The 81964-nt window shown below is 60.6% G+C and carries 78 protein-coding genes, 1 other RNA gene and 1 pseudogene (1 of these 80 cut by a window edge); 48 read left to right on the top strand and 32 right to left on the bottom strand.

The window, feature by feature from the left end; genetic code table 11:
- Positions 1-60: 60 nt before the first annotated feature.
- Complete coding sequence (locus tag E1K68_RS26925; RefSeq protein WP_003195447.1) at positions 61-633, bottom strand: xanthine phosphoribosyltransferase; 573 nt, start codon at positions 631-633, stop codon at positions 61-63.
- Between the two features lie 58 nt (positions 634-691).
- Positions 692-2701, bottom strand: a complete 2010-nt coding sequence (rep, locus tag E1K68_RS26920) for a DNA helicase Rep (protein WP_003195444.1) — start codon at positions 2699-2701, stop codon at positions 692-694.
- A gap of 266 nt (positions 2702-2967) precedes the next feature.
- Between rep and E1K68_RS26915 the strand changes: the two genes are divergently transcribed.
- Positions 2968-4632: a bifunctional diguanylate cyclase/phosphodiesterase gene (locus tag E1K68_RS26915; protein ID WP_003195443.1), complete on the top strand. Its 1665-nt coding sequence runs from the start codon at positions 2968-2970 to the stop codon at positions 4630-4632.
- Between the two features lie 125 nt (positions 4633-4757).
- Here the strand turns inward: E1K68_RS26915 and E1K68_RS26910 are convergent, their stop codons facing one another.
- Positions 4758-6161 (bottom strand): NorM family multidrug efflux MATE transporter, encoded by a 1404-nt coding sequence (locus E1K68_RS26910; protein ID WP_003195441.1) that lies wholly within the window; start codon positions 6159-6161, stop codon positions 4758-4760.
- A 152-nt stretch (positions 6162-6313) separates the two neighbouring features.
- Between E1K68_RS26910 and E1K68_RS26905 the strand changes: the two genes are divergently transcribed.
- Entirely contained in the window at positions 6314-7234 is a 921-nt protein-coding gene (locus E1K68_RS26905; RefSeq protein WP_212614856.1) for a LysR substrate-binding domain-containing protein, read from the top strand.
- Between the two features lie 176 nt (positions 7235-7410).
- Entirely contained in the window at positions 7411-9387 is a 1977-nt protein-coding gene (locus E1K68_RS26900; RefSeq protein WP_212614855.1) for a methyl-accepting chemotaxis protein, read from the top strand.
- Positions 9388-9509: 122 nt separating this feature from the next.
- Here E1K68_RS26900 and E1K68_RS26895 read toward each other — a convergent pair whose 3' ends face one another.
- The gene (locus E1K68_RS26895; RefSeq protein WP_094774731.1) at positions 9510-11006 is read right to left on the bottom strand and encodes a YifB family Mg chelatase-like AAA ATPase; all 1497 of its coding nucleotides are present in this window, start codon (positions 11004-11006) and stop codon (positions 9510-9512) included.
- Between the two features lie 155 nt (positions 11007-11161).
- On the bottom strand, positions 11162-11425 hold the full coding sequence (locus E1K68_RS26890; RefSeq protein ID WP_003195432.1) for an accessory factor UbiK family protein: 264 nt from the start codon (positions 11423-11425) through the stop codon (positions 11162-11164).
- A 422-nt stretch (positions 11426-11847) separates the two neighbouring features.
- Here E1K68_RS26890 and glnK point away from each other — a divergent pair, with 422 nt between their 5' ends.
- The 4 genes from glnK to sutA all read left to right on the top strand — a co-directional run bounded on the left by glnK (position 11848) and on the right by sutA (position 14631).
- Positions 11848-12186 (top strand): P-II family nitrogen regulator, encoded by a 339-nt coding sequence (gene glnK, locus E1K68_RS26885; protein ID WP_002555808.1) that lies wholly within the window; start codon positions 11848-11850, stop codon positions 12184-12186.
- Positions 12187-12220: 34 nt separating this feature from the next.
- The gene (locus E1K68_RS26880) at positions 12221-13558 is read left to right on the top strand and encodes an ammonium transporter (protein ID WP_020302863.1); all 1338 of its coding nucleotides are present in this window, start codon (positions 12221-12223) and stop codon (positions 13556-13558) included.
- 209 nt (positions 13559-13767) lie between these two features.
- Entirely contained in the window at positions 13768-14193 is a 426-nt protein-coding gene (locus E1K68_RS26875; protein WP_003195429.1) for a secondary thiamine-phosphate synthase enzyme YjbQ, read from the top strand.
- A 102-nt stretch (positions 14194-14295) separates the two neighbouring features.
- On the top strand, positions 14296-14631 hold the full coding sequence (gene sutA / locus E1K68_RS26870; RefSeq protein WP_003195427.1) for a transcriptional regulator SutA: 336 nt from the start codon (positions 14296-14298) through the stop codon (positions 14629-14631).
- A gap of 189 nt (positions 14632-14820) precedes the next feature.
- Here the strand turns inward: sutA and E1K68_RS26865 are convergent, their stop codons facing one another.
- The 6 genes from E1K68_RS26865 to E1K68_RS26840 are packed head-to-tail and all read right to left on the bottom strand — an operon-like array spanning position 14821 to position 19408.
- Positions 14821-15516 (bottom strand): HAD-IA family hydrolase, encoded by a 696-nt coding sequence (locus tag E1K68_RS26865; protein WP_169855644.1) that lies wholly within the window; start codon positions 15514-15516, stop codon positions 14821-14823.
- On the bottom strand, positions 15513-16412 hold the full coding sequence (xerC, locus tag E1K68_RS26860) for a tyrosine recombinase XerC (protein ID WP_003195423.1): 900 nt from the start codon (positions 16410-16412) through the stop codon (positions 15513-15515). The genes E1K68_RS26865 and xerC overlap by 4 nt, the downstream gene beginning before the upstream one ends.
- Before the next feature lie 2 nt (positions 16413-16414).
- The gene (locus E1K68_RS26855) at positions 16415-17131 is read right to left on the bottom strand and encodes a DUF484 family protein (RefSeq protein WP_212614854.1); all 717 of its coding nucleotides are present in this window, start codon (positions 17129-17131) and stop codon (positions 16415-16417) included.
- Between the two features lie 13 nt (positions 17132-17144).
- Complete coding sequence (gene dapF / locus E1K68_RS26850) at positions 17145-17975, bottom strand: diaminopimelate epimerase (RefSeq protein WP_003195419.1); 831 nt, start codon at positions 17973-17975, stop codon at positions 17145-17147.
- A gap of 3 nt (positions 17976-17978) precedes the next feature.
- Entirely contained in the window at positions 17979-19226 is a 1248-nt protein-coding gene (gene lysA / locus E1K68_RS26845) for a diaminopimelate decarboxylase (protein WP_212614853.1), read from the bottom strand.
- Between the two features lie 14 nt (positions 19227-19240).
- On the bottom strand, positions 19241-19408 hold the full coding sequence (locus E1K68_RS26840; RefSeq protein ID WP_212614852.1) for a lipoprotein: 168 nt from the start codon (positions 19406-19408) through the stop codon (positions 19241-19243).
- Between the two features lie 238 nt (positions 19409-19646).
- Between E1K68_RS26840 and cyaY the strand changes: the two genes are divergently transcribed.
- From cyaY to rnk, 3 genes are all read left to right on the top strand, one after another.
- Positions 19647-19979, top strand: coding sequence for an iron donor protein CyaY (cyaY, locus tag E1K68_RS26835; RefSeq protein WP_003195412.1), 333 nt, complete (start codon positions 19647-19649; stop codon positions 19977-19979).
- A gap of 2 nt (positions 19980-19981) precedes the next feature.
- Entirely contained in the window at positions 19982-20200 is a 219-nt protein-coding gene (locus E1K68_RS26830) for a DUF1289 domain-containing protein (RefSeq protein WP_032897694.1), read from the top strand.
- A gap of 131 nt (positions 20201-20331) precedes the next feature.
- Positions 20332-20745 (top strand): nucleoside diphosphate kinase regulator, encoded by a 414-nt coding sequence (rnk, locus tag E1K68_RS26825; RefSeq protein WP_212614851.1) that lies wholly within the window; start codon positions 20332-20334, stop codon positions 20743-20745.
- On the opposite strand, the gene E1K68_RS26820 is transcribed toward rnk, so the two are convergent.
- From E1K68_RS26820 to E1K68_RS26810, 3 genes are all read right to left on the bottom strand, one after another.
- Positions 20742-23582, bottom strand: coding sequence for a class I adenylate cyclase (locus E1K68_RS26820; RefSeq protein ID WP_212614850.1), 2841 nt, complete (start codon positions 23580-23582; stop codon positions 20742-20744). The genes rnk and E1K68_RS26820 overlap by 4 nt on opposite strands.
- A gap of 169 nt (positions 23583-23751) precedes the next feature.
- Positions 23752-24006 carry a TIGR02647 family protein gene (locus E1K68_RS26815; protein ID WP_014720451.1) on the bottom strand — a complete coding sequence of 85 codons (255 nt, stop codon included), beginning with the start codon at positions 24004-24006 and terminating at the stop codon, positions 23752-23754.
- A gap of 95 nt (positions 24007-24101) precedes the next feature.
- Positions 24102-24386 (bottom strand): hypothetical protein, encoded by a 285-nt coding sequence (locus E1K68_RS26810; protein WP_212614849.1) that lies wholly within the window; start codon positions 24384-24386, stop codon positions 24102-24104.
- 125 nt (positions 24387-24511) lie between these two features.
- Between E1K68_RS26810 and E1K68_RS26805 the strand changes: the two genes are divergently transcribed.
- The gene (locus E1K68_RS26805; protein WP_057710199.1) at positions 24512-25171 is read left to right on the top strand and encodes a glutathione S-transferase; all 660 of its coding nucleotides are present in this window, start codon (positions 24512-24514) and stop codon (positions 25169-25171) included.
- Positions 25172-25272: 101 nt separating this feature from the next.
- On the opposite strand, the gene argH is transcribed toward E1K68_RS26805, so the two are convergent.
- Positions 25273-26667 carry an argininosuccinate lyase gene (argH, locus tag E1K68_RS26800; protein ID WP_003195396.1) on the bottom strand — a complete coding sequence of 465 codons (1395 nt, stop codon included), beginning with the start codon at positions 26665-26667 and terminating at the stop codon, positions 25273-25275.
- A 501-nt stretch (positions 26668-27168) separates the two neighbouring features.
- On the opposite strand from argH, the gene E1K68_RS26795 reads away from it, so the two are divergent.
- The 7 genes from E1K68_RS26795 (at position 27169) to E1K68_RS26770 (ending at position 33556) form a co-directional block, all read left to right on the top strand.
- Positions 27169-27915, top strand: coding sequence for a LytTR family DNA-binding domain-containing protein (locus E1K68_RS26795; RefSeq protein ID WP_034134045.1), 747 nt, complete (start codon positions 27169-27171; stop codon positions 27913-27915).
- A gap of 138 nt (positions 27916-28053) precedes the next feature.
- The gene (gene hemC / locus E1K68_RS26790; protein ID WP_003195391.1) at positions 28054-28995 is read left to right on the top strand and encodes a hydroxymethylbilane synthase; all 942 of its coding nucleotides are present in this window, start codon (positions 28054-28056) and stop codon (positions 28993-28995) included.
- A complete protein-coding gene (locus E1K68_RS28010; protein WP_003195388.1) occupies positions 28992-29750 on the top strand; it encodes a uroporphyrinogen-III synthase in 759 nt (252 codons plus the stop codon). The genes hemC and E1K68_RS28010 overlap by 4 nt, the downstream gene beginning before the upstream one ends.
- 18 nt (positions 29751-29768) lie before the next feature.
- The gene (locus E1K68_RS28005; protein ID WP_034134043.1) at positions 29769-30884 is read left to right on the top strand and encodes a uroporphyrinogen-III C-methyltransferase; all 1116 of its coding nucleotides are present in this window, start codon (positions 29769-29771) and stop codon (positions 30882-30884) included.
- A gap of 5 nt (positions 30885-30889) precedes the next feature.
- Positions 30890-32131: a heme biosynthesis protein HemY gene (locus tag E1K68_RS26780; RefSeq protein WP_003195384.1), complete on the top strand. Its 1242-nt coding sequence runs from the start codon at positions 30890-30892 to the stop codon at positions 32129-32131.
- Between the two features lie 235 nt (positions 32132-32366).
- Positions 32367-32888, top strand: a complete 522-nt coding sequence (locus E1K68_RS26775) for a disulfide bond formation protein B (protein ID WP_003195382.1) — start codon at positions 32367-32369, stop codon at positions 32886-32888.
- A 209-nt stretch (positions 32889-33097) separates the two neighbouring features.
- Positions 33098-33556: an Rsd/AlgQ family anti-sigma factor gene (locus E1K68_RS26770; RefSeq protein ID WP_003195380.1), complete on the top strand. Its 459-nt coding sequence runs from the start codon at positions 33098-33100 to the stop codon at positions 33554-33556.
- Between the two features lie 52 nt (positions 33557-33608).
- On the opposite strand, the gene E1K68_RS26765 is transcribed toward E1K68_RS26770, so the two are convergent.
- Positions 33609-34286: an FKBP-type peptidyl-prolyl cis-trans isomerase gene (locus tag E1K68_RS26765; RefSeq protein WP_212614848.1), complete on the bottom strand. Its 678-nt coding sequence runs from the start codon at positions 34284-34286 to the stop codon at positions 33609-33611.
- A gap of 192 nt (positions 34287-34478) precedes the next feature.
- On the opposite strand from E1K68_RS26765, the gene E1K68_RS26760 reads away from it, so the two are divergent.
- A complete protein-coding gene (locus tag E1K68_RS26760) occupies positions 34479-35396 on the top strand; it encodes an AlgP family protein (RefSeq protein WP_212614847.1) in 918 nt (305 codons plus the stop codon).
- Here E1K68_RS26760 and E1K68_RS26755 read toward each other — a convergent pair.
- Positions 35393-35857, bottom strand: coding sequence for a TIGR02444 family protein (locus E1K68_RS26755; protein ID WP_212614846.1), 465 nt, complete (start codon positions 35855-35857; stop codon positions 35393-35395). The genes E1K68_RS26760 and E1K68_RS26755 overlap by 4 nt on opposite strands.
- Positions 35858-35907: 50 nt before the next feature.
- On the opposite strand from E1K68_RS26755, the gene abc-f reads away from it, so the two are divergent.
- The 6 genes and pseudogenes from abc-f to E1K68_RS28000 all read left to right on the top strand — a co-directional run.
- On the top strand, positions 35908-37818 hold the full coding sequence (abc-f, locus tag E1K68_RS26750) for a ribosomal protection-like ABC-F family protein (RefSeq protein ID WP_057710204.1): 1911 nt from the start codon (positions 35908-35910) through the stop codon (positions 37816-37818).
- A complete protein-coding gene (locus E1K68_RS26745; RefSeq protein WP_003195372.1) occupies positions 37818-38384 on the top strand; it encodes a mechanosensitive ion channel family protein in 567 nt (188 codons plus the stop codon). Before abc-f ends, E1K68_RS26745 begins: the two co-directional genes overlap by 1 nt.
- A gap of 168 nt (positions 38385-38552) precedes the next feature.
- Positions 38553-39185 carry a LysE family transporter gene (locus tag E1K68_RS26740; RefSeq protein ID WP_003195369.1) on the top strand — a complete coding sequence of 211 codons (633 nt, stop codon included), beginning with the start codon at positions 38553-38555 and terminating at the stop codon, positions 39183-39185.
- Between the two features lie 201 nt (positions 39186-39386).
- Positions 39387-41282, top strand: a complete 1896-nt coding sequence (locus E1K68_RS26735) for an FTR1 family protein (protein WP_212614845.1) — start codon at positions 39387-39389, stop codon at positions 41280-41282.
- Position 41283: 1 nt separating this feature from the next.
- A complete protein-coding gene (locus tag E1K68_RS26730; RefSeq protein ID WP_014720436.1) occupies positions 41284-41739 on the top strand; it encodes a YaiI/YqxD family protein in 456 nt (151 codons plus the stop codon).
- 8 nt (positions 41740-41747) lie between these two features.
- Positions 41748-41834, top strand: a pseudogene (locus E1K68_RS28000) (outer membrane lipoprotein carrier protein LolA); the annotation flags it as partial.
- A gap of 11 nt (positions 41835-41845) precedes the next feature.
- Here the strand turns inward: E1K68_RS28000 and elbB are convergent.
- Positions 41846-42511 carry an isoprenoid biosynthesis glyoxalase ElbB gene (gene elbB / locus E1K68_RS26725; RefSeq protein WP_003195362.1) on the bottom strand — a complete coding sequence of 222 codons (666 nt, stop codon included), beginning with the start codon at positions 42509-42511 and terminating at the stop codon, positions 41846-41848.
- Positions 42512-42626: 115 nt separating this feature from the next.
- On the opposite strand from elbB, the gene E1K68_RS26720 reads away from it, so the two are divergent.
- On the top strand, positions 42627-43862 hold the full coding sequence (locus E1K68_RS26720; protein WP_034134037.1) for a sterol desaturase family protein: 1236 nt from the start codon (positions 42627-42629) through the stop codon (positions 43860-43862).
- Here the strand turns inward: E1K68_RS26720 and E1K68_RS26715 are convergent.
- Complete coding sequence (locus E1K68_RS26715) at positions 43843-44478, bottom strand: DedA family protein (RefSeq protein WP_034134036.1); 636 nt, start codon at positions 44476-44478, stop codon at positions 43843-43845. The genes E1K68_RS26720 and E1K68_RS26715 overlap by 20 nt on opposite strands.
- A 208-nt stretch (positions 44479-44686) precedes the next feature.
- Here E1K68_RS26715 and hemB point away from each other — a divergent pair, with 208 nt between their 5' ends.
- Both hemB and ppk1 read left to right on the top strand, forming a co-directional pair.
- Complete coding sequence (gene hemB, locus E1K68_RS26710) at positions 44687-45700, top strand: porphobilinogen synthase (protein ID WP_003195355.1); 1014 nt, start codon at positions 44687-44689, stop codon at positions 45698-45700.
- 18 nt (positions 45701-45718) lie between these two features.
- Positions 45719-47941, top strand: a complete 2223-nt coding sequence (ppk1, locus tag E1K68_RS26705) for a polyphosphate kinase 1 (RefSeq protein ID WP_003195353.1) — start codon at positions 45719-45721, stop codon at positions 47939-47941.
- A gap of 137 nt (positions 47942-48078) precedes the next feature.
- Here the strand turns inward: ppk1 and ppx are convergent, their stop codons facing one another.
- On the bottom strand, positions 48079-49581 hold the full coding sequence (ppx, locus tag E1K68_RS26700; protein ID WP_003195352.1) for an exopolyphosphatase: 1503 nt from the start codon (positions 49579-49581) through the stop codon (positions 48079-48081).
- 478 nt (positions 49582-50059) lie between these two features.
- Here ppx and E1K68_RS26695 point away from each other — a divergent pair, with 478 nt between their 5' ends.
- The 4 genes from E1K68_RS26695 (at position 50060) to E1K68_RS26680 (ending at position 54564) form a co-directional block, all read left to right on the top strand.
- Positions 50060-50707 (top strand): DUF1120 domain-containing protein, encoded by a 648-nt coding sequence (locus E1K68_RS26695; RefSeq protein ID WP_169912789.1) that lies wholly within the window; start codon positions 50060-50062, stop codon positions 50705-50707.
- Between the two features lie 105 nt (positions 50708-50812).
- Positions 50813-51514: a fimbria/pilus chaperone family protein gene (locus E1K68_RS26690; protein ID WP_206666379.1), complete on the top strand. Its 702-nt coding sequence runs from the start codon at positions 50813-50815 to the stop codon at positions 51512-51514.
- A 7-nt stretch (positions 51515-51521) separates the two neighbouring features.
- Positions 51522-54023, top strand: a complete 2502-nt coding sequence (locus E1K68_RS26685) for a fimbria/pilus outer membrane usher protein (RefSeq protein WP_212614844.1) — start codon at positions 51522-51524, stop codon at positions 54021-54023.
- On the top strand, positions 53989-54564 hold the full coding sequence (locus E1K68_RS26680) for a hypothetical protein (protein ID WP_232964698.1): 576 nt from the start codon (positions 53989-53991) through the stop codon (positions 54562-54564). The genes E1K68_RS26685 and E1K68_RS26680 overlap by 35 nt, the downstream gene beginning before the upstream one ends.
- Here the strand turns inward: E1K68_RS26680 and E1K68_RS26675 are convergent.
- The 4 genes from E1K68_RS26675 to E1K68_RS26660 are packed head-to-tail and all read right to left on the bottom strand — an operon-like array spanning position 54536 to position 57375.
- Entirely contained in the window at positions 54536-55273 is a 738-nt protein-coding gene (locus E1K68_RS26675) for an amino acid ABC transporter ATP-binding protein (protein WP_003195343.1), read from the bottom strand. The two genes, E1K68_RS26680 and E1K68_RS26675, sit on opposite strands and share 29 nt — an antisense overlap.
- Positions 55260-55910, bottom strand: a complete 651-nt coding sequence (locus tag E1K68_RS26670; RefSeq protein WP_003195341.1) for an amino acid ABC transporter permease — start codon at positions 55908-55910, stop codon at positions 55260-55262. The genes E1K68_RS26675 and E1K68_RS26670 overlap by 14 nt, the downstream gene beginning before the upstream one ends.
- Complete coding sequence (locus E1K68_RS26665; protein ID WP_003195339.1) at positions 55907-56575, bottom strand: amino acid ABC transporter permease; 669 nt, start codon at positions 56573-56575, stop codon at positions 55907-55909. The genes E1K68_RS26670 and E1K68_RS26665 overlap by 4 nt, the downstream gene beginning before the upstream one ends.
- Before the next feature lie 14 nt (positions 56576-56589).
- Positions 56590-57375, bottom strand: coding sequence for a transporter substrate-binding domain-containing protein (locus E1K68_RS26660; protein WP_003195337.1), 786 nt, complete (start codon positions 57373-57375; stop codon positions 56590-56592).
- A gap of 255 nt (positions 57376-57630) precedes the next feature.
- Between E1K68_RS26660 and E1K68_RS26655 the strand changes: the two genes are divergently transcribed.
- The 6 genes from E1K68_RS26655 (at position 57631) to E1K68_RS26630 (ending at position 64903) form a co-directional block, all read left to right on the top strand.
- Positions 57631-58326 (top strand): FCD domain-containing protein, encoded by a 696-nt coding sequence (locus tag E1K68_RS26655; protein WP_034134033.1) that lies wholly within the window; start codon positions 57631-57633, stop codon positions 58324-58326.
- Positions 58327-58446: 120 nt separating this feature from the next.
- A complete protein-coding gene (gene trxA / locus E1K68_RS26650; protein WP_003195333.1) occupies positions 58447-58776 on the top strand; it encodes a thioredoxin TrxA in 330 nt (109 codons plus the stop codon).
- Between the two features lie 234 nt (positions 58777-59010).
- Entirely contained in the window at positions 59011-60270 is a 1260-nt protein-coding gene (gene rho / locus E1K68_RS26645; RefSeq protein ID WP_003176825.1) for a transcription termination factor Rho, read from the top strand.
- 156 nt (positions 60271-60426) lie between these two features.
- Positions 60427-62409 (top strand): acyltransferase family protein, encoded by a 1983-nt coding sequence (locus E1K68_RS26640; protein ID WP_094774720.1) that lies wholly within the window; start codon positions 60427-60429, stop codon positions 62407-62409.
- Positions 62410-62468: 59 nt separating this feature from the next.
- On the top strand, positions 62469-63935 hold the full coding sequence (gene ubiD / locus E1K68_RS26635; protein WP_003195329.1) for a 4-hydroxy-3-polyprenylbenzoate decarboxylase: 1467 nt from the start codon (positions 62469-62471) through the stop codon (positions 63933-63935).
- Entirely contained in the window at positions 63935-64903 is a 969-nt protein-coding gene (locus E1K68_RS26630) for a CDP-6-deoxy-delta-3,4-glucoseen reductase (protein ID WP_003195327.1), read from the top strand. Before ubiD ends, E1K68_RS26630 begins: the two co-directional genes overlap by 1 nt.
- A 143-nt stretch (positions 64904-65046) precedes the next feature.
- On the opposite strand, the gene E1K68_RS26625 is transcribed toward E1K68_RS26630, so the two are convergent.
- The gene (locus tag E1K68_RS26625; RefSeq protein WP_057710208.1) at positions 65047-65529 is read right to left on the bottom strand and encodes a hypothetical protein; all 483 of its coding nucleotides are present in this window, start codon (positions 65527-65529) and stop codon (positions 65047-65049) included.
- A 327-nt stretch (positions 65530-65856) separates the two neighbouring features.
- On the opposite strand from E1K68_RS26625, the gene E1K68_RS26620 reads away from it, so the two are divergent.
- The gene (locus E1K68_RS26620) at positions 65857-68244 is read left to right on the top strand and encodes a TonB-dependent receptor (RefSeq protein WP_003195324.1); all 2388 of its coding nucleotides are present in this window, start codon (positions 65857-65859) and stop codon (positions 68242-68244) included.
- A 27-nt stretch (positions 68245-68271) separates the two neighbouring features.
- Positions 68272-68925 carry a gamma-glutamylcyclotransferase gene (locus E1K68_RS26615; protein ID WP_057710209.1) on the top strand — a complete coding sequence of 218 codons (654 nt, stop codon included), beginning with the start codon at positions 68272-68274 and terminating at the stop codon, positions 68923-68925.
- On the opposite strand, the gene glpT is transcribed toward E1K68_RS26615, so the two are convergent.
- Both glpT and E1K68_RS26605 read right to left on the bottom strand, forming a co-directional pair.
- Positions 68922-70259, bottom strand: coding sequence for a glycerol-3-phosphate transporter (glpT, locus tag E1K68_RS26610; RefSeq protein WP_032894604.1), 1338 nt, complete (start codon positions 70257-70259; stop codon positions 68922-68924). The genes E1K68_RS26615 and glpT overlap by 4 nt on opposite strands.
- 282 nt (positions 70260-70541) lie before the next feature.
- Positions 70542-71519 carry an NADPH:quinone oxidoreductase family protein gene (locus tag E1K68_RS26605; RefSeq protein ID WP_192002075.1) on the bottom strand — a complete coding sequence of 326 codons (978 nt, stop codon included), beginning with the start codon at positions 71517-71519 and terminating at the stop codon, positions 70542-70544.
- A gap of 150 nt (positions 71520-71669) precedes the next feature.
- Between E1K68_RS26605 and E1K68_RS26600 the strand changes: the two genes are divergently transcribed.
- On the top strand, positions 71670-72077 hold the full coding sequence (locus E1K68_RS26600; RefSeq protein ID WP_003195317.1) for a flagellar basal body-associated protein FliL: 408 nt from the start codon (positions 71670-71672) through the stop codon (positions 72075-72077).
- Positions 72078-72746: 669 nt separating this feature from the next.
- Here the strand turns inward: E1K68_RS26600 and E1K68_RS26595 are convergent.
- Positions 72747-73196 carry an EVE domain-containing protein gene (locus E1K68_RS26595; protein ID WP_003195315.1) on the bottom strand — a complete coding sequence of 150 codons (450 nt, stop codon included), beginning with the start codon at positions 73194-73196 and terminating at the stop codon, positions 72747-72749.
- Between the two features lie 195 nt (positions 73197-73391).
- On the opposite strand from E1K68_RS26595, the gene E1K68_RS26590 reads away from it, so the two are divergent.
- Complete coding sequence (locus E1K68_RS26590) at positions 73392-73541, top strand: hypothetical protein (RefSeq protein WP_010207387.1); 150 nt, start codon at positions 73392-73394, stop codon at positions 73539-73541.
- Positions 73542-73553: 12 nt separating this feature from the next.
- On the opposite strand, the gene E1K68_RS26585 is transcribed toward E1K68_RS26590, so the two are convergent.
- The 4 genes from E1K68_RS26585 to E1K68_RS26570 all read right to left on the bottom strand — a co-directional run bounded on the left by E1K68_RS26585 (position 73554) and on the right by E1K68_RS26570 (position 74973).
- Entirely contained in the window at positions 73554-74183 is a 630-nt protein-coding gene (locus E1K68_RS26585) for a 5-formyltetrahydrofolate cyclo-ligase (RefSeq protein ID WP_003195311.1), read from the bottom strand.
- A 57-nt stretch (positions 74184-74240) separates the two neighbouring features.
- Positions 74241-74419: non-coding RNA, 6S RNA (ssrS, locus tag E1K68_RS26580), on the bottom strand.
- A gap of 30 nt (positions 74420-74449) precedes the next feature.
- Entirely contained in the window at positions 74450-74767 is a 318-nt protein-coding gene (locus E1K68_RS26575; protein ID WP_003195308.1) for a cell division protein ZapA, read from the bottom strand.
- Positions 74764-74973, bottom strand: coding sequence for a TIGR02449 family protein (locus E1K68_RS26570; RefSeq protein WP_003177365.1), 210 nt, complete (start codon positions 74971-74973; stop codon positions 74764-74766). Before E1K68_RS26570 ends, E1K68_RS26575 begins: the two co-directional genes overlap by 4 nt.
- A 138-nt stretch (positions 74974-75111) precedes the next feature.
- On the opposite strand from E1K68_RS26570, the gene E1K68_RS26565 reads away from it, so the two are divergent.
- From E1K68_RS26565 to E1K68_RS26540, 6 genes are all read left to right on the top strand, one after another.
- Positions 75112-75669, top strand: a complete 558-nt coding sequence (locus E1K68_RS26565; protein ID WP_003195306.1) for a YecA family protein — start codon at positions 75112-75114, stop codon at positions 75667-75669.
- A 20-nt stretch (positions 75670-75689) separates the two neighbouring features.
- Positions 75690-77012 carry a Xaa-Pro aminopeptidase gene (gene pepP, locus E1K68_RS26560; RefSeq protein ID WP_003195303.1) on the top strand — a complete coding sequence of 441 codons (1323 nt, stop codon included), beginning with the start codon at positions 75690-75692 and terminating at the stop codon, positions 77010-77012.
- Positions 77009-78196: a 2-octaprenyl-6-methoxyphenyl hydroxylase gene (gene ubiH / locus E1K68_RS26555; RefSeq protein ID WP_212614843.1), complete on the top strand. Its 1188-nt coding sequence runs from the start codon at positions 77009-77011 to the stop codon at positions 78194-78196. The genes pepP and ubiH overlap by 4 nt, the downstream gene beginning before the upstream one ends.
- Positions 78197-78256: 60 nt before the next feature.
- The gene (locus E1K68_RS26550; protein WP_164692219.1) at positions 78257-79474 is read left to right on the top strand and encodes a 2-octaprenyl-3-methyl-6-methoxy-1,4-benzoquinol hydroxylase; all 1218 of its coding nucleotides are present in this window, start codon (positions 78257-78259) and stop codon (positions 79472-79474) included.
- Between the two features lie 162 nt (positions 79475-79636).
- Positions 79637-80641, top strand: a complete 1005-nt coding sequence (locus E1K68_RS26545; protein ID WP_014720404.1) for an extracellular solute-binding protein — start codon at positions 79637-79639, stop codon at positions 80639-80641.
- Positions 80642-80791: 150 nt separating this feature from the next.
- Positions 80792-81964, top strand: partial view of an iron ABC transporter permease gene (locus E1K68_RS26540; RefSeq protein WP_003195296.1) — the 5' portion only. 444 nt of this gene lie beyond the right edge of the window; 1173 of the gene's 1617 nt are visible here — the first part of the coding sequence; it begins with the start codon at positions 80792-80794; its stop codon lies off the right edge, out of view.

Here is an 81964-nt window from a genome sequence, read left to right as displayed (position 1 = left end):
TGCTACGAATGCGTCGACTGACACTCCGCTATCGCAGGCAAGCCAGCTCCCACATAGTGATTACTCGATAAAGGTCACGACACCACCGGCCAGCGACTTCACCCGCGCCAGCGACTCAACCCGATAACCCTGCGCATCCAGTTCTGCACGCCCGCCCTGGAACGACTTCTCGATCACAATGCCCAAGCCGGCTACGGTCGCGCCGGCCTGCTTGATGATCGAGATCAGCGCCTGGGACGCCTTGCCGTTGGCCAAAAAGTCATCGATCACCAGCACGCGGTCGCTGCTGGTCAGGTGGCGCGGGGAGATCGCCACGGTGCTTTCGGTTTTCTTGGTGAAGGAATACACCGTGGCCGACAGCAGGTTTTCCGTGAGGGTCAAGGATTGCTGCTTGCGGGCGAAGATCACCGGCACGCCCAGGTTCAGCCCGGTCATGATGGCCGGTGCAATGCCCGAGGCTTCGATGGTGACGATCTTGGTGATGCCCGAATCCTTGAACAGTGCGGCGAATTCGTCGCCGATCAGTTTCATCAGCGCCGGGTCGATCTGGTGGTTCAAAAAGGCGTCAACCTTGAGGACCTGATCGGAAAGCACGATGCCTTCTTCGCGAATTTTCTTGTGCAGTGCTTCCACGGAAAGCTTCCTCTAATGGCGCGTTGTGCGCCGAAAGTAGATTAAAAAGTAGTCGATTCTAGCGCTTTAGCATCGCGCGTATATCCGCCAAGGCGGTGTTGCCGCGAACGGCCTTCACCTCGGTGGGCGTGTCGTCATTGCCTTCCCAGGCCAGGTCGTCCGGCGGCAGTTCATCCAGGAACCGGCTGGGGGCACAGTCGATGATTTCACCGTATTGCTTGCGCTTGGCGGCAAAGGTGAAGGCCAGGGTCTGACGTGCGCGGGTAATACCCACATAGGCCAGGCGGCGTTCTTCCTCGATGGTGTCGGCTTCGATGCTGGAGCGGTGCGGGAGGATTTCCTCTTCCATGCCCATGATGAACACGTAGGGAAATTCCAGGCCCTTGGACGCATGCAAGGTCATCATCTGCACGCCTTCGGCACCGTCTTCCTCTTCTTGCTGGCGCTCGAGCATGTCGCGCAACACCAGCTTGCCGATGGCGTCCTCGACGGTCATCTCGCCGTCTTCGTCTTTTTCCAGGGTGTTCTTCAACGCCTCGATCAGGAACCAGACGTTGCCCATGCGGTAATCCGCGGCCTTGTCGCTGGAACTGTTGGTGCGCAGCCAGTTTTCATAGTCGATGTCCATGACCATGCTGCGCAGGGCGCTGATCGGGTCTTCGCCGGCGCACTGCTCGCGCACCTTGTCCATGAAGCGCTTGAAGCGTGACAGGCGATCAGTGAAGCGCGTGTCCAGGTGTTCGCCCAGGCCGATTTCGTCGGTGGCGGCGTACATCGAGATCTTGCGTTCGGTGGCGTAGTTACCGAGCTTTTCCAGGGTGGTGGAGCCGATTTCCCGGCGTGGCACGTTGATCACGCGCAGGAAGGCGTTGTCGTCGTCCGGGTTCACGATCAGCCGAAAGTAGGCCATCAGGTCTTTGACTTCCTGGCGTCCGAAAAAGCTGTTGCCGCCCGACAGGCGATACGGCACCTGGTGATGCTGCAGCTTCAGCTCGATCAGTTTGGCCTGGTAGTTGCCGCGATACAGGATCGCAAAGTCGCTGTAGGGCCGGTCGGTGCGCAAGTGCAGGCTGAGGATTTCCACGGCCACGCGCTCGGCTTCGGCGTCTTCGTTGCGGCAGCGGATCACACGGATCTCGTCGCCATGGCCCATCTCGCTCCACAGTTGTTTTTCAAACTCGTGGGGGTTGTTGGAGATCAGCACGTTGGCGCAGCGCAGGATGCGGCTGGTGGAGCGGTAGTTCTGCTCCAGCATCACCACTTTCAAGGAGGGGTAGTCTTCCTTGAGCAGCATCAGGTTTTCCGGGCGGGCGCCGCGCCAGGCGTAGATCGACTGGTCGTCGTCGCCTACCACGGTGAACTGGTTGCGCGTGCCGATCAGCAACTTCACCAGCAGGTATTGGCTGGCGTTGGTGTCCTGGTATTCGTCCACCAGCAGGTAGCGCACCTTGTTTTGCCACTTCTCCAGGATGTCCTTGTGCTCCTGGAATAGCTTGACCGGTAGTAGGATCAGGTCGTCGAAGTCCACCGCGTTGAACGCCTTGAGCGTGCGCTGGTAGTGGGTGTAGACGATGGCGGCGGTCTGTTCCTTGGGGTTGCGCGCGGCTTCCAGGGCTTCGGCGGGCAGGATCAGGTCGTTTTTCCAGGCGCCGATCATGTTCTTGATCTCGTCGACGCCGTCGTCGCCCGCGTATTCCTTCTGCATGATGTCGGTCATCAAGGCCTTGACGTCGGTCTCGTCGAAGATCGAGAAGCCCGGCTTGTAGCCCAGCCGCACATGCTCCTTGCGGATGATGTTCAGGCCCAGGTTGTGGAAGGTACACACGGTAAGGCCACGGCCTTCGCCACCCTTGAGCAGGGTGCCGACCCGCTCTTTCATTTCCCGCGCCGCCTTGTTGGTGAAAGTCATGGCGACGATGTACTGGGCGCGGATGCCGCAGTTCTGGATCAAGTGCGCGATCTTGCGGGTGATCACGCTGGTCTTGCCGGAGCCTGCACCGGCGAGCACCAATAGAGGGCCGCCGACGTAGTTCACGGCTTCTTGCTGCCGGGGATTGAGTCGGGACATACGGAATTTTAGGAGTCGTTGTTCAAAAGGGCGGGCATTTTAACAGGCTGGAAAGATTCTGCTGCCATAGAACGACGGTGTGACGTACCACTCGATCTAAATTTGCCGGTTTTGCTACTTTGCCGCAGGATGTGGAGGAATAGCCGAGACGATTATTTACAGTCTGCGTATTTGATAACACCTATCATTTGTCATCCTTTGTCATTGTCAGGCCGCACGTCATAATGGCACCGCTAATGAAATTTTGCAGAGTCTAGGGAGTTAGCGTGTCTACGCCTGTCGAACCCTTGCGTTTGCTGCTGCTGGCCGATGAGCCCGAGTGGGCAGCGTTGTTGCGCGAGTGCCTGGCGCCGATGGGCGAAGGGGCTGTGCTGATCAGTGCGCCCAACTGGGACTCGGTGAGCCGCCTGTTCGATGACGACCAGGGTGCTGTGTTATTGACCACGCCCAGCCTGCAGCCCGGCCCGGGCCGGTGCAGTTTGCCGTGTGTATTGCTGCTGGAGCAGGAGCCCCTGGTGTCGCCGCTGGGTGTCAGCGATTGGTTGGTGCTGGATGCATTGGATGCCGACACATTGCGCCGCTGCCTGCGCCATGTGCGCGAGCGCGGCGTGCTGGAGAACACCTTGCAGCGCCTGGCCGAGCAGGACCCGCTCACCGGTATTGCCAACCGCCAGGGCTTCCAGACCTTGCTGGCCGCGCGCTTGGCAGAAAACGACGGCCGTGGTCTGGCCCTCGGTCACCTGGACCTGGACAATTTTCGTCATGCCAACGATGCCCTCGGTCATCAGGCGGGCGACCGTTTGATCCTGCAAGTGGTGTCGAGGCTCAAGAGCCAGCTCGAAGCCGGGGACCAACTGGCGCGCCTGGGCAGCGATGAGTTTGCCTTGTTGATCGATACCCGCCGGGCGCCCCAGCGCGCCGAGTGGATGGCTGAGCGCATCACCGAAGTGATGGCCGAACCCTATTGGGTGGATGGCGAAAGCCTGTTGATCGGTTGCAGCCTGGGCATGGCCCATGCTCGAGCCCGTGCTGGCGCCGACCCGCTGATGTGGCACGCCCATATCGCCATGCAGCAGGCCAAAAGCACCCAGGGCTGCACCTTCCATATCTTCAATGAGCGCATCAACCGCAACGCCCGCAGCCTGGCCGACCTGGAAAGTGAACTGCGCCGGGCTTTGCGCCGCGATGAGTTGGAGCTGCATTACCAGCCGCGACTGGACCTGGACGACGGCCATATCGTTGGCCTCGAAGCCCTGGTGCGCTGGCGCCACGGCGAGCGCGGCTTGTTGCCGCCCAGCGAATTCGTGCCGCTGGCCGAACAGAGTGGCCTGATCGTGCCATTGGGCTACTGGGTGATCTCCCGAGCCCTGCGCGACATGCAAGACCTGCGCGAACGCGGCCTGCCGCCGCTGCACATGGCGGTCAACCTGTCGTTTCGCCAGTTTCAGGACAGCCAGTTGCTGTCCACCCTCAGCCGCCTGATTGCCGAGCGCGGCGTGGAAGCGCAATGGCTGGAATTTGAACTGACCGAAACCGCCGTGATGCGCCGCAGCGACCTGGTCAAACAGACCATGGATGCCCTTGGCCGGTTGGGTGTGCGGTTTTCCCTGGATGACTTCGGCACCGGTTTTTCATCGTTTGTGCACCTCAACAGCCTGCCGATTGCCTTGTTGAAGATCGACAAGAGTTTTGTCGGCGGCATGGAAGAGCGCGAAGAAAACCGCAAGCTGGTGCACGCCATGATCAACCTGGCCCACAACCTCAACCTGGAAGTGGTCGCCGAAGGCGTGGAAACCCCTGAGCAACTTGAGCTTTTGCGCTTGTTTGGGTGCGACCAGGTCCAGGGTTACCTGATCAGCAAGCCGTTGCCGTTGCCGGAGCTGGTGGAATACCTGATGTTCGGGCAAAGCCAGCAGGCGCTGTTGGGCTAAGCCTTCAAAGTGGTTCAAATGTGGGAGCTGGCTTGCCTGCGATAGCGGTCGTTCAGCTAATAATGATTAGCCTGACACACCGCTATCGCAGGCCAGCCAGCTCCCACATGAACCGCGTGCACTCGCTAGTCAGGCAGTGCCGCTCGGAGTCCGACATCAGCATCCGGCTCCTGCCGAATCATCCGCTTCATCTTCGCCTCAAACGCCCAGGTCAGGCTCACCGCCGCACACGCCAGGCCTAGTGCCAGGCCCCACCAGACGCCGGTTGGCCCCCAGCCCAGGGTGAACGCCATCAACCAGGCCGACGGTGCACCAATCAGCCAATAGCAACCCAGCCCCACCAGGAAGGTGGTCTTGGCGTCCTTCAAGCCACGGATACAACCCATGGCGATGGTCTGCACGCCATCGAACAATTCGAACCAGGCAGCGACGGCCAGCAGGCTCACTGCCAGCACGATAACGTCATGGAATGCCGGGTCGTCATGGTCGAGGAACAGTCCTATCAGCGGGTCGGAGAACAGCCACAGCACCGCCGCAAACCCCAACATCACCATGGCGCCGAATCCTATGCCGACCCGCCCGGCCATGCGCGCCATCAGCAACTGCCCGGCGCCGTAATGCTGGCCGATGCGCATGGTCACCGCGTAGGACATCCCCGCCGGCACCATGAAGGCCACCGACACAATCTGCAGGGCGATCTGGTGCGCCGCCAATTGCGTGCTGCCCATGGTGCCCATGCACAACGCCGCAAAGGCAAACAGCCCGACCTCTACCGCATAGGTGCCGCCAATCGGCAGGCCCAGGCGCCACAGCTCGCGCAGGTAGTGGGTATTCAGGCGCAGCAGGCCGGTGCCCAGCGGGTAGGCGGCGTAGGCGCGGTTGCTGCGGATGTACCACATCAATGCCAACGCCATGCCATTGGCGACGATGGCGGTCACCAGGCCGATGCCCATCAGGCCCAGTTTCGGTAGGCCGAACATGCCTTCGATCAACGCATGGTTGAGCAGGTAGTTGACCACGGTACCGCACAGGCTGATCACCATCACCGGAGTGGCCTTGCCGATGGCGCTGGTAAAGCCGCGCAGGGCCATGAAGCTCAGGTAGCCGGGCAGGGCAAAGGGCAGGATCGTCAGGAATTGCCCGGCTGCTTGCACGTTGGTTTCGGTCTGGCCGAACATCAGCAGTACCGGCTTCAAGTTCCATAACAGCAACGCCGCCGCCAGCGCCATCAACCACGCCAGCCACAGCCCGGCCTGGGTCAGGCGGGTGGCGCCGTCGATATCGCCCGCGCCATGGCGAATGGCGACCAAGGTGCCCACGGCTGCGATCACGCCGATGCAGAAAATCGCCACGAACGAATAGCTCGCCGCGCCCAGGCCGCCGCCCGCCAAGGCCTCGGGGCTCAGGCGCGCCATCATCAGGGTGTCGGTCAGCACCATCAGCATGTGCGCCAACTGTGAGGCAATCAACGGCCCCGATAGCCGCAGAATGGCCCAGAGTTCGGTACGTGCCGGATGTTGCATGATCATCACACTCGAATAGTCAGGAAGGTGGGGAAGGGTTGATTCTCGGCGCATTCAGCGCATTGCACAAAAGGATAAAAGCGATCGTTGGCATGATTAAAACTCATGCTTGAGCGATTCTGGTAGGGTTTCCAGATTGCGCAGCCGGAGCTTTCAGAATGTCCCGTCGTCTTCCTCCTCTTTACGCCTTGCGGGCCTTTGAAGCCGCCTCCCGCCACCACTCGTTTACCCGCGCGGCTGAGGAGTTGTCGATTACCCAAAGTGCGATCAGCCGGCATATCCGTACGCTCGAAGATTATTTCGCCTGCCGATTGTTCCAGCGCAGCGGTCGCACGTTGCAGCTCACGGAAGCGGCGCGTTTGTTGCTGCCTGGCGTACGGGAAGGCTTCGCTGCCCTGGAGCGTGCTTGCCATACCTTGAATGCCGAAGATGACATCCTGCGTATGAAGGCGCCGTCCACCTTGACCATGCGCTGGCTGCTGGCGCGGCTGAGTCGCTTCCGTGCCTTGCAGCCGGGCAATGAGGTGCAGCTCACCAGTGCGTGGATGAGCATCGATGAAGTGGACTTCAATCAAGAACCGTTCGACTGCGCGGTGTTGCTCAGCAACGGGCACTTTCCGGCGGACTGGGAGGCCAGTTATCTGTTTGCGGAAATGCTCATCCCGGTGGGAGCGCCCAATCTGCTGGACGACGGTCCCTGGGACGTGACGCGGTTGGCAACCGCCGAACTGCTGCACCCGACCCCGGACCGCCGCGACTGGCGTTACTGGCTGCAGCGCATGGGGCTGTCGTCTCAGGTTTCACTCAAGGGTGGGCAGGTGTTCGACACGCTTGAGCTGGGCATGATCGCCGCCGCCCGAGGCTATGGCGTGTCCATGGGTGATTTGCTGATGGTGGCCGAAGACGTGGCACAGGGGCGCTTGAGCCTGCCGTGGCCTACGGCGGTCGCCAGTGGGGAAAGCTACTACCTGGTGTGGCCGAAAACCCGCCCGGGTGGGGAACGTTTGCGACAGCTGGCGGAATTTCTTCAAGGTGAAGTCAAGGCGATGGAATTGCCCCAGGTTGAACGCCTCGATTGAGTGGCGGCGAGTTGTTAGTGCAATCGTTTGCGGGATACCCCTGTGATTCGCTCAAGTATTGCCAAATGCCGCCGAAGAAGGGGGTTGGAACCATCGTGCATCATCGTTTCCCACTAGATAATTTGCCGAGCAGCGCTATGAGATCAGGATGATCCTGGCCTCGGCCAGGAGCTGTCATGTCTGAACCCCGTGCCCGGATTGCCTCCCAGTTAGGCCTCGCACTCGCCGTGATTCTCGCTGTCGTGATCAGCGGCAGTACGGTCTTTGCCTTGCGTACCCTCGACTCCGCCAACCTCGCCACCCGCGAGGAACACCTGGCCAGCGAGGCGCGTTTGCTCGCCGACCAACTCAACACCTTCCTCAGCACCTTGCGCGAAAGCACTCAGCGTTTGAGCGGGCTGTTTGAAAAGCGCTTCGGCGCAGGCTTGAGTGTGCGTGCGGACCAGCCCGTGGCCGTGGCCGGCGTGCAGACGCCGAGCCTCTATCTGGGCAACGAGGTGCTGAACAACAACTTCGAAGAAGTGGATGAGTTCAAGCAGATGTCCGGCGGCGTGGCCACGGTGTTCGTGCGCAGCGGCGACGACTTTATCCGCGTCAGCACCTCCCTGACCAAGCAGGATGGCAATCGCGCCATTGGCACCGTACTTGACCGTCAGGGCGCGGCCTACCAGCGCGTTGTGAGTGGCCAGACCTACATCGGCCGTGCCGTGTTGTTTGACCGCTCCTACATGACCCAATACAGCCCCGTGCGTGACAGCAGTGGCCAGGTCATTGCCGTGCTGTTCATCGGTTTCGATTACACCGATGCCCAGAACGCCCAGTTTGAAAACCTCAAGCGCTTCCGCATTGGCCAGACCGGCTCCCTCGCGCTGCTCGATGAGCAAAAGCACTGGCTGGTGCCGCCAGCTGGCGTGCAAGCGCCGGATCAGGCGATTGCCGTGATGCTCGATCTGGCGAGAAAGCCGGGTGCAGGCCGTTTCTGGAGTGACAAGAACGAAGATTTCTATAGCGTCTCGGTGCCGTTCGAAGGCGGCCCTTGGGCGGTGATAGCGAGCATGCCCAAGGCTGAGATTCGCGCCGTGACCTGGGAGGTCGGCAGCCGCCTGGTGATCGGCAGTGTGCTGGCGATGTTGCTGGCAGTGGGCGCCACGGTGTGGCTGTTGCGCAGCAAGCTGGCGCCATTGAGCGAGCTGGTACGCCAGGCTCAGGCCCTGGGTGCGGGGGATTTGAGTGCGCGGCTCAATGTGTCCAGCCATGACGAAATCGGCCAGTTGGCGCGTAGTTTCAACCAGATGGGTGAGGCGCTGTCGACCATGGTGTCGCATATCCGTACTGCCGCCGAACAGGTCAACAGCCGCGCCCAGGCGTTGTCGGGCTTGTCTGGTGGTGCCTACGAAGGCATGGAGCAACAGTCCGGCGAGATCACCAGCATGGCCGGTGCGGTGGAAGAGTTCAGTGCTACCTCGCTGAACATTGCCGACAACATGGGCAACACCGAGCGCCTGGCTCAAGAGAATGCCCAGCAAACCCGTATCGGCCGTACCTCGATGCAAGAGGCTTCATCGTCCCTGGAACATATCGCCACCGCGCTGAACAGCACCGCTGCCGTGATCAACACCCTGGGCCAGCGTTCCCAGGAAATCGGCGGGATCGTCGGCGTGATTACCGCCATCGCCGAACAGACCAACCTGCTGGCGCTCAACGCCGCCATCGAAGCCGCCCGTGCCGGTGAGCAAGGCCGTGGTTTCGCCGTGGTCGCTGATGAGGTGCGCAACCTGGCTTCGCGTACCCGCCAGGCGACCGATGAAATCTCCGGCATGATCCAGAGCATCCAGCAGGAAACCGGCAACGCCATCAGCACCATGGAGCATGGCAATGCGCTGATGCAGGAAGGCCTGTCGCGCAACGCCGACGTGGCCTCGGCCCTGGCGCGTATCGACGAGCAGAGTCGCTCGGCCGGCCAGCAGTTTGCTGCGATCACCACCGCCACCCAAGAGCAGAGCAGCACCGCGACTTTGCTCAGCGCCAACCTTCAGAGCATTGCCCTGGCCAACAGCGAGCAGCGTGAAGTGGTGTCGAACCTGGCGGTTACCGCCAAGGAACTGGAGACCTTGGCAGCAGGCTTGCGCCATGAGGTGGATCGGTTTCGCTGACGCACCACCAATCAAATGGTGGGAGCGGGCTTGCTCGCGAATGCGGTAAATCAGTAGCAAATGGGTGACTGACACTCCGCATTCGCGAGCAACCCCGCTCCCACATTGATATTGCGTAAGGCTCAAGTCACGGATGTGGGGCGGTACTGCAGGGCCTCCTTCAGATGGTCACGGGTGATGGCGTCCATCTGGTCCAGGTCCGCCAAGGTGCGCGCCACCTTCAGCAGCCGATGGGCCGCCCGCAGTGACAGTGTCAGTCGCTCGCAGGCGGTCTCCAGCCAACCCTCGTCGACCTTTGGCAGCTTGCAGTGCTGGCGCAGCCCCGGCAGGTCCAGAAAAGCATTGGCACACCCCTGGCGTTGCTGTTGACGCTCGCGTGCTTCGGCTACCCGCACCGAGGCATCGGCCGTTGTATCGCCCGCCGGTTGAGTGGGGCTCAGCGCAGTGGCCTCCCGCGCGACGGTCAGGTGCAAATCAATCCGGTCCAGCAAAGGGCCGGATAGCTTGTTGCGATAACGCTGGATCTGCTCCGGCGTACACCGGCAACGCCCGCTGGGTTCGCCCATGTAGCCGCAGGGACAGGGATTCATCGCCGCGACCAGTTGAAAGCGAGCCGGGAAACGCACTCGGTCACGGGCGCGGGATATCACGATATGTCCCGATTCCAATGGCTCGCGCAGCACCTCCAGTACCTTGCGATCGAACTCTGGCAGCTCATCCAAGAACAAAACCCCGTGATGGGCCAGGGTGATTTCCCCCGGTTGTGGCTTCGAGCCGCCACCCACCAGCGCCGGCCCGGATGCCGAGTGGTGCGGCTGGCGAAACGGGCGGTTTGGCCAATGGCTCAGCGGTGCCAGGCTGACCACGGATTGGATCGCGGCCACTTCCAGTGCTTCCTGCTCGCTCAACGGCGGCAGCAAGCCCGGTAGCCGGCTGGCCAATAACGTCTTGCCGGTGCCCGGTGGCCCGCTGAAAAGCAGGTTATGCGCGCCCGCCGCCGCGATCAGCAATGCTCGCTTGGCCGCGAGTTGGCCCTGCACTTCACGCAGGTCTGGGTAAGGCTTGTTCACGTACAGCAAGCCGTCGGACCTGTAGGGCTCGATCGGTACGTGCCCATTCAGGTGCGCCACTACTTGCAGCAAGTGGTCCACCGCAATCACCTTCAGCCCCGACGCCAGGCAGGCCTCCTCGGCGTTGGCGCGTGGCACTATCACGGTGCGCCCGGCCTTGCGCGCTGCCAGCGCGGCCGGCAATACCCCCTTCACCGCGCGCACCTCGCCGGACAGCGCCAATTCCCCTAGGCATTCCACGTCATCGAGCATCAACGCCGGCACTTGCACACTGGCCGCCAGGATGCCCAGGGCAATCGCCAGATCAAAACGCCCGCCGTCCTTGGGCAGGTCGGCGGGCGCAAGATTGAGTGTGATGCGCCGGGCCGGATATTGCAGCGCCGAGTTGAGGATGGCACTGCGCACGCGGTCCTTGCTTTCCTTCACTGCGGTTTCGGGCAAACCCACCAAGGTGAGAGACGGCAGGCCATTGGCCATATGCACTTCGACAGTGACGGCTGGGGCTTCCACACCGACCTGGGCGCGGCTGTGGACAATGGCGAGGGACATGCTCGTTCCTTGAATGGGAGGGCCGCTTCCTGCGGTTTTTTCAAGGGTAGACGAGGTGGGATGGAGCGGGGCGGGGGAGGTTTTACAGAACGTATCCGGGCGGCAACGCAAAACAAGTGTGGGAGCAGGCAAGCCAGCTCCCACAACAATCGCGTTCACTCAGCAGAAGGTGGCGTCAACCGGGCTTCAAGTTCAGCCACCTTCGCCTCCAGGCTCTCCAGCCGCGCACGTGTGCGGGCCAGCACCACCATCTGGCTGTCAAACTCTTCCCGGCTGACCAGGTCGAGCTTGCTGAAACCACTCTGTAGCAAAGCCTTGAACTGGCTTTCGATTTCATTGCGGGGCAGCGGGGTGTCACCGCTGAACAGGCGAGAGGCGTGGCCGCTCAGGGCGTCGAGGAAGTCTTTGGGCGCGAGCATTGGACATATTCCGGAAAACAGTTGGCCGGCAGTGTATCACGCAGCGTCTATAGTCATTTTTACGCCCTGCTGCGCACGGTTTTCGCGCATTGGGGCGGGCGGCCGCGCACTGTTTTGATGCGCATTGCGGCCGCGCAGGCGCCCCGTAGGTGGGCACAAGCGGGCAATGGATTGATTTCAGTGGTTTTTACGGAGCTGGCAAGGTTTCTGCTTAGACGATCATGACCCATGCACTGATGCAGTCGCTGTGACGAATGCAGTGCGCCGACGGATCCGGGTACAGGGCTCGTCACCAGTGGTTCGCTGGCGTCGCGACGGCAAATGCCGAGGCGACGATGCGTTACAAAGCCAGGCACTGCGCTTAGACTTGAGACGGGTTTGTTTTCCTGGGGCAAGTCCACCAAATTCGGGAGAGAGTTTTCATGAAGCTAGTCACTGCCATCATCAAGCCGTTCAAGTTGGACGATGTTCGCGAGTCACTGTCCGAGATCGGCGTGCAGGGCATTACCGTTACTGAGGTCAAGGGCTTCGGTCGGCAGAAGGGTCATACCGAGCTGTATCGCGGCGCGGAATACGTGGTCGATTTCCTGCCGAAGGTGAAGATCGATGTCGCCATTGACGACAAGGATCTTGATCGGGTTATCGAGGCGATAACCAAGGCGGCCAACACCGGCAAGATCGGTGACGGCAAGATCTTCGTGGTCAATCTGGAACAGGCTATTCGCATCCGTACCGGCGAAACCGATACCGACGCAATCTAAGCCGCCAAACCCCAACGCCCCAGGAGAAAACAATATGACTCTGCGTAAATTCGCAGGGCTCGGAGCCCTGCTGTCCATCGTAATGCCAAGCCTGGCCATGGCGGCAGATGAAGTGGCTGCTCCAGTCCTCAATTCCGGCGACACCGCCTGGATGCTCACTGCCACCGCGCTGGTGCTGTTCATGACCATCCCTGGCCTGGCGCTGTTCTACGGCGGCATGGTCCGCTCCAAGAATATTCTGTCGGTGATGATGCAGTGCTTCGCCATCACTGGCCTGATCAGCATCCTCTGGGTCGTCTACGGCTACAGCATCGCGTTCGATACCACCGGTATGGAACAAGGCGTGGTCAACTTCAATTCCTTCTTCGGCGGCATGGGCAAGGCGTTCCTGGCGGGTGTTACCCCGGCCAGCATCACCGGGCCGGCGGCGCTGTTTCCGGAGGCCGTGTTCATTACCTTCCAGATGACCTTTGCCATCATTACCCCGGCGCTGATCGTCGGTGCTTTCGCTGAGCGTATGAAGTTCTCCGCGATGCTGATCTTCATGGCTATCTGGTTCACCCTGGTCTATGCGCCGATTGCGCACATGGTCTGGAGCGGCAATGGCGGCCTGATGTGGGACTGGGGCGTGCTGGACTTCGCCGGCGGCACCGTTGTGCACATCAACGCGGGTGTGGCTGGCCTGGTGGCGTGCATCGTGCTCGGCAAGCGCAAAGGCTTCCCCACCACCCCGATGGCCCCGCATAACCTGGGCTATACCCTGGTGGGCGCGGCCATGCTGTGGATCGGCTGGTTTGGCTTCAACGCCGGTTCCGCTGCGGCGGCCAACGGCACCGCGGGCATGGCGATGCTGGTAACTCAAATCGCTACCGCAGCTGCGGCCCTGGGATGGATGTTTGCCGAGTGGATCACCCACGGCAAGCCAAGCGCACTGGGTATCGCCTCGGGCGTGGTCGCCGGCCTCGTCGCCGTGACACCAGCGGCTGGCACCGTGGGCCCGATGGGCGCCCTGGTGATTGGTCTGGTCGCCGGTGTGGTGTGCTTCTTCTGCGCGACCAGCCTCAAGCGCAAACTGGGTTATGACGACTCCCTGGACGCCTTCGGCGTGCACGGTATTGGCGGTATCGTCGGTGCGATCCTCACCGGTGTGTTCGCAGCTCCTGCTCTGGGCGGCTTCGGCACCGTGACCGACATCGCGGCCCAGGTCTGGATCCAGTGCAAAGGCGTGGGCTTCACCGTGATCTACACGGCGATTGTGACCTACGTCATCCTCAAGGTGCTCGACATGGTCATGGGCCTGCGTGTCACCGAAGAAGAAGAGGCGGTCGGCCTCGACCTGGCGCAACACAACGAGCGCGGCTACAACTTGTAACTACGCGAAAAAAACATGCCCGGCTTGCCGGGCATTTTTTTGCCCGGCGTTTGTCTGTGGCTAAAGGTGCATGGGTTTTTTATCGACTTTGTGATGGGATCCACACAGCACTTCTAAGGGTGCAAATGTCTTACAGGCATGAAGGCGTATTCGGCCCTTTGTTTTTTCTCAGAGCGCGCTAGAATGCGCGCCGATGGGCGGAGAACTGTATGTGGCAACAGACCCTGATTACCCTGCGGGCCAAGCCCCGGGGCTTTCACTTGGTAACGGACGAGTTGCTTGCCGGCTTGCCTGAATTGAAGGCGTGCCGTGTGGGCCTGTTGCATCTGTGGCTGCAGCACACCTCGGCCTCGTTGACCGTCAACGAGAATGCCGACCCGGCGGTTCGCCGTGACTTCGAGCGTTTTTTCAACCTGCTGGTGCCACAAGGTCGCGCAGGGTTTGAACATAACGACGAAGGTCCGGATGATCTGCCGGCGCACTTCAAGGCCAGTCTGCTGGGCTGCCAGCTGAGTTTGCCGGTCAAGGCCGGCCGCTTGGCGATAGGGACCTGGCAAGGTGTTTATCTGGGCGAGCACCGTGATCATGGCGGTGCTCGTAAAGTCCTCGCCACCTTGCACGGTGAAGGGGCATAAGCCATAGGGAATCCTGTGGATGTTGATTTTTTTCCAGCGGCCTCGACAGAGGGTGAAGCTGGGCTATAACTAATCTGCTTTTCGCAAGTCATGAGGTAGAACATGAGCGACGATGATCTGGAACAAGACGACCTCGAAGTAGGTGATGAAGACGACACCGAAGACGGTCTTGAAGCAGTAGCGGCTGACGACGTTGCGGAAGATGCCGATGACAGTGTTGGCGATGACGCGGCTCCCAAAGCCAAAGGCAAAGCCAAGGCGGCTGTTTCGGTAGACGAGTTGCCGAGTGTTGAAGCCAAGAACAAAGAGCGCGATGCCCTGGCCCGTGCGATGGAAGAGTTCCTCGCTAAAGGCGGCAAAGTGCAGGAAGTCGAGGCCAACGTGGTGGCTGATCCACCGAAGAAGCCGGATAACAAGTACGGCAGCCGACCTATCTGAGGTCTGCCTCCTGCTTGTAAGAAAAAGCCCGCCGTCGCTGCGGGCTTTTTCATGTCTGGAGCAATTTACCAGTTCGCTGCAATACCCTGTGGGAGCTGGCTTGCCTGCGATAGCGGTCTATCTGCGAGCCCTGTGTTGACTGACCCACCGCTATCGCAGGCAAGCCAGCTCCCACATTTTGGGTCAGTGTTAGCTCCAGCGACTCAGCAAGGGCGGCAACTCCGTCAGGCTGCGAATCTGCGCATCCGGGTGCTTGTCACCTTCCCAGGCCTTGCCCGTGGGGTTGAACCACACCGCCCGCAGCCCCGCCTGCTGCGCGCCGGCAATGTCATCCCCAGGATGATCGCCCACATGCACAGCCGCGCTGGCGTCCACACCGCCACGTTGCAGCGCCTCCTGAAACAGCCGTGCATCCGGCTTGGCGATGCCGATATCTTCAGCGCGCAGGGCAAAGTGAAAATAGTCCGCCAGGCCCACGCGCTGCACATCGGCATTGCCATTGGTGATCACCCCCAGCAGGAAGTGCTGGCGCAGCGCCTTGAGCATCGGCTCGGCTTCCGGGAACACGGTGAGTTGGTGACGTGCGTGGATGAACGCTTCGAAGCACACGTCCGCCATCTCTGTGGCCTCAGGCTGGGGATAACCGGCCTCCTCGAACGCATGCATTAGCACGCGATGGCGCAGCAGGCTGATGCGGTGCTTGAGTTCGGGATGACGCTGCAGCATCTGCTGGCGCAGGCTGGCAAAATGCTCAAGGGGCAGCTCGCCAACCTTGGATGCGTGAACTGCCAGCCATTCGCGCATCGACGCTTCGGCGCTGATGATGACGGGTACGTTGTCCCAGAGGGTGTCGTCCAGGTCGAAGGTGATCAGATTGATACTCATGAGTCGCCGCCCTTGATGCGTTTGGCCCGTGGATGGGCACTGTCGTACACCGTTGCCAGGTGCTGGAAGTCGAGGTGGGTGTAGATCTGCGTGGTCTTGATATCCGAGTGCCCAAGCAGTTCCTGCACGGCGCGCAGGTCCTGGGAGGATTCGAGCAGATGGCTGGCAAAGGAGTGACGCAACATGTGCGGGTGCAGATTCTGCCCCAGCTCCCGCTCGCCAGCGGCCTTAACCCGCAGCTGAATCGCCCGTGGCCCCAGGCGCCGGCCTTGCTGGCTGACAAACACGGCATCGTCTGCCGGGTTGGTCAGCAGTCGTAGCGGCAGCCATAGCTGCAAGGCTTCGCGGGCTTTCCTGCCCACGGGCAGTACGCGGGTCTTGCTGCCTTTGCCGAGCACTTGCACCAAGCCATCGGCGAGGTCCAGTTGATCGAGGTTCAGGCCCGTCAGCTCCGACAGGCGCAGGCCCGAGGAATAGAACAGCTCAAGGATGGCTTGGTCGCGATGGGCCAGGAAGTCATCCTCGACGGCACCGTCGAGCAGTTGCAGGGCGCGGTCGGTATCCAGGGTCTTGGGCAGACGCCGTTCGCCTTTGGGCGGTGACAGGCCATTGGCCGGGTCGTGGTCGCACAGGCCTTCGCGATTGAGGTAGTGATAGAGGCCGCGCACCGCCGACAGCAGGCGAGACAGGCTGCGTGAGGATTGGCCCTGCAGATGCAACCGAGCGATCAGGCTGCGCAGGGCCTGGATATCCAGGGCCTTCCAACTGCTGACGTGCTGTTTTTCGCAATAGGCCAGGACCTTGTTCAAGTCCCGCCGATAGGCTTCCAGCGTATGGGGCGACACCTGGCGCTCATTGCGCAGGTGAGCGCAGTAAGCGTCCAGTTGCCGCTCCATGATCAGCGCACCGCGCGCAGGGTGGTGGTGTGGCGTGGCAGGACGCGGCCCAGCACTTCGGCGATATAGGTCAGGAACAGCGTGCCCACCGAGCTTTTGTAGTGCGCCGGGTCGCGGCTGGCGATGGCCAGTACGCCGTGCAAGCCTTGATGGCTGAGGGCGATGACGGCCGTAGAGCCGATCTGCTTGCGCTGTTCGGCGCCAAACAGGAAGTCCAGCTCATGCTCGCGCAAGGTGCCGCTGACGGTCTTGCCTTCGGACAGCAGGCCGCCGATGGCCGTCTGCGCCTCGCCACCTGTGACCCAGCGGCCCACCGGCATCGGGTTGTCGCTGAACAGGATCAGGCTGACGAAGGGCACCTGGAAATCCTCCCGCAGGCTGTCTTCCACGGCGATCACCGTTTCTTCCAGGCTGGTGGCATCCATCAGGGTCAGAATCAGGCGGCGCGTCTTGTCGAACAAGCGGTCGTTGTCGCGGGCCACGTCCATCAGATGAGAGAGCCGGTGGCGCATTTCAATATTGCGCTCGCGCAGGATCTTCATCTGCCGCTCCACCAGCGATACGGTATCGCCGCGCTGGTGAGGGATGCGCAGGGCCGGCAGCAGCTCTTCGTGTTCGACGAAGAAGTCCGGGTTAGCCTCAAGGTACGCCGCGACAGCAGCGGCCTCCAGGCTTTCACTCGAGGTTGCGTGTGCGGGTACTTGAGGCTTATCGGTCATTAGCTTGGCTCACTCATAGACGGACCTGTCCTTCGTATACACGCGTGGCCGGCCCGGTCATCATCACCGGGTGGCCAGGGCCTGCCCATTCGATGGACAAACGTCCACCGGGCAGGTCGATCAACAGCGGCGAATCCATCCACCCCTGGCTGATCGCGGCCACGGCAGCGGCGCAAGCACCGGTGCCGCAAGCCTGGGTTTCGCCGACGCCGCGTTCCCATACGCGCAATTGCGCACGGTTACGGTCGATTACCTGCAAAAAGCCCACATTGGCCCGTGCCGGAAAGCGCGGGTGATGTTCGATCTTCGGCCCCAGTTCGTGCACGGGGGCGTTATTGATGTCGGTGACCCGCAGTACTGCATGGGGGTTGCCCATGGACACGGCGGCGATCTCCACGGTTTTGCCATCCACGTCCAACGCGTAACTGAGGGCCTGCTCGGTGGCCTGGAACGGAATATCCGCCGGCACCAGGCGCGGCGCGCCCATGTTGACGCTGATCTGGCCATCGTTGCGGATGTCCAGTTCGATCACGCCACCTTTGGTTTCGACGCGAATCTGGCGTTTGGCAGTCAGACGCTTGTCGAGCACAAAGCGCGCAAAGCAGCGCGCGCCGTTGCCGCACTGTTCCACTTCGGAGCCGTCGGAGTTAAAGATCCGGTAGCGGAAATCCACCTCCGGGTTGCTCGGCGCCTCGACCAGCAGCAACTGGTCGAAACCGATCCCGGTGTGGCGATCGCCCCACTGTTTGGCGTGCTTGGGCAGGATGTGCGCGTGCTGGCTGACCAGGTCGAGGACCATGAAATCATTACCCAGCCCGTGCATCTTGGTAAAACGCAGCAGCATGGCTTACTCCGGCAGCAGGCTTTCGCCAGCATACAACTCGGCTACCGTCTCGCGGCGACGCACTTCAAATGCTTGATCACCGTCCACCAGCACCTCGGCGGTACGCCCGCGGGTGTTGTAGTTGGAACTCATGACAAACCCGTAGGCACCGGCCGAATGCACGGCCAGCAGATCACCTTCCTCAAGCGCCAACTCACGATCCTTGGCCAGGAAGTCGCCGGTCTCGCAGATCGGCCCGACGATGTCATAGGCGCGGGCTTCGCTTGCGCGCGGCGTCACGGCGGTGACATCCATCCAGGCCTGGTACAGCGCCGGGCGGATCAGGTCGTTCATCGCCGCATCGACGATGGCGAAATCCTTGTGTTCGGTGTGCTTGAGGTACTCGACCTGGGTCAGCAACACGCCAGCGTTGGCAACGATGTAGCGGCCTGGCTCGAACATCAGCGTCAGGTCGCGGCCTTCGATGCGCTCGCGCACGGCCTGGATATAGTCGGCAATCAGTGGCGGCTCTTCATCGCGATAACGCACGCCCACGCCACCACCGAGGTCGATGTGGTGCAGGTAGATGCCGCACTCGCCGAGGCGGTCGATCAAGGCCAGCAGGCGGTCGAGGGCATCCAGGAACGGTGGCAGGGTGGTCAGTTGCGAGCCGATATGGCAGTCGACGCCCAGCACTTCCAGGTTCGGCAGTTGGGCTGCGCGGATGTACACGTCCTCGGCGTCGGCGATGGCAATGCCGAACTTGTTCTCTTTGAGACCGGTGGAGATGTACGGGTGGGTGCCGGCGTCGACATCCGGGTTGACGCGCAGGGAGATCGGCGCGCGAACGCCCATTTCGGCGGCAACGACTTGCAGGCGCTCCAGTTCGTCGGTGGATTCGACGTTGAAGCAATGCACGCCGACTTCCAGGGCGCGGCGCATGTCTTCGCGGCTCTTGCCGACGCCGGAGAAGACGATTTTGTCCGCCTGGCCACCGGCGGCCAGTACGCGTTCCAGCTCGCCACGGGACACGATGTCAAAACCAGCGCCAAGACGCGCCAGGACATTGAGTACACCCAGGTTGGAGTTGGCCTTGACTGCGTAGCACACCAGGTGCGGCACGCCGTCGAGCGCGTCGGTGAACGAGCGGTATTGGGCTTGGATATGCGCACGCGAGTACACATAGGTCGGGGTGCCGAAGCGCTGGGCAATCGCGGACAAGGCCACGCCTTCCGCGAACAGCTCGCCGTCCCGGTAGTTAAAAGCGTCCATAAGTTTCCCTTGGCTTAGTAGGTGTCGTGCTTATGGGCTTTTGACGTCTTTTGCGACGATTGCGCCTGTTCGTTTGGATCTTTGCTGTCATCGGGCAGGTACAACGGGCCTTTCTGGCCACAGGCACTAACGAGGCAAGCGACCGCGACGAGCGCAGCAAGGGAAGAGATCAGGCGCTTCATGGCGAAATCCTTGAATATGCATTAATTGCGCCCGAGTATACCGACCACCCGCCAGCTTGCCTATGCGCCGCAACACCCGTCCGGCGGGGGTTTGCCGAGACAGTAGGGAAGCAGGCTACGATGCCTGGGGATATTTCGTACCGTCATCCGTGATGAAATCAGTATCCTTTGCAATCGGCGAAGCTCGCCCGTATCGTGCGGCGCTTGAGCAAAACCAGACACTTTTGAGGTTGCCACAATGAGTTTGACCGAAGCCCGTTTTCACGACCTGGTGGATACCACCCAGCAGGGGCTGGAAGATATTTTCGACGACAGCGGCCTGGACGTGGATCTGGAAAACTCGGCCGGTGTGCTGACCGTCAAGTTCGAGAGCGGCCAGCAACTGATCTTCAGCCGCCAGGAGCCGCTGCGTCAGCTGTGGCTGGCGGCGCGCTCCGGTGGCGTTCACTTCGATTACGACGAAGAAAGCGGTAAGTGGCAGTGCGACAAGAGTGAAGAGTTGCTGGGTGAGATGCTCGCCCGCCTGGTCCAGGAATACACCGGCGACGAACTGGATTTCGACGAGATCTGATGGTGAGTGAGCCTGCAACCGTACGCCCGCCCAAGCCGCTGTTCAGCAATGTCAGCCCGGCGGTGCCGTCACCTTGTATCAGTTTGTGTCGCCTGGACGAGCAGAAAGTTTGCCTTGGCTGCTTCCGCCATGTGGAAGACATCCGGGAATGGCGCTCTGCCGACGATGCGCGGCGCCGGGTGATCTGTGCAGAGGCCGAGCAGCGCAAGGCGAGCACCTGACGGCGTCTTGTTTATTTGTGTCGCTGTGGTAGTGTCCGGATACACCTCCATTCATCGAGGTCCGTGAGAACCCCGCCTTTTCCTGGCGGGGTTTTGCTTTTTTGTGCAGAAAAAAGGAGTCTGCCTGAATCATGACCACCGCACCGTCCATCATTCTTACCCGTCTTGACGTGCAGCGTCTGGAGCAACTGATCGACCGCTTGGGCGACAACTCTCCCGGCGCCGAAGCATTGCAAGCCGAACTCGACCGCGCCGAAGACGTGGTTGGTCACGATGAAGTGCCTGCGGGTGTCGTGACCATGAACTCCAGCGTGCATTGCCGTGAGCAAAGCAGCGGCAAGGACTATCACCTGACGTTGGTCTACCCCAAGCACGCGAACGCCGACGAAGGCAAAATTTCGATCATGGCGCCGGTAGGCAGCGCGTTGCTCGGCCTGCAAGTGGGCCAGCACATCGACTGGCCGGCGCCTGGCGGCAAGATCCTGAAGCTGGAATTGCTCAGCGTCGAAGGCCAGCCCAAAGATGGCGGCGCCTTCCCGCTCTAAACCTGATTGAAGGCCGCATTGAGTGACTGTTCCAGTTCGGCTTTATAGCGCAGGTACAGATTGCTTGGGCTTTGCACATCACCGAGCAGCCCCGACAGATCCAGGTCAGTGATATAGCAGCGGTAACGCTCGGTTTCCCGACGTTGCCCGACGATCTCCCGGGCGACCACCGTAAACAGCTGGTCGCCAAATTCCAGTTCGGAAAACTCCCGCTGATTGCAGTACAGGGTGATCCCTACGTGGCCTGGCGTGCCTTTGCCGATAATGGCCTGCACGTCATAAAACGCCTTGTTGGCCGGGTCTTGCGGGGCCGGCCTTGGCTCAACGCCCCGCGCACGGCCGCTGCCCGATGGCAACAGTTGGTAATACAGGATCTGTATCTCGCCCGCGGGTTGCTGGGTGTCCAGGGACGATAGTGCTTCGCGGCGATACAGGATCGATTGCAAAAAGCGCTGCAACGGCGCCAACAGGCTTTGCTCATCATGAAACGGCAAGCGCTGTTGCCAGAGCGCGTTGAATTCGTCGAGCACGTAGACGTCGGCGAAGCCTTCATTGACCCGGTAGAACACCTGCACACACTCGGCTTGGCCCATGGGCAGCAGCAGCGCCAGGTCGTGGTCTTCCAAGGCCATGGCGTCCAGGTGCCACGGGCTATAGCTGACCAGCTCCTCGCTGAGGTAGGCGATCAGCGCGTCCTGGGTCGGTAGTGACACATGGGTGGCCTGGCCCGGTACCAGTTCCATGACGTGATAATGCTGCTGCACCTGGAGCAGGTAGCGATGATTGCCCTGGCCGAGCAGCAGATGCTGCGCGGTGTCGAATACCTCTTCCACCCGCTGGGCAATGAACTGTGCCCGGTTGTGGCAAAAACAACGCACTCGCAGGCGTGGCAGATGGTTCGAGGGCAGTTGGTTGAGGTAGTCGCGCAGGCAGTCGAGCAGGGCGTGGGGGCCGTCATAGCGGCTGACCATCACTTCGTTCCAGCTGTTGAGCGTGACCTGGTCCAGGGTCAGCACCAGATTGTCGCGCACGCCGGCATAGCTCAGGGAGTCGGTGCGCTCGGTGGTCATCAGGATATTCAGGTCGCGATGATGCTTGAGCGGATCAACCCCGACGTTGATCAGCAGCAGCACCTCTTCCGGCACTGCCGGGCGCAGCAAGCGGCTCTCATCGACACTGGCCAGGGGCAGGGCGATGGTCTGTTGCAGACTGCCCAGCAGGTTGAAAAGCTCGAACTCGGTCATGTCGCTGGTGCCGGGGTGCAGCGCCAGGCGGGTGCTGCTGTCGATCACGCCGTTGCGATGACACCAGGTGAGCATTTCCAGCAGGTCGCGGCTGCGTTTGATCGGCGCAAAGTGCTCCCATTCCAGGGCGGTAAGGTTGCCGTTATACAGGCCCCAATGGTGTTGGCCCGGCTCCTTGCGGTTGGGCGACTGCACCAGGGTCAGGGTGTCTTCGGCCAGGTCGGGGGCGATGCCGGGGTTGATAAACTCGACCTTGCCGGCCTTGCGCTCGAACGCCGCGTACAAACGGCGGCCCAGTACATTGAGGTCGCGTTTATTGATCGGGCTGGCGGACTGTTCACTGCGTGTGAACTGGGTGAGGAAGCGGTAGCTGTAGTTCAACTCATTGACCAGGGCGCGGCGCTCGGAAGCGACCTGGCGCACTTTCCATTGGCTGCGGCTGTCCAGCAGGGCCAGTTGGCGTGTGTCCCACCCCCATTCATGCGCCAGGCGTTCCAGTAGCTGCCGTTGCCAGCCAGCGGTGCGCTGGCCGGCGCTGAGCTTGCGGTTGACCTTCAGGTACAGGCTGCGGCGCACCAGTTCCAGGCGCTCCAGCTCGTTGCGGGCCTTGAGGTATTCCTCGATGCGGCGGTAGACCATGATGTACGGGTCCAGCTCATCCAGGTCTACCTGATGGCTGAACACCGCCTGTTTGAAGCGCAGGCTCAGGCATTGCACCTTCGGGTGTTCGCTGGCGTAGACCTCGGTCAGCAGCAGCTTGAGCACCGATTTATAGGGCGACTCGATGCCCTTGAACAGTTGCCACAGCCCGGCGCCAATAAATTCCCCCGGAGGAATATGAGCCAAATGGCCGAGGTCGAGGGTTTCATCGGCGCGGATAAAGCGCTTGGAAATCAGTGCGTGAGTAAACTCGGCGTAGCGGTTTTCTTCGTAGACCGGCACCAACCACCAGATGGGCGTGCGTCCGGCCAGCCAGATCGCGGTGCGATAGAACTCATCCAACAGCAGGTAGTGCTGGGTGGTGCCGCAGTCGTCGGAGCTCAATTGTGTATCGCGATCACCCAACACAAAGCGCGTCGGGTCGATCAGGAAGAAATGCGCCTCGGCGCCCATGCCCAAGGCCCAGGTTTCCAGCAGTTGGCACTTTTTGCGCAGCTCGGCCAGCTCGGTCTCGCTCAGGTCGGGAGCGTGGCATACCCACACGTCCATATCGCTTTGATCGGCCTGCGCCAGCGTGCCAAGGCTGCCCATCAGGAACAAACCGTGGATCGGCGTAGGCGGGTTGCCATGGCGCGGTTTATAGGAGAACGAGCGTGTCAGGCGTTGGGCATCGGCCAAGGCCTGGGCGTCCGGTTCGAAATTCGACAGGCCAGCCGGTGTGTTACTGGAGACATAGCCCGGCAACAGCGGATGATTGACGTGGAAAAACAGCGGCAACAAAGCCAGCACGCTTTGCTGGCGTGGCGTCAGCCCCTCGACGGCCCGGGCCATGCGGCCTTGATTGAGGGTCATGAAACGCGCGCGCAGTTGGGTCAGTACCTTGCGGTCGATGCCTTCGTCCAGATCGGGGCGGATTTCATGGGTGCGGGTCATGTCGAACTCGTTGGCTCGCAGGGCCCGACGCGGGCGGCCATGCAGGAGTTTACAGACAGTAGCGTAGGAGTTTTAGAGGGAAGTGGCTTTTTGGCGTCAGAATTTTGTATGCCGCGCAGCAAAGCCCGCGGAATCCGCAGGCGGCGGACTCCATGGGCGGTATCAAGTATCAGGCGGCTTCTTTGGTGTTGGCAGTGGTCAGGATGGTCAGCAGGGTTTGGGCTTGCTCGGCAGCGTCCCGGCCAAGGCTCGTCAGGTAGCCCCCGTCCGGTTGGTCAATCAGCCCTTTGGCATGGAGGCGCTTGGCAGCGGCGATGGCAGTAGGGGCGGCAGTCTGATGGACTTTCAAGCCTTCCTTGGTGCTGTCCAAGGGGAAGAGTACAAGGATTTCCAGTTCGGCAACCAACTCAGGGGTATACGACATAAGGACTCCAGACTTTCTAAAATTTATTAGAGGCTAGCAGGCCATAAGGTGAACGCACTTTGCCGAACTGTCCAGCGTGTTGCTGCGTGCCGGGGTTATTCCTTTTCCGGCGGCAGCTCGGGCAGTGCCCGCAGTGCCGTTTCATACCACTCGGTATTGAAAGCGCGGTCCTCGTCCAGCATGGCGTCGATCTCGAAGGCCAGCACGTGAGCCATCAGATTGAGGATATCGTCGCGCTCGTAACCCACCAGGGTCAGTTTGTTGAACGTAGCCTTGGCCGCTGGCGGGTTATCGCTCTCGATCTGGTTCTCGATGGCTTCGATCAGCGTGGTCTCGGTGAATTCTTCTTCGTCGTTGTCGATATCGGTCGGCTCGCTCATGGCAGGCTCCTCAAGGAAAGGGCGTCAGTCTACCCCCATTCAGGTGGGTGATGCTGCTGGTCAGGGTGGCCTCGAGGATCTATAACTCTTGCAGCCAACCCCACACCCGGCCTGGAGGCTTTGCAATGCTCAAGCTTTACGGATTTTCGGTCAGCAACTACTACAACATGGTCAAGCTGGCGCTGTTGGAGAAAGGACTGCCCTTCGAAGAAGTGCCTTTTTACGCCGGGCAAACCCCCGAAGCCTTGGCGGTCAGCCCCCGCGGCAAAGTGCCGGTGCTGGGTGTGAAGCAGGGGTTCATCAACGAAACCAGCGTCATCCTCGAATACCTGGAGCAGAGCCAGGAAGGCCCTGCGCTGCTGCCCGCCGACCCGTTTGCGCGGGCACAGGTGCTGGCGCTGTGCCGTGAGATCGAGCTGTACATCGAGCTGCCTGCGCGGGCGTGTTACGCCGAGGCTTTTTTTGGCATGACGGTGCCGGAGGCGATCAAGGAAAAGTCCAGGGCCGAGCTGTTGCTTGGGATCGGTACGTTAGGCCGGCACGCTAAGTTCGCGCCTTATGTGGCAGGGGAGAGCTTCACCCTCGCGGACCTGTATTTCATGTACAGCTTGAACCTGGCCTGCGGTGTGGGCGAGAAGCTGTTTGGGTTGGACCTGCTGGCGCAGTTGCCGAAGGCGAAGACCTTGTTGGCGCGCCTGAATGAGATGCCCAACGCGCAGAAGGTAGAGGCGGACAGGCAGGCGGCGATGCCAGCGTTCATGGCGATGATTGCGGCCAAGAAATAAATCTTTGGCATCTGATAAGAGCGCCATCGCGGGCAAGCCAGCTCCCACATTTTGATGTGTGAACCCAATCAAATGTGGGAGCTGGCTTGCCTGCGATGCTTTTAGCGGCTGGCGAGCAATTCTTTGCCGCGCACGACCGCTGCCTTGACCTGTGCCGGCGCAGTGCCGCCCACATGATTACGGGCATTCACCGAGCCTTCCAGGGTCAGCACGGCAAACACATCCTGCTCGATCTGGTCGCTGAACTGGCGCAGTTCTTCCAGGCTCATTTCCGCCAGGTCCTTGCCGGTGTCCACACCGTACTTCACGGCGTGGCCAACGATTTCGTGGCAATCACGGAACGGCAGGCCTCGGCGCACCAGGTAGTCCGCCAGGTCGGTCGCGGTGGAGAAACCACGCAGGGCCGCCTCACGCATGATCGCGTGCTTGGGCTTGATCGCCGGGATCATGTCGGCAAAGGCGCGCAGCGAGTCGCGCAGGGTGTCGGCGGCGTCGAACAGCGGCTCTTTGTCTTCCTGGTTGTCCTTGTTGTAGGCCAGTGGTTGGCCTTTCATCAGGGTCAGCAGGCCCATCAGTGCGCCGAATACACGGCCACTCTTGCCACGCACCAGCTCTGGCACGTCGGGGTTTTTCTTTTGCGGCATGATCGAGCTGCCGGTGCAGAAGCGGTCCGGCAGGTCGATGAACTGAAATTGCGCGCTGGTCCACAGCACCAGTTCTTCGGAGAAGCGCGACAGGTGCATCATCGCGATGCTGGCCGCGGCGCAGAATTCGATGGCGAAGTCCCGGTCCGACACGCCGTCAAGTGAGTTGCCGCCCACGGCGTCAAAGCCCAGCAGTTGTGCGGTGTACTCACGGTCGATCGGGTAGGTGGTGCCGGCCAGTGCAGCGCTGCCCAACGGCATACGGTTGGCGCGCTTGCGGCAATCGACCAGGCGCTCGTAGTCGCGGCTGAGCATTTCGAACCAGGCCAGCAGGTGGTGGCCGAAGGTCACAGGCTGTGCGGTCTGCAGGTGAGTGAAGCCGGGCATGATGGTGTCCGATTCACGCTCGGCCTGCTCCAGCAAACCTTTTTGCAGGCGGGTGATTTCGCCCAGGATCAGGTCGATCTCATCGCGCAGCCACAGGCGGATATCGGTGGCGACCTGATCGTTACGGCTGCGACCGGTGTGCAATTTTTTGCCGGTCACGCCGATGCGATCGGTCAGGCGTGCCTCGATGTTCATGTGCACGTCTTCCAGGTCGACGCGCCAGTCGAACGTCCCTGCCTCGATCTCACCGCGGATGGTGGTCAGGCCGTCGATGATGCTGTCACGCTCGGCGTCGGTCAGCACGCCGACCTTGGCCAGCATCGTGGCGTGGGCGATGGAGCCCATGATGTCGTGGCGGTACAGGCGTTGATCGAAGGTGACGGAGGCGGTGAAGCGCGCGACGAAGGCGTCGACGGGTTCACTGAAGCGGCCGCCCCAGGACTGGTTGGTCTTGTCGGTGCTCATGGATTCGCTCGTGATCTGCTTAAAAGAGGCATGAAGGTGTGCCGGCGATCATAACAGGGTTGCCCGTGGAGGCGGTGCTGCGGGTGGTCGGCAATTTTATTTGTGTAAGAGATGGCTAAGTGCCTTGCCGCCGACCGCATCCGGGACGAGACTGGGGGCAGGTACTTATTGAAACGATATTTGACGATTGGGCAATGTCGCCTCAGTGAGCGTCTACAGTTGGACTGATAGTGTGTGAATGCACCAAAGTCGGGTGATGCGGTCATAACCAGACTATCCATTAAACAGGGGGGTATTCGGATTGTTTATCAGTGAACCCTACGACGATGCCCGAAGGCAGCGGGTCTTGGGCGCTATTGAACAGGTCCGGGTAAATTTGGGTGCCATTCTCAGGGCACTTTTTGCCGCTCGCGCTAGTCTTAGCGTGGATCGCTGTGACGTCAGTCACCGCACCTGTCTACGCTATCCTTGTGCGAGACTCACGCAGGAATCCAGCGCAATATGAATGTCCTGATCGTTGATGACGAACCCCAAGCCCGCGAGCGACTGAGCCGTCTGGTCAGTGAACTCGAGGGTTATACAGTCCTTGAACCGAGTGCCACCAGCGGCGAAGAGGCGTTGACGCTGATCGACAGCCACAAGCCGGATGTAGTGCTGCTCGATATCCGCATGCCGGGCTTCGACGGCCTGCAAGTCGCCGCCCGCTTGAGCGAACGCGAATCGCCGCCCGCCGTGGTGTTGTGTGCGGCGCAGGATGAGTTTTCTGCACAGACGCTGGAAGACAGCGGTGTCAGTTTTCTCGTCAAGCCGGCCACTGCCGAAGCTTTGCTCAAGGCCCTGAAAAAAGCTGAGCGCCCCAGCCGCGCCCAACTGGCAGCCTTGACGCAACCGGCTGCGCAAAGTGGTAACGGGCCACGCAGCCATATCAGTGCGCGTACCCGCAAGGGCATCGAGCTGATCCCACTCGGCCAAGTGGTCTACTTTATTGCCGATCACAAATACGTGACCTTGCGCCACGAGACCGGTGAAGTGTTGCTCGATGAGCCGCTCAAGGCCCTTGAAGACGAGTTTGGCGAGCGTTTCGTGCGCATTCATCGCAATGCGCTGGTCGCCCGTGAACGCATCGAGCGCCTGCAGCGCACGCCCCTGGGGCACTTTCAGCTATTCCTGAAGGGGCTCAATGGCGATGCCTTGATTGTCAGCCGACGCCATGTCGCCGGCGTGCGCAAGATGATGCAGCAGCTTTAGCCCAAGGGCTGCGGCGCGGTCTGCATTCCTAATCCCGGTGCGACGTGGCCAGGGAGGCCCCGCACTTGCTGATTCAAATCAAAGCGTATTTGCCTGAGCTGTTATTATCCGCCGTATCTATTCAGTACGGATTGATCCATGTCCTCTCGCGAAATCCGCATCGCCACCCGTAAAAGCGCCCTGGCCTTGTGGCAGGCCGAATACGTCAAAGCCCGCCTTGAGCAGGCCCATCCCGGCCTCAAGGTATCCCTGGTGCCCATGGTCAGTCGCGGCGACAAGCTGCTGGACTCGCCGCTGTCGAAAATCGGCGGCAAGGGCCTGTTCGTCAAGGAGCTGGAAACCGCGCTGCTGGACAACGAAGCCGATATCGCCGTGCATTCGATGAAAGATGTGCCCATGGACTTTCCTGAAGGCCTGGGCCTTTTTTGCATCTGCGAGCGCGAAGACCCGCGCGACGCCTTTGTTTCCAACACCTTCGCGTCCCTGGACGAATTGCCGCTGGGCAGTATCGTCGGCACCTCCAGCCTGCGCCGCCAGGCCCAGTTGCTGACGCGGCGTCCCGACCTGCAGATCCGCTTTTTGCGTGGCAACGTCAACACGCGCCTGGCCAAGCTCGACGCCGGCGAATACGACGCGATCATCCTCGCCGCTGCCGGCTTGATCCGCCTGGGCTTTGAAGACCGCATCACCTCGGCCATCAGCGTCGAAGACAGCCTGCCGGCTGGCGGGCAGGGCGCAGTCGGGATCGAATGCCGCACCGCCGACAGCGAAATTCATGCGCTGCTAAAACCTCTCGATCACGCAGACACCGAAGTGCGCGTCACCGCCGAGCGTGCCTTGAACAAACACCTTAACGGTGGCTGCCAAGTGCCCATCGCCTGCTATGCCGTACTCGAGGGTGAGAACCTGTGGCTGCGTGGCTTGGTTGGTGATCCGGACGGCGGTAACCTGCTGACCGCCGAGGTGCGTGGGCCGCAACGTGATGCCACGGCCTTGGGGATTCAGGTCGCCGAAGCGTTGCTGGAAAAAGGCGCGGGTGCCATTTTGCAAAAAGTCTATGGCGAGGCCGGCCCGCAGTGACCGATTGGCGAGTGCTGCTGACGCGGCCTGCCGAGGAGTCGACGGCCCTGGCGGCGTTATTAGCCCAGAGCGGTATTCACAGCAACTGCCTGCCTTTGCTGGAGACTGAAGCCTTGCCGGTGACCGCTGAGCAACGCGCGGTGTTCGGCGCGCTGCCGCGCTATTGCGCCGTCATCGTGGTGAGCAAGCCGGCCGCGCGCCTGGCGTTGCAGCAGTTGGGGGGCAGTGTGCCGCCAATGCCCTGGTTCAGTGTCGGCGCGGCCACGGCTCAGATACTGGCCGATCATGGCCTTAACGTTCACTGTCCCGCCACGGGCGATGACAGCGAGGCCTTGCTTGAACTGCCCGCCTTGCGCGAGGCTATTGCAGTGCCGGGCGCCCGGGTGTTGATTCTGCGTGGCGAGGGCGGGCGCGAGTTGCTGGCAGAGCGTTTACGCGAGCAAGGTGCTAGTGTCGACTACCTGGAATTGTATCGGCGTTTTCTTCCAGTGTATGAGAAGGGCGCGCTGATGCAACGCATCCAGTTGGAACGCTTGAACGGCCTGGTGGTCAGCAGTGGGCAGGGTTTTTTACACTTGCACGCGTTGGCCGGCCCCGATTGGCCAGAGGTGGCACAGCTGCCGTTGTTCGTGCCAAGCCCGCGTGTATATGAAATGGCGCGGGCCGCGGGTGCAGAAAAAGTTGTGGATTGTCGCGGTGCGAGTGCCGCGGCTTTGTTAGTGGCGTTAGGGAGCTATCCCGTTCCCACTCTCTGATACGCAAAGGACGGATACGTGAGCGAAACAGCCTTGCCTAAAGATGAAGCTCAGCCCGCGCTTGATGCGCCGGTCGAGACACCGGTCAGCGCGCCACGCCGTGGCAATGGCCTGGCCATCGTCGCCTTGCTGTTGGGCGCTGCGGGCGTAGCCGCCGGCGGTTGGGGGATCTGGCAGGTCCGTGCCCTGCAAGCCAGCAGCCAGCACCAGCTGGGCCAGGTGCAGACCCTGGATGACCAGTCCCAGAGCCTCAAGCAAGGCCAGCAACAGTTGGCCGCCCGCCTGGCGCAGTTGCCGGGTGCGGATGAGCTGGAAGAACGTCGCCGTCTGGTCACTCAGTTACAGGGTGATCAGCAGCGCCTCAACCAGCGTCTGGAAACCGTGTTGGGTGCCAGCCGCAAGGACTGGCGCCTGGCCGAGGCCGAGCATCTGATCCGTCTGGCCAGCTTGCGTTTGTCCGCCTTGCAAGACATCAACAGCGCTCAGTCGCTGGTCCAGGGGGCCGACGAGATTCTTCGCGAGCAGAGCGACCCAGGGTCTTTCGCCGCACGCGAGCAACTGGCCAAGAGCCTGGCCGCGCTGCGCAGCACCGAGCAACCGGACCGTACCGGCCTGTACCTGCAACTGGCCGCCTTGCGTGACCAAGTGGTGCAACTGGCGGCGATTGCCCCAGAGTATCAGCTCACCGAGCCCGCTTCCCAGGGGCGTCCCACCAGCGATACGCAGAACCAGTTGAGCCAATGGTGGGAGCAGATTTCCCGTTACTTCCGCATCGACTTCAACCCGGATGACAACATTCGCCCATTGTTGGCAGGCCAAGGTCTGAACCAAGTGCGCCTGGCCTTGAGCCTGGCGCTGGAGCAAGCCCAGTGGGCTGCGCTTAACGGCGAGGCGGCGGTGTACAGCCGCTCGCTGGGAGAAGCGCGCAGCGTGTTGCAGGACAACTTCAACCAGGACAACCCGCAGAGCAAGGCGATGCTGGCGCGTATTGCCGAGCTCGAGCCCAAGGCCGTGTCGGTGGTCACGCCTGACCTGGCCGCGAGCCTGGCTGCTGTGCAGGCGTACCTTGAGCGTCGTCATCTGTCTGCCGACGAAGCCAAGGCCTCGGCTGGCAAACCGGCGACCCAGGAGTAGAGCTGATGAAGCGTTTCTATGTGATCCTGGTGCTCGCAATTGCGCTCGCCCTGGCCCTGGGCGTGGGCATTTCGAAGCACACCGGCTACGTGTTGATTACCTATCCTCACTTGCTGCATTACGAATCAAGCCTGTGGGCGACATTGGTGGCGCTGTTCGCCATTGGCCTGGCGATTTACCTGATTCGTGTGTTGTGGAGCCTGGTTACCACATCCGGTGGCGTGGTCAACCCTTGGTCACGACGCAACCGCAGCCGTCGTGTGCAGATTGCTATCGAGCAAGGCCAGATGGACCTCGCCGAGGGCCGCTGGGCCAGCGCCGAACGCCACCTGCACCGCGCCGCCGAAGCAGAGCGTCAACCTTTGCTGTATTACATCGGCGCGGCCCGTGCGGCGAATGAGCAGGGTCGTTATGAGGAATCCGACGGTTTGCTGGAGCGCGCGCTGGAGCGCCAGCCCCAGGCCGAACTGGCCATTGCACTGAGCCATGCGCAATTGCAGATGGATCGTGGCGATACGGAAGGCGCTCTGGTCACCCTTCAGGCGATGCATGAGCGTCATCCGCATAACGCGCAAGTGCTGCGACAGTTGCAACGCCTGCATCAGCAGCGTGGCGATTGGTCGTCGGTGATTCGCCTGCTGCCGGAACTGCGCAAGGACAAAGTCTTGCCCGCCAATGAGCTGGCCGAGCTGGAGCGCCGCGCGTGGGGCGAGAACCTGAGCCTGGCGGCCCAGCGTGAAGAGCAAGGCGAGGCGGGGTTGCAGTCCTTGGAGCGCGCATGGGAGCAACTGACCGCTGCCCAGCGCCAACAGCCACAACTGGTATTGGCGTATGCCGACCAACTGCGTCGATTGGGCGCCGATGCCAAGGCCGAAGAAGTGCTGCGTGGTGCGCTCAAGCGCGGTTACGACAGTCACTTGATCCGGCTGTATGGCCTGCTGCGCGGCAGTGACCCTGCGCGTCAATTGAAGTTTGCCGAAGGCTGGCTCAAGGACCATCCAGGCGATGCCAGCCTGCTGCTGACGCTGGGTCGTCTGTGCCTGCAAAACAGTCTGTGGGGCAAGGCGCGGGATTATCTGGAAAGCAGCCTGCAAGTACAACGCAATCCCGAAGCCTGCGCCGAATTGGCTCGGCTGCTGGCCCAATTGGGCGACACCGAGCGCAGCAACCAGCTGTTTCAGGAAGGCTTGGGGTTGCTCGACAATCGTCTGCTGTCCTCGCCGCTGCCGGTGCCTGCGCGAGTTTAAAGTAGGAAAGGGTGAGTGGATTGGCTCGGACCGATCCGCCCCCGATCCTTCAAACCCTGCAAACACTCGGTTTAACTGGCCTTGTTGCTAATTCCTACTTGTTGTAACTGAATTTCCTCGGGCTCGTGGCGGGATGTCCTTATGTTTTCGAGGAAATGTCTGCTCTAGGGCGTATTGAAAGGGGTCGGGCCTTTCCTCTACCGTAGCGACCTATCTCTTGCAGTGCGGATAAACAATGTCTTTGGCCCCTTTACGCTCTTTGTTTTTCCTGGCGTTCATGGCGGGTGCGCTGACGTTGGGCGCGTCTTTCTACCTTCAATACGGCGCGCTGCTACGACCGTGTTTTCTATGCCAGGTACAGCGCCTGTTCCTCGCGTCTTTTGCATTGATCAACCTGATTGCCGTGCTTCACAAACCTGGGCGTTCCGGCCTTTGCCTTTATGGGTTGGCGAGTATGGGCTGTGCGTTGCTGGGCGCCATCACCGCAGGCCGGCAAGTCCTGTTGCAGAACAGGCCGGCAAGTCAGGTGGGGGATTGCTGGCCCAGTCTGCAGCACATGCTTGAAAGCCTGTCTGTCTGGCAGGCCATGCGCTCGGTGTTCAATGGCACGGTCGATTGTGTCGAAATCAACTGGACGCTATTTGACCTGAGCCTGCCTGAGTGGAGCCTGTTGTTCTTCGTCGCGATGCTGATCCTGGGGCTCATGCAGGTATCACGGTTGTTGTTCGGCAGGCATTTGCGCCTCGCAGTGCATTGAAAACGAGACTCAGGTTGTAGGAGCGGATTAAACACTTGTATGAACATTCTCTCCTGCGTACCTTGAAGCCATAGTCATGCGGGCATAATCTGGCCCGCACGCGTTATCCAAACCGCTTGTCAGACGCGGCCTTGTCCGTCTGCTGCTTCATCCTTGAAGTGTTGCGCAGGTACAGAGCTGCGGCGCCCCAATAGGGAAGAGAGATCATCATGTTGGAAAGTTGTCAGAATGCTCAGGAACGCTGGGGTGGAGTGCACAAGCTGATCGACAGCTGGTTGAAGGCACGTCACGAACTGGTTCGGGCCTTTGATGCTCTCGGCGCCAAGCCCGAAGCGTTGGGCGAGAATCGCGAGACATTGCAGGAATTCTGCGGTGTGCTGGTGGACTACGTGTCTGCCGGCCATTTCGGCGTCTACGAGCAACTGACCAAGGAGGCCGAAGCCTTCGATGATCAGCGTGGCCTGGAGTTGGCCGAGACGATTTACCCGCGCATCGATGTGATTACTGAAAAGCTGCTGGCGTTCACCGACCTGTGTGATGCCGGGAAATGTGTTGCGGAAAAATTCAAGGAATTGGGCGCGCTGTTGCATGAGCGTTTCGAACTGGAAGATTGCTTGATCGAAGTGCTGCACAACGCTCATAAAGAAGAGCCCGCCACCCAGGCTTGAAGCTGATGGCGAGATAAAAAACGGTGCGCATGTCGCACCGTTTTTTTATGGGTCAGTGGCGAGTGCCGAGCAGTTCGATTTCGAACACCAGCGGCGTATAGGGTGGGATCAACTCACCTGCGCCGTCTGCGCCATAGGCCTGGGCCGAAGGAATCACCAGGCGCCATTTCGCACCCACCGGCATCTGTTGCAATGCACTGCTCCAACCGCTGATCACGCTGTTGACGCGAAACCATTGCGGTTGCGTACTTTTGTCGAAGACAGTCCCGTCAGGCAGTCGGCCCACGTATTTCACCTGTACTTCATCGCTGGCCAACGGCTTGTTGCCAGTGCCCGGTGCCAGCTCGGTGAGCAGGATACCGTCGGCTAGCTGACGAACGCCGGCGGCGGCTTTTTCCCGAGTGAGAAATTGCTGTTCGGCGGCCAGTGCTTTTTCGCTTTGCGGCAGTTGGGCGTCGGCGGTGTTCTGCGCTTCATGCTGGGAGAGGATCTGTTCGATGCGCGCGTTATCCAGCGCCAGTGGTTTGCCTTGGTAGGCTTGTTTGAGTCCGTCGAGCAGAGCCTGTATCTGCAGGTCGGGGACTTCCTGGCGCAACCGTTCGCCAAGGCTTGCGCCCAGGCTATAGGCAAGATCGTACGGGGTTGCGGCGGTGGTGTTTGACGAGGGTTGCTCGCTTGCATCGGCCACGCAGATCGCCAAGCCGAACACTAGAAAAAGGTAACGCGACATGGTCATTCTCCCGGCGAAAGTGCGACGGATTATGCCAGTGCGAGTGCGTAAAAAGTGGCGTGGTTTTCCGTTATATCGATAAGAATTTTCGCACTGTGCAACGCAAGGCAAAGGATACTGTCAACATGCCCTAGCGGCGGTAAGAGCAGAGGGCTAGTATGAGCCGCACCCACGTCAGCCAGGAGGTAAACCATGTCGGCCAAACAGAAGCCTGTAAATACCCCGTTGCACTTGCTCCAACAACTTTCGGGCAGCCTGCTCGAACATCTGGAAAGCGCGTGCTCCCAAGCCTTGGCTGATGCAGAAAAACTGCTCGCCAAACTGGAAAAGCAGCGCGGTAAAGCGCAAGAAAAACTGCACAAGTCCCGTACCAAACTGCAAGACGCCGCCACTGCCGGCAAGTCCAAGGCACAAGCCAAAGCCAAAGGTGCGGTCAAAGAACTTGAAGAGCTGCTGGATGCTCTCAAGGATCGCCAAGCCGAAACCCGCAGCTACATTTCCCAACTCAAAAAAGACGCTCAAGAAAGCCTGAAACTGGCCCAAGGTGTTGGCCGTGTGAAGGAAGCCGTAGCTAAAGCACTGGGTGCTCGTACGCCTGCAAAAGTAGCCGCCAAGCCAACTGCTAAAACTGCTGCTGCCAAACCAGCTGCCAAGCCAGCCGCTAAAACCGCTGCTGCCAAACCAGCCGCGAAGCCAACTGCTAGAACGGCTGCTGCCAAACCAGCTGCCAAGCCAGTCGCTAAAACCGCTGCTGCCAAACCAGCCGCGAAGCCAGCTGCTAAAACTGCTGCAGCCAAACCAGCCGCGAAGCCAGCTGCTAAAACTGCTGCCGCCAAACCAGCTGCAAAGCCAGCTGCTAAACCTGCTGCTGCCAAACCAGCTGTGAAGCCAGCCGCTAAAACTGCTGCTGCCAAACCAGCCGCCAAGCCAGCTGCTAAACCTGCTGCCGCAAAACCGGCCGCGAAGCCAACTGCCAAGCCAGCGCCCGCCAAGCCAGCCACGCCAGCAGCCCCCACTGCCACCCCGGCAGCAGCCACCGCTCCAACTGCATCGGCCAGCAGCACTCCTGCACCGGTAGCGCCAAGCACCACCCCAACCAGCGCTTCCTAAGTGTTGGTGGCCATGACGCGCAATTGCAGCAGCGCGTCGTGGTCAAGGTTGGCGGCTTCGGTCGCCAGGCCTTCACGCCATTCTTGCTGACCCGGCACCTCATTGATCGGCCATGCCTGCGCCAGCGCTTCCAAGCGTGCCAGCAGCGTTCTTTCGGCCTCCAGCTCCAGTGTCTTGATCTGCTCGCGTAGAGATGCCAATTGCGCATCCTGCTGGGCCAAGGCGCGCCATTGCACGCGCATTTGTCGCAACGGTTCGACTACCTGCACCCGCCACGGCTGAGCGATCTGTTGCAATGCCTGAACGCGTTCGGGCTTGTACGCCACACCTCGTTGCTCCAGCCAAGCACCACACAACAACAGGCACACGTCTGCACCTTGCTCCTGCAAGCGCAGGCACGCGGCCTCCACGCCCGGGAGAGCATAGGTCGAAAGGGCAAAGCTCCACAGGTCAGCGTACATATTCACACCCAAGCCAGCGGCCAACGAAGCTGGTAGACTCCGCCGCCATTATGATCCGACTTCAAAGCCTAACATTACAGCGTGGCCCGCAACGTCTTCTTGAAGACGCCGAGCTGACCCTGCACGCCGGTCACAAAGCCGGCCTGATCGGTGCCAACGGCGCCGGCAAATCCACGTTGTTCGCCTTGTTGCTGGGTGAGCTGACCCCGGATTCCGGGGACTGCCTGCTGCCGGCCGACTGGCGCATTGCCCATATGCGCCAGGAGATCGACACCCTGGACCGCATCGCCATCGACTACGTGCTCGATGGCGACCTGCGCCTGCGCCAGGTGCAACACGACCTCGCCGAAGCCGAAAAAGCCCAGGACGGTGCCGCCCAGGCGCGCCTGCACTCGGAGCTGGACAGCGCCGACGGCTATACCGCCGACGCCCGCGCTCGCAAGATGCTTGCCGGCCTTGGGTTTACCAACGAGCAGATGGACCGTCCGGTCGCCGATTTCTCCGGCGGCTGGCGCATGCGCCTGAACCTGGCCCAAGCGCTGATGTGTCCGTCGGACCTGTTGCTGCTCGACGAGCCGACCAACCACTTGGACCTCGATGCGATCCTGTGGTTGGAAGACTTCCTCAAGAGTTACCAGGGCACCTTGCTGCTGATCTCCCACGACCGGGATTTCCTCGACGCCGTGGTCGATAACATCGCCCATGTCGAACAGAAGAAAATCACCCTTTACCGTGGCGGCTATACCGCGTTCGAACGCGCTCGCGCCGAACGCCTGGCCCAGCAGCAACAGGCCTTTGAAAAGCAACAGGCGCAACGTGCGCACATGGAAAGCTACATCGCCAGGTTCAAGGCCCAGGCCACCAAGGCCCGCCAGGCGCAGAGCCGGATCAAGGCCCTGGAACGCATGGAAGAGCTGTCGGCGGCCCACGTCGATTCGCCGTTCGACTTTGTCTTCCGTGAGTCGGTGAAGATCTCCAGCCCGCTGTTGGACCTCTCGGACGCTCGCCTGGGCTACGGCGACAAAACCATCCTGGAGAAGGTTAAGCTGCAGCTCACGCCGGGCGCCCGCATCGGTTTGCTCGGCCCGAACGGCGCCGGCAAGTCGACACTGATCAAGAACCTCTCGGGTGAGCTTGAGCCGCTGGCCGGTCGCCTCACTCGTGGCGAGAACACGGTGGTGGGTTACTTCGCCCAGCACCAACTGGACTCGCTGGACGCTAAGGCCAGCCCGCTGTTGCACCTGCAACGCCTGGCGCCAGCCGAGCGCGAGCAGACCCTGCGCGACTTCCTCGGCGGTTTCGACTTCCGTGGCGCGCGTATCGACGAGCCCGTGCTGAACTTCTCCGGTGGCGAAAAAGCCCGCCTGGCCCTGGCCCTGATCGCCTGGGACCGGCCCAACCTGCTGTTGCTCGACGAACCGACCAACCACCTGGACCTGGAGATGCGCCTGGCGCTGACCATGGCCCTGCAGGAATTCAGCGGTGCGGTATTGGTGGTGTCTCACGACCGTCACCTGCTCAAGAGCACCACCGACAACTTCCTGCTGGTGGCCGACGGCAAGGTCGAAGAGTTCGATGGCGACCTGGACGACTACGCGCGCTGGCTGACCGAATACCGCCTGCGCAATGCGCCGGCCAGCAACACGCCGGTCAACCCGGACAAGACCGACAAGAAAGCCCAGCGCCAGGCCGCCGCCGCGCTGCGCCAGCAGTTGGCACCGCACAAGCGCGAAGCCGACAAGCTGGAAGCCGAGCTGGGCAAGGTGCATGAGCGCCTGGCCAAGATCGAAGCCAGCCTGGGCGACAGCGCCGTCTACGAGGCGGCGCGCAAGGATGAACTGCGTGACCTGTTGGCCGAACAGGCCAAGCTCAAGGTGCGCGAGGGGCAATTGGAGGAAACCTGGATGGAGGCCCTCGAATTGCTCGAAACCCTGCAAGCGCAACTGGAGGCGCTGTCCTGATGGAAGCGTTGCAATTGCCAGTACCGGTGCAATGGATCGAGCCCATCTGGATCGGCGTGCAAATCCTGCTGATCCTGCTGGCTGGCTACCTAGCCCAGCGCTTCGTCGCCAAAGGCCTGACACGCCTGGGCGAGCGCTACCCGTTCCCGCCGCAATTGCTGATGCCCCTGCGCGGCGGCTTGCGCTGGCTGATCATGGGCAGTGCGCTGATCTTTGTGCTGGGCCGCCTGGGTGTGTCCGCCACGGTGCTGTGGACCGCCCTGTCGGGCTTTGTCGCGGTGGCGGCCGTGGCGTTTTTCGCCATGTGGTCGGTGCTGTCCAACCTGCTGTGCGCGATCCTGATCTTTACCGTCGGGCCGTTTCGCCTGGGTGATATCGTCGAGTTGGTGGACACCGTCGACAAGCCGGGCGTGAAGGGCCGGGTCGTGGCGATCAACTTGCTCTACACCACGCTGATCGAAGTCGAGGAAGCCGGGACCAACAGCGCGATGGTGCAGGTGCCCAATAGCCTGTTCTTCCAGCGTTCGGTACGCCGTTGGCCCGGCTCTGGCACCAACATCCTGTAGGAGCGAGCTTGCTCGCGAAGAACCTGAGAGCGCCGCGTTCATCCAGTTTGCCCGCGTTATCGTTGACGTTCTTCGCGAGCACGCTCGCTCCTACAGAAATCTATAGCCAGCCTTTGGTTGCAGGAGTTAGCTTAAGGCACAACCGCTAACTCCCTTACGAGGTGTGCAATGGCTCTCGATACATGGCTGGCCTTTTTCCTGGCCAGTTGGATCATCTCCCTTTCTCCTGGCGCCGGCGCCATCGCCTCAATGTCCAGCGGCCTGCAGTACGGTTTTGTGCGTGGCTACTGGAACGCCATCGGCCTGCAACTGGGCCTGGCGATGCAGATTGCCGTGGTTGCGGGTGGTCTGGGAGCCATTCTGGCGGCCTCGTCTACTGCGTTCTATGCGATCAAATGGTTCGGCGTGGCCTACCTCGTGTACCTGGCCATCAAGCAATGGCGCGCTTTGCCCATGGACATGACCGACGACGCCGCCGTACGCCCCATTGGCAAACCGATGGCGATGATGTTCCGCGGTTTTCTGGTCAACGCCAGCAACCCCAAGGCGCTGGTATTCATGCTGGCGGTGCTGCCGCAGTTCGTGAACCCGCAGGCGCCGTTGTTGGTCCAGTACCTGATCCTGGGTGCAACCATGATCAGCGTCGATATGATCGTGATGGCGGGCTACACAGGGTTGGCGTCGAAAGTCTTGCGCCTGTTGCGTACACCCAAACAACAGAAACGCGTAAACCGCACCTTTGCTGGCTTGTTTGTCGGCGCTGCCGGTTTCCTGGCGAGCCTGCATCGCGCCACGGCCTGACCAAGCGACGGACCAAAAATGTGGGAGCGGGCTTGCTCGCGAATGCGGTGTGTCAGTCAAAGGAAATAGTGACTGAAGCACCGCATTCGCGAGCAACCCCGCTCCCACACTCGTTTTGTAGTGATATGAAATAACACCTTGAGTCGAATCCATTAAAGCTCAACAATAGTGTTACTTCGTATTTCCACTTGAGATTCATTCATGACCGCCCCTTTCCGCTTTCTCGCCTGGCTGCTGTTGCCGGCGTTGCTGTCGTGCAGCTCCAATCTGTTGGCCGCGACCGCCGAGGGCGCGCCGCAAGCCCTGCATTTGCTGGACTACATTGGCGCCGACTACCCACCGACGGTGGAGGCGGGCAAGGTGGTAGATGACTCGGAATACCGTGAACAAGTGGAATTTCTCGGGGTGTTGCAGGGGCTTGTGGCTGATTTGCCAGACAAACCCGAGCGCGCCGAGCTGATAAAGGGCGTTGATGAACTGCTGGCCGCAGTCACTGCACACCAGGATGGAGCGAGCGTTGCCCGCCAGGCCCGTCAATTGGGCGCCAAGCTGGCCGTGGCGTATGAAGTCAGCCAGGCCCCGGCCATCACGCCGGACCCGACCCGAGGCGCGCCGCTCTACGCCCAGCATTGTTCGGTGTGCCACGGCACAGCAGGTGCCGGCGATGGCCCCGCAGGCATGGGCATGACGCCGCCACCCGCTAACCTGCGCGATGCCACACGCCTGGATCGCTTGAGCCTCTATGCGATCTACAACACCCTCGGCCTGGGCGTCGAAGGCACCGACATGCCGTCGTTCGCTGACCAACTGGACGACCGCCAGCGCTGGGACCTGGCAACCTATATCGCCGGCTTCACGGCCGACCCGGCCGCCGCGAAAGGCGAGCAGACATTCAACCTCGCCGACCTGGCCCGCCAGACCCCCAATGAAGTGCTCGCCGCTGACGGCCCTGGCGCTGCGGCGACATTCCGCGCCCAGCGTGCGCAGCCGCCGCAGGTTCAGCGTGGCCCCGCGCAGTTGCTCGATTACACCGCCGCCACCCTGGACAAGAGCCTCGCAGCCTTTCGCAACGGCGACCACGAGCAGGCTTATGATCTGTCCGTCGCGGCCTACCTGGAAGGCTTCGAGCTGGTGGAAAGCTCCCTGGATAACGTCGATGCCAATGTGCGCAAAGACACCGAGAAGGCGCTGATGGCTTATCGGCAATCGTTGCAGGACGGTTTGCCTATCGAGCAGGTGCAGCAGCGCTTGGATGCAGCCAAAGGCAAACTCACTGAATCGGCTGGTTTGCTGGGCGGCGATGGCCTGAGCTGGTCGTTGAGCTATATCTCTGGCCTGCTGATCCTGCTGCGCGAAGGTCTGGAAGCGATTCTGGTGCTGGCAGCGATCCTCGCCTTCCTGCGTAACACCGGCCAGCAATCGGCGGTGCGCAGCGTCAACGTCGGCTGGGGCCTGGCGCTGTTGGCAGGCTTGGGTACCTGGGCTTTGGCGGCCTATGTCATTGACGTCAGCGGTGCCCAGCGTGAGTTGCTTGAAGGCTGCACGGCGTTGTTCGCCAGTGTGATGGTGCTGTGGCTCGGCGTGTGGATGCACGACCGGCGTCACGCGGCAGCCTGGCAGGACTACATCAAGAGCAGCCTGGTGGGCGGCGGTGGGCGTTTCGGTTTTGCCGTGCTGGCGTTCTTCTCGGTGTACCGCGAACTGTTCGAAGTAATCCTGTTCTACGAAACCCTGTGGCTGCAGGCCGGCCCTGCCGGGCACAACGCGGTGCTGGCCGGTGGTGCCACGGCGCTGGTGCTGCTGGTGGGCCTGGCCTGGGTGATCCTGCGCGGTTCGGCGAAGCTGCCCCTGGCGCTGTTCTTCGGCATCAATGCCGCGTTGCTGTGTGCGTTGTCGGTAGTGTTCGCCGGGCACGGTGTGAAGGCCTTGCAGGAAGCGGGCATCTTTGGCACGCGGCCGGTGGCGTTCTTTGACTTCGACTGGCTGGGCATCCACGCCGATGCGTACTCGTTGGGGGCACAGGCCGTGGCGATCCTGGCGATTGTGGTGTTGTATGGCCGTAGCCGCCTGACCGAAAAGCGCCGGGTGGCGGCGTAGCATGCGCGTGTGGATCGACGCCGACGCCTGCCCTCGGGCGGCCAAGGACCAAGTGGTGAAGTTCGCCCTCAAGCGCCAGTTTGAGGTAGTGCTGGTGGCAGGGCAAAGCCAGATCAAACCGAGCTTTGCCTGTGTGAAGCTGATCGTGGTGCCCAGCGGGCCGGATGCCGCCGATGATTACCTGGTGGAGCACGCCGTGCCCGGCGAACTGGTGATTTGCAGCGACGTGCCCTTGGCCGACCGCCTGGTGAAGAAGGGCGTGACGGCCCTTGACCCGCGTGGCAAGGAATTCAGCCCAGCGAACATGAGCGAGAGGTTGGCGGTGCGTAACCTGTTTACCGACCTGCGCGAGCAAGGCCAGATGGGCGGCGGCCCACCGCCCCACAGCGAAAAGGACAAGCAGGCGTTTGCCAATGCACTGGACCGTATCCTCACCCGCTTGATGAAGCCTCTGTAGGAGCGAGCTTGCTCGCGAAAAACGTCAACGATAACGCGGGCACTCTGGATGAACGCGGCGCTCTCAGGTTCTTCGCGAGCAAGCTCGCTCCTACAGAAAGAGGGCGTCAGTCGTTCTCGTGGGTCAACTCCAACACCCGATCCACAAGCTTGTTGATGCCTGACGCCACCTCGCTGATGTTCTTGCCCAGCATATAGGCCGGCGTACTCACCAGCTTGCGCGCCGGGTCCTCGACAATGTCCTCTACCGTGCATTCGATGTGGGTGGCGCCCATCTTGTCCAGGGCTGCCGCTGTGTCGGCATCGTTACCGATGGTGCAGGTCACGCCAGGGCCGTAGATCTTGGCGGCCAGGGCCGGCGAGATGCAGATCAACCCCACCGGCTTGCCCGCTTCGGCAAAGGCTTCAGCCAGCGCCAGCACCTGCGGGTTGATGCTGCAGCCGGCGCCTTCCACGGCAAAGTTCGACAGGTTCTTGGCCGCGCCAAAACCGCCCGGCACGATCAGCGCGTCAAAGTCTGCGGCATTGGCTTGGCCAATATCCTTCACGGCGCCGCGGGCGATGCGCGCAGATTCCACCAGCACATTGCGCGACTCGGGCATTTCTTCGCCCGTGAGGTGGTTGATCACGTGCAACTGCGCAACGTCGGGTGCAAAGCATTCCACTTGAGCGCCGCGCTGGTCCAGGCGCAGCAGGGTGATCACGCTTTCATGGATCTCTGCGCCGTCGTACACGCCACAGCCGGAAAGGATCACTGCAATCTTTTTGCTCATGGGCATTTCTCCTGATTCATGGCGTTAAATGTCTACTAATTTGTAACCTGTTGCCAATGGGATCTCACGTCGCTGCACCTAATCTTGATGTAACAAAAATAGACCGGACTCGCCCATGGACTTTGTGCCTTATGCAGTACCGTTTTTTATTGCCCTGATTGTGGTGGAGTTGTTGGCCGACCGTTGGCGTGGCGTGCGCAACTACCGAGTGGCAGATGCCATCAACAGCCTCAGCACCGGCGTGCTGTCCACCACTACCGGCTTGCTCACCAAGGGCGTGGGCCTGCTGACCTATGCGTTCGCCCTCAAGCACCTGGCGCTGTTCGAGTTGCCAGCCGAAAACGTCTGGACCTGGGTATTCGCCTTTGTGTTCTATGACTTTTGCTACTACTGGCTGCACCGAATGGGCCATGAGCGCAACATCCTGTGGGCCGCGCATTCGGTGCATCACCAGAGCGAGGACTACAACCTCAGCACCGCCTTGCGCCAGACCAGCACCGGCTTCCTGCTGAGTTGGATCTTCTACCTGCCGCTGGCGGTGGCCGGCGTGCCGCTGGTGGTGTTTATCAGTGTGGCCTCGCTCAACCTGCTGTATCAATTCTGGGTCCATACACGTCATGTTCCCAAGCTCGGCTGGGTCGAATGGCTGTTCGTCACGCCGTCCAATCATCGGGCCCACCATGCACAGAACGCTCTCTACATGGATCGCAACTACGGCGGGGTGTTCATTATTTGGGACCGGCTGTTCGGCACCTTCCAGGAGGAAGACGATAACGAGCCGGTGATTTTCGGCGTGACCACACCCCTGGCCAGCTGGAACCCGCTGTGGGCCAACCTGCAGTTTTATGCGCAGCTATGGAGTGACGCCCGGCGTACTGAACGTTGGTGGGACAAGCTGCGCATCTGGTTCATGCGCACCGGCTGGCGCCCGGCGGACGTCAATGCCCAGTACCCGCTGGCCAAGCCGGACCTGAGCCAGTTCCGCAAATTCGAGGTGCCGCTGGACGTGAGCCAACAGGTCTACATCGCCTTGCAGTTTGCGGCTTACGTGGGGTTTGGCAGCTATTTGATGAATTTCGGTGAGGGCTTGCCCACGTCGGCGCTGGCCCTCGGTTGGGGCACGATGGCGCTGGGGCTGTTTACCTTGGGCGTGGCGCTGGAGAATCGCTCATGGGCACTGAAGGCCGAGCTGGCACGCCTGGCGCTGAATGTGCCGTTGGTATGGCTGGCGCCGCTGGTGGGGTTGTGGCCCGCCAGCAACCTGGGCTGGTTGGGCCTGGCGAGCTACAGCCTGCTCAGCATCATCGGCCTCTACTGTTGCAGAAGCCGGCTTACTCGGTTGGCGTCTTAGGCGTTTGCACCGGGGCTGGCTCGTTGGCCAGCCGAGCCTTGGCCTCGGCACACGCTTGGCGGGCGATGCGGGCATTCTTGAAGCGGCGTCGCAACCACAGGCCAAAGCCCAGCACCAGCAAGGCGCCCAGTACCCACAGCTCGTATTTCTTGACGCTGCCAAGCATGCCTTCCAGCACCGCGCCGAAGTGGTAGGCCGCCGCCCCCAGTGCCGCCGCCCAGATCGCCGCGCCAATACCGTTGAGAACCAGGTAGCGCAGCGGTGGGTAGCCAGACAAGCCAATCGCCACGGGCATCACCGTGCGCAAGCCGTAGACGAAGCGGAAACTCAATACCCAGATATCCGGATGCTTGCGGATATGTTCCAGTGCCTTGTCGCCCATCAATTGCCAGCGCGGCTTGCGCGCCAGCAACTTGCGGCCGTGCTTGCGCCCCATGTAGTACCAGAGCTGGTCGCCGGCGTAGCTGCCAAAAAAGGCAACGACCACCACCAGGTTGATATCCATGTAGCCACGGAACGCCAGGAAGCCTGCGAGTACAAGGATGGTCTCGCCTTCGAAGAACGTGCCGAGAAAGAGGGCAAAGTAGCCGAAGTCATGCAGAAATTGTTGAAGCATGGTCTAGGGTGCTGGCGAAATGAACGCGCAGCCTACGCCTTCACGAAGATTCATGAAAGTATCGAGATGTGTCACGAAGTGAACAATTCCTACGCAAATGACGAATGGGACTACAGGTCGCGTCGATAAGCACAACTGTCATTCATTCGTCATAATGGCCGCTTATAACTGCAACGCTCGCCCGTAAACACGGGCTCAGGAGTCTGTCGTGAGCTTTACCCCTGCCAATCGCCTGTTCCCCGCCACCCGTCTGCGTCGCAATCGTCGTGATGATTTTTCTCGTCGCCTGGTACGTGAAAATGTACTGACCACGAATGATCTGATCCTGCCGGTTTTCGTGCTTGACGGTGAAAATCGTCGGGAAGCGGTGGCGTCGATGCCGGGTGTGGAGCGTCTGACCATTGATTTGTTGCTTGAAGAAGCGGCGAATTGGGTCGAGTTGGGCATTCCGGCGTTGGCGCTGTTTCCAGTGACCCCGGCCGAACTCAAGTCTCTGGACGCCGCCGAAGCCTGGAACCCCGATGGGATCGCCCAGCGTGCCACCCGTGCCCTGCGCGAGCGCTTCCCGGAACTGGGGGTGATCACCGACGTGGCCCTGGACCCATTCACCACCCACGGCCAGGATGGCATTCTTGACGAAGACGGTTATGTTCAGAACGACATCACCGTCGATGCACTGGTCAAGCAGGCGTTGTCCCACGCTGCGGCAGGCGCCCAGGTGGTTGCGCCGTCGGACATGATGGACGGACGCATCCAGGCGATCCGCGAAGCCCTTGAGCTGGCTGGCCACGTCAATGTACGAATCATGGCCTACTCGGCCAAATACGCCAGCGCCTACTACGGCCCATTCCGCGATGCGGTAGGCTCGGCGCTGAACCTGGGCAAGGCCAACAAGGCCTCGTACCAGATGGACCCGGCCAACAGCCTAGAGGCCCTGCACGAAGTGGCTGCCGACTTGGCCGAAGGCGCCGATATGGTGATGGTCAAGCCGGGGATGCCCTACCTGGACATTCTTTACCGGGTCAAAGAGGAATTCAAAGTGCCGACCTTTGTCTATCAGGTCAGCGGTGAATACGCCATGCACATGGCGGCAATCCAGAATGGTTGGTTGAGTGAAGGGGTGATCCTCGAATCCCTGACTGCCTTTAAACGTGCCGGCGCTGATGGCATTCTGACCTACTTCGCCGCCCGCGCCGCCCAATTGCTTAGAGAGCAACAATAGCCCTCACAGGAACACTCGATGAATACCGAAGGACTCTCAGAAGTTGCCGTAAAAGACGCTCACCCGGTGGTTGAACAAGTCGCCGAGACCCCGCCGGAGCTGGAGCCTGCACCGCCTGCGGTGGTAGCCGAAGCACCTGCGCCGGCGCCAGCGCCCGTGGTCACCAACCTGGATGACAGCAGCCTGTACATCCACCGCGAGCTGTCACAACTGCAATTCAACATCCGCGTGCTCGAGCAGGCGCTGGATGAGTCCTACCCCTTGCTGGAGCGGCTGAAATTCCTGCTGATCTTCTCCAGCAACCTGGATGAGTTCTTCGAGATCCGTGTTGCCGGCCTCAAGAAGCAGATCACCTTCGCCCGTGAACAAGCCGGTGCCGACGGCCTGCAACCGCATCAGGCCCTGGCGCGCATCAGTGAGCTGGTGCATGGCCATGTGGACCGCCAGTACGCGATCCTCAACGACATCCTGCTGCCTGAACTGGAAAAGCATCAGGTCCGCTTCATTCGTCGTCGTCACTGGACCGCCAAGATCAAGACCTGGGTGCGCCGTTACTTCCGGGACGAAATTTCGCCGATCATCACGCCTATCGGCCTCGATCCGACGCACCCGTTCCCCTTGCTGGTGAACAAGAGCCTCAACTTTATCGTCGAGCTTGAAGGTATCGACGCCTTCGGCCGCGATTCGGGCCTGGCGATCATCCCGGCGCCACGCTTGTTGCCTCGGATCATCAAGGTACCGGAGGAGGTGGGTGGCGCGGGCGACAACTATGTATTCCTGTCGTCGATGATCCACGCGCACGCTGATGACCTGTTCCAGGGCATGAAGGTCAAGGGCTGCTACCAGTTCCGCCTGACCCGTAACGCCGACCTGGCGCTGGACTCCGAAGACGTCGAAGACTTGGCCCGTGCCCTGCGCGGCGAGCTGTTCTCGCGGCGCTACGGCGACGCGGTGCGCCTGGAAGTGGCGGACACTTGCCCCAAACATCTGTCGGACTACCTGCTCAAGCAGTTCAACCTGGCCGAATCCGAGCTGTACCAGGTCAACGGCCCCGTGAACCTGACGCGCCTGTTCAGCATCACCGGCTTGGACAGCCACCCGGAGCTGCAATACAAGCCGTTCACCCCGCAGATCCCGAAACTTTTGCAAAACAGCGAGAACATCTTCAGCGTGGTGAGCAAGCAGGACATCCTGCTGCTGCACCCCTTCGAGTCCTTCACCCCGGTGGTCGACCTGTTGCGCCAGGCCGCCAAAGACCCGCATGTCCTGGCCGTGCGCCAGACCCTGTACCGCAGCGGCGCCAACTCGGAAATCGTCGATGCGCTGGTAGACGCGGCGCGTAACGGCAAGGAAGTCACTGCGGTGATCGAGCTGCGTGCGCGTTTTGACGAAGAGTCCAACCTGCAACTGGCCAGCCGTCTGCAAGCGGCCGGTGCGGTGGTGATCTACGGCGTGGTCGGCTTCAAGACCCACGCCAAGATGATGCTGATCCTGCGCCGTGAAGCCGGTGAGATCGTACGCTACGCCCACTTGGGTACCGGCAACTATCACGCCGGCAACGCCAAGCTCTACACCGACTACAGCTTGCTGACGTCCGACGACGCGCTGTGCGAAGACGTCGGCAAGTTGTTCAGCCAGTTGATCGGCATGGGCAAGACCCTGCGCATGAAGAAACTGCTGCACGCGCCATTCACGCTCAAGAAGGGCATGCTCGACATGATTGCCCGCGAGACCCAGTTTGCCCTCGACGGCAAACCGGCGCACATCATCGCCAAGTTCAACTCGCTGACCGACCCGAAGATCATCCGCGCGTTGTACAAGGCCAGCCAGTCCGGTGTGCGTATCGACCTGGTGGTGCGTGGCATGTGCTGCCTGCGCCCCGGCATTGTGGGCGTGTCGCATAACATCCACGTGCGCTCGATCATTGGCCGCTTCCTGGAGCACACCCGCGTGTTCTACTTCCTTAACGGTGGCGAAGAGCAGATGTTCCTCTCCAGTGCCGACTGGATGGAGCGCAACCTCGACAAGCGTGTGGAGACCTGCTTCCCGGTGGAAGGCAAGAAGTTGATCATGCGGGTCAAGAAGGAGCTGGAAAGCTACCTGACCGACAACACCCATAGCTGGAGCCTGCAGTCGGATGGGCGCTACGTGCGTAACACTCCGACCGGCAACCAGAACCCGCGCAGCGCGCAGGCGACGTTGTTGGAGAAGTTGGGTAGCCCGATTCTGACGGTGAACTAAAACCCAACGCAGTTCAAAAAGTGGGAGCGGGCTTGCCCGCGATAGCGGTAGGTCAGCCAAAGATGCATTGGCTGACACTCCGTCATCGCGGGCAAGCCCGCTCCCACATTTGTTTTGCAGAATGCTTTTAGAGTTGCTTAGCGCAGGTTCAGGCTGAACCCCACCCGCGTCAGCCATTCGGCTTCCTGGGCGAAGTCGGCCTGGGTCAGCTGGTTTTCATCCAGCCAGCCTTTGGGGAACATCACTTCCAGGCTGTCGCCATCGGCGTGCAGTTTGACCTGGGGCATTTCCTGGGTGCCACGGATGTGGTGGAACAGGATTGCAAAGCGCAGCAGCGCACACAGGCGGATCAGCTTGATGCCGTCTTTACCGAACTCGGCAAACTTGTCCTTGGGAATATTGCGACGATGACCGCGCACCAACAGCGCGAGCATTTGCTGGTCTTCCCGTGAGAAACCGGCCAGGTCCGAGTGTTCGATCAGGTAGGCGCCGTGCTTGTGGTAATGGTAGTGGGCGATGTCCAGGCCCACTTCGTGCACCTTGGCTGCCCAGCCCAATAGCTCGCGCCAGACGCCGTCTTCCAGGTCCCAGTCCTCGGCCACCTGGTCAAAGGCGTGCAAGGCTTTGCGCTCCACACGGGCGGCTTGCTCCAGGTCGACGTGGTAACGCTCCATCAGCGAGCTGAGGGTGCGCTCGCGCACGTCTTCATGGTGATGACGGCCCAGCAGGTCGTAGAGCACACCTTCGCGCAGGGCGCCGTCACAGTGGTCCATGCGTTGCAGTTCGAGGGCGTCGAAGATGGCTTCGAGAATTGCCAGGCCCGCAGGGAAAATGGCGCGGCGGTCGGGCTTGATGCCGTCGAAGTCGATTTTCTCTGCATCCCCCAGCTTGAACAGCTTGCGCTTGAGCCACGCCAGGCCTTCGGCGTTCACCTCGCCGGTGCCATGGCCGCCGGCTTTCAAGGCCAGGCCAATGGCGCGGATGGTGCCGGACGAGCCGATGGCTTCATCCCAGGTCAGGCGGTGCAGGGCATGTTCGATGCTCATGATTTCCAGGCGCGCTGCGGTGTAGGCCTGGGCATAACGCGCCGGGGTGATCTTGCCATCCTTGAAATAACGCTGGGTGAAACTCACGCACCCCATCTGCAGGCTTTCACGCAGCAGTGGTTCGAAACGCTGGCCGATGATGAACTCGGTACTACCGCCGCCGATGTCGGCCACCAGGCGTTTGCCGGGCGTATCGGCCAGGGTATGGGACACGCCGAGGTAGATCAGGCGCGCCTCTTCACGGCCCGAGATGACCTCCACCGGATGCCCGAGGATTTCCTCGGCGCGATGGATGAATTCGTTGCGGTTGCGGGCCTCGCGCAAGGCGTTGGTGCCAACGATACGCACCGCGCCAGGGGGCATGCCGTTGATCAGTTGCGCAAAACGCTTGAGGCAATCGAGGCCGCGCTGCATGGATTCTTCATTGAGCTTGCGCTCGTCGTCGATCCCGGCGGCCAGTTGCACTTTCTCGCCGAGCCGCTCAAGGATGCGGATCTCGCCGTTCTGGGCCTTGGCCACGACCATATGAAAGCTGTTGGAGCCCAGGTCGATGGCGGCGATCAAGGACAGATTCTTGGCTTGGGATTGCGGCATGGTTTGGGGATCTCGGTCGATAACCTTGCCATCGTGCCACGATCGACCGCTGACGCCAACGCGTTGTGCTTCGGTAATTGGGCCAATGCTGTCTGTAGGTAAATCTCTGGGAAGTGTAGGGCAGCTTCGCAAGCTTTAAGCGAATAGGTGCTCCGATACTGTAAGACGTTTTAACTGTATATCGTCGTAAGTGGCGTATGACATTGCTTACAGTGATCAGGATCATAGATCATGCCATTTCAGCGACAGGACTACTTTGCTGATAGATTAAAGCCGTTGCCTAATTTAATAGAGCCCACAGTAAATACCGCGATGTCTGATTTTTTTGCCAAGCACCAAGGCGCCAGACTGTCATTCGGCAATTCTGCCTGGGTGTTATTTATTTATAGTTTTGTGTTACGGAAGATAAAGCGTTGAGCGACGGAGTCGCAAAAACCGAAATAAAGAGCGCCTGTTAATTTCAAATGACAGGAAGAGCATGAAAAAGATTATTGGATTAACCGTCGGTATGGCGTGCCTGGTTGCGACCCTCAATGCCCAGGCAACCACCAGTGCGCAGTTGGTCGTCAGGGGCACGATTACACCGGCTGCCTGCAATCTCAGCCTGGCGGGCAGTGGCATCATCGACTACGGCACGATTCGCTCGGGCGAATTGTCCCAAACAGCGTTTAACCCGCGCGAAGAGAGGACCACTTCGCTGGTGATCAATTGCGGCACCACGCCTGCCAGGTTCGGGCTCACGTTTACCGACCTGCAAGCGGGCAGCAAGGTGACGGGCATCCTCGGCGCGGGCTTCACCGAAGCACAGAACTATGGGTTGGGTATGGTGGGCGCCCGGCGTACCGGTGGCTATTCGGTCACTCTCAGGGACCTCAGGTCTTCCGGCACGACGCTGTTTCCGATCATGCGCACTGGCCTTGGGGCCTGGTACAACAGCGATGGCAAAGTGGCCCAGTCGCCCAATCAGTACTCCTGGCGTAATGGGGTGACGATTACCCCTGCTGCTATCAGCCAATTGACCGGTACGCTCGCGGTGAAAGCGGTGATCAACAGGGCTCGGGATCTGGATTTAAGCCGTGACATTTCCATTGATGGGCGCGCCACGCTTGTATTGAGTTACATCTAAATAACTGAAAGCAGCCGATCAAGAAACTAACCCTTTCTTATTGGCTGTTTTTCTTTGGCTGCGCGATTGCCAATCGTCAACGGCATGAGTTGAGGGGAATACCGAGTGCGTGGTTTTTTAATAAGTTGTGCGCTGCTGTGGCATCTTTTTTTCAGTGCTGTTGCCGCCGCCGACGGTATGTTGCCGGAAACAACAGTGGTGGTGCTTTATGAGGAAGACGGCGAAGCCACCTTGAGTATCAAGAACACCGATGCGGGGCCGGCACTGTTGCATTCCGTTGTTGAGAATGTGCCTGAAGACCTGGAGCCGCTACTGATTGTCACACCGCCTGTCACCCGTGTGGAGGCGGGGGATACGCAGCTTGTGCGCTTTATCAGCACCTTGAAACAGCCGCTCAAGACCCAGCGGCTCAAGCGCGTGTCGTTCGAGGGCATCCCCCAAGCGCGTGCTGCCGGTGGTGCGACCATCGGCATCACCCTGCGGCAGAATTTGCCGCTGATCCTGCACCCCCAAGGCCTGCCACGGCACCACACGCCCTGGGAGTTGTTGACGTGGAAGCGCGTCGGGGACCGGCTCAGCGTCCACAACGACAGCGCCTATGTAGTGCGCCTGGCGCCAGATGTGCAACTGCTGCCACAAGGCACGCTGGCGACATTGCCGCGCACTTACATTTTGCCAGGTGAGGCATTGGTGGCGAAGGGCGAAGGTCCGTTGGGCAATGTGGCTCAAGTAGAGATCCAGCCCGCCACGGTCTACGGGTTTTCGGTAGACAACTACCGAGCGCCGGTCATCACCGATGAGGGTTGATCGGTTCATGATGATTCGCTCCAGGCGTGGCATTCCGGGTAATTCCTGGCCCGGTCGATCCACGTTGTTCATCAGTTTTGCGGCGCTCTGGAGTTTACCTGGTATCGCGACCGCGCTGGAACTCGGGGAAGGGTTTGACCTGGCGGCCCTGACAACCCACGGCATAGACCCCAAGGTTGCCGATTACTTTCGCAGTGCGGCGCGCTTTCGCGAAGGTGTCCAGGTGGTGGGGTTACGGGTCAATGGCAACCCGCTTGGGCTGGTGGATGCTCAGTTTGGTCCACAGGGGGAATTATGTTTCACCCCTGGTTTACTGGAGAAAGCCGGGCTGGTTAAACCTGGCGCAATCCTGCAGCCAGGTGCCTGGCCAGGCCAGGCCTGTCATGATTTTCTCGGCGCATTTCCCGCCACGATGGTGCGCCTGCGTCCCGGTACCGACGAAGTGGTGCTGGTGGTGCCGACCCAGGCTTTGCGCGAACCCGAGTGGCAAAGCGGGGATTTTTCCCAGGGCGGCGCGGCAGCGTTGTTCAACTATGACGTGCTGGGTTACGACAGCCATTCGCGCAGCGGGCCCAGCCGGTTCGTGTCGGCTTATACCGAAGCGGGTTTCAACCTCGACGATTGGATTGTCCGCAGCCGCCAGTTCTATGTGTCGGACAACGGCCAGACCCGTACCGAACACTTGCACGCTTATGCCCAGCGGGATATCGCCGGGTTGCGTTCGACGTTCCAGGCAGGCCAGCTCTCCAGTAATAACCCGCTGTTTGGCGGGATCCAACTGTCTGGCGTGCAGTTTTCCCCCGATGGGCAGTCCAGGACACCCGCAGGCGGCAATATCGCAGTGGTCGAGGGGTTGGCCCAAAGCCAATCGCGGGTCGAGATACGCCAGTCCGGTGTGTTGGTCCACAGTACGTTGGTGCCTGAAGGACCGTTCCGGCTGACGGGCTTGCCCCTGCTCAACGCCACCAGCGACCTTGAGGTCAGCGTGATTGATGTGCGGGGCGCCAAGCGCAGTTTCGTGGTACCGGCGGCATCATTCGCGGGGGCTGCCCCGGCGGCGCCTGGTTACTATTTATCGGTGGGCGAACTGCGCAGAACGGCGGGTGAGGAAGGGCCATCCCCGGTGATCGCCATGGGCAGTGGCACCTGGGGGCTGGGGAGTCATTCGTCTGCGGGTTTTGGCTTGTTGAGCACCGATGACTATTGGGCGGCAGGAGGGACCCTGAGCAGCGTGTTTTTCCAACGGGTTTCTGTCAACGCACGCCACAACCTGTCCCGGGACAGCCACAAGGCCGTGTCCGGCTCACGCAGCAGCCTGTCGCTGAGCAGCCCCGTCGGGGCCAATATCGACGTCAACCTCAGCGCCACCACCCAGACGCGTGGTTATCGCGAAGTCACGCAGGTGGGCCAGCCGCTCAGAGCCGATGATCTCAATTCGTACTTCAAAAACCAGTACACCGCAGGCGTGAGCTGGGCCGAACCCACGCTGGGCGTATTTTCTTTGAATTACACCCACAGCGCGCAATTTGGCGGGCAAACCAGCGAGCATGTGTTTGCCTCATGGAACAAGTCGTTTGGCCGGGCCGATGTGGCGCTGATCGCTGACTCTCAAGTGGGCGGCTCGCGGGCTCGCCAAGACGCCAACTATGCCGGTAGCCGGCGTGATCGTGCGGTAGATAACGACGTGTCCCTGCGGTTGCAGGTCAGTGTGCCGCTAGGCGGCGATCGCCGTGTGAGCAGCTACACCAGCCGCCGTGGGGAGCAATTTACTGCCGGTACTGCACTGAGCGAACGGGTCAACGAGTATGTGAACTACGAAGTAGCGGTGGAGCGTGACATGCGGGCCCGGGAGCAATCGTTGCGTGGGCAAGTGGACGTGTTGCCACGCTATGCACGAGTGGGCCTGGGCGTCAGCCACGACCCGTTGGGTAGCAGCTACACAGGCCAGTTGCAGGGGGGCGTGGTGGCTCACGAAGGCGGGCTGACCTTTTCGCCGTACAGCGTGCAGGACACGTTCGGCATCGTCTCGGTCGGCGATATCGGCTCGGCGAAAGTCGAGACGCCACAAGGCCCGGTATGGACCGACTTCAGCGGCCAGGCGGTGATCGCCGGCTTGCCGGCCTACACCAACAGCCGCGTCCAGGTACAGACCCCTTCGTTGCCCAAGCAGGTAGACCTGAAAAACGGCACCCAGGTCATTGCGGCGGGCCGAGGCTCATTCAATCACGTGGATTTTGACGTGGTGAAAGTGCGCCGGATGCTGGTGACCGCCAACGATCAGCACGGCCGGCCATTGCCTCAGGGCGCCTCGGTGTTCGGCAAGGGCAACCGCTTCCTCACCAGCGTGGTGGGCGAGGGCATGATTTTTCTCAACGACGTTTCCGAGCTGCAAAACCTGAGGGTTTCATTGCCGGACTCTTCCACTTGCCTGTTGCACATTGACCCAGAGGCCAAGCCTGACAATGACAAATTCTATGAAGCTGCATCGGCGGTATGCCAGGGTGGTTAAGCGTACCAGCCTGCCCTTGGCGCTCTCATGCGTGCTGCTGGCAACGCTCGATGCGCAAGCTGAAAATTGTCGGCTTTCGCTGAGCCCGCCGCGCATCGACTATGGCGCAATACGCCGGGATGCAGTGGTCGAAAACGCCGCTGTGGTGCTGGCCACTCGCACGTTCAACCTGTCTGTGCTCTGTGTTGAACCGGCGGTAATGGCCCTGCGCTTTGTCGCAGCGCCTGCCGATGGGCAAGGGTTTCGGTTTGGTCGTGAGGGGCGTTTTCGCTTGCGTCTCAAGCATGCCCAGGTCGACGGGCGAGCTGTCGGCTGGGTGTCTGCTCAAGCGCCTGACGAGTCGGCCAGAGGCCAGTTATTACCCGGCCAGGCCTTGGTCGCGCGCGCCGCAGGTTTGCCGGTGGCAGGGCGGCGACTCACCGCCCAGGTCGATCTCGACACCGAACTGCCCTTCGAGGCGTTGATGGTACGCGGGGAGGCCAACCTTGAAGGGCTGGGCAGTTTCGAACTGATCAGCCAGGCTGTTCCACCGAGCCAATGAAGTTGGCGAGCTCAACTGTTTGCGGGTTGGCGAACAACACCTTCGGGTCACCGGTTTCATGCACCTTGCCCTGGTGCATGAACACCAGCTTGTCGCCGACCTCACGGGCAAAACGCATTTCGTGAGTCACCATGATCAGGGTCATGCCGTCCTGGGCCAGTTGGCGCACCACGCTCAGCACTTCATTGACCAGTTCGGGGTCCAGGGCCGAGGTGATCTCATCGCACAGCAACACCTTGGGCGACATGGCCAGGGCGCGGGCAATGGCGACGCGCTGTTGCTGGCCGCCGGACAAACGATCGGGAAAGGCGTCGAATTTTTCGCCCAGCCCGACCCGGTCCAGCATCTGCCTGGCCAATTCGGCGGCCTTGGCCTTGGACACTTTCTGCACCACTTGCGGCGCCAGCATCACGTTCTCGCCCACGGTCAGGTGCGGGAACAGGTTGAATTGCTGGAACACCATGCCGACCTTCTGCCGCAGGCTGCGCAGGTCGGCGCGGGCGGCGTCGAGGTATTCGCCATCGACTTCGATGACGCCGTCGTTGATCGACTCCAGGCCATTGAGGGTGCGCAGCAAGGTGGACTTGCCCGAGCCGCTGCGGCCGATGATCGCCACCACCTGGCCTTCGTCCACCGTCAGGTCGATGCCCTTGAGTACGTGGTGATCGCCGTAATACTTATGCAGGGCAGAAATTCTAAGCAGAGGCATGCAGTCTCCTTTCCAGGTAGCGCGCACTGAGGGACAAGGGGTAACAGAGCAAAAAGTAACCGAGGGCCACCAGGCCGTAGACCATGAAGGGCTCAAAGGTGGCGTTGGCGAGCATGCCGCCTGTCTTGGTCAGTTCGGTGAAGCCGATGATCGAGGTTACGGCGGTGCCTTTGACCACCTGCACCGAGAAGCCCACCGTCGGCGCGACAGCAATACGCAACGCCTGAGGCAAGATCACATAGCGCAGTTGTTCAAACGGGTTGAGGGCCAGGCTGGCCGAGGCTTCCCATTGGCCGTGGGCAATGGAGTCGACGCAGCCGCGCCATATTTCTGCCAGGTAGGCGCTGGTAAACAGGGTCAAGGCAATCGCCGCTGCCAGCCAGGGCGATATGTCCACGCCAAGCAGGGCAACGCCGAAAAATACCAGGAACAGCTGCATCAGCAACGGCGTGCCCTGGAACAGTTCGATATAGGTGCGGGCCATATTGCGTGGGAACGCTTTGCGGCTGATACGCAGGGTCATCACCAGTAAGCCGATCAGGCCGCCGCCCACAAACGCCACCAATGACAGCAGCAGCGTCCATTGCAGGCCGGTCAGCAGGTTGCGCACGATGTCCCAGAACGAAAAATCACTCATCGGCTGTTCCTCATGACAAACCGTCGGCCGATCCAGTTGAGCAATTGGCGAATCATCAGCGCCATGCACAGGTACACCAGGGTGGTCAGGGCATAGGTTTCAAAGGCGCGGAAATTACGCGACTGGATAAAGTTGGCGGCAAAGCTCAACTCTTCAGTCGCGATCTGCGAACACACCGCCGAACCGAGCATCACGATGATGATCTGGCTGCTCAGGGCCGGCCACACCTTGCCCAGGGCCGGCAGCAGCACCACATGGCGGAACGCCTCGAAGCGCGTCATTGCCAGCGCCGCGGCCGCCTCCAGTTGCCCGCGTGGGATGGCCTGGATGCCCGCACGGATGATCTCGGTGGAGTACGCCCCCAGGTTGATCACCATCGCCAGCACGGCGGCTTGCCACTCGGTGATTTTCAACCCCAGGGACGGCAGGCCGAAGAAAATAAAGAACAGTTGCACGAGGAACGGCGTGTTGCGGATCAACTCGACATACACCCCAAAAATCCACGCAAACGGCTGGATCTTCCACGCCCGTACCACGGCACCGACGGTGCCCAGGGCCACTCCGAGGACGGCGCCAATAGCCGTCAGCTCAAGGGTGAACAGCGCTCCGCGCAGCAGCAGGTCGGTATTGGCCAGCACCGGCACAAAGTCGAATTGATAGGCCATCTTTGAGCTCCGCGTCAGAGATCGGCAGGCAGCGGTTCTTTGAGCCACTGCATCGCGTTTTTCCCAAGGCTGCCGTCAGCCTTGGCTGCCACCAGGATCTGGTTGACCTTTTCCAACAGCGCCGGCTCGTTCTTGTTCACGCCCACGTACACCGGCGAGTCCTTGAGTTTCACCTTCAGTGCCGGTACGCGTTTGGGGTTGCGTTCGCTGATGGCCACCATGACCACGTTGCCGCTGGCGATCAGGTCCACTTGGCCGGCCAGGTAGGCGGCGATGGTGGAATTGTTGTCTTCAAAGCGCTTGATCGTGGCTTCCTTGGGCGCTACCGCGGTCAGCTCGATGTCCTCGATGGCGCCACGGGTTACGCTGATGGTCTTGCCCTTGAGGTCGTCGAGGCTGACGATGGCGGCGTCAGGCGGCCCAAACACGGCAAGGTAGAACGGCGCGTAGGCGTTGGAGAAGTCGATGACCTTTGCGCGCTCGGGATTCTTGCCCAGGCTGGAAATAACCAGATCGACTTTGCCGGTGGTGAGGAACGGGATGCGGTTGGTGCTGTTCACCGGGGTCAGTTCCAGCTTGACCTTGAGTTGGTCGGCCAGCAACTTGGCGGTGTCGATGTCCAGGCCCCGGGGTTGCATGTCCGGACCCACCGAACCAAACGGTGGGAAGTCCTGGGGCACGGCAACCTTCAGGGTGCCCCGGGCGACGATGTCATCCAGACCATTCGCCTGGGCGGGTGCCTGGCTCAGCATCAGGCTGGCAAACAGGGCAGTGAGCAGGGCGCTGTAGCGCTTGGTCATGGCAACTCTCCGAAAATGGCGAAGGAATTTTCTGAGTTTGCCCAGTGCACAGCCCATGCCAGCACTGCTCGGATCGTCTGCAAGGCTGATGGTTGTTGAGGTGTACAGGTCTTACTGGTCTGAACAGTGGCCAGGGATTTCGCACCCTTTTCGAGCGTCGGCAAAAAGCGGCGAGCCCCTTTGGGGCGTGGCTTGCAGCCGGCCCTGAATAGTTTTACAACGGTCACACACGCTATCGGGAACCCTGAGCTTTTTATGAATTCCATTGCCCAAGCCGTACCGGAAGCGGCCTTGCAGGCCATCCGCAAACTGATCAAGGAGCAGGGCTTCGGGCCGGGCGACGCGTTGCCGTCCCAGCGCGACCTGGCCCTGCAATTGGGGGTGAGCCGGGCGTCGTTGCGTGAGGCGCTGTCGTCCCTCAGCGCTTTGGGCGTGGTCAGCGTGCAGCCGGGCAAGGGCGTGTTCGTGCAGGACGTGCAAGAGGCGCCGGGGTTCGCCTGGCCCTTTGCGGCGCAGGCCACGCCGCCGGATATCTTCCAGTTGCGCTACGCCTTGGAGGGGTTTGCGGCGGGCTTGGCAGCGGTGACACTAACCCTCGATGCATTGGACAGCCTGCAAGACAATGTTCAAGCCATGCGCAAAGTGCTCAAGGCGGGCGATTTCGAAGCGGCTGCCCGCCTGGACTTCGAGTTTCACCAGCGCATTCTGCTGGCCAGCGGTAACCAGGCCATGGTGAGCATCCTCAGCGCCAGTGCCGAGGTGTTTCTGGAAAGTCAGAAGCTACCGTTCATCCGGCCGGAACGGGCCATGGAAACCTGGCAGGAACATCGCAGAATCCTGCGCGCCCTGGCCCGCCGCAGCAGTACGGCGGCGCAGAAAACCATGCAGGAACATATACGTAATGCAGCGTTGCGCACGGGCATTGCGTTCGTGACGCCCGCTACGCCGTGACGGGGTCATACCCACACTCATTCAAGTTCATAGCAAGACTCAATCAGACGCGGCTTCCTGAACAGGGGAAGGGCGGCTATGATGGGCAACGTTTTTTTTGCTTACAATCCGGAGACATCCATGAGCAGCGATCTTATCAAGCACGTCACCGACGCGACCTTTGAAGCCGAAGTCCTCAAGGCTGACGGCCCGGTGCTGGTTGACTACTGGGCTGAATGGTGCGGCCCTTGCAAAATGATCGCTCCGGTCCTGGACGACATTGCAACCACCTATGCAGGCAAGCTGACCATTGCCAAGCTGAACATCGACGAGAACCAGGAGACCCCGGCCAAGCATGGTGTGCGTGGTATCCCGACCCTGATGCTGTTCAAGAACGGCAACGTCGAAGCGACTAAAGTGGGCGCGCTGTCGAAGTCCCAGCTGCAAGCTTTCCTCGACGCGAGCATCTAAGCGTCGTCAAAAAAGCCCCGCAAATTGCGGGGCTTTTTCGTGAAACAGGGCTAGACGCTCCGAAATCCAGGTGGTACATTCGGCCCCGCAGTGGTTTCTCCACTGCCCCCTGCAAGCCGTCGCCGACGCATTCCTTTTCGATTAGTACGCGATCCTGTCGCCTTCTCTGCGGCGCGGCCTCATTAAGCCAAAAGCTTAATTTCCCCCCTCCATAAATGATTACGTCATTCCTATATGAATCTGACTGAACTCAAGCAAAAGCCGATTACCGACCTGCTCCAACTGGCCGAAGAAATGGGCATAGAAAATATGGCCCGTTCGCGCAAGCAGGACGTGATTTTCTCCCTGCTCAAGAAGCACGCGAAAAGCGGCGAGGAAATCTCCGGTGATGGCGTGCTGGAGATTCTCCAGGACGGCTTCGGCTTCCTCCGCTCTGCAGACGCGTCCTATCTCGCCGGCCCAGACGATATCTACGTCTCGCCGAGCCAGATCCGTCGCTTCAACTTGCGCACCGGTGACACCATCGTTGGCAAGATCCGTCCTCCGAAGGAAGGCGAGCGTTACTTCGCCCTGCTCAAGGTCGACACGATCAACTTCGATCGCCCCGAGAACGCGAAAAACAAGATTCTCTTCGAGAACCTGACTCCGCTGTTCCCGACTGTGCGCATGAAGATGGAAGCCGGTAACGGCTCCACCGAAGACTTGACCGGCCGTGTGATCGACCTCTGCGCTCCAATCGGCAAAGGCCAGCGTGGCCTGATCGTCGCACCGCCGAAAGCCGGTAAGACCATCATGCTGCAGAACATCGCCGCGAACATTGCACGTAACAACCCTGAAGTTCATCTGATCGTGCTGTTGATCGATGAGCGTCCGGAAGAAGTGACCGAAATGCAGCGCACCGTGCGCGGCGAAGTGGTTGCCTCGACGTTCGATGAGCCGCCAACCCGCCACGTGCAGGTTGCGGAAATGGTGATCGAAAAGGCCAAGCGCCTGGTCGAGCACAAGAAAGACGTGGTGATCCTGCTCGACTCCATCACCCGTCTGGCCCGTGCCTACAACACCGTGATCCCGAGCTCCGGCAAGGTGCTGACCGGTGGTGTCGATGCCCACGCCCTGGAGAAACCGAAGCGTTTCTTCGGCGCTGCGCGCAACATCGAAGAAGGCGGCTCGCTGACCATTATCGCCACCGCGCTGGTTGAAACCGGCTCGAAGATGGACGAAGTGATCTACGAAGAGTTCAAGGGTACCGGCAACATGGAACTGCCTTTGGACCGTCGCATCGCTGAAAAGCGTGTGTTCCCTGCGATCAACATCAACCGCTCCGGCACTCGCCGCGAAGAGTTGCTGACCGCAGACGACGAACTGCAGCGTATGTGGATCCTGCGCAAGCTGCTGCACCCGATGGACGAAGTTGCGGCCATCGAGTTTCTGATCGACAAGCTGAAAACCACCAAGACCAACGACGAGTTCTTCCTGTCGATGAAACGCAAGTAATACAGCGTTTCAGGTCCAAAAAAATGGCGTCCTTAATGGGGCGCCATTTTTTTTGCGTCGAGATTCTGCGATTTTTGTGGCATAAGTATCCGTTAAGTAACAAAAATTGACGCGTGACTTCGCTCATCCCTTTCGTCGCAGACTGACCACATTCTTATGACCACCCTTGCTTACCGCAGAGACATCGACGGCCTGCGTGCCATCGCTGTCCTTGCAGTCGTGTTGTTTCACTTTGGTGTACCTGGCATTACTGGCGGTTTTGTTGGCGTTGACGTGTTTTTCGTCATTTCCGGCTTTCTGATCACGTCAATTATTTGGCGTGAGCGTCAGGCCGGCCGCTTCAGCTTCATCGACTTCTGGGCCCGCCGCGCCCGGCGTATCTTGCCGGCCCTGTTTGTGATGATCGCGGCGACGCTGGCAGTGGGTTGGTTTCTGTTGGCGCCCAAGGACTATGAAGAGTTGGGGCGGTCTGCGCACTATCAGGTGACCTTTACCTCGAACCTGCTGTTTTCACGCCAGCACGGCTACTTTGATGCCTCATCCGACATCAAGCCATTGCTGCATACCTGGTCGCTCGCAGTAGAAGAGCAGTTCTATATTTTCTTCCCGTTACTGCTGACCTTGCTCTCCAGTCGCTTGAAGCACTGGCGCCTGGCATTGTTCGCGGTGCTGCTGGTGTCGTTTGGCATGAGCGTCTGGGCGGTTCAGCATGAGCCGCAGAAAGCTTTCTTCCTGTTGCACCTGCGGGCCTGGGAACTACTGGCCGGTGCGATGCTGGCGGTGCAGCCCAAGCGTGAATGGCGCGCCTCGCCGGCCTTGGCTCAAGGGGTCAGCCTGGCTTCCCTGGCATTGATCCTCATCGCTGTATTGGGTTACGACGCGAAAACGCCGTTCCCAGGCGCGACCGCGTTGTTGCCTGTGCTGGGTGTGGTCGGGTTGATCTGGGCCAACGGTCAGCAACAGACCTGGGTCGCTCGCCTGTTGGGCACGCGGATCATGGTGGGCATCGGGCTGATCTCTTATTCCTGGTACCTCTGGCACTGGCCGGTATTCGTGTACGCCAACTATGCCGCGGTGGATGGCTTGAGCGCGCTGGAACTGGCGGGGCTGATGCTGCTTTCGCTGGTGCTGGGCTATCTGTCCTGGCGTTTCGTGGAAACGCCGTTTCGGGAAAAACGTTTGCTGGCTTCGCGTAAGGCGATTCTGGCGTCAGCCATGGTCGGCATTCTGGGGCTGGGTTTCACTGGCCTTGCGATACGCGAAGCTGACGGCGTGCCTTCGCGCTTGTCCGAACAGGCGTTGCGTTTTGCCCAAGCCAAGAAGTGGAGCCCGGACCTGCTGGCGTGCATGGCCGACAAAGATACGCCCGATGAACGCTTGTTCTGCCATTTCGGCCCCAAAGGCCAATCGGTTTCAGCGTTGGTATGGGGTGACAGCCACGCCACCGCGCTGATACCGGCACTCAAAGAGGGCGCTGATCGCCACGATATCAGCCTGGTCGAAGCCAGTTTTGCCGGCTGTATTCCCCTCGATGGCCTGGAAAATATTGCCCGCTGCGCGCATTTCAACCGTCGCGTCGAGAAGGCCATGGCTGAGCAGACGTTCAGCGATGTGGTGTTGGCCGCCCGCTGGAGCCTGTATGTGTATGGGCAAATGTCCGGTGACAAGGAGCATGCGCTCAAGGACCCTGGCACCGGCCAGTATGTGCGTGCCGTCGCCGAACAACGCTTTGCCCAGGGCCTGCGCGAGCGCATCCAGGGCTTGCGCGCTGCCGGGCACAAGGTCTGGCTGGTCAAGGAAGTGCCGCTGCAGGAAATCATCGTGCCTTACCGTCTCAGCCGCCTGGCCATGATGAACCGGCCCGTGGACGGTGAAGGGCTGGCCGTGGCCGAGCATGTGAAGCGCCAGGCCTTTATCACGCACTTGTTTGATGAATTGGCGGCTGCCGACAGCGGTGTCGCGGTGCTGGACCCCGCGCCATTGCTGTGCGGCGCCGATGGGCTGTGCCGGGTCGAACTCAATGGCCGCGCGCTGTATACCGACGATAACCATCTTTCAGACGTCGGCGCGCGACACATCGAAGCCTTCCTGGAGCCGTTGTTCAGTTCGTTGCAATCACGCGGATTGACGGCCAATTAAGCTGCCAGCCGCCCTCAGAGCAGGTAGGATGTACGCCTATTTTACGGGTGGCATGGTTAATGAAATTCAAGGATCTTCGGGATTTCGTGCAGCAACTTGAGCAGCGCGGAGAGTTGAAACGTATCCAGATGCCGATTTCTCCGGTGCTGGAAATGACTGAGATTTGCGACCGTACCTTGCGCAACAAGGGCCCGGCGCTGTTGTTCGAAAACCCGACCGGCTTTGATATCCCGGTGCTGGGCAACCTGTTCGGTACTCCCGAGCGCGTGGCCTTTGGCATGGGCGCCGAGTCCGTCAGCGAGCTGCGTGAGATCGGCAAGCTGCTGGCCTTTCTCAAGGAGCCCGAGCCGCCCAAGGGCTTGAAGGACGCCTGGTCCAAACTGCCGATCTTCCGCAAGATCATCGCCATGGCCCCCAAGGTGGTCAAGGACGCGGTGTGCCAGGAAGTGGTCATTGAAGGCGATGATGTCGACCTGGCCATGCTCCCGGTGCAAACCTGCTGGCCCGGCGACGTCGGCCCGTTGATCACCTGGGGCCTGACTGTCACCAAGGGCCCGAACAAGGACCGCCAGAACCTCGGTATCTACCGTCAGCAAGTCATTGGCCGTAACAAAGTGATCATGCGCTGGCTGAGCCACCGCGGCGGCGCCCTCGACTTCCGCGAGTGGTGCGAGAAGCATCCCGGCAAGCCGTTCCCGGTTTCCGTCGCCCTGGGTGCTGACCCTGCGACCATCCTCGGCGCAGTGACACCCGTACCTGACAGCCTCTCCGAGTACGCCTTCGCCGGCTTGTTGCGCGGTAATCGCACGGAGCTGGTGAAGTGCCGCGGTAACGACCTGCAAGTGCCAGCCACCGCCGAAATCATTCTTGAAGGCGTGATTCACCCAGGTGAAATGGCCGATGAAGGCCCGTACGGCGACCACACCGGTTACTACAACGAAGTCGACAGCTTCCCGGTGTTCACCGTCGAGCGCATCACCCACCGGGTCAAGCCGATCTACCACAGTACCTACACAGGCCGTCCGCCCGATGAGCCGGCCATCCTCGGCGTTGCGCTCAACGAAGTGTTCGTGCCGATCCTGCAAAAGCAATTCCCGGAAATCACCGACTTCTACCTGCCGCCCGAGGGCTGTTCGTACCGCATGGCCATCGTGACCATGAAGAAGTCGTATCCGGGGCATGCCAAGCGGGTAATGCTCGGTGTGTGGTCGTTTTTGCGACAGTTCATGTACACCAAGTTCGTTATTGTCACCGACGACGACATCAATGCCCGGGACTGGAACGACGTGATCTGGGCCATCACCACGCGCATGGACCCCAAGCGCGACACGGTGATGATCGACAACACGCCCATCGACTACCTCGACTTCGCGTCGCCGGTATCGGGCCTTGGCTCGAAGATGGGCCTGGATGCCACGCATAAGTGGCCGGGCGAAACCACGCGTGAGTGGGGCCGGGTGATCGTCAAGGATGAAGCCGTCACGGCGCGGGTCGATGCGATCTGGAAAGAATTGGGAATAGATTGATGCGTGTAACCCTGCAACCTTCCGGTGCTGTGCTGGAACTGGCCCCTGGCGAGCGAATCCTCGAGGGCGCCCGTCGCCTGGGCTATGAGTGCCCTCAGGCCTGTCGCAATGGCGTGTGCCATGTCTGCGCGGCGTTGCTGGTGGAGGGCCGGGTACGCCAAGCCGGGGAAGTGCGCGATCATGGTGAGTTCTACACCTGCATCGCCGAGCCCCTGGAAGACTGCATTGTGTTGTGGGATGGCGTACTGGCGCCAGGAGAGTTGCCGTTGCGCAAATTGTCATGCCAATTGATCGAGTGCGTGGAAGTCGGCGGCGATGTCTGGCGTGTGCGCCTGCGCGCCCCGGCCGGTAAGGCGGTGCGTTACCACGCCGGGCAATACTTGATGCTCGAACGGGAGAACGGCGAAAAGTCGGCGTTTTCCCTGGCTTCTGCGCCCCATGCCGGGCGTGAGTTGGAGCTGCATGTGCTGGTGCGCGAAGACAGTGCGCGCAACCTGATCGAACAATTGCAGCGCAACCAGATGGCTCGTGTGGAACTGCCGTTCGGTGACACCCACCTGGCCGAGTTGCCGGACGGGCCGCTGGTGCTGATGGCCGCCGGTACCGGTATGGCGCAGATGCACAGCCTGATCGAGCACTGCCGCGCTTCGGGCTTCAAGCACCCGGTGCACCTGTATTGGGGCGTACGGCGCCCGGAAGATTTCTACCAGATCGAGCACTGGGATCAGTGGCTGCAATTGCCCAATCTGTTCCTGCACAAAGTGGTCAGCGACCTGTGTGGCTGGGAAGGGCGCTGCGGTTTGCTGCATGAGGTAGTGTGCGAAGACATTGCCGACCTCAACACGGTACATGTCTACGCCAGCGGCTCACCGGCGATGATTTATGGCACCTTGGATGCATTGGTCGACGCCGGTATGGATGCTCACCGGATGCGCGCTGACGTGTTTGCCTACGCCCCAAGGCCCTGAGCGGAGTAAAAAAACTCTCGGTTAAACATCCATCAAACTGTGGGAGCGGGCTTGCTCGCGAATGCGTTGTACCAGTCACCGGATGAGTTGGCTGACCCACCGTATTCGCGAGCAAGCCCGCTCCCACATTGGGTGGTGTTCGCTCAGAATCGTAACCCCGTCGTCACCATCGCTGCATTGAACCCCAGCAACACCAACTCCGCCGCGACCGGTCCGTAGTGGGTACCCACGGATGGAATGATCACTGGCGCTACGCCAAAACGATTCAATGGGATCTTGTCGCGATACTCGCCGCGATAGCCCTGGATCAGCCCGCCGGTCAACTTCGCATACACCGGATAGTCGGCCATGTCATAGCGCTTGCCCGCATAGGCGTAGTACGAGCGTTGGCGGAACGAGTTGCGAAAGGTCACCCCGCCATACACCAGGCCCGACGCCTCATTGCGCTCCAGGCCGATCAAGTCCTGCTTGTTGTTGTGTTGCGGGTCGGGTGCAAAGTGCCGGGTGTAGATGCTGGTCTGGGCGTACCAGAAGCCTTTGTCGTCAGTGACCGTTGGCGTTTCGCTAGCCAGTGCTGTGGTGGCCTGGGCAAGCAATAACAGGCCAGGCAATCGAAATTTTTTCATGGGCGACCTCGGTAGTCGATTTGATGAGCGGCTAAGTGGGTCGTTATAGGCGCGTCAGTTTGACGGCTTGGCACCCGCCCAGGCTGAACCGGGGCTGAAAGTACCGGGATTAGCCGCGTGGATCCTGACGAATGGGCGAGCGTGCTTATGCTTTTGCTTATTCTTTTAAGGTATTTATTCTGGTTGATGAATATCTTTAAGCTATATCGCAACGGACTACCGACTTCATCGACCATAACCAGATACTGACCGCCACCGCCCGCCAGCCGGATCGATCGTACGAACTTCGCGCATTGCAGTTCTATTTTTGATTCAAAGGGGAGCGGTATGGGCAGCTACAGGAAACACGCGCTATACACGGCGATTTTGTCGGCAAATTTGCTGACCGTTGTGGGATTCAATCCAGTTCTGGCAGACGAAACTTCTGCGGTTGATGCACCTAAACTCGACACCGTGATCGTCACCGGCACCCGCGCCCAAGAGCGCACCGCCAGTGCATCGCTGTCGCCAATCGACGTAATCTCCGGTGAAACCCTGCGCAGCACCGGCTCCGATGAGCTGGGTGCCGTATTAGCGCGCCTGATTCCGTCGATCAACTTCCCCCGACCAAGCCTGGTGGACGGCGCCGAACTCGTGCGTCCGGCGCAGTTGCGCGGCTTGTCGCCGGACCAGGTATTGGTACTGGTCAACGGCAAGCGTCGCCATACCAGTGCCTTCGTCAATCTGGGCGGTGCGGTTGGGCGCGGTTCGGCTCCGGCAGACTTGAATGCCATCCCGCTGTCGGCGGTGGACCATATCGAGGTGCTGCGCGACGGCGCTTCTGCCCGTTACGGCTCCGATGCGATCGCCGGGGTGATCAACGTGATCCTCAAGCACGCCGACCATGGCGGCTCGGTTTCCAGCAAGTTTGGCGAGTACAAAAAGGGTGACGGCATCCAGCGTAATGTCAGCGGTAATACGGGCCTGGCATTGGGCGACAATGGCTTTATCAACCTGTCTGCCGAAGGCGCCGACAACGATTACACCAACCGCGCCGGCAACGACTACCGCCCCGGCAGCATCGGCTCTACTACTTACGGCCAGCGTGTGTTCCGCCAAGGTGAGCCGGCCACCAATGAAGGCAAATTCCAGTTCAACTCGGAGTATGCCTTCAACGATGCCGCCGAGTTCTACACCTTCGGTGGCTACAGCAAGCGGCGCGGTGAAACGGCAGCCTTCTACCGGGCAAGCAACGCGTCCAACAACATCAAGGCGCTCAACCCCAACGGCTACCTGCCACTGATCAAAGGCAACCTGGAAGACACCTCGCTGGTGGTGGGCTTGCGCGGCCTGCTGGCCTACGACTGGCATTACGACTTGTCGGCCAACTACGGCAAGAACCAGTACGAACTGGGGACTGAAACCATCAACACCTCACTGGGCCTGGCGACGCCGCGTAAATTCAATAACGGCACACTGAGCAACGATCAGAAGCAAGTCAGCCTGGACCTGTCCCGTGAATTCGATGTGGGCTTTCTGCCGTATCCGGTCTCTGTGGCGTTCGGCGGTGAGTACCTGCATCAGGGCTATGAAATCGAGGCGGGCGAGCCCGCGTCCTATTACCAGACCGGCAGCTCCGGCCTGGGTGGTTTCCGCGATGCCGATGCCGGTACCAGCACGCGGCATAACTGGGCGCAGTACCTGGACCTGGAAACCAACTTCACCGAAAAGCTCAGCGCCTCGGCTGCCGTGCGCCATGAGGATTACAGTGACTTTGGTTCCAACGTCAGCGGCTCGCTGTCGGCCCGCTACGACTTCACCCCCCAGGTGGCCGTGCGCGGCAGCATCTCCAACGGTTTCCGTGCGCCGTCCCTGGCCCAGCAGAATTTTGCCTACACCTCATCGCAGTTGATCGGTAGCACCATCCAGGAAGCCGGCACCTTCCCGGCCAACAGTCAGGTCGCGCGCCTGCTGGGTGCCGAAGACCTCAAGGCCGAAAAGTCGCGCAACTACAGCCTCGGCCTGGTGCTCGAGCCGGCCGATGACCTGACCGTCACGCTCGATGTGTACCGCATCGACATCCGCGACCGCATCAGTCTGTCGTCCAACCTCAATCTCAACCCGGCCACGGTGGCCTACCTGCAAGCCAATGGCGTCGGCAATATCAACTACACCACGGCCCGTTACTTTACCAACGCCACGGACACCAGCACCGATGGCGTCGATCTGGTAGCCAACTATCGCTACCAGCTCGATAACGGCATTCGCTGGAACAGTACCGTGGGCTACAACTACAACCACACCAAAGTCACCGACGTGAAAGCCAACCCCGCGATTCTCGACAGCCTGGGGGCCAACCTGGTGCGGGTGGACCGCCGCGAGCGTATCGGTTTGCTGGGCGATACCACGCCCCAGCACAAGCTGAGCCTGGGCAATGACTTCACCTTCGGTAATTGGGCGCTGCACACTAACCTGGTGCGCTATGGTGAGTTCACCAGTTATCAGACGGACAAGGTCAACGATCAGACCTTCAAGGCCGCCTGGGTGCTGGACCTGTCGGCGGATTACAAGTTGAAGAACTGGACCTTCACCCTGGGTGGCGACAACGTCACCGATAAGTACCCGGAGAAGGTTAACGCCTTCGCCAGCAGCGGCGGCAACCTCGCCTACAGCACTTTTTCGCCGTACGGTTACAGCGGCGCGTTCTATTACGGTAAAGTCGCTTACAACTGGTAACACACAGGAGGCGCACCGCTTTTCGCCATGACCGCCATTGAAACCGATCTTCTGCAATTGGCTTACCCTCCGCGGCTCGATCTGGGGCCGCAACTCACTCACGAACAATTGATGAGCTCGATGCAAGCCACCATGGCTCGGCACAAGGGTGGGCCGGTGTGGCTGTTTGCGTATGGTTCGCTGATCTGGCGCCCTGAATGCTCGTCGACCGAGCGGGTGCGTGCACGGGTTCACGGTTATCACCGTGGCTTGTATTTGTGGTCACACGAGCATCGCGGTACGCCGGAGCTGCCGGGGCTGGTGTTTGGGTTGGATCGCGGTGGTTCCTGCAGCGGCTTTGCCTACCGCTTGCCGGAGGACCAGTTGGAGGCCTCGCTTTACGCCCTGTGGCAACGCGAGATGCCTTACCCCTCTTACCGGCCGCACTGGCTCAGCTGCCGATTGCAAGATGGCAGTACCGTGCAGGCGTTAGGGTTCGTGCTGGAGCGGCATTTGCCCAGCTATGCCGGCAACTTGCCCGATATCGTGCTTAATCATGTACTGCAAAGCGCTTGCGGGCGTTACGGTACGACTCGCGATTATGTCGAGCAGACCGTGAACGCCCTGCGTAGCCACGCCATGCCAGATAAAAACCTGGAGGCGCGGCTCAAGCGTTGTGCCAAGGATTGCCTGGGCGGTTAACGCGCCGAGCTGACACTGTTGGTGTGCCACAGCGTAGGGATCAGGAACGCGATCGCCAGTACGCAGGCGCTGATCAACAGTACAAAGCCGCCGTCCCAGCCGAAATGGTCAACCGTGTAGCCCATGGCCGCACTGGCCGCTACCGAACCGCCCAGGTAACCGAACAAACCGGTGAAGCCTGCTGCGGTGCCGGCGGCTTTCTTCGGAGCCAGTTCCAGCGCCTGCAGGCCGATCAGCATCACCGGGCCGTAGATCAGGAAGCCGATGGAGAACAGCGCAATCATGTCGATCATCGGGTTGCCGGGCGGGTTGAGCCAGTAAACCAGGGTTGCCACGGTCACCAGGGCCATGAACACGATGCCGGTCAGGCCGCGGTTGCCACGGAAGATCTTGTCCGACATCCAGCCGCACAGCAGCGTGCCCGGAATGCCCGCCCACTCGTAGAAGAAGTACGCCCAGGACGACTTATCGACCGTGAAGTGCTTGGCTTCTTTCAAATAGGTCGGCGCCCAGTCCAGTACGCCGTAGCGCAGCAGATAGACAAACACGTTGGCGAAGGCGATGTACCAGAGCATTTTGTTGCGCAGCACGTACTTGACGAAGATTTCCTTGGCACTGAATTCGTCTTCGTGGCTGGCGTCGTAACCTTCTGGGTAGTCGTTCTTGTACTTCTCGATAGGCGGCAGGCCCACCGATTGCGGAGTGTCGCGCATGGTGATGAAGGCAAACGCCGCCACCGCCAGGGCCACGGTGGCCGGCACGTAGAACGCCGCGTGCCAGTCGTTGAACCAGGCCATGCCCAGCAGGAACAGCGGGCCGATCAGGCCGCCGCCGACGTTATGCGCCACGTTCCACACGGAGACCACGCCGCCGCGTTCTTTCTGCGACCACCAATGCACCATGGTCCGCCCACTTGGCGGCCAGCCCATGCCCTGGGCCCAGCCGTTGATGAACAGCAAAATGAACATCATGGTCACGCTGGACGTTGCCCAAGGTGCGAAACCGAAAATGAACATCACCCCCGCCGAAACCAGCAGGCCAAAGGGCAGGAAATAGCGCGGGTTGGAGCGGTCGGACACCAGGCCCATCAGGAATTTGGACAAGCCGTAGGCAATCGCAATCGCCGACATCGCCAGGCCCAGTTCGCCACGGGTGTAACCCTCGTCGATCAGGTAAGGCATGGCCAGGGAGAAATTTTTACGCAGCAGGTAGTAGCCAGCGTAACCAAAGAAAATACCCGCGAAGATCTGCCAGCGCAGTCGTCGGTAGGTACTGTCTATTTTTTCTTCAGGCAGGGGCGCCTGATGTGCGGCAGGACGAAAGAAAGCAAACATTCAAGAGCTCCAAATTTCTTGTTTTGACTGCGGATGCGAATGTTACAGTTTCGTTACCGAAAATAGCATCGCCTCTTATCCGCAAACACAGGAAACGCGAGCAATTGCATGTTCTTTTACGAACATGTCGCTAATAGATAAGTTGTGGTCGTAACGAATTCCTCGGAGCCAACACAGATCAACTGTGGGAGCTGGCTTGCCTGCGATGGCGCTAGGTCAGACACCACATCAGCACCTGTCAGACCGCTATCGCAGGCAAGCCAGCTCCCCACTGACCCCATGTCAGCGGGTCTGGACGACGACCTTACCCACCGCCTTGCGCTGCCCCAGGTCATTGATCGCCTGTGCCGCCTGTTCCAGCGGATACACCTGCGACACCAGCGGCTTGAGCTTGCCCTCGCCATACCAGGTGAACAACTGCTGGAAATTCGCCGCATTGTCCTGCGGCTGGCGCTGGGCAAACGAGCCCCAGAACACCCCGACCACCGCTGCGCCCTTGAGCAACGCCAGGTTCACCGGCAGTTCAGGAATACGCCCGCTGGCGAAACCCACCACCAACAGCCGGCCATTCCAGGCGATCGAACGAATGGCCTGGTCAAACAGGTCGCCACCCACCGGGTCGTAGATAACATCGGCGCCATTGCCATCGGTCAGGCGCTTGACCTCATCCTTGAGACTGGCTTCGCTGTAGTTGATCAGCTCATCGGCGCCGGCCGCCTTGGCCACTGCGAGTTTATCGGCGCTACTGGCAGCAGCAATCACCCGGACGCCCATTGCCTTGCCAATCTCTACGGCAGCCAGGCCCACGCCGCCGGACGCGCCAAGCACCAGCAGGGTCTCGCCGGGCTGCAAATTGGCGCGCTGTTTCAGCGCATGCATGGAGGTGCCGTAGGTCATGCTGAAGGCGGCGGCGGTGTTGAAGTCCATGCTCGGCGGGATCGGCAGCACGTTATAGCCGGGCACCGCGACCTGCTCGGCAAAGCTGCCCCAGCCCGTCAACGCCATCACACGGTCGCCGACTTTCAGGTGACTGACTTTTTCACCCACTTCACTGACCACGCCCGCCGCTTCGCCACCGGGTGAGAACGGAAAGGGCGGCTTGAACTGGTATTTGTCTTCGATGATCAGCGTGTCCGGGAAATTCACCCCGGCCGCATGCACGTTCAACAGGATTTCATTCTTCTTGATCGCCGGGCTGGCGATCTCTTCCAGCACCAGGGTTTCGGCGGGGCCGAAGGCTTTGCACAGCACAGCTTTCATCGGACTATTCCTTTTGGCGTCGTGGCCGATAAGTGTAGGAGGGTACGCCCGTGGGTCAACGAGCATGCCCACGCCTGATAAGCCCCCATAAGCTTGTGCTCAGCCTTGCTAGCGTTATGCTACCCGGCAACCGAATTCGAGGAATGAACTGTGAAAGCGTGGATCCTGTTGATGCTGGCCCTGACCTTGCCGATGGCAGCCCAGGCCGAAGAAGCCAAAGAGGGCGAGGCGCCGAAGGTCAGCTATATCAGCCTGAGCCCGCCATTCGTGGGCAATTACGGCCTGGATGGCACCGCGAAACTCAAGGTCTACAAGGCCGACATTGCCCTGCGCGTGACCGGTGAAGAAGCGGCGAAGTTGGTCAAGGCCAACGATCCGTTGATTCGCAACCAACTGGTGGCGCTGTTTACCCAGCAGACCAACGAGACCATGAGCAGTGTGGAAGGCAAGGAAAAGCTGCGTCAGGAAGCGTTGAAGCAAACGCAGCAGGTGATGAACGATGAAACCGGCAAGCCGGTGGTGGAAGATTTGTTGTTCAATAACTTGATTATTCAATAAGTGCAGATTAACTAAGCCTGCGGCTAGTTTGCCGGCCGCAGGCGATAGGCGCTTTCAAATGGGCAGAGTTATGACTTTCCGATCGGTTGCGCTGGGGCCTCCCGATATTGCCTGGAAAATGAAAAAAACAGTAAAGGTTCTAGAGGTTGTTTCATCCTCCGAGCCCCAACTCTTCCATGTATTTATATCTCTTGGGAGTACCTCTAAGGGGCTTACCCCAGATAGTTCGATGCTAAATTTCGAATATTCCGGTGGGTATGACGCTCCTAGAAAGTATCTTAAAGTCCTCACTAAGATTTTCGACGAGCCTGGTACAAGAGAGTACTCAAGTTCGATCTTGCCACTGAACCGCCATGGGGCGTACCCGCCTTCTACCGTCATCTTGGTTGGTGTGGTGCTTGGGGCGCTCGCAGTAATGTGTTCAGTTTTTTCAACGTCTTTATCCAACTTCGGTATGTCCGTCATGATCAATCTCCGTTAAGTAAAAAGCATAAAAATTTGCCACTACTCCAATTCTGTCGGTAGCCAATTTCTATGCAGTCATTAGACTTCGTGGAGATGAAGCTTTCTACTGTCATAAGTAACAGTTTTTTATATTCTTTTTTAAATTTCTAATGTCTTGTTATAATTATTTCTCTCCGATGGACGTCAGCACTTGATGTCGCTCAGCTAAAGAATACTGATGATCGTCGCCCACTGGTCGGGCGTAACGGCCATGACCGAAAGCCGGCTGCCTTTTTGCACCAAAGGCATCTCGGCCAGCGCGGGCTGCTGTTTCAGGTAGCCCAGGCCCAGCACCTTGGGAAAGGTTTGCACGTGCGCGACGTCGATTGCGCTCCACGGGTTTTTCTCCGTTGTAGCCTTGGCGTCGAAATAGTGGCTTTCTGGTTCCAGTGCAGTGGGGTCCGGGTAGGCGGCCCGGATGATTTTGCCGATGCCGGCAATCCCTGGCTCCGGGCAACTGGAGTGATAGAAGAAAAACTCGTCCCCCACGGTCATGGCGCGCAAAAAGTTGCGTGCCTGATAATTGCGAACCCCGTCCCAGCGCGCGTCGCCGAGCTTTTCCAGACCGTTGATGGAGAGTTCGTCGGGCTCGGATTTCATCAGCCAGTAGGCCATTTTTGGGCTCCTGAAAAAGGCGTTGGGTAAGTTGTCGGGCAATCCCGTGACAAACCGACAGTCGGTTGGCGTCAAGGTTTGCGTGTTGGTTCACGTTACCGCAGAATGCGCGCTTTTAAGCTTGACGCAGCTGCAACGGACTACTTTGGAACGTTGTTGTCATCGTGTACGAGGTGCCTGAAAGGGGGGCAATCGATGCAACGTAAGCCGGATTTACTATGGATTTTGGTTATTTTGTTTGGTCTGGGCGTTGTGACTACCGGTTATGCCCAAAGCCTGTGGTCGAACAAGACCGATGCACCGGTTGAACTGGCTCAGCAGCAGCCACAACCGTTCAAGCGTTAACTCAAGCATTCACTAAGGCGCCGCCGTTTCCAGCGGCGTTTGTGCGACATACCACTGCTTATCAGTCACCGTTCCCACCAACGGCACATCCCAGCTTGCCTGCGCCAGGCGTTCGACTTTCTGACATTCGTGGGCCAGCCCCAGCAGCGTAGGCTTGCGCCAGCTCTGGCGGCGGGCAAGATAGGCCAGGCTGCGGTCGTAGAACCCGCCGCCCATGCCCAGGCGCCCACCCACATCATCGAACCCCACCAGCGGCAACAGCACCAAATCCAGCGCCCAGACCTGGCGTTGGCGGCGGGCATTGACCCGTGGCTCAAGGATGCGAAAGCGGTTGGGCAGCAACTTATCCCCAGGGCGTACGCGCTGGAACACCATCTTGGTGCGCGGCCAGGCGCTGAGCACCGGCAGGTAAGTGGCTTTGCCGCGGCGCTGGGCTGCACGCAGCAGCAGGCGCGGATCGATTTCACCGTCCGTGGGCAGATATAAAGAGATATGTTTGGCCCGGCGAAACAGCGGGTGCTGTGCCAGTTGCCGGTAAAGACCGTGAGCGGCCTGGCGCTGCTCGCTTGGCGTGAGGGCGCGGCGGGCCTTGCGCAACATGCGTCGAAGGTGCGGACGAGATAGCGGCGCAGGTTCGGTCATGGTTTTGGGCTCATAAAACAATGCCAGTCCGGAGACTGGCATTGAGTTTGGGAATTCAGGCTCCCCGACAGAGCCGCTGTCGACTTAGCCCTTGAACCCGAAAGTTCAAGGTGGAAGAAGCAGTAGGCTTTAAGGCTTTCCGTCTAGCGGACATGCACACCAGCCCAACGTGCAACTTCCAGGGTAGTGCGAATCGGCTCAGGGACATCGCCGACTGGCAAACACGCCAGGGAGTGGGGCGAGTATACCTTAAACCTGCTCGGCAATCAGCCCTTGGGTGTGTCTGAATCGGTGGAAAGCACCAGATCCACGCGATCGAGCAGGTCACGCACCTGCTCGCGCGTCGAGCCGCTGGCCTGCACGTCAGGGCGGTCCTGCTTGTGCAGCAGGTCGTGGGTAATATTCAGCGCGGCCATTACGGCGATGCGGTCGGCGCCGATCACTTTGCCGCTGCTGCGGATTTCGCGCATCTTGCCGTCCAGGTAGCGGGCAGCGCTCACCAGGTTGCTGCGTTCTTCCTGGGGGCAGATGATCGAATATTCTTTGTCGAGGATCTGCACGGTAACGCTATTGCTTGAACTCATGAGTCTTGCTCCAGGGCCTTCAGGCGCGAAATCATCGATTCGACCTTACGCCGGGCGATTTCGTTTTTTTCAATGAGGTGAGCGCGTTCCTCGCGCCAGGTCTTTTCCTGAGCTAATAGGAGTCCGTTTTGACTCTTAAGTTGCTCGACCCGATCAATTAGCAGTTCGAGTCTGGCCATCAGCGCTTGCAGGTCGGTGTCTTCCATTGGGTTCCACTGGATTTGTCTGATGAATGGCAACTGCAGGATAAACGATCTGACGCCCTCGATAGTCTTGGTGCGTCTGCCGGTGCTAGGATACAGCGCTCCATTCTAGACATTGCGCCGTCTGGCGCCTAGCTCACCATGCCCATTCAGAACTCCCCGTACGATGCTTTTTCCAAACTGCTGAGCACCAGCGGCCATCCATGCTCGCCTGCTGAACTGCACGGCGTGCTGTTGGGCCGCAGTTGCACCGGTGTCGGCTTTGATGCCGACAACTGGCTGGCCGATGTGGCCGAGCTGCTGGAAATCGAACCCACCGACAATGTGCGTAACGCGCTGATCGGCCTGCAAGAAATGGTCAAGGGCGAGCTGACCGGTGATGACGTCACCGTGGTCCTGCTGCTGCCCACCGACGACGCCCCGCTGGCTGATCGCGCTGCCGCGCTGGGCCAATGGTGCCAGGGTTTCCTCCACGGTTTCGGCGTGAATGCCGGCGGCCTGGAGCTGAGCACCGACGCCAAGGAAGTGCTGCAGGATCTGGCGGCCATCTCCCAGGTGCAAGACGCCCTGGAAGAATCCGAAGACGGCGAAGGCGACTACATGGAAGTCATGGAATACCTGCGCGTCGCGCCGCTGCTGCTGTTCACCGAGACCCGCAAGTCCGCTGAGCCCGCCGCGCCCAAGCCGTCGCTGCACTGAGAAAGGAAGCCCATCTGCCCATGATCCATATCCCCAAAGCGGAATACACCCGGCGCCGCAAGGCGCTCATGGCGCAGATGGAACCCAACAGCATCGCGATCCTGCCGGCCGCCGCCGTGGCCATCCGCAACCGTGATGTCGAGCATGTTTACCGCCAGGACAGCGATTTCCAATACCTGAGCGGTTTCCCCGAGCCCGAAGCGGTGATCGTGCTGATGCCCGGTCGCCAGCACGGCGAGTACGTGCTGTTCTGCCGCGAGCGCAATGCCGAGCGCGAATTGTGGGACGGCCTGCGTGCCGGCACCGAGGGCGCGATTCGCGACTTTGGCGCTGACGACGCATTCCCCATTACCGATATCGACGACATCCTGCCCGGCCTGATCGAAGGTCGCGACCGCGTGTACTCGGCCATGGGCAGCAATGCCGAGTTCGACCGGCATGTGATGGAGTGGATCAACGTGATCCGTTCCAAAGCGCACCTGGGCGCCCAGCCGCCGAACGAATTCGTTGCCCTGGATCATTTGCTTCACGATATGCGCCTGTATAAATCGGCGGCAGAAGTGAGGGTGATGCGCGAGGCGGCGCGAATATCCTGTGCAGCCCATGTACGGGCGATGCAGGCCAGCCGTGCCGGCCTGCATGAGTTCAGCCTGGAAGCCGAGCTGGATTACGAGTTTCGCAAAGGCGGTGCGAAAATGCCGGCCTATGGCTCCATCGTCGCCGCTGGGCGCAACAGCTGCATCCTGCATTACCAGCAGAATGACGCGGTGCTCAAAGACGGCGACCTGGTGCTGATCGATGCTGGGTGCGAGATCGATTGCTACGCCAGCGACATCACCCGTACCTGGCCGGTCAATGGCAAGTTCTCGCCCGAGCAGAAGGCGATCTACGAGATAGTGCTGGCCTCCCAGGAAGCCGCCTTCAAGCAGATCGCGCCGAACAAACATTGGAACCAGGCCCATGAGGCGACCGTGCAGGTCATCACCGCCGGCCTGGTGAAGTTGGGGTTGTTACAAGGTGACGTTGACGAACTGATCGCCAGCGAAGCCTACCGCGCCTTTTACATGCACCGTGCCGGCCACTGGCTGGGCATGGATGTGCATGATGTGGGCGAGTACAAAGTGGGCGGTGAATGGCGCGTGCTGGAAGTGGGCATGGCCTTGACCGTGGAGCCGGGTATCTATATTTCCCCGGACAACCAGAACGTGGCAAAAAAATGGCGTGGCATTGGCGTGCGCATCGAGGACGACGTGGTAGTGACCAAGCAAGGCTGTGAAATCCTGACCGGCGGCGTGCCCAAGACCGTTGCCGAGATCGAAGCGTTGATGGCGGCTGCGCGATGAGCCGGGTCAACCTGGCGATTATCGGCGGCGGCCTGGTGGGCGCCAGCCTGGCCCTGGCATTGCAAGCCGGGGCCAAGGCGCGGGGTTGGAAGATCGTGCTGATCGAACCCTTTGCACCGGGTGACAGCTACCAGCCGAGCTACGATGCGCGCTCTTCCGCGCTGTCGTTTGGCGCACGTCAGATTTACCAGCGTCTGGGCCTGTGGCAGGCCATTTCCCGACGTGCGGAGCCGATCAAGCAGATCCATGTATCGGACCGTGGGCGCTTCTCCACCGCGCGTTTGTCCGCGATGGAGGAGGGCGTGCCGGCCCTGGGTTATGTGGTGGAAAACGCCTGGCTCGGCCAATGCCTGTGGCAAGGCTTGGACAAGGACGTGGTGAGCTGGCGCTGCCCGGCGGAAGTCACGCGTATGGAGCCGCTGCCCGATGGCTATCGCCTGACCCTCAACGATGAAACCGTGCTGGAATGCGACCTGGCGGTACTGGCCGATGGCGGCCGTTCCGGCTTGCGTGAGCAACTGGGCATTGGCGTGAAAACCCGGCCCTACAACCAGAGCGCCCTGATCGCCAACATCACCCCGAGCGAAGCTCATAATGGCGAGGCGTTCGAGCGCTTTACCGATGAAGGCCCCATGGCCTTGCTGCCGCTGCCGGACAACCGTTGCGCGCTGGTCTGGACCCGCATCGGCATGGACGCTCAGCGCCTGGCCAGCCTTGACGAGCGTAGCTTCCTGAGCGAGTTGCAGAGTGTGTTCGGATATCGCCTGGGCACTCTCAAACAAGTGGGTGCCCGTCACCTGTACCCGTTGACCCTGGTGGAAGCCGAAGAGCAAGTGCGCTCGCACCTGGCCGTTCTCGGCAATGCCGCCCACAGCCTGCACCCGATTGCCGGGCAGGGGTTCAACCTGTCCCTGCGCGATGCCAGTGCCTTGGCCGAAGCCCTGTTGGCCGGGCCGGACGTGCCGGGTGACCTGGCGACGTTGCAAGGCTATCGCGAGCGCCAGCGCCTGGACCAGCAACTCACCGTAGGCTTCTCCGACCAGGTCACGCGGCTGTTTGGCAGTGCTCAGCCATTGGTGGCGCTGGGCCGCAATATGGGCTTGCTCGGCCTCGACCTGTTGCCCCCGGCCAAACGCTGGTTCGCCCGTCAGGCCATGGGCCTGGGCACTCGTTCCAATGTTTGAAGCGGACCACACCTTTACTTGCGGCCTGTGCCGCACACGAGACAAGGCTTGAATATGGACATGCGCGCAGATGTGCTGATTGTCGGGGCTGGAATGGTCGGAAGCGCCCTGGCGCTGGCGTTGCAGGGCAGTGGCCTGCAGGTGCTGCTGCTCGACGGCAGCCCGTTGAGCGTCAAGCCGTTTGAGCCGGCTGCGGCGTTTGAACCGCGGGTGAGCGCGTTGTCGGCGGCCAGCCAGCGCATTCTTGAGCGCCTGGGCGTGTGGGACGGCATCGTAGAGCGTCGTGCCAGCCCCTACGGCGAAATGCAGGTATGGGACGGTAGCGGTACCGGGCAGATCCATTTCTCGGCGGCCAGTGTGCATGCCGAGGTGCTTGGGCATATCGTCGAAAACCGCGTGGTGCAGGATGCCTTGCTTGATCGCCTGCATGACTGCGACCTCGGCCTGCTGGCCAACGCACGCCTGGAACAGATGCGCCGCTCTGGCGATGACTGGTTGCTGACCCTGGCCGACGGCCGCAAGCTGCGCGCACCCCTGGTGGTAGCCGCCGACGGTGCCAACTCCGCCGTGCGCCGCCTGACCGGTACACCTACCCGCGAATGGGATTACCTGCATAACGCCATCGTCACCAGCGTGCGCAGCAGCCAGCCGCACCAGCGCACCGCGTGGCAACGCTTCACCGACACCGGCCCGCTGGCGTTCCTGCCGCTGGTGCGCGATGGGCAGGAAGACTGGTGTTCGATTGTCTGGTCGACCACGCCCGCTGAATCCGAGCGCTTGATGGCGCTGGATGATGAACGCTTCTGCCGCGAACTGGAACGTGCCTTCGAGGGGCGCTTGGGCACTGTGATCAGTGCCGACCCGCGTGTGTGCGTACCGTTGCGCCAGCGCCATGCCAAACGTTATGTGGCCGAAGGCCTGGCGTTGATCGGCGACGCCGCCCACGTCATCCACCCGTTGGCAGGGCAGGGCGTGAACCTGGGCTTCCTCGATGCGGCCGTGCTGGCCGAAGTGCTGCTGGCCGCGACCGAGCGCGGCGAGCGCCTGGCCAATGTGAAAGTGCTGAGCCGTTACGAGCGACGTCGTATGCCCCACAACCTGGCGCTGATGGCGGCGATGGAAGGCTTCGAACGCTTGTTCCAGGCCGATCAACTGCCGCTGCGCTGGTTGCGCAACGCGGGTTTGAAAATCGTTGACCAGATGCCCGAAGCCAAAGCCGTGTTTGTGCGCCAAGCACTGGGATTGACAGGCGATCTCCCCGAACTCGCCAAACCCTGACCTGACAATACAACCCTCTGTGGGAGCCGGGCTTGCCCGCGATGAGGCCGTCAGCTCCAGCGCATATTCTGGCTGTGCAACATCTGGTAACGCCTCCACCAAGCGTTACCAAATGTGAGTCCTTATCATTTGCCCTCCATTTGCAAATGAGAGACCGCACCCATGTTGGCACCCAAGCGCCTCCTGACTGCCCTGGCACTCACCCTGATCGGCAGCACCACCGTGCAGGCGGCCGACGAAGTCGTGGTCTACTCCTCGCGTATCGACGAACTGATCAAGCCCGTGTTCGACGCCTACACCAAAAAGACCGGCGTACAGGTCAAGTTCATCACCGACAAGGAAGCCCCGTTGATGCAGCGCATCAAGGCCGAGGGCGAGAACGCCACCGCCGACCTGTTGCTGACCGTTGACGCCGGCAACCTCTGGCAGGCCGAGCAGATGGGCATCCTGCAACCGTTCACCTCTCCTGTCATCGACAAGAACATTCCTCTGCAATATCGCTCATCGGCCCACGCCTGGACCGGTTTGAGCCTGCGTGCGCGCACGATCGCCTATTCCACCGACCGGGTAAAACCGGGCGATCTGACCACCTACGAAGCCCTGGCCGACAAGCAGTGGGAAGGCCGCCTGTGCCTGCGCACGGCGAAAAAAGTCTATAACCAGTCGCTGACCGCCACGTTGATCGAAACCCATGGCGCGGCCAAGACCGAAGAAATCATCAAGGGTTGGGTGAATAACCTGTCCACCGACGTGTTCTCTGATGACATCGCCGTACTGGAGGCCATCAACGCCGGGCAATGCGACGTGGGTATCGTCAACACCTATTACTACGGTCGCCTGCACAAGCAGAAGCCAGACCTGGCGGTGAAGTTGTTCTGGCCGAACCAGGGCGACCGCGGCGTGCATGTGAACCTCTCCGGCATCGGCCTGACCCAGCACGCGCCGCACCCGGAAGCGGCCAAGGCGCTGGTGGAGTGGATGACTACGCCTGAGGCACAGAAGATCTTCGCCGACGTCAACCAGGAATTCCCGGCCAACCCGGCGGTACCGCCATCGGCGGAAGTGGCGACCTGGGGCAAGTTCGTGGCCGATACCTTGCCAGTGGAAGTGGCGGGCAAGCGCCAGGCCGAAGCGATCCGCCTGATGGATCGCGCTGGCTGGAACTGAAGCTGCGCCGCTCAACTGTGGGAGCTGGCTTGCCCGCGATTGCATCACTTCGGTATCACTGATACACCGAGGTGCTTGTATCGCAGGCAAGCCAGCTCCCACATTGGTTAGTGGCCGCTTCAACATTTTTATTTTTCTGAGAGCTTTTCCTTGGCCCACCCCGCCCAACGTCGCTGGTACCTGCCGGTTTTCAGCGTCGCCGCCCTGGTGCTGTTGCCGCTGAGCGTGCTGCTGCTGTCCTGGCAAAGCATTGACCCACAGATCTGGTCGCACCTCTGGGACACTCAGATGCCCCGCTTGCTGGGCAACACCTTGACCCTGGTGCTCGGTGTCGGCCTGGGCGTGACGCTGCTGGGAGTCAGCTTGGCCTGGCTGACCAGCCTGTGCGAGTTCCCCGGGCGGCGCTGGCTCGACTGGGCACTGATGTTGCCCTTTGCAATCCCTGCCTATGTGCTGGCCTTCGTGTTTGTGGGCCTGCTGGATTTTGCCGGCCCGGTGCAAACCCTGCTGCGCGAGTGGTTCGGCACGGGTCTGCGTTTGCCACGGGTACGGTCCACCAGCGGCGTGGTCATCGTGCTGGTGCTGGTGTTCTATCCCTATGTCTACCTGCTGGCGCGTAGCGCGTTCCTGGCCCAGGGCAAAGGCTTGATGGAAGCGGCGCGGGTGCTGGGGCAATCGCCATGGCAAGCGTTCTGGCGCGTGGCATTACCCATGGCGCGCCCAGCGATTGGTGCCGGTGTAGCCCTGGCGCTGATGGAGACACTCGCGGATTTTGGCGCGGTCTCGGTGTTCAATTTCGACACCTTCACCACCGCTATCTATAAAACCTGGTACGGCTTTTTCAGCCTGTCCAGCGCCGCGCAGCTGGCCAGCCTGTTGCTGCTGGTAGTGATGTTGGTGCTGTATGGCGAGCGACGTGCGCGCGGGGCCAGCCGACCGAGCAATGAGCGCCCGCGGGGCAAGGCGTTGTACCACTTGCGCGGATTCAAGGCCGTGGCGGCCAGCGCCTGGTGCGGTCTGGTTTTCGCCTGTGCATTCGTGATTCCGATGCTGCAACTGGTGACGTGGTTCTGGCAGCGTGGCCGCTTCGACCTCGATGAGCGTTACACCGGGCTGATCATCCATACCCTCTACCTGGGCGGGATCGCAGCCCTGATCACGGTCAGCGTGGCGTTGATACTGGCGTTTGCCAACCGTCTGGCGCCGACCCGTGCGATTCGCTCCGGTATCAGCCTGGCCAATGTCGGCTATGCCTTGCCGGGCTCGGTGCTGGCGGTGTCGATCATGTTGGCGTTCAGCTACTTGGACCGCGAGCTGGTGGTG

The sequence above is a fragment of the Pseudomonas sp. B2021 genome (assembly GCF_018135665.1).
GTDB classification, from domain to species: Bacteria; Pseudomonadota; Gammaproteobacteria; order Pseudomonadales; family Pseudomonadaceae; genus Aquipseudomonas; species Aquipseudomonas lactis.
The sequence above is the reverse complement of the archived record's forward strand: the minus strand, read 5'-3'. Positions and strand labels throughout refer to the sequence as shown.

What these genes read in the sequence shown, in the direction of transcription:
- E1K68_RS26755 (WP_212614846.1), bottom strand. Translation starts at nt 35,857, where the DNA reads ATGTACGCTGACCTGTGGAGCTTTGCCCTTTCGACCTATGCTCTCCCG.
- E1K68_RS26620 (WP_003195324.1), top strand. Translation starts at nt 65,857, where the DNA reads ATGGGCAGCTACAGGAAACACGCGCTATACACGGCGATTTTGTCGGCA.
- E1K68_RS26910 (WP_003195441.1), bottom strand. Translation starts at nt 6,161, where the DNA reads ATGATCATGCAACATCCGGCACGTACCGAACTCTGGGCCATTCTGCGG.
- E1K68_RS26815 (WP_014720451.1), bottom strand. Translation starts at nt 24,006, where the DNA reads ATGTCGTATACCCCTGAGTTGGTTGCCGAACTGGAAATCCTTGTACTC.
- E1K68_RS26880 (WP_020302863.1), top strand. Translation starts at nt 12,221, where the DNA reads ATGACTCTGCGTAAATTCGCAGGGCTCGGAGCCCTGCTGTCCATCGTA.
- rep (WP_003195444.1), bottom strand. Translation starts at nt 2,701, where the DNA reads ATGTCCCGACTCAATCCCCGGCAGCAAGAAGCCGTGAACTACGTCGGC.
- pepP (WP_003195303.1), top strand. Translation starts at nt 75,690, where the DNA reads ATGATCCATATCCCCAAAGCGGAATACACCCGGCGCCGCAAGGCGCTC.
- E1K68_RS26745 (WP_003195372.1), top strand. Translation starts at nt 37,818, where the DNA reads ATGGAAGCGTTGCAATTGCCAGTACCGGTGCAATGGATCGAGCCCATC.
- E1K68_RS26740 (WP_003195369.1), top strand. Translation starts at nt 38,553, where the DNA reads ATGGCTCTCGATACATGGCTGGCCTTTTTCCTGGCCAGTTGGATCATC.
- E1K68_RS26805 (WP_057710199.1), top strand. Translation starts at nt 24,512, where the DNA reads ATGCTCAAGCTTTACGGATTTTCGGTCAGCAACTACTACAACATGGTC.
- E1K68_RS26890 (WP_003195432.1), bottom strand. Translation starts at nt 11,425, where the DNA reads ATGCTCGCGCCCAAAGACTTCCTCGACGCCCTGAGCGGCCACGCCTCT.
- E1K68_RS26900 (WP_212614855.1), top strand. Translation starts at nt 7,411, where the DNA reads ATGTCTGAACCCCGTGCCCGGATTGCCTCCCAGTTAGGCCTCGCACTC.
- E1K68_RS26695 (WP_169912789.1), top strand. Translation starts at nt 50,060, where the DNA reads ATGAAAAAGATTATTGGATTAACCGTCGGTATGGCGTGCCTGGTTGCG.
- E1K68_RS26675 (WP_003195343.1), bottom strand. Translation starts at nt 55,273, where the DNA reads ATGCCTCTGCTTAGAATTTCTGCCCTGCATAAGTATTACGGCGATCAC.
- E1K68_RS26905 (WP_212614856.1), top strand. Translation starts at nt 6,314, where the DNA reads ATGTCCCGTCGTCTTCCTCCTCTTTACGCCTTGCGGGCCTTTGAAGCC.
- E1K68_RS26840 (WP_212614852.1), bottom strand. Translation starts at nt 19,408, where the DNA reads ATGAAGCGCCTGATCTCTTCCCTTGCTGCGCTCGTCGCGGTCGCTTGC.
- rnk (WP_212614851.1), top strand. Translation starts at nt 20,332, where the DNA reads ATGACCACCGCACCGTCCATCATTCTTACCCGTCTTGACGTGCAGCGT.
- ubiH (WP_212614843.1), top strand. Translation starts at nt 77,009, where the DNA reads ATGAGCCGGGTCAACCTGGCGATTATCGGCGGCGGCCTGGTGGGCGCC.
- E1K68_RS26685 (WP_212614844.1), top strand. Translation starts at nt 51,522, where the DNA reads ATGATGATTCGCTCCAGGCGTGGCATTCCGGGTAATTCCTGGCCCGGT.
- E1K68_RS26665 (WP_003195339.1), bottom strand. Translation starts at nt 56,575, where the DNA reads ATGGCCTATCAATTCGACTTTGTGCCGGTGCTGGCCAATACCGACCTG.
- glpT (WP_032894604.1), bottom strand. Translation starts at nt 70,259, where the DNA reads ATGTTTGCTTTCTTTCGTCCTGCCGCACATCAGGCGCCCCTGCCTGAA.
- E1K68_RS26565 (WP_003195306.1), top strand. Translation starts at nt 75,112, where the DNA reads ATGCCCATTCAGAACTCCCCGTACGATGCTTTTTCCAAACTGCTGAGC.
- ubiD (WP_003195329.1), top strand. Translation starts at nt 62,469, where the DNA reads ATGAAATTCAAGGATCTTCGGGATTTCGTGCAGCAACTTGAGCAGCGC.
- E1K68_RS26780 (WP_003195384.1), top strand. Translation starts at nt 30,890, where the DNA reads ATGAAGCGTTTCTATGTGATCCTGGTGCTCGCAATTGCGCTCGCCCTG.
- E1K68_RS26765 (WP_212614848.1), bottom strand. Translation starts at nt 34,286, where the DNA reads ATGTCGCGTTACCTTTTTCTAGTGTTCGGCTTGGCGATCTGCGTGGCC.
- E1K68_RS26670 (WP_003195341.1), bottom strand. Translation starts at nt 55,910, where the DNA reads ATGAGTGATTTTTCGTTCTGGGACATCGTGCGCAACCTGCTGACCGGC.
- E1K68_RS26715 (WP_034134036.1), bottom strand. Translation starts at nt 44,478, where the DNA reads ATGCTTCAACAATTTCTGCATGACTTCGGCTACTTTGCCCTCTTTCTC.
- E1K68_RS26545 (WP_014720404.1), top strand. Translation starts at nt 79,637, where the DNA reads ATGTTGGCACCCAAGCGCCTCCTGACTGCCCTGGCACTCACCCTGATC.
- E1K68_RS26590 (WP_010207387.1), top strand. Translation starts at nt 73,392, where the DNA reads ATGCAACGTAAGCCGGATTTACTATGGATTTTGGTTATTTTGTTTGGT.
- E1K68_RS26640 (WP_094774720.1), top strand. Translation starts at nt 60,427, where the DNA reads ATGACCACCCTTGCTTACCGCAGAGACATCGACGGCCTGCGTGCCATC.
- E1K68_RS26595 (WP_003195315.1), bottom strand. Translation starts at nt 73,196, where the DNA reads ATGGCCTACTGGCTGATGAAATCCGAGCCCGACGAACTCTCCATCAAC.
- trxA (WP_003195333.1), top strand. Translation starts at nt 58,447, where the DNA reads ATGAGCAGCGATCTTATCAAGCACGTCACCGACGCGACCTTTGAAGCC.
- E1K68_RS26660 (WP_003195337.1), bottom strand. Translation starts at nt 57,375, where the DNA reads ATGACCAAGCGCTACAGCGCCCTGCTCACTGCCCTGTTTGCCAGCCTG.
- E1K68_RS26795 (WP_034134045.1), top strand. Translation starts at nt 27,169, where the DNA reads ATGAATGTCCTGATCGTTGATGACGAACCCCAAGCCCGCGAGCGACTG.
- rho (WP_003176825.1), top strand. Translation starts at nt 59,011, where the DNA reads ATGAATCTGACTGAACTCAAGCAAAAGCCGATTACCGACCTGCTCCAA.
- E1K68_RS26895 (WP_094774731.1), bottom strand. Translation starts at nt 11,006, where the DNA reads ATGTCCCTCGCCATTGTCCACAGCCGCGCCCAGGTCGGTGTGGAAGCC.
- E1K68_RS26760 (WP_212614847.1), top strand. Translation starts at nt 34,479, where the DNA reads ATGTCGGCCAAACAGAAGCCTGTAAATACCCCGTTGCACTTGCTCCAA.
- E1K68_RS26605 (WP_192002075.1), bottom strand. Translation starts at nt 71,519, where the DNA reads ATGAAAGCTGTGCTGTGCAAAGCCTTCGGCCCCGCCGAAACCCTGGTG.
- dapF (WP_003195419.1), bottom strand. Translation starts at nt 17,975, where the DNA reads ATGCTGCTGCGTTTTACCAAGATGCACGGGCTGGGTAATGATTTCATG.
- E1K68_RS26730 (WP_014720436.1), top strand. Translation starts at nt 41,284, where the DNA reads ATGCGCGTGTGGATCGACGCCGACGCCTGCCCTCGGGCGGCCAAGGAC.
- cyaY (WP_003195412.1), top strand. Translation starts at nt 19,647, where the DNA reads ATGAGTTTGACCGAAGCCCGTTTTCACGACCTGGTGGATACCACCCAG.
- ppk1 (WP_003195353.1), top strand. Translation starts at nt 45,719, where the DNA reads ATGAATACCGAAGGACTCTCAGAAGTTGCCGTAAAAGACGCTCACCCG.
- E1K68_RS26770 (WP_003195380.1), top strand. Translation starts at nt 33,098, where the DNA reads ATGTTGGAAAGTTGTCAGAATGCTCAGGAACGCTGGGGTGGAGTGCAC.
- E1K68_RS26735 (WP_212614845.1), top strand. Translation starts at nt 39,387, where the DNA reads ATGACCGCCCCTTTCCGCTTTCTCGCCTGGCTGCTGTTGCCGGCGTTG.
- E1K68_RS26820 (WP_212614850.1), bottom strand. Translation starts at nt 23,582, where the DNA reads ATGACCCGCACCCATGAAATCCGCCCCGATCTGGACGAAGGCATCGAC.
- abc-f (WP_057710204.1), top strand. Translation starts at nt 35,908, where the DNA reads ATGATCCGACTTCAAAGCCTAACATTACAGCGTGGCCCGCAACGTCTT.
- argH (WP_003195396.1), bottom strand. Translation starts at nt 26,667, where the DNA reads ATGAGCACCGACAAGACCAACCAGTCCTGGGGCGGCCGCTTCAGTGAA.
- E1K68_RS26575 (WP_003195308.1), bottom strand. Translation starts at nt 74,767, where the DNA reads ATGAGTTCAAGCAATAGCGTTACCGTGCAGATCCTCGACAAAGAATAT.
- E1K68_RS26615 (WP_057710209.1), top strand. Translation starts at nt 68,272, where the DNA reads ATGACCGCCATTGAAACCGATCTTCTGCAATTGGCTTACCCTCCGCGG.
- glnK (WP_002555808.1), top strand. Translation starts at nt 11,848, where the DNA reads ATGAAGCTAGTCACTGCCATCATCAAGCCGTTCAAGTTGGACGATGTT.
- E1K68_RS26810 (WP_212614849.1), bottom strand. Translation starts at nt 24,386, where the DNA reads ATGAGCGAGCCGACCGATATCGACAACGACGAAGAAGAATTCACCGAG.
- hemC (WP_003195391.1), top strand. Translation starts at nt 28,054, where the DNA reads ATGTCCTCTCGCGAAATCCGCATCGCCACCCGTAAAAGCGCCCTGGCC.
- E1K68_RS26625 (WP_057710208.1), bottom strand. Translation starts at nt 65,529, where the DNA reads ATGAAAAAATTTCGATTGCCTGGCCTGTTATTGCTTGCCCAGGCCACC.
- ppx (WP_003195352.1), bottom strand. Translation starts at nt 49,581, where the DNA reads ATGCCGCAATCCCAAGCCAAGAATCTGTCCTTGATCGCCGCCATCGAC.
- E1K68_RS26720 (WP_034134037.1), top strand. Translation starts at nt 42,627, where the DNA reads ATGGACTTTGTGCCTTATGCAGTACCGTTTTTTATTGCCCTGATTGTG.
- sutA (WP_003195427.1), top strand. Translation starts at nt 14,296, where the DNA reads ATGAGCGACGATGATCTGGAACAAGACGACCTCGAAGTAGGTGATGAA.
- E1K68_RS26655 (WP_034134033.1), top strand. Translation starts at nt 57,631, where the DNA reads ATGAATTCCATTGCCCAAGCCGTACCGGAAGCGGCCTTGCAGGCCATC.
- E1K68_RS26630 (WP_003195327.1), top strand. Translation starts at nt 63,935, where the DNA reads ATGCGTGTAACCCTGCAACCTTCCGGTGCTGTGCTGGAACTGGCCCCT.
- E1K68_RS26875 (WP_003195429.1), top strand. Translation starts at nt 13,768, where the DNA reads ATGTGGCAACAGACCCTGATTACCCTGCGGGCCAAGCCCCGGGGCTTT.
- E1K68_RS26550 (WP_164692219.1), top strand. Translation starts at nt 78,257, where the DNA reads ATGCGCGCAGATGTGCTGATTGTCGGGGCTGGAATGGTCGGAAGCGCC.
- elbB (WP_003195362.1), bottom strand. Translation starts at nt 42,511, where the DNA reads ATGAGCAAAAAGATTGCAGTGATCCTTTCCGGCTGTGGCGTGTACGAC.
- E1K68_RS26585 (WP_003195311.1), bottom strand. Translation starts at nt 74,183, where the DNA reads ATGACCGAACCTGCGCCGCTATCTCGTCCGCACCTTCGACGCATGTTG.
- E1K68_RS26855 (WP_212614854.1), bottom strand. Translation starts at nt 17,131, where the DNA reads ATGACCGATAAGCCTCAAGTACCCGCACACGCAACCTCGAGTGAAAGC.
- lysA (WP_212614853.1), bottom strand. Translation starts at nt 19,226, where the DNA reads ATGGACGCTTTTAACTACCGGGACGGCGAGCTGTTCGCGGAAGGCGTG.
- E1K68_RS26865 (WP_169855644.1), bottom strand. Translation starts at nt 15,516, where the DNA reads ATGAGTATCAATCTGATCACCTTCGACCTGGACGACACCCTCTGGGAC.
- xerC (WP_003195423.1), bottom strand. Translation starts at nt 16,412, where the DNA reads ATGGAGCGGCAACTGGACGCTTACTGCGCTCACCTGCGCAATGAGCGC.
- E1K68_RS26570 (WP_003177365.1), bottom strand. Translation starts at nt 74,973, where the DNA reads ATGGAAGACACCGACCTGCAAGCGCTGATGGCCAGACTCGAACTGCTA.
- E1K68_RS26680 (WP_232964698.1), top strand. Translation starts at nt 53,989, where the DNA reads ATGAAGCTGCATCGGCGGTATGCCAGGGTGGTTAAGCGTACCAGCCTG.
- E1K68_RS26775 (WP_003195382.1), top strand. Translation starts at nt 32,367, where the DNA reads ATGTCTTTGGCCCCTTTACGCTCTTTGTTTTTCCTGGCGTTCATGGCG.